Source organism: Rhizobium sp. KDH_Rht_773_N (assembly GCF_052946295.1).
In genome coordinates, this window is sequence record NZ_CM129525.1 from 3,392,301 (window position 1) to 3,502,709 (window position 110,409).

108 protein-coding genes, 1 other RNA gene and 1 riboswitch (2 of these 110 running past the window's edge) are annotated in these 110,409 nt (G+C 63.0%); of the genes, 57 read left to right on the top strand and 52 right to left on the bottom strand.

The window, feature by feature from the left end:
• The 4 genes in view from ftsW to murB are tightly spaced (at most 6 nt apart) and all read left to right on the top strand, a layout consistent with a single transcriptional unit that may run on beyond the window.
• Positions 1 to 649 carry the 3' portion of a putative lipid II flippase FtsW gene (gene ftsW / locus ACU8HS_RS16745; RefSeq protein WP_112564763.1) on the top strand. 506 nt of this gene lie to the left of the window's left edge, so 649 of the gene's 1,155 nt are visible here — the last part of the coding sequence; the start codon falls outside the window, past its left edge; the stop codon is at positions 647 to 649.
• Positions 650 to 655: 6 nt separating this feature from the next.
• Complete coding sequence (gene murG, locus ACU8HS_RS16750) at positions 656 to 1,780, top strand: undecaprenyldiphospho-muramoylpentapeptide beta-N-acetylglucosaminyltransferase (protein ID WP_112564765.1); 1,125 nt, start codon at positions 656 to 658, stop codon at positions 1,778 to 1,780.
• On the top strand, positions 1,777 to 3,192 hold the full coding sequence (murC, locus tag ACU8HS_RS16755; protein WP_112564767.1) for a UDP-N-acetylmuramate--L-alanine ligase: 1,416 nt from the start codon (positions 1,777 to 1,779) through the stop codon (positions 3,190 to 3,192). The genes murG and murC overlap by 4 nt, the downstream gene beginning before the upstream one ends.
• Positions 3,189 to 4,163: a UDP-N-acetylmuramate dehydrogenase gene (gene murB, locus ACU8HS_RS16760; RefSeq protein ID WP_112703179.1), complete on the top strand. Its 975-nt coding sequence runs from the start codon at positions 3,189 to 3,191 to the stop codon at positions 4,161 to 4,163. The genes murC and murB overlap by 4 nt, the downstream gene beginning before the upstream one ends.
• A 2-nt stretch (positions 4,164 to 4,165) precedes the next feature.
• On the opposite strand, the gene ACU8HS_RS16765 is transcribed toward murB, so the two are convergent.
• Both ACU8HS_RS16765 and ACU8HS_RS16770 read right to left on the bottom strand, forming a co-directional pair.
• Positions 4,166 to 5,095 (bottom strand): NAD-dependent epimerase/dehydratase family protein, encoded by a 930-nt coding sequence (locus ACU8HS_RS16765; protein WP_447014721.1) that lies wholly within the window; start codon positions 5,093 to 5,095, stop codon positions 4,166 to 4,168.
• A 113-nt stretch (positions 5,096 to 5,208) separates the two neighbouring features.
• Entirely contained in the window at positions 5,209 to 6,507 is a 1,299-nt protein-coding gene (locus ACU8HS_RS16770; protein WP_112564773.1) for an MFS transporter, read from the bottom strand.
• Between the two features lie 573 nt (positions 6,508 to 7,080).
• Between ACU8HS_RS16770 and ACU8HS_RS16775 the strand changes: the two genes are divergently transcribed.
• The 9 genes from ACU8HS_RS16775 to ligA all read left to right on the top strand — a co-directional run bounded on the left by ACU8HS_RS16775 (position 7,081) and on the right by ligA (position 19,163).
• Positions 7,081 to 8,007, top strand: coding sequence for a D-alanine--D-alanine ligase (locus ACU8HS_RS16775; protein WP_112564775.1), 927 nt, complete (start codon positions 7,081 to 7,083; stop codon positions 8,005 to 8,007).
• Entirely contained in the window at positions 7,995 to 8,927 is a 933-nt protein-coding gene (locus tag ACU8HS_RS16780) for a cell division protein FtsQ/DivIB (protein ID WP_112753318.1), read from the top strand. The genes ACU8HS_RS16775 and ACU8HS_RS16780 overlap by 13 nt, the downstream gene beginning before the upstream one ends.
• On the top strand, positions 8,924 to 10,255 hold the full coding sequence (ftsA, locus tag ACU8HS_RS16785) for a cell division protein FtsA (protein ID WP_112564780.1): 1,332 nt from the start codon (positions 8,924 to 8,926) through the stop codon (positions 10,253 to 10,255). The genes ACU8HS_RS16780 and ftsA overlap by 4 nt, the downstream gene beginning before the upstream one ends.
• Before the next feature lie 56 nt (positions 10,256 to 10,311).
• Complete coding sequence (gene ftsZ / locus ACU8HS_RS16790) at positions 10,312 to 12,024, top strand: cell division protein FtsZ (RefSeq protein WP_112564782.1); 1,713 nt, start codon at positions 10,312 to 10,314, stop codon at positions 12,022 to 12,024.
• 260 nt (positions 12,025 to 12,284) lie between these two features.
• Positions 12,285 to 13,241 (top strand): UDP-3-O-acyl-N-acetylglucosamine deacetylase, encoded by a 957-nt coding sequence (lpxC, locus tag ACU8HS_RS16795; protein ID WP_447014722.1) that lies wholly within the window; start codon positions 12,285 to 12,287, stop codon positions 13,239 to 13,241.
• A gap of 274 nt (positions 13,242 to 13,515) precedes the next feature.
• Positions 13,516 to 14,385: an outer membrane protein assembly factor BamD gene (locus tag ACU8HS_RS16800; RefSeq protein WP_377310627.1), complete on the top strand. Its 870-nt coding sequence runs from the start codon at positions 13,516 to 13,518 to the stop codon at positions 14,383 to 14,385.
• A gap of 5 nt (positions 14,386 to 14,390) precedes the next feature.
• Positions 14,391 to 16,064: a DNA repair protein RecN gene (gene recN, locus ACU8HS_RS16805; RefSeq protein WP_447014723.1), complete on the top strand. Its 1,674-nt coding sequence runs from the start codon at positions 14,391 to 14,393 to the stop codon at positions 16,062 to 16,064.
• A gap of 76 nt (positions 16,065 to 16,140) precedes the next feature.
• Positions 16,141 to 16,659 carry a DUF6886 family protein gene (locus ACU8HS_RS16810; protein ID WP_112753321.1) on the top strand — a complete coding sequence of 173 codons (519 nt, stop codon included), beginning with the start codon at positions 16,141 to 16,143 and terminating at the stop codon, positions 16,657 to 16,659.
• Positions 16,660 to 16,733: 74 nt separating this feature from the next.
• Entirely contained in the window at positions 16,734 to 19,163 is a 2,430-nt protein-coding gene (gene ligA / locus ACU8HS_RS16815) for an NAD-dependent DNA ligase LigA (protein WP_447014724.1), read from the top strand.
• Between the two features lie 20 nt (positions 19,164 to 19,183).
• Here the strand turns inward: ligA and ACU8HS_RS16820 are convergent, their stop codons facing one another.
• Positions 19,184 to 19,789, bottom strand: coding sequence for a BRCT domain-containing protein (locus ACU8HS_RS16820; RefSeq protein WP_113414159.1), 606 nt, complete (start codon positions 19,787 to 19,789; stop codon positions 19,184 to 19,186).
• Positions 19,790 to 19,959: 170 nt separating this feature from the next.
• Entirely contained in the window at positions 19,960 to 20,490 is a 531-nt protein-coding gene (locus ACU8HS_RS16825; RefSeq protein ID WP_447015917.1) for a GNAT family N-acetyltransferase, read from the bottom strand.
• A 272-nt stretch (positions 20,491 to 20,762) separates the two neighbouring features.
• On the opposite strand from ACU8HS_RS16825, the gene ACU8HS_RS16830 reads away from it, so the two are divergent.
• Both ACU8HS_RS16830 and ACU8HS_RS16835 read left to right on the top strand, forming a co-directional pair.
• On the top strand, positions 20,763 to 21,353 hold the full coding sequence (locus ACU8HS_RS16830) for a 3'-5' exonuclease (RefSeq protein ID WP_112573624.1): 591 nt from the start codon (positions 20,763 to 20,765) through the stop codon (positions 21,351 to 21,353).
• 66 nt (positions 21,354 to 21,419) lie between these two features.
• Positions 21,420 to 21,908, top strand: a complete 489-nt coding sequence (locus ACU8HS_RS16835) for a CreA family protein (RefSeq protein WP_112573622.1) — start codon at positions 21,420 to 21,422, stop codon at positions 21,906 to 21,908.
• A 258-nt stretch (positions 21,909 to 22,166) separates the two neighbouring features.
• Here the strand turns inward: ACU8HS_RS16835 and ACU8HS_RS16840 are convergent, their stop codons facing one another.
• Together ACU8HS_RS16840 and ACU8HS_RS16845 are read right to left on the bottom strand one after the other, a co-directional pair.
• Complete coding sequence (locus tag ACU8HS_RS16840) at positions 22,167 to 22,634, bottom strand: chemotaxis protein CheW (protein WP_112568976.1); 468 nt, start codon at positions 22,632 to 22,634, stop codon at positions 22,167 to 22,169.
• A gap of 2 nt (positions 22,635 to 22,636) precedes the next feature.
• The gene (locus ACU8HS_RS16845) at positions 22,637 to 24,604 is read right to left on the bottom strand and encodes a methyl-accepting chemotaxis protein (RefSeq protein ID WP_447014725.1); all 1,968 of its coding nucleotides are present in this window, start codon (positions 24,602 to 24,604) and stop codon (positions 22,637 to 22,639) included.
• 374 nt (positions 24,605 to 24,978) lie between these two features.
• Here ACU8HS_RS16845 and ACU8HS_RS16850 point away from each other — a divergent pair, with 374 nt between their 5' ends.
• Positions 24,979 to 25,581, top strand: a complete 603-nt coding sequence (locus ACU8HS_RS16850) for an SCO family protein (RefSeq protein WP_112568990.1) — start codon at positions 24,979 to 24,981, stop codon at positions 25,579 to 25,581.
• A gap of 58 nt (positions 25,582 to 25,639) precedes the next feature.
• The gene (locus tag ACU8HS_RS16855; RefSeq protein ID WP_113414161.1) at positions 25,640 to 26,518 is read left to right on the top strand and encodes a 50S ribosomal protein L11 methyltransferase; all 879 of its coding nucleotides are present in this window, start codon (positions 25,640 to 25,642) and stop codon (positions 26,516 to 26,518) included.
• A gap of 167 nt (positions 26,519 to 26,685) precedes the next feature.
• On the opposite strand, the gene ACU8HS_RS16860 is transcribed toward ACU8HS_RS16855, so the two are convergent.
• Positions 26,686 to 26,859 carry a hypothetical protein gene (locus tag ACU8HS_RS16860; RefSeq protein ID WP_018115709.1) on the bottom strand — a complete coding sequence of 58 codons (174 nt, stop codon included), beginning with the start codon at positions 26,857 to 26,859 and terminating at the stop codon, positions 26,686 to 26,688.
• Between the two features lie 278 nt (positions 26,860 to 27,137).
• Between ACU8HS_RS16860 and ACU8HS_RS16865 the strand changes: the two genes are divergently transcribed.
• Positions 27,138 to 28,973 carry an aminopeptidase P family protein gene (locus ACU8HS_RS16865; protein WP_447014726.1) on the top strand — a complete coding sequence of 612 codons (1,836 nt, stop codon included), beginning with the start codon at positions 27,138 to 27,140 and terminating at the stop codon, positions 28,971 to 28,973.
• A gap of 9 nt (positions 28,974 to 28,982) precedes the next feature.
• Here the strand turns inward: ACU8HS_RS16865 and ACU8HS_RS16870 are convergent, their stop codons facing one another.
• Together ACU8HS_RS16870 and ACU8HS_RS16875 are read right to left on the bottom strand one after the other, a co-directional pair.
• Positions 28,983 to 29,291 (bottom strand): AzlD family protein, encoded by a 309-nt coding sequence (locus ACU8HS_RS16870; RefSeq protein ID WP_112568996.1) that lies wholly within the window; start codon positions 29,289 to 29,291, stop codon positions 28,983 to 28,985.
• Position 29,292: 1 nt separating this feature from the next.
• Entirely contained in the window at positions 29,293 to 30,024 is a 732-nt protein-coding gene (locus ACU8HS_RS16875; protein WP_112568998.1) for an AzlC family ABC transporter permease, read from the bottom strand.
• Positions 30,025 to 30,157: 133 nt separating this feature from the next.
• On the opposite strand from ACU8HS_RS16875, the gene ACU8HS_RS16880 reads away from it, so the two are divergent.
• The gene (locus ACU8HS_RS16880) at positions 30,158 to 30,409 is read left to right on the top strand and encodes a DUF2164 domain-containing protein (RefSeq protein ID WP_112569000.1); all 252 of its coding nucleotides are present in this window, start codon (positions 30,158 to 30,160) and stop codon (positions 30,407 to 30,409) included.
• Here the strand turns inward: ACU8HS_RS16880 and pncA are convergent, their stop codons facing one another.
• From pncA to ACU8HS_RS16910, 6 genes are all read right to left on the bottom strand, one after another.
• Entirely contained in the window at positions 30,410 to 31,036 is a 627-nt protein-coding gene (gene pncA, locus ACU8HS_RS16885; RefSeq protein ID WP_447014727.1) for a bifunctional nicotinamidase/pyrazinamidase, read from the bottom strand. It lies immediately after the preceding gene.
• 431 nt (positions 31,037 to 31,467) lie between these two features.
• The gene (locus ACU8HS_RS16890) at positions 31,468 to 31,959 is read right to left on the bottom strand and encodes a hypothetical protein (RefSeq protein WP_447014728.1); all 492 of its coding nucleotides are present in this window, start codon (positions 31,957 to 31,959) and stop codon (positions 31,468 to 31,470) included.
• Between the two features lie 141 nt (positions 31,960 to 32,100).
• The gene (locus ACU8HS_RS16895; protein WP_447014729.1) at positions 32,101 to 32,730 is read right to left on the bottom strand and encodes a hypothetical protein; all 630 of its coding nucleotides are present in this window, start codon (positions 32,728 to 32,730) and stop codon (positions 32,101 to 32,103) included.
• A 69-nt stretch (positions 32,731 to 32,799) separates the two neighbouring features.
• Positions 32,800 to 35,292 carry an ATP-dependent helicase gene (locus tag ACU8HS_RS16900; RefSeq protein WP_112569006.1) on the bottom strand — a complete coding sequence of 831 codons (2,493 nt, stop codon included), beginning with the start codon at positions 35,290 to 35,292 and terminating at the stop codon, positions 32,800 to 32,802.
• Between the two features lie 159 nt (positions 35,293 to 35,451).
• Positions 35,452 to 36,129, bottom strand: a complete 678-nt coding sequence (locus ACU8HS_RS16905; protein ID WP_447014730.1) for a YoaK family protein — start codon at positions 36,127 to 36,129, stop codon at positions 35,452 to 35,454.
• 128 nt (positions 36,130 to 36,257) lie between these two features.
• Positions 36,258 to 37,079, bottom strand: coding sequence for an alpha/beta fold hydrolase (locus ACU8HS_RS16910; RefSeq protein WP_112703194.1), 822 nt, complete (start codon positions 37,077 to 37,079; stop codon positions 36,258 to 36,260).
• Between the two features lie 448 nt (positions 37,080 to 37,527).
• On the opposite strand from ACU8HS_RS16910, the gene ACU8HS_RS16915 reads away from it, so the two are divergent.
• The 3 genes from ACU8HS_RS16915 (at position 37,528) to ACU8HS_RS16925 (ending at position 43,183) form a co-directional block, all read left to right on the top strand.
• Positions 37,528 to 38,763 carry an efflux RND transporter periplasmic adaptor subunit gene (locus ACU8HS_RS16915; RefSeq protein WP_112569012.1) on the top strand — a complete coding sequence of 412 codons (1,236 nt, stop codon included), beginning with the start codon at positions 37,528 to 37,530 and terminating at the stop codon, positions 38,761 to 38,763.
• A complete protein-coding gene (locus tag ACU8HS_RS16920; protein ID WP_113499523.1) occupies positions 38,760 to 41,915 on the top strand; it encodes an efflux RND transporter permease subunit in 3,156 nt (1,051 codons plus the stop codon). The genes ACU8HS_RS16915 and ACU8HS_RS16920 overlap by 4 nt, the downstream gene beginning before the upstream one ends.
• 269 nt (positions 41,916 to 42,184) lie before the next feature.
• On the top strand, positions 42,185 to 43,183 hold the full coding sequence (locus ACU8HS_RS16925; RefSeq protein ID WP_112569016.1) for a flagellin N-terminal helical domain-containing protein: 999 nt from the start codon (positions 42,185 to 42,187) through the stop codon (positions 43,181 to 43,183).
• 74 nt (positions 43,184 to 43,257) lie between these two features.
• On the opposite strand, the gene ACU8HS_RS16930 is transcribed toward ACU8HS_RS16925, so the two are convergent.
• On the bottom strand, positions 43,258 to 43,845 hold the full coding sequence (locus ACU8HS_RS16930) for an NAD(P)H-dependent oxidoreductase (protein WP_112569018.1): 588 nt from the start codon (positions 43,843 to 43,845) through the stop codon (positions 43,258 to 43,260).
• Positions 43,846 to 43,922: 77 nt separating this feature from the next.
• On the opposite strand from ACU8HS_RS16930, the gene ACU8HS_RS16935 reads away from it, so the two are divergent.
• From ACU8HS_RS16935 to ACU8HS_RS16945, 3 genes are all read left to right on the top strand, one after another.
• The gene (locus tag ACU8HS_RS16935) at positions 43,923 to 44,333 is read left to right on the top strand and encodes a winged helix-turn-helix transcriptional regulator (protein ID WP_447014731.1); all 411 of its coding nucleotides are present in this window, start codon (positions 43,923 to 43,925) and stop codon (positions 44,331 to 44,333) included.
• 161 nt (positions 44,334 to 44,494) lie between these two features.
• Positions 44,495 to 45,160, top strand: coding sequence for an OmpA family protein (locus ACU8HS_RS16940; protein ID WP_112569022.1), 666 nt, complete (start codon positions 44,495 to 44,497; stop codon positions 45,158 to 45,160).
• Between the two features lie 299 nt (positions 45,161 to 45,459).
• The gene (locus tag ACU8HS_RS16945; protein WP_447014732.1) at positions 45,460 to 46,524 is read left to right on the top strand and encodes an aspartate-semialdehyde dehydrogenase; all 1,065 of its coding nucleotides are present in this window, start codon (positions 45,460 to 45,462) and stop codon (positions 46,522 to 46,524) included.
• Positions 46,525 to 46,667: 143 nt separating this feature from the next.
• On the opposite strand, the gene ACU8HS_RS16950 is transcribed toward ACU8HS_RS16945, so the two are convergent.
• The gene (locus ACU8HS_RS16950) at positions 46,668 to 47,075 is read right to left on the bottom strand and encodes a DUF2000 family protein (RefSeq protein ID WP_112703198.1); all 408 of its coding nucleotides are present in this window, start codon (positions 47,073 to 47,075) and stop codon (positions 46,668 to 46,670) included.
• Positions 47,076 to 47,108: 33 nt separating this feature from the next.
• On the opposite strand from ACU8HS_RS16950, the gene ACU8HS_RS16955 reads away from it, so the two are divergent.
• Together ACU8HS_RS16955 and ACU8HS_RS16960 are read left to right on the top strand one after the other, a co-directional pair.
• Positions 47,109 to 48,035: an AraC family transcriptional regulator gene (locus ACU8HS_RS16955; protein ID WP_447014733.1), complete on the top strand. Its 927-nt coding sequence runs from the start codon at positions 47,109 to 47,111 to the stop codon at positions 48,033 to 48,035.
• Between the two features lie 377 nt (positions 48,036 to 48,412).
• Positions 48,413 to 50,203 carry an ABC transporter ATP-binding protein gene (locus ACU8HS_RS16960; RefSeq protein WP_447014734.1) on the top strand — a complete coding sequence of 597 codons (1,791 nt, stop codon included), beginning with the start codon at positions 48,413 to 48,415 and terminating at the stop codon, positions 50,201 to 50,203.
• A gap of 57 nt (positions 50,204 to 50,260) precedes the next feature.
• Here the strand turns inward: ACU8HS_RS16960 and ACU8HS_RS16965 are convergent, their stop codons facing one another.
• Both ACU8HS_RS16965 and ACU8HS_RS16970 read right to left on the bottom strand, forming a co-directional pair.
• On the bottom strand, positions 50,261 to 51,346 hold the full coding sequence (locus tag ACU8HS_RS16965; protein ID WP_112569032.1) for an AbrB family transcriptional regulator: 1,086 nt from the start codon (positions 51,344 to 51,346) through the stop codon (positions 50,261 to 50,263).
• Between the two features lie 161 nt (positions 51,347 to 51,507).
• Entirely contained in the window at positions 51,508 to 52,410 is a 903-nt protein-coding gene (locus ACU8HS_RS16970; RefSeq protein ID WP_447014735.1) for a LysR family transcriptional regulator, read from the bottom strand.
• 91 nt (positions 52,411 to 52,501) lie between these two features.
• Here ACU8HS_RS16970 and ACU8HS_RS16975 point away from each other — a divergent pair, with 91 nt between their 5' ends.
• The 3 genes from ACU8HS_RS16975 to ACU8HS_RS16985 all read left to right on the top strand — a co-directional run bounded on the left by ACU8HS_RS16975 (position 52,502) and on the right by ACU8HS_RS16985 (position 58,846).
• Positions 52,502 to 53,551, top strand: coding sequence for an aldo/keto reductase (locus ACU8HS_RS16975; RefSeq protein ID WP_447014736.1), 1,050 nt, complete (start codon positions 52,502 to 52,504; stop codon positions 53,549 to 53,551).
• 103 nt (positions 53,552 to 53,654) lie between these two features.
• Entirely contained in the window at positions 53,655 to 55,067 is a 1,413-nt protein-coding gene (locus tag ACU8HS_RS16980) for an FAD-linked oxidase C-terminal domain-containing protein (RefSeq protein WP_113499512.1), read from the top strand.
• An 89-nt stretch (positions 55,068 to 55,156) separates the two neighbouring features.
• Positions 55,157 to 58,846, top strand: a complete 3,690-nt coding sequence (locus ACU8HS_RS16985; protein WP_447014737.1) for an AsmA family protein — start codon at positions 55,157 to 55,159, stop codon at positions 58,844 to 58,846.
• Positions 58,847 to 58,870: 24 nt separating this feature from the next.
• Here ACU8HS_RS16985 and ACU8HS_RS16990 read toward each other — a convergent pair whose 3' ends face one another.
• The 4 genes from ACU8HS_RS16990 to ssrA form a co-directional block, all read right to left on the bottom strand.
• Positions 58,871 to 59,092 carry a ribbon-helix-helix domain-containing protein gene (locus ACU8HS_RS16990; protein ID WP_377311462.1) on the bottom strand — a complete coding sequence of 74 codons (222 nt, stop codon included), beginning with the start codon at positions 59,090 to 59,092 and terminating at the stop codon, positions 58,871 to 58,873.
• Positions 59,093 to 59,175: 83 nt separating this feature from the next.
• On the bottom strand, positions 59,176 to 59,364 hold the full coding sequence (locus tag ACU8HS_RS16995) for a DUF4169 family protein (protein WP_112569044.1): 189 nt from the start codon (positions 59,362 to 59,364) through the stop codon (positions 59,176 to 59,178).
• A 51-nt stretch (positions 59,365 to 59,415) separates the two neighbouring features.
• On the bottom strand, positions 59,416 to 59,928 hold the full coding sequence (locus ACU8HS_RS17000) for an SspB family protein (protein ID WP_112569046.1): 513 nt from the start codon (positions 59,926 to 59,928) through the stop codon (positions 59,416 to 59,418).
• A gap of 132 nt (positions 59,929 to 60,060) precedes the next feature.
• Positions 60,061 to 60,437, bottom strand: a transfer-messenger RNA (tmRNA) gene (ssrA, locus tag ACU8HS_RS17005).
• A gap of 114 nt (positions 60,438 to 60,551) precedes the next feature.
• On the opposite strand from ssrA, the gene ACU8HS_RS17010 reads away from it, so the two are divergent.
• From ACU8HS_RS17010 to ACU8HS_RS17035, 6 genes are all read left to right on the top strand, one after another.
• Complete coding sequence (locus ACU8HS_RS17010) at positions 60,552 to 61,346, top strand: thymidylate synthase (protein WP_447014738.1); 795 nt, start codon at positions 60,552 to 60,554, stop codon at positions 61,344 to 61,346.
• A 13-nt stretch (positions 61,347 to 61,359) separates the two neighbouring features.
• Entirely contained in the window at positions 61,360 to 61,881 is a 522-nt protein-coding gene (locus ACU8HS_RS17015) for a dihydrofolate reductase (protein WP_447014739.1), read from the top strand.
• Between the two features lie 146 nt (positions 61,882 to 62,027).
• The gene (hflK, locus tag ACU8HS_RS17020; RefSeq protein WP_447014740.1) at positions 62,028 to 63,113 is read left to right on the top strand and encodes an FtsH protease activity modulator HflK; all 1,086 of its coding nucleotides are present in this window, start codon (positions 62,028 to 62,030) and stop codon (positions 63,111 to 63,113) included.
• Between the two features lie 12 nt (positions 63,114 to 63,125).
• Positions 63,126 to 64,085, top strand: coding sequence for a protease modulator HflC (gene hflC / locus ACU8HS_RS17025; RefSeq protein WP_447014741.1), 960 nt, complete (start codon positions 63,126 to 63,128; stop codon positions 64,083 to 64,085).
• Positions 64,086 to 64,097: 12 nt separating this feature from the next.
• On the top strand, positions 64,098 to 64,283 hold the full coding sequence (locus ACU8HS_RS17030) for a DUF2065 domain-containing protein (protein ID WP_447014742.1): 186 nt from the start codon (positions 64,098 to 64,100) through the stop codon (positions 64,281 to 64,283).
• A 150-nt stretch (positions 64,284 to 64,433) separates the two neighbouring features.
• The gene (locus ACU8HS_RS17035; RefSeq protein ID WP_447014743.1) at positions 64,434 to 66,182 is read left to right on the top strand and encodes a Do family serine endopeptidase; all 1,749 of its coding nucleotides are present in this window, start codon (positions 64,434 to 64,436) and stop codon (positions 66,180 to 66,182) included.
• 33 nt (positions 66,183 to 66,215) lie between these two features.
• Here ACU8HS_RS17035 and ACU8HS_RS17040 read toward each other — a convergent pair whose 3' ends face one another.
• From ACU8HS_RS17040 to serB, 3 genes are read right to left on the bottom strand one after another with little or no spacing between them, the layout of a single operon-like run.
• Positions 66,216 to 66,518: a BrnA antitoxin family protein gene (locus ACU8HS_RS17040; protein WP_377311460.1), complete on the bottom strand. Its 303-nt coding sequence runs from the start codon at positions 66,516 to 66,518 to the stop codon at positions 66,216 to 66,218.
• The gene (locus tag ACU8HS_RS17045) at positions 66,481 to 66,774 is read right to left on the bottom strand and encodes a BrnT family toxin (protein ID WP_447014744.1); all 294 of its coding nucleotides are present in this window, start codon (positions 66,772 to 66,774) and stop codon (positions 66,481 to 66,483) included. Before ACU8HS_RS17045 ends, ACU8HS_RS17040 begins: the two co-directional genes overlap by 38 nt.
• Positions 66,775 to 66,821: 47 nt before the next feature.
• The gene (gene serB / locus ACU8HS_RS17050; protein ID WP_447014745.1) at positions 66,822 to 67,712 is read right to left on the bottom strand and encodes a phosphoserine phosphatase SerB; all 891 of its coding nucleotides are present in this window, start codon (positions 67,710 to 67,712) and stop codon (positions 66,822 to 66,824) included.
• Here serB and miaA point away from each other — a divergent pair.
• Positions 67,711 to 68,607, top strand: a complete 897-nt coding sequence (gene miaA / locus ACU8HS_RS17055; protein ID WP_447014746.1) for a tRNA (adenosine(37)-N6)-dimethylallyltransferase MiaA — start codon at positions 67,711 to 67,713, stop codon at positions 68,605 to 68,607. The genes serB and miaA overlap by 2 nt on opposite strands.
• Before the next feature lie 319 nt (positions 68,608 to 68,926).
• Here miaA and ACU8HS_RS17060 read toward each other — a convergent pair whose 3' ends face one another.
• Positions 68,927 to 70,954: an ATP-binding protein gene (locus ACU8HS_RS17060; RefSeq protein WP_447014747.1), complete on the bottom strand. Its 2,028-nt coding sequence runs from the start codon at positions 70,952 to 70,954 to the stop codon at positions 68,927 to 68,929.
• Between the two features lie 365 nt (positions 70,955 to 71,319).
• On the opposite strand from ACU8HS_RS17060, the gene ACU8HS_RS17065 reads away from it, so the two are divergent.
• On the top strand, positions 71,320 to 73,077 hold the full coding sequence (locus tag ACU8HS_RS17065) for an acetolactate synthase 3 large subunit (RefSeq protein WP_447014748.1): 1,758 nt from the start codon (positions 71,320 to 71,322) through the stop codon (positions 73,075 to 73,077).
• A gap of 26 nt (positions 73,078 to 73,103) precedes the next feature.
• Positions 73,104 to 73,676 carry an acetolactate synthase small subunit gene (gene ilvN, locus ACU8HS_RS17070; protein WP_112569519.1) on the top strand — a complete coding sequence of 191 codons (573 nt, stop codon included), beginning with the start codon at positions 73,104 to 73,106 and terminating at the stop codon, positions 73,674 to 73,676.
• A gap of 41 nt (positions 73,677 to 73,717) precedes the next feature.
• Here ilvN and ACU8HS_RS17075 read toward each other — a convergent pair whose 3' ends face one another.
• Positions 73,718 to 74,563: an aldo/keto reductase gene (locus ACU8HS_RS17075; protein ID WP_447014749.1), complete on the bottom strand. Its 846-nt coding sequence runs from the start codon at positions 74,561 to 74,563 to the stop codon at positions 73,718 to 73,720.
• A 150-nt stretch (positions 74,564 to 74,713) separates the two neighbouring features.
• Here ACU8HS_RS17075 and ACU8HS_RS17080 point away from each other — a divergent pair, with 150 nt between their 5' ends.
• A complete protein-coding gene (locus ACU8HS_RS17080) occupies positions 74,714 to 75,307 on the top strand; it encodes a LysE family translocator (RefSeq protein WP_112569523.1) in 594 nt (197 codons plus the stop codon).
• Here the strand turns inward: ACU8HS_RS17080 and ACU8HS_RS17085 are convergent.
• The 3 genes from ACU8HS_RS17085 to ACU8HS_RS17095 all read right to left on the bottom strand — a co-directional run bounded on the left by ACU8HS_RS17085 (position 75,299) and on the right by ACU8HS_RS17095 (position 77,844).
• Positions 75,299 to 75,769 carry a DUF2269 family protein gene (locus ACU8HS_RS17085; RefSeq protein ID WP_447014750.1) on the bottom strand — a complete coding sequence of 157 codons (471 nt, stop codon included), beginning with the start codon at positions 75,767 to 75,769 and terminating at the stop codon, positions 75,299 to 75,301. The genes ACU8HS_RS17080 and ACU8HS_RS17085 overlap by 9 nt on opposite strands.
• Positions 75,769 to 77,052, bottom strand: a complete 1,284-nt coding sequence (locus tag ACU8HS_RS17090) for an SDR family oxidoreductase (protein ID WP_447014751.1) — start codon at positions 77,050 to 77,052, stop codon at positions 75,769 to 75,771. The genes ACU8HS_RS17085 and ACU8HS_RS17090 overlap by 1 nt, the downstream gene beginning before the upstream one ends.
• A 99-nt stretch (positions 77,053 to 77,151) precedes the next feature.
• A complete protein-coding gene (locus tag ACU8HS_RS17095) occupies positions 77,152 to 77,844 on the bottom strand; it encodes a hypothetical protein (protein WP_447014752.1) in 693 nt (230 codons plus the stop codon).
• 254 nt (positions 77,845 to 78,098) lie between these two features.
• Here ACU8HS_RS17095 and nthA point away from each other — a divergent pair, with 254 nt between their 5' ends.
• From nthA to ACU8HS_RS17110, 3 genes are read left to right on the top strand one after another with little or no spacing between them, the layout of a single operon-like run.
• A complete protein-coding gene (nthA, locus tag ACU8HS_RS17100) occupies positions 78,099 to 78,749 on the top strand; it encodes a nitrile hydratase subunit alpha (protein ID WP_112757310.1) in 651 nt (216 codons plus the stop codon).
• A complete protein-coding gene (gene nthB, locus ACU8HS_RS17105; protein ID WP_112569533.1) occupies positions 78,746 to 79,405 on the top strand; it encodes a nitrile hydratase subunit beta in 660 nt (219 codons plus the stop codon). Before nthA ends, nthB begins: the two co-directional genes overlap by 4 nt.
• Positions 79,392 to 79,763 (top strand): nitrile hydratase accessory protein, encoded by a 372-nt coding sequence (locus tag ACU8HS_RS17110; RefSeq protein WP_112757306.1) that lies wholly within the window; start codon positions 79,392 to 79,394, stop codon positions 79,761 to 79,763. The genes nthB and ACU8HS_RS17110 overlap by 14 nt, the downstream gene beginning before the upstream one ends.
• A 10-nt stretch (positions 79,764 to 79,773) precedes the next feature.
• Here the strand turns inward: ACU8HS_RS17110 and ACU8HS_RS17115 are convergent, their stop codons facing one another.
• Genes ACU8HS_RS17115 through ACU8HS_RS17125 form a run of 3 tightly spaced genes read right to left on the bottom strand, consistent with a single transcriptional unit; the run spans position 79,774 to position 81,462 of the window.
• A complete protein-coding gene (locus tag ACU8HS_RS17115; protein WP_447014753.1) occupies positions 79,774 to 80,559 on the bottom strand; it encodes an anti-sigma factor family protein in 786 nt (261 codons plus the stop codon).
• Positions 80,556 to 81,071, bottom strand: a complete 516-nt coding sequence (locus tag ACU8HS_RS17120; RefSeq protein ID WP_112703221.1) for an RNA polymerase sigma factor — start codon at positions 81,069 to 81,071, stop codon at positions 80,556 to 80,558. The genes ACU8HS_RS17115 and ACU8HS_RS17120 overlap by 4 nt, the downstream gene beginning before the upstream one ends.
• Before the next feature lie 10 nt (positions 81,072 to 81,081).
• Positions 81,082 to 81,462 (bottom strand): COG4315 family predicted lipoprotein, encoded by a 381-nt coding sequence (locus ACU8HS_RS17125; protein WP_112569541.1) that lies wholly within the window; start codon positions 81,460 to 81,462, stop codon positions 81,082 to 81,084.
• 170 nt (positions 81,463 to 81,632) lie between these two features.
• Positions 81,633 to 81,713: riboswitch (ZMP/ZTP riboswitch) on the top strand.
• Positions 81,714 to 81,739: 26 nt separating this feature from the next.
• Here ACU8HS_RS17125 and ACU8HS_RS17130 point away from each other — a divergent pair.
• The 3 genes from ACU8HS_RS17130 to ACU8HS_RS17140 all read left to right on the top strand — a co-directional run bounded on the left by ACU8HS_RS17130 (position 81,740) and on the right by ACU8HS_RS17140 (position 84,042).
• Positions 81,740 to 83,029 (top strand): bifunctional folylpolyglutamate synthase/dihydrofolate synthase, encoded by a 1,290-nt coding sequence (locus ACU8HS_RS17130; protein ID WP_447014754.1) that lies wholly within the window; start codon positions 81,740 to 81,742, stop codon positions 83,027 to 83,029.
• A 345-nt stretch (positions 83,030 to 83,374) separates the two neighbouring features.
• On the top strand, positions 83,375 to 83,668 hold the full coding sequence (locus ACU8HS_RS17135) for a type II toxin-antitoxin system ParD family antitoxin (RefSeq protein ID WP_447015918.1): 294 nt from the start codon (positions 83,375 to 83,377) through the stop codon (positions 83,666 to 83,668).
• Between the two features lie 5 nt (positions 83,669 to 83,673).
• Positions 83,674 to 84,042 (top strand): type II toxin-antitoxin system RelE/ParE family toxin, encoded by a 369-nt coding sequence (locus ACU8HS_RS17140; RefSeq protein WP_447014755.1) that lies wholly within the window; start codon positions 83,674 to 83,676, stop codon positions 84,040 to 84,042.
• Positions 84,043 to 84,273: 231 nt separating this feature from the next.
• Here ACU8HS_RS17140 and ACU8HS_RS17145 read toward each other — a convergent pair whose 3' ends face one another.
• Complete coding sequence (locus tag ACU8HS_RS17145) at positions 84,274 to 85,869, bottom strand: MFS transporter (RefSeq protein WP_447014756.1); 1,596 nt, start codon at positions 85,867 to 85,869, stop codon at positions 84,274 to 84,276.
• 241 nt (positions 85,870 to 86,110) lie between these two features.
• Here ACU8HS_RS17145 and ACU8HS_RS17150 point away from each other — a divergent pair, with 241 nt between their 5' ends.
• A complete protein-coding gene (locus ACU8HS_RS17150; protein ID WP_112569550.1) occupies positions 86,111 to 87,238 on the top strand; it encodes an ATP-dependent DNA helicase in 1,128 nt (375 codons plus the stop codon).
• A 56-nt stretch (positions 87,239 to 87,294) separates the two neighbouring features.
• On the opposite strand, the gene ACU8HS_RS17155 is transcribed toward ACU8HS_RS17150, so the two are convergent.
• A complete protein-coding gene (locus tag ACU8HS_RS17155; RefSeq protein ID WP_112569553.1) occupies positions 87,295 to 87,987 on the bottom strand; it encodes a MerR family transcriptional regulator in 693 nt (230 codons plus the stop codon).
• 447 nt (positions 87,988 to 88,434) lie between these two features.
• On the opposite strand from ACU8HS_RS17155, the gene ACU8HS_RS17160 reads away from it, so the two are divergent.
• Positions 88,435 to 89,187 (top strand): pyridoxine 5'-phosphate synthase, encoded by a 753-nt coding sequence (locus tag ACU8HS_RS17160; RefSeq protein WP_112703226.1) that lies wholly within the window; start codon positions 88,435 to 88,437, stop codon positions 89,185 to 89,187.
• A 47-nt stretch (positions 89,188 to 89,234) separates the two neighbouring features.
• On the opposite strand, the gene ACU8HS_RS17165 is transcribed toward ACU8HS_RS17160, so the two are convergent.
• Positions 89,235 to 90,122, bottom strand: a complete 888-nt coding sequence (locus ACU8HS_RS17165; RefSeq protein WP_447014757.1) for an SDR family oxidoreductase — start codon at positions 90,120 to 90,122, stop codon at positions 89,235 to 89,237.
• Between the two features lie 118 nt (positions 90,123 to 90,240).
• Here ACU8HS_RS17165 and ACU8HS_RS17170 point away from each other — a divergent pair, with 118 nt between their 5' ends.
• Entirely contained in the window at positions 90,241 to 90,654 is a 414-nt protein-coding gene (locus ACU8HS_RS17170) for a winged helix-turn-helix transcriptional regulator (protein WP_112703228.1), read from the top strand.
• A 54-nt stretch (positions 90,655 to 90,708) separates the two neighbouring features.
• On the opposite strand, the gene ACU8HS_RS17175 is transcribed toward ACU8HS_RS17170, so the two are convergent.
• The 4 genes from ACU8HS_RS17175 to ACU8HS_RS17190 all read right to left on the bottom strand — a co-directional run bounded on the left by ACU8HS_RS17175 (position 90,709) and on the right by ACU8HS_RS17190 (position 94,494).
• Positions 90,709 to 91,917, bottom strand: coding sequence for an MFS transporter (locus tag ACU8HS_RS17175; protein WP_112703229.1), 1,209 nt, complete (start codon positions 91,915 to 91,917; stop codon positions 90,709 to 90,711).
• A gap of 92 nt (positions 91,918 to 92,009) precedes the next feature.
• Positions 92,010 to 92,633, bottom strand: a complete 624-nt coding sequence (locus ACU8HS_RS17180; RefSeq protein ID WP_447014758.1) for a TetR/AcrR family transcriptional regulator — start codon at positions 92,631 to 92,633, stop codon at positions 92,010 to 92,012.
• 60 nt (positions 92,634 to 92,693) lie between these two features.
• A complete protein-coding gene (locus tag ACU8HS_RS17185) occupies positions 92,694 to 93,611 on the bottom strand; it encodes a bifunctional helix-turn-helix transcriptional regulator/GNAT family N-acetyltransferase (protein WP_112753356.1) in 918 nt (305 codons plus the stop codon).
• Positions 93,612 to 93,771: 160 nt separating this feature from the next.
• The gene (locus tag ACU8HS_RS17190; protein WP_447014759.1) at positions 93,772 to 94,494 is read right to left on the bottom strand and encodes an aspartate/glutamate racemase family protein; all 723 of its coding nucleotides are present in this window, start codon (positions 94,492 to 94,494) and stop codon (positions 93,772 to 93,774) included.
• A gap of 151 nt (positions 94,495 to 94,645) precedes the next feature.
• On the opposite strand from ACU8HS_RS17190, the gene ACU8HS_RS17195 reads away from it, so the two are divergent.
• Together ACU8HS_RS17195 and ACU8HS_RS17200 are read left to right on the top strand one after the other, a co-directional pair.
• Positions 94,646 to 95,107 carry an Lrp/AsnC family transcriptional regulator gene (locus tag ACU8HS_RS17195; protein WP_112569569.1) on the top strand — a complete coding sequence of 154 codons (462 nt, stop codon included), beginning with the start codon at positions 94,646 to 94,648 and terminating at the stop codon, positions 95,105 to 95,107.
• A gap of 90 nt (positions 95,108 to 95,197) precedes the next feature.
• Entirely contained in the window at positions 95,198 to 96,463 is a 1,266-nt protein-coding gene (locus tag ACU8HS_RS17200) for an NAD(P)/FAD-dependent oxidoreductase (protein WP_447014760.1), read from the top strand.
• A 57-nt stretch (positions 96,464 to 96,520) separates the two neighbouring features.
• Here ACU8HS_RS17200 and ACU8HS_RS17205 read toward each other — a convergent pair whose 3' ends face one another.
• Together ACU8HS_RS17205 and ACU8HS_RS17210 are read right to left on the bottom strand one after the other, a co-directional pair.
• Positions 96,521 to 97,240 carry a hypothetical protein gene (locus tag ACU8HS_RS17205; protein ID WP_447014761.1) on the bottom strand — a complete coding sequence of 240 codons (720 nt, stop codon included), beginning with the start codon at positions 97,238 to 97,240 and terminating at the stop codon, positions 96,521 to 96,523.
• Between the two features lie 102 nt (positions 97,241 to 97,342).
• Positions 97,343 to 97,822 carry a DUF992 domain-containing protein gene (locus tag ACU8HS_RS17210; protein ID WP_112569575.1) on the bottom strand — a complete coding sequence of 160 codons (480 nt, stop codon included), beginning with the start codon at positions 97,820 to 97,822 and terminating at the stop codon, positions 97,343 to 97,345.
• Between ACU8HS_RS17210 and ACU8HS_RS17215 the strand changes: the two genes are divergently transcribed.
• Positions 97,821 to 98,186, top strand: a complete 366-nt coding sequence (locus tag ACU8HS_RS17215; protein ID WP_447014762.1) for a hypothetical protein — start codon at positions 97,821 to 97,823, stop codon at positions 98,184 to 98,186. The genes ACU8HS_RS17210 and ACU8HS_RS17215 overlap by 2 nt on opposite strands.
• A gap of 144 nt (positions 98,187 to 98,330) precedes the next feature.
• Here the strand turns inward: ACU8HS_RS17215 and ACU8HS_RS17220 are convergent, their stop codons facing one another.
• Positions 98,331 to 99,377 carry an NAD(P)-dependent alcohol dehydrogenase gene (locus ACU8HS_RS17220; RefSeq protein ID WP_112569787.1) on the bottom strand — a complete coding sequence of 349 codons (1,047 nt, stop codon included), beginning with the start codon at positions 99,375 to 99,377 and terminating at the stop codon, positions 98,331 to 98,333.
• 203 nt (positions 99,378 to 99,580) lie between these two features.
• Here ACU8HS_RS17220 and ACU8HS_RS17225 point away from each other — a divergent pair, with 203 nt between their 5' ends.
• Positions 99,581 to 100,489, top strand: coding sequence for an AraC family transcriptional regulator (locus tag ACU8HS_RS17225; protein WP_112569577.1), 909 nt, complete (start codon positions 99,581 to 99,583; stop codon positions 100,487 to 100,489).
• On the opposite strand, the gene ACU8HS_RS17230 is transcribed toward ACU8HS_RS17225, so the two are convergent.
• The gene (locus tag ACU8HS_RS17230; RefSeq protein ID WP_447014763.1) at positions 100,490 to 100,861 is read right to left on the bottom strand and encodes a DUF4087 domain-containing protein; all 372 of its coding nucleotides are present in this window, start codon (positions 100,859 to 100,861) and stop codon (positions 100,490 to 100,492) included.
• Positions 100,862 to 101,034: 173 nt separating this feature from the next.
• Here ACU8HS_RS17230 and ACU8HS_RS17235 point away from each other — a divergent pair, with 173 nt between their 5' ends.
• From ACU8HS_RS17235 to ACU8HS_RS17245, 3 genes are all read left to right on the top strand, one after another.
• A complete protein-coding gene (locus ACU8HS_RS17235) occupies positions 101,035 to 101,700 on the top strand; it encodes a TetR/AcrR family transcriptional regulator C-terminal domain-containing protein (protein ID WP_112569581.1) in 666 nt (221 codons plus the stop codon).
• Between the two features lie 46 nt (positions 101,701 to 101,746).
• Positions 101,747 to 102,766 (top strand): ketol-acid reductoisomerase, encoded by a 1,020-nt coding sequence (ilvC, locus tag ACU8HS_RS17240; RefSeq protein ID WP_112569583.1) that lies wholly within the window; start codon positions 101,747 to 101,749, stop codon positions 102,764 to 102,766.
• Positions 102,767 to 102,936: 170 nt separating this feature from the next.
• Positions 102,937 to 103,722, top strand: a complete 786-nt coding sequence (locus ACU8HS_RS17245) for a hypothetical protein (protein WP_447014764.1) — start codon at positions 102,937 to 102,939, stop codon at positions 103,720 to 103,722.
• A gap of 55 nt (positions 103,723 to 103,777) precedes the next feature.
• On the opposite strand, the gene ACU8HS_RS17250 is transcribed toward ACU8HS_RS17245, so the two are convergent.
• From ACU8HS_RS17250 to ACU8HS_RS17265, 4 genes are all read right to left on the bottom strand, one after another.
• Complete coding sequence (locus tag ACU8HS_RS17250) at positions 103,778 to 104,353, bottom strand: class I SAM-dependent methyltransferase (RefSeq protein ID WP_112757282.1); 576 nt, start codon at positions 104,351 to 104,353, stop codon at positions 103,778 to 103,780.
• The gene (locus ACU8HS_RS17255) at positions 104,350 to 104,727 is read right to left on the bottom strand and encodes a type II toxin-antitoxin system VapC family toxin (protein ID WP_112757280.1); all 378 of its coding nucleotides are present in this window, start codon (positions 104,725 to 104,727) and stop codon (positions 104,350 to 104,352) included. Before ACU8HS_RS17255 ends, ACU8HS_RS17250 begins: the two co-directional genes overlap by 4 nt.
• The gene (locus ACU8HS_RS17260) at positions 104,727 to 104,936 is read right to left on the bottom strand and encodes an AbrB/MazE/SpoVT family DNA-binding domain-containing protein (RefSeq protein WP_112703239.1); all 210 of its coding nucleotides are present in this window, start codon (positions 104,934 to 104,936) and stop codon (positions 104,727 to 104,729) included. The genes ACU8HS_RS17255 and ACU8HS_RS17260 overlap by 1 nt, the downstream gene beginning before the upstream one ends.
• 149 nt (positions 104,937 to 105,085) lie before the next feature.
• On the bottom strand, positions 105,086 to 106,183 hold the full coding sequence (locus ACU8HS_RS17265; RefSeq protein ID WP_112757278.1) for a branched-chain amino acid aminotransferase: 1,098 nt from the start codon (positions 106,181 to 106,183) through the stop codon (positions 105,086 to 105,088).
• A 298-nt stretch (positions 106,184 to 106,481) separates the two neighbouring features.
• On the opposite strand from ACU8HS_RS17265, the gene ACU8HS_RS17270 reads away from it, so the two are divergent.
• Positions 106,482 to 107,699 (top strand): aminotransferase-like domain-containing protein, encoded by a 1,218-nt coding sequence (locus ACU8HS_RS17270; RefSeq protein ID WP_112757276.1) that lies wholly within the window; start codon positions 106,482 to 106,484, stop codon positions 107,697 to 107,699.
• Positions 107,700 to 107,824: 125 nt separating this feature from the next.
• On the opposite strand, the gene ACU8HS_RS17275 is transcribed toward ACU8HS_RS17270, so the two are convergent.
• From ACU8HS_RS17275 to ACU8HS_RS17285, 3 genes are all read right to left on the bottom strand, one after another.
• Positions 107,825 to 108,868: a DUF2278 family protein gene (locus tag ACU8HS_RS17275; RefSeq protein ID WP_447014765.1), complete on the bottom strand. Its 1,044-nt coding sequence runs from the start codon at positions 108,866 to 108,868 to the stop codon at positions 107,825 to 107,827.
• A 95-nt stretch (positions 108,869 to 108,963) separates the two neighbouring features.
• Complete coding sequence (locus ACU8HS_RS17280; RefSeq protein ID WP_447014766.1) at positions 108,964 to 110,022, bottom strand: aldo/keto reductase; 1,059 nt, start codon at positions 110,020 to 110,022, stop codon at positions 108,964 to 108,966.
• Positions 110,023 to 110,285: 263 nt separating this feature from the next.
• Positions 110,286 to 110,409: the final stretch of a hypothetical protein gene (locus ACU8HS_RS17285; protein WP_112753369.1), read on the bottom strand. The gene runs 218 nt beyond the window's last position; only the last 124 of its 342 coding nucleotides appear in the window; the start codon falls outside the window, past its right edge; it ends in the stop codon at positions 110,286 to 110,288.

Sequence of the window (110,409 nt, forward strand, 5' to 3'; positions counted from 1 at the left end):
TGGCCAGACGATCCTGACGACGGCCGTCTGGGGCGGCATGTTCTTCATGGCCGGCATGCCGTGGCTCTGGATCATCGTGCTCGGCGTCGGCGGTGCCGGCGGCCTTGTCACTGCCTATTACGTCTTCCCGCACGTGGCGGGCCGAATAGACAAGTTCCTTACCGGCGAGGGCGACACGTTCCAGATCGATACCGCCCGCGAGGCGATCATCCGCGGCGACTGGTTCGGGCAGGGGCCGGGCGAGGGCATCGTCAAGCGCATCATTCCGGACGCCCATACCGACTTCATCTTCTCGGTCGCGGCCGAGGAATTCGGCATCGTCTTCTGCATCGCGCTCGTCGCCATCTTCACGGTGCTGGTGCTGCGCGGCCTGTCGCATGCCTATCGCGAACGCAACGATTTCAACCGCTTTGCCGTCGCCGGCCTGGTGCTGCAGATGGGCATCCAGTCGATCATCAATATCGGCGTCAATCTCGAACTGCTGCCGGCCAAGGGCATGACGCTGCCGCTGATTTCCTACGGCGGATCGTCGATGGTGGCGATCTGCGTCACGGCCGGCTTCATTCTGGCGCTGACGCGCCATCGCCCGGAAAAACGTGCGCAGGACCGGAGCCTTTTCCGCGTGCCGCACGGCATGCCGGCGGAGTAGGGTCTCATGAGCAAGGGCATCGTCCTTCTTGCCGCCGGGGGAACCGGCGGCCACGTCTTTCCGGCCGAAGCGCTCGCCTTCAAGCTGAGGGAGCGCGGTTATTCCGTGCATCTCGTCACCGACAGCCGCGCGGAGCGTTACGCCGGCAAGTTTCCGGCCGACGAGATCCATGTCGTGCCGTCGGCGACGATTGGTTCGAAGAACCCGGTGGCCGTCGCGCGTTCGCTGTGGAAGCTCTGGACGGGCATGCGGGCGGCAAAGCGGCTGATCGGCCGGCTGAAGCCGGTCATCGTCGTCGGCTTCGGCGGCTATCCGACCGTGCCGCCGCTGCTGGCCGCCACACGGCTTGGCGTGCCTTCGATGCTGCATGAGCAGAATGCCGTCATGGGCCGCGCCAACAAGGCGCTGGCGCCGCGCGTCAAGGCGATTGCCGGCGGCTTCCTGCCGGAAAACGGCGGCGCTTTTTCCGGCAAGACGATCGCGACCGGCAATCCCGTGCGCCCGGCGATCCTTGCCGCGGCAGAGCAGCCCTATGTGCCGTCGCATCCCGGCGAGCCGTTCAACCTCGTCGTCTTCGGCGGCAGCCAGGGCGCGCAATATTTCTCCAAGGCGATGCCGACGGCGATCAGCCTGCTTGACGACGCATTGCGGGCGCGGCTCAGAGTGACGCAGCAGGTGCGCCCGGAGGATATGGAAATGGTGCGCGGCTGCGTGGCGCAATTGCAGATGGGCGCGGATATCGCCCCGTTTTTCAATGATATGGCGGAACGTCTTGCCGGGGCGCATCTGGTCATCTGCCGCTCCGGGGCTTCGACGGTTTCGGAAATCTCGGTCATCGGACGCCCGGCCGTGTTCGTGCCTTATCCGCATGCGCTCGATCACGACCAGGCCGCGAATGCCGCAGCCCTTGCCGCGACCGGCGGAGCCAGGGTGATCGCGCAGGCCGAGCTTTCGCCGGAGCGCCTTGCCTCGATCCTGACGCATGCGATGAACGAACCGGAAAAGCTTGCCGGCATGGCGGCGGCGGCCAAGCTGGCGGGAAAACCTGACGCGGCGAACTTGCTTGCCGACATGGTTGAGGCTATTGCCGCCGGCAAGACAGTTGCAGAACTCAAGGGGGCACGCGCATGAAGCTGCCAAAGGCAATCGGCCTTGTCCATTTCATCGGCATCGGCGGTATCGGCATGAGCGGTATCGCAGAGGTGCTGCATAATCTCGGCCATCGGGTGCAGGGATCGGACCAATCCGACAGCGCCAATGTCCAGCGCCTTCGCGACAAGGGCATCGAGGTTTTCGTCGGCCACAAGGCGGAAAATCTCGGCGACGCCGAAGTCGTGGTCGTCTCGACCGCGATCAAGAAGAGCAATCCGGAACTCGTCGCCGCGCGCGAGAAGCTGCTGCCGGTGGTGCGTCGTGCCGAAATGCTGGCCGAGCTGATGCGCTTCCGCAATGCGATCGCCATCGGCGGCACGCATGGCAAGACGACGACGACCTCGCTCGTCGCCACGCTGCTCGAAGCCGGCGGCCTGGACCCGACGGTCATCAACGGCGGCATCATCAATGCCTATGGCACGAATGCGCGCATGGGCGAGGGCGAGTGGATGGTGGTGGAGGCCGACGAATCCGACGGCACCTTCCTGAAGCTGCCTGCCGACGTCGCCGTCGTTACCAATATCGACCCTGAACATCTCGACCATTACGGCAATTTCGACGCCGTGCGCGCCGCCTTCCGGCAGTTCGTCGAGAACGTGCCTTTCTACGGTTTCGGCGTCATGTGCCTCGATCATCCCGAGGTGCAGGCGCTGGTCGGCCGCATCGAGGACCGCAAGGTCATCACCTATGGCGAAAACCCGCAGGCCGACGTGCGCTTCATGAATGTGCGCATCGAAGGCACGCGCTCGGTCTTCGATGTCGAGATCCGCCGCCGCCGCACGGGCGAAGTCATCCGGCTCGACAATCTCGTCATGCCGATGCCCGGCCGTCACAATATCGCCAATGCCACGGCGGCCATTGCCGTTGCCAACCGTCTCGGCATTTCACGCGAGGATATCGCCAAGGGGCTTGCCTCCTTCGGCGGCGTCAAGCGTCGCTTCACGCTGACGGGCGAATGGAACGGCGTGCAGATCTTCGACGACTACGGCCATCACCCGGTCGAGATCAAGGCGGTGCTGCGCGCCGCCCGCGAGGCCTGCAAGGGCAGGATCATCGCCGTGCACCAGCCGCATCGTTATACCCGCCTGTCGAGCCTGTTCGAGGAATTCGCCGCCTGCTTCAACGATGCCGACAGCATTTTCATCGCGCCTGTCTATGCCGCGGGTGAAGACGCGATCGAGGGGGCGGATTCGGAATCGCTCGTTTCCCGCATCAAATCGGGTGGCCATCGCGATGCCCGCTTCCTTCCTTCGGCGGAAGCTCTACCGCAGATGGTAGCAGAAATTGCAAAGCCCGGGGACTTTGTGGTTCTCCTGGGTGCTGGTAGCATTACATACTGGGCAGCCGCGCTGCCGAAGCAGTTGCAAGACCTTTCAGGAAAGTCCGCATGAAACAGGTTAATGGGGAAAAGCTACTTGCCTCTCTCGGAGAGGGCGTAAAAGACATTCGCGGCCGACTGACGCCGGATGCACCCATGGACCGCGTCACCTGGTTCCGCGCCGGCGGTCTGGCCGAGCTGATGTTCCAGCCGCATGACGAGGAAGACCTTATCGCCTTCCTCAAGATATTGCCGGATGAGGTGCCGCTGACGGTGGTCGGTGTCGGCTCGAACATCCTGGTGCGCGACGGCGGTATTCCCGGTGTCGTGCTGCGCCTCTCGGCCAAGGGTTTCGGCTTTGTCGAACTCGCCGGCGAAAACCGCATTCTCGCCGGCGCCATCTGCCCGGACAAGCACGTGGCCGCCATGGCGATGGACAACGGCATCGGCGGTTTCGCCTTCTACTACGGCATTCCCGGCGGCATCGGCGGCGCTGCCCGCATGAATGCCGGCGCCAACGGCTCGGAGACGAAGGATCGCGTCGTTGAAGTGCGGGCGATCGACCGCAAGGGCAACAGGCATGTGCTGACGAATGCCGAGATGGGCTATTCCTATCGCCATTCGGATGCGGCCGACGATCTGATCTTCACTTCGGTTCTGTTCGAGGGGTATCCGGACGACCGGGCCAAGATCCGCGCCGAAATGGATGCCGTGCGCAACCACCGCGAGACGGTGCAGCCGATCCGCGAAAAGACCGGCGGTTCCACCTTCAAGAATCCGGAGGGCCATTCGGCCTGGAAGCTGATCGACGAGGCGGACTGCCGCGGGCTCGTCATCGGCAGCGCGCAGATGTCGTCGCTTCACTGCAACTTCATGATCAACATGGGGCAGGCGACCGGCTACGATCTCGAATATCTCGGCGAGGAAGTGCGCCGCAAGGTTTTCGAAAGCTCCGGCATCAAGCTGGAATGGGAAATCAAGCGCCTCGGGCTCTTCATGCCCGGCCGCGAGGTCCGTCCCTTCCAGGGCGTCACGACCGAATAGGGCTATTTTACCGCCAGCCTCAGACCCTCGCGCGGCGTGACGGCCGGCGACCAGCCGAGCACGTCGCGGGCGTGGGATATGTCCACCTGCAGCGAACCGCAGAGGCGGTCGAACAGCGCCTGCCTGCCGGCGAGCGTGAGGGCGCCTCGCAGGATCGGGACCGGGAAAGGATAGAGGGCGGGCTTGATGCCGAGACCGTCGGCTATGGCGCGGATCAGGTCGGGCGTGGAGAGGCTCTCGCCGTCCCCTGCCAGGAATACCTCGCCGGCTGCGGCAGGGTGCTGCATGCACAGGATGATCAGATCGACGAGATTGGAAAGCGCCACCAAGGTCCGCCGGTTCTTCACGGAGCCGAGCGGCAGCGGGAGCTGCCCGCGCACGAGATTGACCAGCCGTGCGAAATTGCCCGGCGCATTCGGCCCGTAGACCAGCGGCGGGCGGATGACAACGAGTTCCATCCCCGTCCTCTCCGCAACAGCCTTGAGGGCGATTTCGCTTTCGTGTTTCGAGATTGCGTAGGGTTCCGTTGGGGCGGGCGGATCATCATGCCGGAAGGGGCGGTCGTTCCGCATCCCGTTGACGCCGATCGAGCTGATGAACACCAGTCGTCGGACGCCGGCCCTTGCTGCCTGTTCCGCCAGGTTCAGCGCCGAAGCGCTATTCTCGCGGCGGAACACTTCAAGGGGATCGGCGGAGGCGTCCTTGAGGACATGCGCACGGGCAGCGAGATGCACGACGACCTCGATGGATTTCAGCGCCTCGGTCCAATCGGTTTCCGGGGTGATCGACACGGGAAAATGGGTGCTTCCTTCCGGAAAAATCGCATCCCTGGAGCGGCTGGTCAGCGTCAGCCCGATATCGCTTCTGCCGTACAATTTCTCCACGAGGGCATTGCCGATAAAGCCGGAGGCTCCAGTAATCAGGCACCGCATGACGCATTCCCCGTTCTAGCTGTCGGAAAGTCTGGCTAGCCGGAAGTCTTGCGTGCATCAACAAAAAAGCCGCGACGGCGGGCGTCGCGGCTTCCTGTTTCTGTTGAAACGTCTCAGACTTCCTCGCGACCCGACAAAAGGATGCAGAGGAGCGAGATCGCCGCCGAGGCTGCGAGGTAGTAGCCGACATAGGTGAGGCTGTAGTTGGTCGCGAGCCAGGTGGCGATATAGGGAGCAAGCGAGGCGCCGAAAATGCCGCCGAGATTGAAGGTCATCGAGGCGCCGGTGTAGCGCACCATGGTCGGGAAGGGGGCGGCCAGGGCCGCGCCGATCGGACCATAGGTGAAGCCCATCAGGCCGAGGCCGATGATCGAGCACAGGACGGCGCCGGTCAGGCCCGCCGTCAGCAGGCTGGCATAGAAGAAGCCGAAGATGGCGATGGCGATCGTCGTCAGGATCAGGATCAGGCGACGCGAGTAGCGGTCGGACAGCCATCCGGACAGCGGGATCGTCAGGCCGAAGAAGACGACGCCGACGAGCTGGACGACCAGGAACTGCTCACGCGAATAGCCGAGTTTCGTCGTGCCCCAGGAGAGCGTGAAGACCGTCATCAGGTAGAAGAGCACGAAGGTGGCGACCGCGATGAACGTGCCGAGGATCAGACTGCGCAGGTGGCCGCGGAAGACGGTCGCGACCGGAACGGCGACGCGCTCGTGTTTCTCGACGGCCTTCTGGAATTCCGGCGTTTCGGCGATCTTCAAGCGGACATAGAGGCCGACGGCGACGAGCGCGAGGCTGGCGATGAAGGGAATGCGCCAGCCGTAAGCGAGGAAATCCTCGTTGCTCATGGTCTCCGCCAGAATCAGGAAGAAGCCGGAGGAGAGGATGAAGCCGATCGGCGCGCCGAGCTGCGGGAACATGGCGTACCAGCTGCGCTTGCCGGGAGGGGCGTTTTCCGTCGCGAGCAGCACGGCGCCGCCCCATTCGCCGCCGAGGCCGAGGCCCTGGCCGAAACGGCACAGCGCGAGCAGCAGCGGGGCGGCGATGCCGATCGCGTCGTAACCCGGCAGGATGCCGATGACCACGGTCGAAAGGCCCATGGTCATGAGAGCCGCCACAAGCGTCGCCTTGCGGCCGATCTTGTCGCCGAAATGGCCGAAGACCACGGCGCCGAAGGGGCGGGCGAAGAAGGCGATCGAGAAGGTCACGAGCGACTGCAGGAGCGCGGAAGTCGGATCGCTCGACGGGAAGAAGAGGTGGGGGAAGACGATGACGGCTGCCGTCGCATAGACGTAGAAGTCAAAAAATTCGATCGTGGTGCCGATAAGGCTCGCGATCAGAACACGAGCCGGGGAATTGACTTGCGTGCTGTTCGAAGCGGGAGTCGGCGATACGGATATCGCGTCAGACATTGTTATTCCATTCAGTTTACGGATTTGCCTTGGGAAGGCTGATGGGGTCTTAACGCAATTTTCATCATGCGCAAATGCCAGAAGGCGCAAGAATATGACGTAAATTGTATTATTTTTTCCCGCCTTTGCCCGCACCTGCCGGCTTTGCCGATCCCGGGCAGCGGATGTGTTTCGATCCGGGTCATCTTGCTTCTTTTGCGCCGAGCGCCGGGCAGGGCCGGGCGACTCGCATTGATTAACGAAAGTGCCGCGTCTCGTCGGCGATCCTTCATGCCCGGGAGTGCCGTTTCGCCGGCCGCTTCTCTTCATGGATGAACGCGATTCCATATCCCTTTGAAGACATGGATTTTTCCAGCGTCTCGTAAGCTTGCGCATTGCATGATGCCGGAAAGCGGCAAATCGGCAAAAGGCAAAAAATTGCAAATGTTAGGAGCCGGGAGTTAACGAAAGTAAACGGTTCGTTAACCATAATGATGCTCTAATGCACCCAAGCCAGACAAAGGCCACCGATCGGAGCAACAGCTCCGCGCAAGCTTCGGTCCGGCAGAGTGAAAGTTATTTTTGGGGGTGTTGATGAGTCGCGAGCACGTAGCTGTCCTGATGGGCGGATTTTCCTCGGAGAGGCCCGTCAGCCTTTCTTCGGGAAAGGCGTGTGCCGATGCTCTCGAGGCCGAAGGTTTCAAGGTAACGCGTATCGATGTCGACCGCGACGTTTCCGAAAAGCTCTCCGCCCTGAAGCCCGATGTTGCCTTCAATGCCTTGCATGGGCCTTTCGGCGAGGACGGCACGATACAGGGCATCCTCGAATATCTGCAGATCCCCTACACGCATTCGGGCGTGCTTGCCTCCGCGCTTGCCATGGACAAGGGCAAGGCGAAGCGCGTGGCCGCTGCCGCCGGCGTCCCGGTGGCCGAATCGCAGGTGCTGAACCGCTTCTCGTTTCCGTCGGAACATCCGATGAAGGCGCCTTATGTGGTCAAGCCCGTGCGGGAAGGCTCCAGCTTCGGTGTCGTCATCGTCGGCGAGGATCAGGCGCATCCGCCGCAGATCATCGGCTCGGCCGAATGGCGCTATGGCGAAGAGGTCATCGTCGAGCGTTATATCCATGGTCGCGAGCTGACCTGCGGCGTCATGGGCGATCAACCCATGGATGTCATCGAGGTGGTGCCGCAGGGCCACAATTTCTATGATTACGACTCCAAGTATGCGGCGGGCGGTTCAAAACATGTCTTGCCGGCTAAAATTTCACCGAAAATTTACCAAAAAATACAAACATTGGCGTTAAGGGCGCATCAAGCAATCGGTTGCCGCGGCGTCAGTCGGTCCGACTTTCGTTACGACGATCGTTTCTCCGAAGACGGCGAGCTCATCTGGCTGGAGGTCAATACCCAGCCAGGCATGACGCCAACCTCCCTTGTGCCCGAAATGGCCGGCCATGCCGGATATTCCTTTGGTGCATTTCTCCGGTGGATGGTGGAGGACGCGTCTTGTTTGCGTTGACGGTCAAAAGGATAGGGCGCCCCAGCCGTCATGCCGAGCTTCCCTATGCGGAGGCCGAGGACCGGCGCGTGCTGCCGCGGCCGCTGCGCCGTGTCGTGCGCTTCCTCGTCAGTCTCGGGACCGGCCGTATTCATATCCCGGCCCATACGGGCACCGTTTCGGCGCTCGGCTTCCTGGCCGCGACCGGCCTTTACGGCATGTCGCTTGGCGGTCACACCGAGGTCGTGGCGCAGGCGACGACAAGCGCCGTCGGATTTGCCATCGAGGATGTGAAGGTCTCGGGCAACAGTCAGACTTCGGAAATCGAGATCCTGCAGCTTCTCGGCCTCGACGGCACGACATCGCTCGTCGCGCTCGATGTCGATGCCGCCCGCCAGAAGATCGCGCGCCTTCCCTGGGTCGAGAATGTCGAAGTCCGCAAGGTCTATCCGAAGACGATCGAGGTGAAGCTTTCGGAGCGCAGCGCTTACGCCATCTGGCAGCACGGCCAGGAGCTTTCGCTGATCGAGAAGAACGGCAGCGTGATCGCGCCGCTTCGCGACAACAAGTTTTCGACCCTGCCGCTCGTCGTCGGCCGCGATGCCGAAACTGCCGCGGCCTCGCTCGAGGATATCTTTGCGAAGTGGCCGGACGTCAAGTCGCGCGTGAAGGCCTATGTCTGGGTGTCCGGCCGCCGCTGGGACCTGCACATGGACAATGGCGTCGTCGTCAAGCTGCCGGAAGACGATGTCGATCAGGCGCTTGCGGCGCTTTCGAAATTCGACAGGGAACAGCAGCTTCTGGAGCGCGATATCGCTGCGGTCGATCTGAGGCTGCCGGATCGCACGACGATCCAGCTGACGCCGGAGGCGGCAGCCCGCCGGCAGGCGGCGGTCGCGGCGCGCACCAAGGATTTGAAGAAGGCGGGGCAGAATATATGAGCATGTTCGGTTCATCCCATTTCGGATTGCCGCGCCTGAAGCCGCTTTCGTCGAAGCGGTCGCATATCGTTTCGGTGCTCGATATCGGCTCGACCAAGGTCGTCTGCATGATCGGCCGGCTGACGCCGCGCGAGGAAAGCCAGATCCTGCCGGGCCGCACGCACAATATCGAGATCATCGGCATCGGCCATCAGCGTTCGCGCGGCATCAAGACCGGCGTGATCGCCGATCTCGACGCGCTGGAAGGCGTCATCCGTCTCGCCGTCGATGCGGCCGAGCGTATGGCGGGCCTCACCGTCGAGAGCCTGATCGTCAACCTGACGGCCGGCCGTCTCGGCAGCGATATCTATACCGCCACCATCGATCTCGGCGGCCAGGAAGTCGAGCTGAACGACCTGAAGAAGGTGCTGTCGGCCGCCTGCCAGCAGTCGCTGCGACAGGACCGCGCCGTGCTGCATTCGCTGGCAACGGGCTTTTCGCTCGACGGCGAGCGCGGCATTCGCGATCCGCTGGCAATGTACGGCGATGCGCTCGGCGTCGACATGCATGTCGTCACCGCCGAACGCTCGGCGCTTAAAAATCTCGAGCTCAGCGTCAACCGGGCGCATCTTTCGGTGGAAGGAATCGTTGCGACACCTTATGCATCCGGTCTTGCCGCACTGGTCGACGATGAAGTCGAACTTGGCTGTGCGGCCATCGACATGGGCGGCGGCACGACGACGATTTCGGTCTTTGCCGAGGGCAAGCTGGTCCATACCGATGCTGTCGGCCTCGGCGGTCATCATGTGACGACCGACCTCGCACGCGGCCTTTCCACACGGATCGAGGATGCTGAACGTTTGAAGGTGGTCCACGCTTCGGCGCTGACCAACTCTTCCGACGAGCGCGAGCTGATCTCCATTCCGCCGATCGGCGAGGATGATCGCGATCAGCCGACGCAGGTGCCGCGGGCTCTGGTTTCGCGCATCGTTTCGGCGCGCATCGAGGAGACGATGGAACTCATCCGCGACCGCATCCAGCGCTCGGGCTTCAGCCCGATCGTCGGCAAGCGTGTCGTGCTGACGGGCGGCGCAAGCCAGCTGACCGGCCTTGCCGAAGTGGCGCGCCGCATCCTGGCCCGCAACGTTCGCATCGGCCGTCCGATGGGTGTCTCGGGCCTGCCGACGGCAGCCAAGGGACCGGCCTTTTCGACGGCCGTGGGGCTGATGATCTATCCGCAGGTCGCGGACATGGAAACACATGCGTCACAGAGCAGCCTGCTCCTGTCGCTTGGGGGAAATAACAGCCGCATCGCCCGCATGGGCCAGTGGCTGAAGGAAAGCTTTTGAAATTGAGTGAATTGGCCGGCGTGGCGATGCGGCCATAAAGAGAAGGAACAGGTACCATGACTATCAAGCTGCAGAAGCCTGACATCACCGAATTGAAGCCGCGCATCACCGTATTCGGCGTCGGCGGCGGCGGCGGCAATGCTGTCAATAACATGATCTCCGCGGGCCTCCAGGGCGTCGACTTCGTCGTTGCCAATACGGATGCCCAGGCGCTGACCATGACGAAGGCCGAACGGGTCATCCAGCTCGGCGCCAACGTCACCGAAGGCCTCGGCGCAGGTTCGCAGCCGGAAGTCGGCCGTGCGGCCGCAGAAGAGTGCATCGACGAGATCATCGATCACCTGAACGGCACGCATATGTGCTTCGTCACCGCCGGCATGGGCGGCGGCACCGGTACGGGTGCTGCTCCCGTCGTCGCACAGGCCGCCCGCAACAAGGGCATCCTGACGGTCGGCGTCGTCACCAAGCCGTTCCACTTCGAAGGCGGGCGCCGCATGCGCCTGGCCGAAGCCGGCATCCAGGAACTGCAGAAGTCTGTCGATACGCTCATCGTCATTCCGAACCAGAACCTCTTCCGTATCGCCAACGACAAGACGACCTTCGCCGACGCCTTCGCCATGGCCGACCAGGTTCTCTATTCGGGCGTTGCCTGCATCACCGACCTGATGGTGAAGGAAGGTCTCATCAACCTCGACTTCGCCGACGTCCGCTCGGTCATGCGCGAAATGGGTCGTGCAATGATGGGTACCGGCGAAGCCTCCGGTTCGGGCCGCGCCATGCAGGCCGCCGAAGCGGCAATCGCCAACCCGCTGCTAGACGAAACCTCGATGAAGGGCGCGCAGGGCCTGCTGATCTCCATCACCGGCGGTCGCGACCTCACGCTCTTCGAAGTCGACGAAGCTGCGACCCGCATCCGCGAAGAAGTCGATCCGGACGCCAACATCATCCTCGGCGCGACCTTCGACGAATCGCTCGAAGGCATCATCCGCGTGTCGGTCGTCGCGACCGGCATCGATCGTGCCATGGGCGAGGGCACCGACCGCGTGTTCCAGCCGGCCGCAAAGCCCGCTATCCGTCCCTCCGCGGCCGTTGCTCCGGCACCGGCCGCAGTTCAGCCTGCTCCGGTGATGCAGGCACCGAAGGCCGACCAGATTGCGCAGACCATCCGCGAGGCTGAAGTCGCGATGGAACGCGAACTGGAAATCCCGGCCCCGCGTGCCGCTGCTCCGATCCAGCAGCAGCCGGTCATGCAGGAAACCTTCCGCCCGCAGAGCAGGATCTTCGCTTCCGCCCCGGAAGCGGCCCCTGTCATCCGCCCGGCTCCGGTCCAGCAGGCTCCCGTGATGCAGCAGCCGGCTCCGCAGCCGGTCATGCAGCAGCAGCCGGTCCGCCATGAGCCGGTCATCCGCCAGGCGCCCGAGCCGGTCCGCATGCCGAAGGTCGAAGACTTCCCGCCGGTCGTCCAGGCCGAACTCGACCACCGCTCGCAGCCGGCCGCTTCCCACGTTCAGGAAGAGCGCGGCCCGATGGGACTGCTGAAGCGAATCACCAATTCGCTCGGCCGTCGCGAAGAGGAAGTCGCTCCGGAAATGACCTCCGCGCCGGCGGCTTCTTCGCAGCAGCGCCGCCCGCTGTCGCCGGAAGCAAGCCTCTACGCACCGCGTCGCGGCAACCTTGACGACCAGGGCCGCGCGGTGCCGCAGGCCCGCATGATGCAGGAAGACGACCAGCTGGAAATCCCGGCCTTCCTGCGCCGGCAGTCGAACTGAGAAGCGCACTTCTCCACAGAAAACGCCCGGGATCGAAATCCCGGGCGTTTGCATTTCTACATGCTTGAATTCTAAATGCTTTTGCCGCTGCGGATTTCGTAACAAATCGAAACGAACAGTGATTTGGATTGCAGCGCCGGTCCACGTAAGTATGAGGCAAGCGAACTGCCCTTAGAGTCCGCTTGGCGTGGTTCGGGCAGTGTAGAAGAAAGATCCGGCCTGACGGCAACAGCGGGTGCGGAAGAATAAAGGCAGAACTTATGGGACTTGGCTTGTTGGTCTTTCAGACGACGGTATCGCGTCCGGTGACTCTTTCGGGCATCGGCGTTCATTCGGGTGCCGACGTTTCGATCACCTTCAATCCGGCCGAAGCCGGCACCGGCGTCGTCTTCCAGCGCGTGCATGAAAACGGTGACGTCACCGAACTGAAGGCCGTTTCCTCGCAGGTCGGCAATACCGATCTCTGCACCGTTCTCGGCTTCTCGCCGGCCCATTCCGTCGCGACGATCGAACATGTCATGGCGGCCGTCTATGCGCTCGGCCTCGACAATGTCGTCATCGAAGTCACCGGCGCCGAAATGCCGATCATGGATGGCAGCTCGGTTCCCTTCGTCGAAGCCATCGAACAGGTCGGCCTCGTTTCCCTCGGCGTCAAGCGCCGCTACATCCGCATCACCAAGCCGGTTCGCATCGAGCATGGCGGTTCCTGGAGCGAGTTCCGCCCCTATGACGGCACGCGCTTCGAAGTCGAGATCGATTTCGAGTGCCCGCTGATCGGCCGCCAGAAGTGGGAAGGCGATCTCACCGCCGCCGTCTTCAAGACCGAGCTGTCGCGTGCGCGCACCTTCGGCTTCATGCGCGATGTCGAGCGTCTCTGGGCCTCGGGCCACGCTCTCGGCTCCTCGCTCGAAAACTCGGTCGTCATTTCCGACGACAATACCGTCATCAATGTCGAAGGCCTGCGCTACGCCAAGGACGAGTTCGTGCGTCACAAGACGCTGGATGCCGTCGGCGACCTGGCGCTTGCCGGTGCACAGTTCATCGGCTGCTACCGTTCCTATCGCGGCGGCCACAAGATGAACGCCAACGCTCTCAAGGCGCTGCTGAGCGACCCGACCGCCTATGAAGTGGTCGAGACCTCGACGCCGCGCCAGCGCGTTGCCGTTCGCGAATTCATCGCAGTCAGCGCTCCGGAATTCGCCCCCTGGTCGGCATGACCTCCAGTATACCAATTAAGGCCAGGGCCGCCTCCCAACGGGGGCGGTTTTTTTATGGGGAAGGGGCGGACGGGCGCGCCGATAGATGTTTTACGGCATATATTTAGCCGTCGCCGCTTCGAATGCTGGTGAAAAGCCCGACATTCTCGGCGGTGCTGCCACAAAAATGCGTTAATGCGTGATCATTGCGTTGCTCTCGATGGGTATTTGTGGCTAGAAACGCCAGCTAGGCGTGGCTGCCGTGGAGTGGACGGCGGCGGTGGGATTCTTTCGAATGGCTTATGCAAGGTCTGACATGATGATGAAGACAGCGCGCGCTTTGCTCGCATCCTTGATGGTGCTGAGCGCAGGCGCCTTGATTTCCGGCTGCCAGTCGGACCCTGATATCGACATCACCAAGCTCGGCCTTGAGACCGATCCGCCTGATGTGCTCTACACGCAGGGCCTTGCCAACATGAAGGCCGGCAACATGGCCGAGGCGGCGCGCAAGTTCGACGCGATCGACGCGCAGAACCCGTTCTCGGAATGGGCGCGCAAGGCGCTCGTCATGAGCACCTTCGTCAAATACCGCCAGGGCCGCTTCGACGACGCGCTCGCGTCGGGCAACAAATACATGGCGCAGTATCCGAAATCCAAGGATGCCGCCTATGTGCAGTATCTCGTGGGGCTGACCTATTCCAAGCAGATCGTCGACGTGACGCAGGACCAGCGCGCCTCGCAGAAGACGATCGAGGCGATGCAGGCCGTCGTCGACAACTATCCCGACTCCGAATATGTCGACGACGCGCAGGCCAAGATCCGCTTCGCGCGCGACCAGCTCGCCGGCAAGGAGATGCAGGTCGGCCGCTACTATATGGAGCGCAAGGAATATCTCGCCGCGATCTCGCGCTTCCGCATCGTCGTCGAGAAATATCCGAACACGAACCAGGTCGAGGAGGCGCTTGCCCGTCTCGTCGAAGCCTATTACGCGATGGGTGTGGTCGAAGAGGCGCAGACCGCCGCCGCCGTCCTCGGTCACAATTATCCCGACAGCCAGTGGTATGCTGATTCGTACAAGCTGCTGCAGTCGGGTGGCGCGGAGCCGCGTGAAAACAAGGGTTCGTGGATCGCCGCAGCGGGCAAGAAACTCCTTCTCGGTTCCTGAGGCCAATGCTGATCCAGCTTTCGATCCGCGATATCGTTCTGATCGAGCGGCTGGATCTTGCCTTCGAGACCGGCCTCTCCGTGCTGACGGGTGAGACGGGTGCTGGCAAATCCATCCTGCTCGACAGTCTTTCGCTGGCTCTTGGCGGGCGCGGCGACGGCGGCCTCGTGCGCCATGGCGAGGACAAGGGGCAGGTGACGGCCGTCTTCGATGTCGGCATGGATCACGGCGCCCGCAAGCTCTTGCGCGAAAACGGCATCGACGACGAAGGCGACCTGATCTTCCGCCGCCAGCAATCCTCCGACGGCCGCACCAAGGCCTATGTGAACGACCAGCCGGTCAGCGTGCAGCTGATGCGCCAGGCCGGCCAGATGCTGGTCGAGATCCACGGCCAGCACGACGACCGCGCGCTTGTCGATACAAATGCCCACAGGACGCTGCTGGATGCCTTTGCCGGCATCAGCGAGGATGTGCAGGGCGTGGCGGCGCTTTACCGCCAGTGGCGCGACAGCGAACGCACGCTCAAGAAGCACCGCGAGAAGGTCGAGGCTGCGGCCCGCGAGGCGGACTATCTGCGGGCGTCGGTCGAGGAGCTGGAAAAACTCTCGCCGCGCGACGGCGAGGAGGACGAACTTGCCGACCGCCGCCAGAAGATGATGAAGGCGGAGCGCATTGCCGGCGATATTGCCGAGGCTTCCGAATTCCTGAACGGCAATGCCTCTCCGGTGCCGCATATCGCCTCGCTGGTGCGCCGTCTCGAGCGCAAGAGCCATGAGGCGCCCGGCCTGCTGGAAGACACGGTGGCGCTGCTGGACGCCGCGCTGGACCAGCTTTCCAACGCGCAGATGGAAGTGGAAGCGGCGCTGCGCAAGACCGAATACGACCCGAAGGAGCTGGAGCGCGTCGAGGAGCGGCTGTTTGCGCTGCGTGCGGCCTCGCGCAAATATTCCGTTCCGGTCACCGAGCTTCCGGCACTTGCCGTGCGCATGATCAACGATCTTGCCGATCTCGATGCCGGCGAGGAGCGTCTGTCCAAGCTTGAAAAGGAAGTGGGTGTCGCCAAGGCCAATTATGAGGCCGCCGCGCGCACGCTTTCGGGAAAGCGCCATCATGCCGGCGACGCGCTGGCGCAGGCCGTCATGGCCGAGCTGCCGGCCCTCAAGCTTGAACGCGCCCGCTTCATGGTGGAGATCACCACCGATGCGGAGGAAGCGACGGCCGAGGGCATCGATGTCGTCGAATTCCATGTCCAGACCAATCCGGGCACGCGGCCGGGCTCGATCATGAAGGTTGCCTCGGGCGGCGAACTCTCTCGTTTCCTGCTGGCGCTCAAGGTGGCGCTCGCCGACCGCGGCTCGGCGCCGACACTCGTCTTTGACGAAATTGATACGGGTGTGGGGGGTGCCGTGGCCGATGCGATCGGCCAGCGGCTGAAGCGGCTTTCCGAGCGTGTGCAGGTTCTCTCCGTTACCCATGCACCGCAAGTCGCGGCACGCGCCGCCACGCATTTGTTGATCTCCAAAGGACCGTCCGGAGAAGGTTCCGACAAGATCGCCACGCGCGTTGCCACCATGGCGCAGAAGGACCGCACCGAAGAGATTGCCCGCATGCTTGCCGGGGCTTCCGTGACGGAAGAGGCAAGGGCGGCCGCGGCGCGTCTGCTGTCGGGCAATGGTTAGATTCCCTTGCGGGTGACAACGGTGACAAGCTGAGGGCGTTAGGATATGTGACCTTGCCCAGCGGTGAGGTCCATTCATGCGGCTTTTCCATTTCAGTGACGATCCCGCCATTGCCGTCTTCGAGCCGCGTCCGGTTCGCATTCCATCCGAGCGTCCGCCGGGCCAGGAATGGCTGAACGGGCCGCTCGTCTGGGCGATCGATGATATCAATGACTTCCTATATCTCTTTCCACGCGATTGCCCGCGCATCCTGGTCTGGGCAAAGTCCGATACGACCGCGGAGGATCAGAGCCTGCTCGGTGGCTGGCGGGGTACCGCCTATATCGAGCGCGGCTGGCTGGAGCGACTGGAGACCGAAACCATCCATCGCTACGAGATGCCGCTGGATCATTTCGAAGATATTCAGGATGCCGGAATGTGGGTGTCGCGCAGTACCGTCGTGCCGCTCGCGCTTACGGCCCTGTCGGGGCTTCACCGGGAATTTGCACCGCGCGGCATCGAGCTCAAGGTCGTCGATAGTCTCACGCCGGTGAAGGCTCTGCGAGACACGACATTGCATGTCAGCGCCATCAGGATGCGCAACGCGCAGCCATAATTCCAAACGTCGGTACTATTTCAATCGCGGGATTTTGCTCTAAAACCATTGCAGATTCTCTGGAGTGAAGCTGCATGTCGACCGAATCCGTCGCTGTTGAGGACCTGACCCTTGAAGATGCCGCCACCGAGCTGGAGCGGCTGGCAAAGGCGATCGCCTATAACGACGCGCTCTATCACGGCAAGGACCAGCCGGAGATTTCGGACGCGGATTATGATGCGCTCAAGCGCCGCAACGACGCGATCGAGGCGCGTTTCCCGGAGCTGATCCGCGAGGACAGCCCGTCGCGCCGCGTGGGCGCTCAGCCGTCCAATACTTTCGCGCCCGTGGTCCATTCCAGGCCGATGCTGTCGCTCGACAACACGTTTTCGCAGGAAGACGTGCGCGATTTCGTCGCCAGCGTCTACCGCTTCCTTGGCCGCCTGCCGGACAATTCGATCGCCTTTACCGCCGAACCGAAGATCGACGGTCTCTCCATGTCGATCCGCTACGAGAACGGCAAGCTAGTGACGGGTGCCACGCGCGGCGACGGCACGACCGGTGAAAACGTCACGGCCAATATCCGCACCATCAAGGAAATCCCGAACGAGCTGCCCAGGGGCGTTCCGTCCGTCGTGGAAGTGCGCGGCGAGGTCTACATGGCCAAGAGCGACTTCATGGCGCTCAATGCCCAGATGGAAGCCGAGGGCAAGCAGACCTATGTCAATCCGCGCAACACGGCCGCCGGCTCGCTGCGCCAGCTCGACGCCAAGGTGACGGCAAGCCGCAAGCTGCGATTCTTCGCCTATGCCTGGGGCGAGATGTCGGAGATGCCCGCCGATACGCAGATGGGCATGGTCGAGACTTTCAGGAGCTGGGGTTTTCCGGTCAATCCGCTGATGAAACGGCTAAGCTCGGTGGACGATATCCTTGCCCACTATGCCGAGATCGGCCTCGAACGGCCTGATCTCGATTACGATATCGACGGTGTCGTCTACAAGGTCGACAGTCTCGAACTGCAGCAGCGCCTCGGCTTCCGCTCGCGCAGCCCGCGCTGGGCGACGGCGCACAAGTTCCCGGCCGAGCAGGCCTTCACCATCGTCGAGAATATCGACATCCAGGTCGGCCGCACGGGCGCCTTGACGCCGGTCGCGCGTCTGACGCCGATTACCGTCGGCGGCGTGGTCGTCACCAATGCGACGCTGCACAACGAGGATTATATCAGGGGCATCGGCAATAGCGGCGAGCGCATCCGCGAGGAGGAGCACGATATCCGCATCGGCGATACCGTGATCGTGCAGCGGGCCGGTGATGTGATCCCGCAGGTGCTCGACGTGGTGATGGAAAAGCGGCCGGTGGATGCCGCGCCCTACCAGTTTCCCAAGGTGTGCCCGGTCTGCGGTTCGCATGCGGTGCGTGAAGCCGGTGAATCTGTGCGTCGTTGTACCGGGGGGCTGATATGTTCTGCCCAGCAAATTGAGCGGCTGAAGCACTTTGTTTCACGCCCTGCCTTCGATATCGAAGGCTTCGGTGAGCAGTACGTCGAGTTGTTTTTCAATGCGGGTCTGCTGAAAACGCCTGGGGATATTTTCAGGCTTCATGTCCACGCCGAGGAAGTCAAGCAAGTCGTCCTTCAATATCGCGAAGAACAACAGCAAGCCCGTGAAGAGCGCACGGGAAAAGTACGGAAAAAAGTCTCCGCGGACAAAGACCGGAAGTTCGAGGGTGTTGAAAAGCTATTCGATTCTATCGATAGGGCGAAGGAAGTCCTACTCGAGAGGCTGATATTTGCTCTGGGTATCAGAAACATCGGAGAGGTTTCCGCCAAAGCTCTTGCCAATGAATTTGGTAGTTTCGAGAGCCTGATGCAGGCGGTAAGCGATGCAGCGTCTGGCCGTCCGGGCAAGGCCTGGAGCGATCTTAAGAACATTGATCAAGTTGGCGAAATTGCGTTGGGCAAATTGCTGGATTCCGTAGGGCCAAATATGTCTGTCGCCGGTCATCTGTCTGCAGATGCTTGGCTGACTGGTGTGGGGCTCAGTCAACGCCAGCGAATGAACCTTCTCGCTCGATACGGCGGAGCAGCTGCTGTACAAAAAGCAGTCGCAGAAGCTCGGGAATCTGCTCCTAGGCAGCCGTACATCAGCCTAGTGAAGATGAAGGACGTCGGGGAGGTTGCGACGGATTCTTTGATCGAGTTTTTCAGCGAAAAGCATAACTATGATGCAGTAAATGACCTATTAGGTCAGATTACCGAAAAGCACAAAGTTTTGGAAAAAGTAGATAGTGCGATATCGGGTAAGACTGTGGTTTTTACCGGCAATCTTGAACACATGTCTCGTAACGAGGCAAAGGCAACTGCCGAGCGACTAGGCGCCCGAGTTTCTGGCTCAGTGTCAGCGAAAACCGATATGGTTATTGCAGGACCGGGTGCGGGATCTAAGCTGCAAGACGCACGGAAATTTAATGTCAGAATTCTGACTGAGATTGAATGGATGGAAATGGTTTCCTTATTGGACAAGTAGGACCGAAATTAAGTGAAACATCACAGATGTTTCACCCAATGCTCTTCAGACACAATGGCAATGGGATGGCCATTCTCTCGAAGCTCGCATGCTTTCAAGATCTTGTTGCCAAAAGACGAATGCTTCCATGAATCCGTTGCGTAAACACCGATAACCAAAACGTTCGTCTTTCTTGTTAGACCTCCTGCGAAGCCGCCTCTTGTTGTTACCGCTTCTTCGCAATGTTTCCGCTGACCGAAATTAAACGTGCCCGTGAAGCAATAGTTTTGTCCGTCAAATGTTAGTTCCGGCAGAGGCGAATCCAAGGGAAGGGATGTTGCCTTCAGCGCTTCACCCAATTCGAAACCTCCGTCTGCGAAACGGTTTAACGTATCGAAGAGTTCTTCCTTTTCCATTTCGTCAACGACACCGTCGGCCAGTATTTCAGCAACCCGCATATAGAGTGTGCGAATGATCGGCTGATCGCTAACCGAGCCATTCGCAGCCAGCCATTTCTGCAGAAACTCGACTTCCCGTCTGTTGATTGTACCGTCGGCAACGAGCCCCCGTGCAAGCCCAACCAACTCGTCAATTTGGCGGCTAGAGATTCGGTCGTTGCCCAATGTTACAAGAAGCGATTCGTCCATAAATGTGTTCCTTCGAGTGACTGCGAGTATAAGATCAAAAGCACACCAAAAAGTCGATATACTCTCGTTTCAGTTTCAAAATTTGTCGTGACGATCTCAAGATGCTAACGGTCGCACAGATTGTCCTCCGTCATGCTCGGGACAGGCCCGAGCATGACGGAGGAGAGGTTTCACGCCCTCAGCCGCGCCATCGTATAGGCATCGACATATTGCCCGTCGCGATAGCCGAAGGAGCGGAGCAGGCCCTCCTTCTCGAAGCCGAATTTTTCATAGAGGCGGATGGCGGCCGTGTTGTCGGTGTAGACGGTCAACTCCATCCGTTTGATGTCGTGCCAGTTGTCGGCGGCGTCGAGGATGGCGGCCATCAGGAAGGTGCCGATGCCGCGGCCGGTGAAATCGTCATGCACCCCCATGCCGAGATTTGCCGCGTGCTGGCGCCGTCCCTCGAAGCGGTTCATGCCGGCATTGGCGACGAGCTTGCCGTCGAGTTCGACGACGAGATTGAGCGCGCCGGGCGAGGGGTTTTCCATGCGCTTGCGCACCGCGTCGATGCTTTGAAAGGGCGGGCGCAGCGTGCCGGCGCGGTAGCCGGGCAGGTTCATCAGTTCGGTGACGGCCTCGGCGTCGCTCATGCGCAGGGCGCGCACGACAAGGCCCGGCAAGGAAGGTTTTTCGGGTGGGGTATCCTGACTGGCTGACATCATGCTCTCCTTGGGTTTCAAAAGAGGAGAGCGGAGTTTCCGAAACCCTGCTTTCCTCGGCAGGGTTTTCGGGGATGATCGGACTGCTAGTGACGCAGCATCGTTCCCGCGTACCCTGCAAGGGTCGTGGTGATAAGATGCATATTGTGGGTCACAGAGTTGATCATGGGCGGGAGTTTCGCCATTCGCGTGCAGATGTCAACAGGGCATGATTTGCCTTCGGATGCAGCTATCCTTATTCCAGTAGCACAGACGATTCGGATATTTGCCCCGTGAAGACCATCGCCATCGATTTCGAGACAGCCAACGAACAGCGCGGCAGCGCCTGCTCGGTCGGGCTTGCCTGGATCGAGGACGGGCAGGTGACGCGGGTGGAGGAGCGGCTGATCCGGCCGCGCGACATGCGCTTTTCCGGCATGAATATCGCCATTCACGGCATCCGGCCCGAACATGTCGAGGATGCGCCGGAATTTCCCGAAGTCATGGACGAGTTCGTCGACGATTTCCGCGGCGCCACGATGATCGCCCATAATGCCGCCTTCGATTTCAGCGTCTGGCGGGCAAGCCTCGATCTCTACCGGCAATCCTATCCGGAACTGACCTATCTCTGCAGCCTGAAGATGGCGCAGCGCATCTGGCCGCATTTCCTGTCGCACCGGCTGAACCTGATTGCCGACCATCTCGGCCTGCGTTTCGTCCACCACAATGCGGCGGAAGATGCCGCCGTCTGTGCGGCGGCGGCAATCGAGATGGCAAAGGCGGTCAAGGCCGCGACGGTTGCTGCCATTCCCGCCGTGATCGGCATGAAGCCCGGCCGGTTGACGGCCTCCGGCTACGAGCCCTGCACCTGCCGCAAGGCATGACTTGCCGTTTCTTGTAAAGATTAAGGTCATTCTTATCTTAGCTTCCGGATCAACACGGGAGTTGCCATGTCCACGTTCCGCAATGTTTTCCTCGCCGCAGCATTCCTTGCCGGCTCCGCAGGCGCGACCTCGGCAGAGGTCGTCGGCAAGGTCGGGGTCGACTGGATCGGCAATGACATCATTGTCGAGGCGGTGTCCGATCCCGAGGTGAAAGGCGTGACATGCCATGTCACCTATTTCGACCGCAGCCTGATCGACCGGTTCAAGAACGGCAACTGGTTCGAGGACCCTTCCAACAATTCCATCGCCTGCCGCCAGACGGGGCCGATCGAGATCGGCAATATCGACATGTCCAAGGATGGCAGCGAGGTGTTCCGACAGGGCATGTCGCTGATCTGGAAGACGCTTGCGGTCAACCGGATCTACGACAAGACCAACAATACGCTGATCTATCTCGCCCATTCGCGGCAGGTGACGGATGGATCGGCGAAGATGTCGATTTCGACCATCCCGCTCTACGGGCAGGATGTGGTGTGGAAGAACGGGAAGCCTTGAGGGCGAGAAGATTCACATCTTCGGTCGCGCCTGGAGCCCCCTCATCCGACCCTTCGGGCCACCTTCTCCCCGCTGGGGAGAAGGGGATATGCCGTACCGTCTCCGCTTCTTCACAGGCCGCGTTTGCCACGTCCCCTCGCCCCAGCGGGGAGAGGGTTAGGGTGAGGGGGCCGAACGTGCAAAGTTTGATTCCTTGCCCCGCATAAAAACAAAAAGGCCCGGACGAGCCGGACCTTCGCATTCAAGATATGAAACCGATCAAGCCGCTTCGCGGGCCAGCTCGTCGGCGATGACCGTGTCGAGGTTGAGGAAGCAGACCATGGTCTTTTCCAGAGCCACGATGCCGCGGCAGAAGGCGCGCTGGGCTTCCGGGATGATTTCCGGCGGCGGCTGCAGGTCTTCGCTCTTGATGGTCATCATGTCGGAAACCTGTTCGACCAGCAGGCCGACCAGCTTGCCGGCGATGTCGGTGACGATGATGGCGGAACGCTCGGAGGGTTCCGTCATCTTCATGCCGAGGCGGCAGGCCATGTCGATGACCGGGATCACGGCACCGCGCAGGTTGATGAGGCCGAGGACGTAGGGCGGGGTGTGCGGCATCGGGGTTACCGGCGCCCAGCCGCGGATTTCGCGGATCGCCATGATATCGATGCAGAACTCCTGGTCGCCCAGGTGGAACGAGACGATTTCGAGGTAGGCGCCCGACTGTTTGATGGCGTTGCTCATGATCAGAATTCTTCCCAGTTGTCTCCGGCCGGAGAGGAGGCGAGTGTCTTGGCGGCGGCGCCGCCCGTGAAGGCTCCCGCGACCTTGCCGATGAGGCTCCGTGCGGGTGAGTGTTTCGGATGCGAGGCTGCGGAGGCTTCTCGCGGCGTTGGACGGGCGCTCATGCCCTCGCCGATATTGAACTGCCGAACCAGCTGCGTCAGGTTTTCCGCGTCACTTGCGAGAGTGTGGCTGGCGGCGTTCGTTTCTTCCACCATGGCCGCATTCTTCTGCGTCACCTGATCCATCTGGCTGATGGCTGTATTGATTTCGTTCAGTCCGACCGATTGTTCGCGCGCAGAGGTTACGATTGATTTAACATGGCCGTCGATCCTGAGAACATCTTCGCCGATCTGGCGCAGAGCCTCGCCGGCAGCCGTCACCAGTTCGCCGCCGGTTTTGACCTCGGCGCCGGATTTTCCGATCAAGGCCTTGATATCCTTGGCGGCGCCGGCCGCGCGGCCGGCCAGTTCCCGCACTTCCTGGGCGACGACCGCAAAGCCCTTGCCGGCTTCGCCGGCACGCGCTGCTTCGACGCCGGCGTTCAGCGCCAGCAGATTCGTCTGGAAGGCGATCTCGTCGATGACGTTGATGATGGTGCCGATCTCGCGGGAGGCATTTTCGATTCGCTCCATGGCGGCCATCGCGTCGGTGACGATGACGTCCGACTTTTCCGTGTTCTGGCGGGTATGGGCGACCATATGGCCGACTTCCTCGGCGCGGCTGGTGGCGTTGCGCACGGTTGACGTAATCTCGTCGAGGGCTGCCGAGGTCTGTTCCAGCGAGGCCGCCTGCTGCTCGGTGCGCTTGGCGAGATCGTCGGCGGCGGCGCGCATCTGGCGGCTGCTGGCCTGGATCGAGCTGCTGTTCTCGGCAATGTTGCCCATCGCCTGGCGCAGGCGCATGGCGGTCTGGTTGAAATCCTGGCGCAGCCGTTCCAATTCGTCGCGGAAGGGCCGGTCGATGCTGGCGGTCAGGTCGCCATTGGCAAGGCGCGTCAGGCCCTGTCCGAGAGCGGTGACGGCGGCGCTCAACGCCTCGGCATCGGCGAGCCTGGCGGCTTCGCGTTCGTGCCGCTCGGCATCGCTGCGGTTCCGGTCGGTCGCGGCGCGCGTTTCCAGATCGATCTTTTCGATGGCGGCAAGGCGGAAGCTTTCGGCGGCGCGGGCCATTTCGCCGATCTCGTCGCCGCGCTCCTTGCCGGCGACGTCGCTCGTCAGGTCGCCGTTCAGGATGCGCAGCATGCTTTCGCGAACGGAAGCAACGCCGCGGCGGATGGAGCCGCCATGGATATATTGCAGCACGGCCATGGTGAGGATGGCGATGATGCCGAGCGCGATCTGGATGACGAGCGAACTGCGGGAGGTCTCGTTGGCGCTGTCGATGCGGTTGCGGGCAAGGACCGTGCCGTCATTGGCGAACTTGTCGAGGGTGGCGGTGAGCTTGTCGCCGGCCCCGTCGATGAAATCGTCGATCTTGTCGAACTCGGCGTCGGACGCGCCCTGTTCGACAAGCGCCTTGAGGTCGATCTGGATTGCCTGGCGAAGGGCGGCGACATCGGCATCGTAGCTCTTCAGGAGGTCGCCGGCTTTCAGTTCCCCGGCGAGCGCGCTCAGTTCCTTCGAGCCGTTGGAGAGGGTTGCGAGCGAGTCGGCGACGATTTTCATGCGTTCGGGCTGGACGGTCTTCTCGTCCTTGTCGACGATCGTGTCCATGGCGGCGAGAACCAGCGTCAGGCCGGCGACGCGCATGTCGTTGATGCTGTCGATACTCTGCTGGATCTCGCTGGCGCGGCTGAGGCCGATATCGACCTGCATGTTCTCGTACCAGCCGATGCCGAGCATCGAGCCGAAGCCGATGAAGGCTGCGCCGCCGAGCGTCCAGAGCCGCTGGCCGACCGAAAGGTTTCTGCGAACCGTCGAATTTGTCATGAAGCCACCCTCCGCCCAAGGCGGTTTTTCGTTCCCTCGATTTATGCTGATCCGGTCCATGCTCCGGCCGACGTCATGTCGGAACAGCGCCGAAGCACTGTAGGCATTGCTAAATATAGATATCCGAAATTAAGCCTTTCCTAACGATGTATTTTTCCGGAGCTGCTTCGCGGCGCTCCCGGCAAGCCGTTAGAAAGGCGCAGCAATTGCTCTTGGTGCGGCTTTTTCCGCAGCTTTTGCCCGGCATTTGTCATTCATCAAGCTGGGACAATTAATCACGGGTGATAATACGCATTCTTGAATTGCGCGCTCATGATCGCGACTATAATCACGCAGGCAGATGGATGGATGTCCGTGCTGGTAGGGGTCATGCAATGAAGAATTTCCGTATCGCCGTCTGGATCGCAGTGCTGGCGCTTGCCGGCGTGCTCGGCTGGTTCACGCTGGACCAGAGCCGGACGAGGGAGATCGTGGCGGAGGGGCCGTTCGGCGTGCCGTTCACGCTCGTGTCGCAGACAGGCCAGCCGATCACGGAACAGGCGCTGCGCGGCAAGCCCACGGCGCTGTTCTTCGGTTTCACGCATTGCCCCGAGGTCTGCCCGACGACGCTCTTCGAACTCGACGGCTGGATGGCGAAGGTCGATCCCGAGGGCAAGAAGCTGCAGGCCTATTTCGTGACCGTCGATCCCGAGCGCGACACGCCCGAGATCATGAACCAGTATGTTTCCAACGTTTCCAAGCGCATTACCGGCATTTCCGGCTCGCCCGACAAGATCGCCGAGGTCATCAAGGGCTTCCGCGTCTATGCCAAGAAGGTGCCGGTCGACGAGAAGAACCCGAACGGCGACTATACGATGGACCATACGGCCTCGGTTTTCCTGCTCGATTCGGCAGGCCGCTTTGCGGGAACGATCTCCTATGGCGAAAACCCCGATACGGCGATAAAGAAGCTTGAGAATCTCGTCGCCAAGGGATGACCGGCCGCTTGCAGCACTGCGCCGGTAGCGGGCGACGCAACCGGAAAGACCGCCTATCGTGAGTGAAATCCGCCTTTACGTGACGACGACCGAAAAGCAGGCCGAGCAGATCCTCGACCTGATGTCGGAGGTTTTCGGCGAAGAAGACTTCGCCATCGCCACGACCGAAATCGACGAGAAGAAGGATATCTGGGAAGCTTCGGTCTATATGATGACCGCGGATGAAGCCGATGTGCGCGCCCGTGTCGAGGCGGCGCTGCGGCTTTCCTTTCCCGGAGCGACGCTCGAGCGTGAAGTCATTCCCGATATCGACTGGGTCTCGAAGTCGCTCGAGGGCCTGAAGCCTGTCAGGGCAGGGCGCTTCCTCGTTCACGGCTCGCACGACCGCGACAAGGTCCGCACCGGCGATATCGCCATCGAGATCGATGCCGGCCAGGCTTTCGGCACCGGCCATCACGGCACGACGGCCGGCTGCCTGGAGGTGATCGACCGGGTGCTGAGGGCGCGCACGGTGCGCAATGCGCTCGATCTCGGCACGGGCAGCGGGGTGCTGGCGATTGCCGTGCGCAAGCTTCGCAACATTCCGGTTCTGGCAACCGATATCGACCCGATCGCCGTGCGCGTGGCGGCCGAGAACGTGCGCCGCAACGGCATTACCAGCGGCATCAGCACGGTGACTGCGCCGGGTTTCCATTCGACCGCCTTTTCCGAACACGGGCCGTTCGATCTCATCATCGCCAATATCCTGGCGCGGCCGCTGATCAAGATGGCGCCGCAGCTCGTCGCCCACCTGGCGCCGGGCGGATCGGTGATCCTGTCGGGCATCCTTGCCGAGCAGCGCTGGAAGGTGCTGGCGGCCTATAACGGCGCCAAGCTGCGCCATGTGCGCACGATCTGGCGCAACGGCTGGGTGACGATCCATCTCGATCGCCCGTAATCGCGGGGAATCCGGAGCAAGAAAAAAGGCGGTGCCAATGGCACCGCCCTGGACCGGCATTCAATCCGGTCATGCCCGCGAGCCGAAGGAGGAGATGCTCAAGCGGGCTCTACTTCATTCCGATAGGCCGGTCCGGTGGAGGGAGGAGGAACGGACTGGCTTCAAGCTCAGAATGCGTAGCTCGGTGCGCCCTTGTGGCGCGTGGAACGCTGGCCGGCCGCGAGCACCTTGAGGCTGTCCTCATGCTGCGGGCGGCGGGCGCCGATGATATGACGCACAGTCTGGCGTTCGCCAGCCTGTACCGGGCTGCTGTAAGCGAAGCGCGAGAGAGAGGCGGTCATTTCAAGAAATCCTTGTGTTATGGTTCGTCCCGAACCGTTCGATGCGCTCTATATAGCTATTCCGGCATGCGGCGGCAGAGGGTTTGTTTCATTGCAGCCATGCGCGCAATGCATGAAGCGTGCCAGTTTCCCACATCGAGACACATTTCTGCCAAATTATTGGGCGGCCGGCGCCATCAAGGCGCCTTGCGTCGCTTTTTCTCCCCATTGACTGAAAAATCGCTAACATGGCGGCTATCCCATTAACCGGATTCGTTTCATTCATTCGGGTTTCCAGCATGTTCCAGTCTTTCGAAGTCACCTCCACGCCGCAGTTCGGCAGGGACCGGGTTTTTGCACTGCGCGCCAGTTTCGACGCGCTCGGCATCGATGCCTTCCTCGTGCCGCGCGCCGACGAGTTCAACGGCGAATATGTGCCGGCTTGCGCGGAGCGGCTGTCGTGGCTGACGGGCTTTACCGGCTCGGCGGGCATTGGGCTGGTCACGCGGACGGAAGCGATCGTCTTTGTCGACGGCCGTTACGTGACGCAGCTGGCGGAGCAGGTGGACGGTTCGGTCTTTACCGGCGGCGATCTCGTCAACGAGCCGCCGCATGTCTGGCTGCCGGCACATGGCAGGAAGGGGCTGAAGCTCGGGATCGATCCCTGGCTGCATTCGGGCGCGGACGTGCGTAAGCTCGAAAAGGCGCTGTCGGAAATCGGCGGCGAACTGGTCTTCCTGCCGCATAATCCGCTCGACAGGCTCTGGGCCGACCGGCCGGCGGAGCCGCTGGGCGCCGTCACCATCCAGAACGTGGCGCAGGCGGGTGTTCTCGCCAAGGACAAGATCGCCACCATTGCCGCCGATCTCGGCAAGAAGAACCTGAAGGCCGTGCTGATCGCCGATCCGTCCTCGATCGCCTGGATCTTCAATATCCGCGGCGCCGACGTGCCGCATACGCCGCACCCCCTGGCGCGCGCCATCATCCATGCCGACGGCAGGGCCGAGCTCTTCCTCGACAAGCGCAAGACCGGCATCGAGCCGGAAGCCTATCTGGCGCAGATCGCCACCCAGCTCGCGCCCTCTCTGCTGGAAGAGAAACTCGCAGCCGTCGCCAGGGATGGCGGCCGCATCCTCATCGATCCCGATATCGCCTCCTATGCGCTGGCCGAAATCATCCGCAAGGCGGGCGGCGAAGTGGTGGAGGGCATCGATCCGGCAAAGCTGCCGCGGGCGGTGAAGAATACGACCGAGATCAACGGGTCGGCGGCCGCGCACCTGCAGGACGGGGCGGCGATGGTGGAATTCCTCTACTGGCTGTCGCAGAGCAAGCCCGGCACGATCACCGAGATCGGCGCGGCCGAGCGGCTGGAGGCGGCGCGCGCCCGGATGGGCCAGAGCATGCAGAACCCGCTGAAGGATATTTCCTTCGACACGATTTCGGGGGCGGGCGAACATGCCGCCATCATGCATTACCGGGTGACGACGGCGACCGACCGGCATATCCAGGCCGGCGAACTTTTCCTCATCGATTCCGGCGCGCAATATATCAACGGCACGACCGATATTACCCGCACGGTCGGCATCGGCGCCGTCAGCGAAGAGCACAGACGCTTCTTCACGCTGGTGCTGAAGGGCATGATCCAGATCGCGACGGCGCGCTTCCCGAAGGGCACGCGCGGCTGCGACCTCGATCCGCTGGCGCGCATCGCGCTGTGGCGGGCAGGGGCCGATTTCGCACATGGCACCGGCCACGGCGTCGGCTCCTACCTCTCGGTCCACGAGGGGCCGCAGCGCATTTCGCGGCTGTCGACGCAGGAGCTGCTGCCGGGCATGATCCTGTCGAACGAGCCGGGCTACTATCGGCCGGGCCATTTCGGCATCCGCATCGAGAACCTGATTTACGTGCGGGAGGCGGAAGCCATCGACGGCGGCGACATGCCGATGCTCAGCTTCGAGACGCTGACCTTCTGCCCGATCGACCGCAGCCTCGTCATTCCCGAACTGCTGACGCATGACGAGCTGCACTGGTTCAACGACTATCACCGCCGCACGCGCGAGGCGCTGATGCCGCTGATCCACGACCATGACGTCAAGGCATGGCTGGAGAACGCGACGCTGCCGCTGGAATACTGAGCCGCGCTGTTAAAGACCGATCGTGTGCCGCCAGGTCATGACGATGATCCAGGCGGCCACGAGCATCCAGGTGTGCGAGAAGCGCAGGCCGATGACGAGGGCAACGGCGAGCGCCAGCTTCGAATCCCAGCCGCCGATGAAGAAGGCGGGGGCGACGAGCGTGGTCAGCACGGCGGCCGGCACGGCATTCAGCGCCGCTTCCATGCGCGGCGGAATGCGCTTCATCCTGGTGATCATGATATAGCCGCCGATGCGCGTGGCATAGGTCGCGGCTGCGGCTGCGAGGATGACGAGGGCCATGTGGAGATCGAATTCCATCTCAGACCTCGTGGGTTTCGATGTTGAGGGCATCGGCTTCGAGATCCGGCTCCTCCGCGGGCAGGGGCAGGAGGGCGGCAAGCAGGATGCCGGCCGCGGCCCCCAGGCTCACATGCCAGGGCGATCCGACGAAATGATAGGCGATGACGGAGGCGACCGCGCTCGTTAGCGCCACGGGCAGGAAATTGTCGCGCTTGCGGAAGCCGAGAACGATGCCGAGGAAATAGGTCGGCAGCAGGATGTCGAGACCGATCGTCCTGGGATCGCCGATAAGGGTGCCGAGCATGCCGCCGACGAGGCTGACCAGGACCCAGGGGATATAGATGACGATGCCGAAGCCGAGATACCAGATGAAGGTGACGGGCTTGCCTGCCTCGCCGCGCTTGACGGTTTCGGCAAATTGCGGATCGACGAGCAGGAAGAAGGTGAAGAACTTCTGGAGCGCGGTGAAATGCCTGATGTAGCGGGCGATCGCCGCCGAATAGAGCACGTGGCGGAAGTTGACCGCAAGGATCGACAGCACGATCACCCAAGCCTGAACGTTATGGCCGAAAAGCTCGATGCCGACCAGCTGGCTGGCGCCGGCATAGACGGTGGCGCTCATGAAGGTGAGTTCGGAGAGCGACATGCCCTGTTCGGCGGCAAGCGCGCCGAACAGCGCTCCGAAGGGGGCAGAGGCGAGCGCCACGGGAAAGCCGCCCCGCAAACCTTCGACAAAGTCGGCGCGATTCATGGGAATTCATCCTGTTGGAATTGAGATTTCCCTCTATGGTGTCTCACCTGCCGCGGCAATTGAATTTCCTTGATTCACCAATCGATTTTGATGAAGCGTGGCCGGTTTACGTCACCGGCAGGCGAGGGGGACGATGAAGAAGATCGAGTTTTCGAAAGAGGAAAAGGCGCAGATCGTGGCGCATATCCGCCAGTATTTCGACCGCGAACTGGACCCGATCGGCGCGCTGCCGGCGGAATTCCTGCTGGAGTTCTTCGCCGAGAAGATCGGTCCCTATTTCTACAATCGCGGGCTCAGGGATGCCCATGCCGCCTTCCTGAAGAAGATGGAGGATTTCGGCGAGGAGATCTATCTGCTGGAGCGTGAGGGCGAGAAAAGGGACTGATTATTCGGCCAGAATATCCGCGCTCTTGACGATGGCGATGCCGCGCCCGCGCATTTCCTCGATCGCGGCAGCGACACCGTCAGGACTGATGCCGCGGCTGGCGTCTTCCACGAAGCGGACCTTGACGCCGGGGATCAGGTCCAGCGCGTCGAGGGCGGAGAATTTCACGCAATAATCGGTCGCGAGCCCGCAGACGTCGAGTTCCGTGATGTCCTGCTCGATGAGGAAATCGGCAAGCCCTGTCACGGCATCCTGATCGTTGTCGCGGAAGGCGGAATAGCTGTCGACGTTGCGGTTTTCGCCCTTCTGCTGGATGAGGTCGATCTGGGCCGAATGAAGCGCGGGATGCAGCTCGGCGTCACGCGTATATTGCACGCAGTGATCCGGCCAGAGCATCTGCGGCTTGCCGGAGAGCTCACCCATCTCGAAAGGGTTCTTGCCGGGGTGGGAGGAGGCAAAACTGCCGTGATCGGCCGGGTGCCAATCCTGCGAGGCGACGATGAGATCGTATTTGCCGCTGTCGATCAGGCTGTTGGCGACGGGGACGACTTCATGGCCATCGAGAACCGGCAGATTACCTCCGGGACAGAAGCCATTCTGAATATCGACCAGCAGCAACGCCTTCATCAAGCCATTCCTTACGCATATCGCACCGCAAAATGCCAACCGCTGTCGGCGCAATCAACTAGTGGATTTCCGGGGGGCGGGGCGCAAGTGCTAATTCTAGTATGAAGGGTGGCAAATGGCAGCATCAACGTATTTTTTCTGGGCGAAATCGTCCTATACGCGAAAACGGCAAGTATCTCGCCCTCTGTATCAGGATTTATGCATGCGCTAAGGGGCCGGATGCCTGAAGACAAGATCGTCTTCCCGTTCGCCAACGTCGTCAGGCCATGCAGCGTAAACGCCCGGTGACGCGCAGGGCAGGGCCGTCTCAAAGGTGGCGCTGGATATCGAAAGAGGCTGCGGCGCGGAAGGCGCAGAGGGCAGCAGGCAGTGCGGCGCGGAACGTGAATTGCGGCCTGTCATCGAGGCTCCCCCGGCGGAGCCTCATGAGATCAGGCCGTCTGGCCGCTGTCGCCGGTGGCGGCGGGCGAGTTGCCATAGGTCGTCTGGTATGCGCGAAGCGCGGTCTGCATGTCGGTCAGGACTTTGGCCATCAGGCCGCCGTCTTCATCGTCGCCGCCGGCTGCGGCAATCTTCTCAGGGTCGGCGGAAAGAAGCTCGGATGTGGTCAACTTGCCGTCGCCATTCGCATCAAGGGCAGAGAGCGCACCCTTGGAATCGTCGCTGCTATCGTCCGTGCCGGAGCCGTCGCTCTCGGTCTTCTGGAGCGAGAGCATGACGGCCAGAATATCGGCCGTGATTTTCTGGACGATATCGGTGCCGGAAGAATCGTCATCGCCGGTGGACGCGGTACTGGCGGGCGAGGACTGGGAAGCGGCGGCGAGCTCATCGGCAGAGACGACGCCGTCACCGTTCGTATCGAGGGGATTGAGAGGGGCTTTATACTGGGTCAGCGTGCTGCCCAGGGCTGATACACTGGTCACTTGAACCTCCTTTGAAGGTCTTGTGAAGCCCGCCTTTCATGGGCGGGCAGTGACCGGGCTAAGCTGATTTGCGGGTTCGGTCAAAGCGGCGTTTTGTCATCTGGAGAAACGGGCGCGGCCTTGCCTGCGATTCTTGTACTTTTACAAGTATCTAATATCCAATGTAACTTTCAGTGTTCTGGGATCCGTCGGCATTCTCTTAACTCGTCCTCGACCTGAGATATTTTTAATGTGGAATCCTTTATTAGTGCCCCAATCAGTATTATTTTCGAATTCCGTCAACCATTGAAATAAGCGTGGAAAGTGGCGGTTTGCGCCGATATTTATCCTGCCGACAAGTGAGTTTTTTTCAAATATGTCCCGGATAACTCCACGAAGAAATATCACGAGTTCGACATCGTTCGGTTGTTGTCTGTCTGCCATATCAAAGGCTACATTAGAAATCGATGTTAGGATTTGATTTGCTGTCAAATCATCAACGTTTCTTAAAATTCCTTCCTTCCCGGTTAGAATGGTAACAATTTCATCGGGTGATTCCAAATGATCGACATCGAGTGCATACTCGATTTTCCTTTTACTCTCGGGATCTTTGAAGCGCTCTTTGAGTTTCTCCAAAAGGTAATTAAATCGACCTGTTGGCGAATCTCCCTTTATTTCCAGTTTCTCAGTGAAGCACTCATCCCATGCATTTTGGATCATGCTTATAACTTTGCTGTAAGTCCTTGCGGAGGCAATTATTGAGTCCGTGGAATAGGACGTAAAGTCTTTCATGAGTCTGTCCTGTGCGTTGAGGTGCAATAAACCTAACGCACAGGTAGCAGAAAGTGAGTTAATCGTTCGTCAAACCCGCTCCACGAAGCCATCCAGCACGCGCTTCTGGCCGGCGCGGTCGAAATCGATCGTCAGCTTGTTGCCTTCGATGCCCGATATCGAGCCGTTGCCGAATTTCTGGTGGAAGACACGGTCGCCGAGGGAGAAGCGCGAGGGTTCGGTGGCGGTGGATTTGGCCACCAGTTCGCCCTCGATCGTGCGGCCGCGCGGGCCGCTTTCGCCGTAGCCGATGCGCTCCACCGCATGGCCGGAGCGGGTGCCCCAGTTGTCGCGGGTGGCGTCGGTCTTGTTTTGCTGGGCGCGTTTCCAGCCGGGGGTGGAATAGGAATTGGAGAAGGGGTCGGCCTTGTCGAAACGCGACTGGCCGTAACCGCCGCCGCGGCCATAGCCGCCGTAGCTCTGCTCCATCTCGGCCACTTCGACATGGGTTTCCGGCAGCTCGTCGAGGAAGCGCGAGGGGATGGTCGACTGCCAGAGGCCGTGGATGCGGCGGTTGGAGACGAACCAGATGTGGCAATGGCGCTTGGCGCGGGTGATGCCGACATAGGCGAGGCGGCGTTCTTCCTCGAGGCCGGCGCGGCCGGATTCGTCGAGCGAGCGCTGGTGCGGGAAGAGGCCTTCCTCCCAGCCGGGCAGGAAGACGGTATCGAATTCCAGGCCCTTGGCCGAATGCAGGGTCATGATGGAAACGGCGTCGAGATCCTCGTTCTGCTCGGCATCCATGACGAGCGAGACGTGCTCCAGGAAGCCGCGCATGGATTCGAAGCTTTCCATCGAGCGGATCAGTTCCTTGAGGTTTTCAAGGCGACCCGGGGCTTCGGCGCTCTTGTCGTTCTTCCACATGTCGGTATAGCCGGACTCTTCGAGGATCTGCTCGGCAAGCTCGGTATGTGGTGTGTTTTCAAGCAGTTCCTGCCATCGGCGGAAAGATTGAATCACGTCGAAGAGGGCCTTGCGCGCCTTCGGCTTCAGCTCGTCCGTCTCGATCATGTCGGCGGCGGCGGCCAGCATCGGGATATCGCGGGCGCGGGCGTAATCGTGCAGCGCGCGCACCGTCGTGTCGCCGAGGCCGCGCTTCGGCGTGTTGATGATGCGCTCGAAGGCGAGGTCGTCGGCCGGCTGGGCAACGAGGCGGAAATAGGCCATGGCATCGCGGATTTCGAGGCGCTCGTAGAAGCGCGGGCCGCCGATGACGCGGTAGTTGAGGCCAAGCGTGACGAAGCGGTCTTCGAATTCGCGCATCTGGAAGGAGGCGCGCACCAGGATCGCCATGTCGTTCAGCAGATGCTTCCTGCCGTCGGCATCGCCGCGTTGCAGGCGCTCGATCTCTTCGCCGATGGCGCGCGCTTCCTCCTCGGAATCCCAGGAGGCGTGGACCTGCACCTTGACGTCGTCAGGGTCGGAGCGATCGGTGAACAGCGTCTTGCCGAGGCGGCCTTCATTATGGGTGATGAGATGGGCGGCAGCACCCAGGATATGGGCCGTCGAGCGGTAGTTGCGCTCGAGTTTGATCACCTTGGCGCCCGGGAAATCCTTCTCGAAGCGCAGGATATTGTCCACTTCCGCGCCGCGCCAGCCGTAGATCGACTGGTCGTCGTCGCCGACGCAGCAGACATTCTGCGGCTCGCCCTTGCTCCGCTGGGCGAGAAGCCGCAGCCACATATATTGGGCAGTGTTGGTGTCCTGATACTCGTCGACGAGGATATAGCGGAATTTCTGGTGATATTCCTTGAGCAGATCCGGCTGCTTGCGGAAGATCGCGATCGGATGCATCAGGAGATCGCCGAAATCGCAGGCGTTCAGCGTCGAGAGGCGGTTCTGATAGGCGAAATAGAGATCGCGGCCGCGGCCATTGGCGAAGGCGCGGGCGTCACCTTCCGGAATATCGGCGGGGCCGAGGCCCTTGTTCTTCCAGGTGTCGATCATGCCGGCGAACTGCTTGGCCGGCCAGCGCTTGTCGTCAAGGCCTTCGGCCTGGATGAGCTGCTTGATGAGGCGGATGACATCGTCCGTATCGAGGATGGTGAAATCGGAGCGCAGGCCGACAAGTTCGGCATGGCGGCGCAACAGCTTGACGCCGATCGAGTGGAAGGTGCCGAGCCAGGGCATGCCTTCGACGGCGCCGCCGACGAGAAGGGCGATGCGCTCCTTCATCTCGCGGGCGGCCTTGTTGGTGAAGGTCACGGCGAGGATCTGCGAGGGGAAGGCGCGGCCGGTCGACAGGATATGGGCGATGCGGGTGGTCAGCACACGCGTCTTGCCGGTGCCGGCGCCGGCGAGCACGAGAACCGGGCCTTCCAGCGTCTCGACCGCTTCGCGCTGTTCCGGGTTGAGGCCCGAGAGATAATCGGGGCGGCCGCCATCGCGGGCCGCCATGGCGCGGGCGGCAATGCCGCCGCCGGCAGCGGGCGCCCTTGCCGGTGCGGCGGGCTGCTGCGGCTTGCGCGGCGCTTCGCCCGGTTCCTCGTCGAAGAAGGGCATATCGTCGAAACTATTGTTCATGGCGCGTAATGTAGTGATTCGGGAAGGAAAGACCAGAAAAGATGTTCTGCTTTCATTCCCTGGGGCTCAGCTATCCTCAAGCGGTTTATTTGCCGGTCGATAGATCCGCCCGGCGGCTGCGGCCCATCGGGCAACGACCCGCGCGCCGAAGGACTGTAATCAAGCGGCCTTCGGCGTGGAGAAGGCAAGGCAGACCGAGACCAGCGCAAAGAGCGGCGGCAGGGCGAAACACCAGGTGCCCACCGTGGCAAAGAGCAGGGCGGCAAGGCCGCAGCCAAGCGCGAAGGCGCAGACGGCGACCACCATGCGCGACAGGCGGGCTCTTGCCGGCCTTGCCTGGTCGCCCGACCTGGCATGGGCAAGGTCGCCGAGATCGATCATGATCTGCGTCATTGTGCCTGTCATCAGCGTGCTCGGGGGTGACGAACCGAGATGGATGCGGTGGGCGGCGTTCTGGATCGCCATGGCGATGACGAGCAGCATGCCGGTCGCCACCAGCGGGAAGCCGTCCGCATTGGTGAAAGGCGCAAGCAGGATGGCTGAGGCGCCGCCGGCAATCAGGAACAGCAGCTTTATCACCAGCAGGAGGCGCAGGCCCTTTTCGTCGCCGGGCGGAACTTTGTGGGTCAGGTAACGCAGCACAAGGATTGTCAGGCAGAAGACCGGCAGGGCCAGAAGCTTGGTGATGACGCCTGACGTGCCATGGGTGAGGGCGGCGCCAAGCGTCACGAAATTGCCGGTGACGTGAGCGGGGAAAAGGCCGTCGAGAGCCAGGAAGCCCGATGTATCGACATAACCGCCGGTGAGGGTCAAAAGCACGGGCAGGGCTGGGCGCATCGTCTTCCCCTTCGCTGGGCGGCTCGGTCTACTCTGCCGCGACCGCGCGGGTTTCTGCAAGGCGGCGGCCGGGAAATTCCGTCTCGGCGGCGGGAAAGCTCCCGCCGCCGTGCCAGTGCGTGCGATCGCTACGCCTTGATGAAGGCGAGAACGTCGGCGTTGAACTTGTCGGCCTCGGTCTGGGCGAGACCGTGCGGGGCGCCCGGATAGACCGTCAGCGTGCCGTTCTTCAGAAGTTTGATGCCCTTTTCGGCGGCGGCCTTGATCGGCACGATCTGGTCGGCGTCGCCGTGGATGAGCAGGGCCGGAACGTCGATCTTCTTCAGGTCGTCGCTGTAGTCGACCTCGGAGAACTCGCGGATGCAATCGTAATGGCCCTTGATGCCGCCGGCCATGCCCATCAGCCAGAAGGTTTCGCGCAGGCCCTCGTTGACCTTGGCGCCATCGCGGTTGAAGCCGTAGAAGGGCATGGTGAGGTCGCGGTAGAATTGCGAGCGGTCGCTGGCCGTGCCCTTGCGGATGCCGTCGAAGACTTCGATCGGCAGGCCTTCGGGATTTTCAGCCGTCTTCAGCATCAGCGGCGGAACGGCGCCGACGAGCACGACCTTGGCGACGCGGCCGGTGCCGTGGCGGCCGATATAATGGGCGACTTCGCCGCCGCCGGTGGAATGGCCGACCATGACGAGGTTCTTGAGGTCGAGCTTTTCGATGAGCTCGGCGAGATCGTCGGCATATTGGTCCATATTGTTGCCGTTCCACGGCTGCGAGGAGCGGCCGTGGCCGCGGCGGTCATGGGCGATGACGCGGTAGCCGAGCCCGGCGAAATACAGCATCTGCACTTCCCAGGCGTCGCCCGAAAGCGGCCAGCCGTGGGAGAAGAGGATCGGCTGGCCGTTGCCCCAATCCTGGTAGTAGATCGTCGTTCCGTCCTTGGTGGTGATTGTCGGCATTGTCTCTGTCCTGTTCCGGGGTTGGGAGGTTCTGGGCCGATGGCCCAATCGTCTGCGCCGTGGTGCGTGGCGCGATCAGGAAACATGTTTGGAACGGGCCGCGGAAGTGATGCCTTGGTACAGGTTGCCCTATGCCTTTTTCCGCAGAGCGAGTTGCGCGACGAGCAGGGGGCCGGCATGGCCGCAGACCTGTCCGGCGCCTTGCGCAGATCGGGCGCAAGGCTGCTGCGGGCTTATTGCGGAACCGGCCTGCAGCGTCGCTCAAGTAAAAGTGAGCGGACGGGTTATTTTCAAAGTTTGCTGATATTACAAATCTGTAATGACGGGTGGTTACGCTTGCTGCCGGCCGGGGAAAGGTGCGATATTGTCGCACCAGGCGGGACTCGTCATCCCGCACGCCTCTTTCGACCGACCCTGGACCTAACCTCGAGTCCCTCCGGAGACGTGAATGCCCTTTTGGAAGCAGTTTGTACTTTGCATCGTCGTCATTATCGCCGGCTTTGCCGCGTGGGTTTACTTTGTGCCCGGCGCCGGCGAGACGATGCGCAATGCCGGCATTCCCGACACTATCGTCTCCATGATCGCGCCCAAAGCCCAGGAAACGGCCGATGCCGGCGCGCAGCAGGCGCAGGGCGAACAAGCGCAGGGCGGGCAAGGGCAGGGGAACCGCCGGAACGGCGCAGGCAACGGCGGCAATGGCGGTGGCGGCGGGCGCAACGGCGCCGTTCTCGTCGTTACCCAGGCCGTGGTGCAGGGCGTCGTCAACGACCGGCTGAACGCGATCGGCACGGGCGACGCGATCCGCTCCGTTGCGGTGACGCCGCAGGCGACGGGCACGATCCGCGAAATTCTCATCAAGTCGGGCGACAGGGTCAAGCAGGGCCAGGTTCTCGCCAAGCTCGACAGCGAAGAGCAGGTGATTGCCCAGGGGCAGGCGCAGGTGGCGCTGAACAGCGCGCTCGAGAAGTCCAACCTCTACCACAACATCAAGTCCAGCGTGTCGCGCATGGACGTCTTCGATTCCGAAATCGCCGAGCAGAACGCCCGCCTGCAGCTGCAGGCCGCCGACCTCAACCTGGCCCGCCGCAACATCGTGGCGCCGATCGACGGCATTGTCGGCATCGTGCCGGTCAATATCGGCGACAACGTCACCACCACGACGCCGATCGTGACCCTCGACGACCGCTCCGAGATCCTCGTCGATTTCTGGGTGCCGGAGCGTTTCGCCAACACGGTTTCGGTCGGCCAGGCGGTCGAGGCGACATCGGTGGCGCGACCGGGCAAGATCTTCTCCGGCGAGCTTGAGGCGGTCGACAACCGTATCGATTCGGCAAGCCGGACGCTGCGCCTGCGCGGGCGCATCGACAACAGCTCGGACGAGCTGCGCGCCGGCATGTCCTTTGCCGTCAGCATGAAGTTTGCCGGTGACAAATACCCGGCGGTCAACCCGCTGTCGGTGCAATGGGATTCTCAGGGCTCCTTCGTCTGGCGGGTGAGCGAGGACAAGTCGCGCAAGGTCAGGGTCAGCGTCGTGCAGCGCAATCCCGATTATGTGCTGGTGAAGGCCGACGACCTGAAGGACGGCGACCAGATCGTCACCCAGGGCCTGCAGCGCGTGCGCGAAAACGGCGCCGTGCGCGTGGCAACCGATGTCGCCGCCAACGACAAGGTTGCCGCCCAATGAGCGTGACCGAGATCCACCCCGGCAAGCCGGAATCCGGCAAGGCGACCTTCACGGCGCTCTTCGTGCGCCGGCCGATCCTGGCTCTGGTCTTCAATACGCTGATGGTGGTGGCCGGTCTTGCCGCCTATGTGGGCGTGGAAGTGCGCGAACTGCCCGATGTCGACCGGCCGGTCGTGACGGTGCGCACGACTTTCGACGGCGCTTCGCCGCAGACGATCGACCAGGAACTGACCAAGGTCATCGAAGGCGCTGTGGCGCGCGTCAGCGGCCTCAAGTCCATCTCCTCCAGTTCGCAGTTCGGCCAGAGCCGGGTAACGCTGGAGTTTTCCGATTCCATCGATCTGGCCGTCGCCGCCAACGACGTGCGCGACGCGATCGGCCGCATCACCCAGAACCTGCCCGACGAGGCGGATGCGCCGCAGATCGTCAAGGCGGATTCGGATTCCTCGGCGATCATGCGCCTTGCGGTGACGTCGGATACGCTCAACATGGACGACCTGACGCTGCTCGTCGAAAACGAGGTGGTCGATCGTCTGGCCTCCGTGGACGGCGTTGCCGATGTCGAGGAATACGGCGATCAGGAGAAGGTCTTCCGCGTCGATGTCGATCAGGGCGCGCTTGCCAGCCGCGGCCTGACCGTCGGCGATCTCACCAAGGCGCTCGACAATGCGGCGCTCGACGTACCGGCCGGTTCGCTGAAGAGCATGATGCAGGATATCGTGGTGCGCGCCACCGCCAGCCTGCAGACGCCCGAAGATTTCCAGAACGTCATCCTGCAGGACAATGTGCGCCTCGGCGACGTGGCGACCGTGACGCTCGGGCCGCGTGACGGGGAAACCGCGCTGCGTTCGAACGGCAAGCCGGGCATCGGCCTCGGCATCATCAGGCAGGCGCAGTCGAACACGCTGAATATTTCCGCCGGCATTCACGCCGCCGTCGACCAGCTTTCCAAGACGCTGCCCAAGGGCACGACGATCGCCATTACCAGCGACGATGCCGTGTTCATTCAGGGCGCGATCCACGAAGTGGTGCTGGCGCTGCTGCTCTCGGCCGTCATCGTCACCGTCGTCATCTATCTCTTCCTGCGCGACTGGCGCGCCACGCTCATCCCGTCGGTCTCGATGCCGGTGGCGCTGATCGGCACGCTGGCGGCGATCTACATGGTCGGCTTCTCGATCAATATCCTGACGCTGCTTGCGATCGTGCTGGCGACCGGCCTCGTCGTGGACGACGCGATCGTCGTGCTGGAAAACATCGTGCGGCGACGCGCCGAGGGCATGGGGCCGCGCGCGGCCGCCGTGCTCGGCACGCGCGAGGTGTTCTTCGCCGTCATCGCGACGACGGCGACGCTTGCCGCCGTCTTCATCCCGCTCTCCTTCCTGCCGGGGCAGGTGGGCGGCCTGTTCCGCGAGTTCGGCTTCGTGCTGGCCTTTTCGGTCGGCCTGTCGTCGATCGTGGCGCTGACGCTGTGCCCGATGCTTGCCTCGCGCATGCTGACCAAGCCGATGATCGAGGATCACGGATTGCTCGGCCGTTTCGGCGAGGCATTTGCGGGCCTCTATAAATGGGCGCTGCACGCCTGCCTGAACGCGCCTGCCGTCGTCATCGTCTTCTCGCTCATCTTCGGCGGCGCTGCCGTGATCGCCTTCGGCACGGTCAAGAGCGAGCTGACGCCGGAAGAGGACCGCGCCATGGTGATGATGCGGCTGACGACGCCGCAGGGCTCCAGCCTCGATTACACGCGCGACAAGATGCAGCTCGTCGAGGAATATCTGCAGCCGCTCGTCGACAGCGGCGATATCCGCAACGTCTTTTCGATCTCCGGCCAGGGCGGCTCTTCCAACAGCGGCTTCATGGTGCTGACGCTGGCGCCCTGGGGCGAGCGCCACCGCACGCAGGCCGAGATCGTGCGCGACATCAACCAGGCGGCCTTCAAGGTGCCGGCGCTGCGCGGCAACGCGATCTCCTCGAACAGCCTGCGCATCCGCGGCGCCGGCAACGGCCTGCAGATGGCGCTGATCGGCAACGACCACGAGGCGCTGACGGCGGCGGCCGCCAAGCTGGTGCAGCAGCTCGATGCCAGCGGCCAGTACGATACGCCGCGCCTGACCAACGAACCGTCGCAGGCGCAGGTTTCCGTCGCCATCGACCGCGAGCGCGCCTCCGACCTCGGCATCGACATTACCGGGCTTTCGACCGCCATCCAGTCGCTGCTCGAGGGACGCTCGGTCGTCGACGTCTTCGTCAACGGCGAATCCTATCCGGTGCTTTTGACCTCGACGATGCGGCCGATCGACGATCCGACCGATCTCGAAAACGTCTTCCTGAAGACCGGCGACGGCAAGATCGTGCCGATGTCGGTCATCGCCTCGCTGAAGGAAGGTTCGGTCGCCCCGCAGCTCAACCGCGAACAGCAGCTTGCCTCCGTTGCGATCACCGCCGGGCTGAAGGACGGCATGTCGCTCGGCGATGCGGTCAAGAACGTCACGCAGATGGCAGAGCCGTTGCTGCCGCCCGGCGCGCGCCTGCTGCCGCTTGCCGAAGCCGCGACGCTGGAAGAAAATTCCAGCGGCATGGCGCTGACCTTCGGCTTTGCGATCGTCATCATCTTCCTGGTGCTGGCGGCCCAGTTCGAAAGCGTGCTCTCGTCGCTCATCATCATGTCGACCGTGCCGCTCGGCCTTGCCTGTGCCGTCTTCGCGCTCATCATCACGGGCTCGAGCCTCAACATCTACAGCCAGATCGGCCTTGTGCTGCTTGTTGGCGTCATGGCCAAGAACGGTATCCTGATCGTGGAATTCGCCAACCAGCTGCGCGACCGCGGCGAGGATGTGCGCTCGTCGATCGAAAAGGCCTGCGCGCTTCGCCTGCGCCCGGTCATGATGACGATGATCGCCACCATTCTCGGCGGCGTGCCGCTGGTCTTTGCCCACGGCGCGGGCGCGGAAGCGCGCGTGGCGCTCGGCTGGGTCATTGTCGGCGGTCTCGGCTTTGCAACGCTGGTGACGCTGTTCATCACACCGGTCGCCTATCTGCTGATTGCCCGCTTCGCCAAGCCGCATGCCCATGAGGAAGCGCGCCTGCACGAGGAAATGACGCACGCGACGCGGCCGAAGCCGCTATCGGAAGAGCAACTCGAGGCCGCGGAGTAAGTCTTTTTCAATACTTTCAAATGCGCCCGCCGGATCGTCCCGGCGGGCTTTTTTATGGTGTATGAAGTCTTGTGAAATAAGCTAAATTACTTCTGAAGTTTAGCCGTTTGTTAAGCATAACCGGCAATGATTGCGATCAGTAACCGGTCGGCCTTCTTTGTTTTCCGAAGGCCATTGCGCTGATTTCGCGGCGACGGCGGACATGAGTGTCCGCAGGAATTCGGTACATCCTGTTCTGTTGCGTTTTGTAGTGTTTTGGAGTTTGTACCGTGAGTATTTATCAGCGCACCTCCGTGGATGCGGCGCTTCATGTGCTGCGTGACATCAATCGGAAGATGACGGTGACGCAGAACCATATCACGACCGGTCTGCGCGTCGAAAAATCCAGTGACAATGCCGTTTACTGGTCGGTTGCGACGACAGCGCGCTCCGACAACAAGGCCCTGTCTGCCGTTCAGGATGCCCTCGGCATGGCCGCTGCCACCATGGGCACGGCCTCCGCCGGTGTCGAGAGCGTCGTCGACGTCGTCACCGAAATCAAGGCGAAGCTGGTCGCGGCGACGGAGCAGGGCGTCGACAAGACCAAGATCGGCGAAGAGCTCGAACAGCTGAAGGCGCAGCTGCGCAGCGTGTCGGAAGGCGCGGGCTTCAACAACGACAACTGGATCATCCTCGACAATACCAGCACGCCGACGCAGCCGCGCCAGATCCCGGCCTCCTTCATCCGCAACGCCGACGGCACGGTGTCGGTCGGCATGCTGAGCTACCATATCGACATCCCGCCGACCGGGGCGACCTCGTCCAAGGATGCGCGCTACGTGATCGACGATCGTGCCGGCGGCACCGGCGAATACGGCGTGCTGACCTCGGCCTTCTTCGCCACCGAACTCGGCACCGCCACGACCTGGGTGTTGGCGAAGAGCAAGAACGGCAATACGGCCGGCCAGACGGAAATCGGCCTGACGGCTGCGACCAGCAAACAGGACCTGAACGAGATGATCAGCGTCGTCGATGCGGCGCTCATGCAGCTGACGGCGGTCGGCTCGGCCTTCGGCGCGCTCGAAAAGCGCATCAGCATGCAGGACGATTTTGCCAAGAGCCTGTCCGACAACATCACCGAGGGCATCGGCCGCCTTGTCGATGCGGATATGGAAGAGGAGTCGAGCAGGCTGAAGGCGCTGCAGACCCAGCAGCAGCTCGGCCTGCAGGCTCTCAACATCGCCAACGCCTCTTACGACAAGGTTCGCCAGCTCTTCCAGAATTTCTAAGCCCCGGTTCGCACCGATTGCCGCGCGGTGGCCGGGGCTGCCGCGCGGTCTGCCGTTTCGGGAACTATCCGGATTCAGGCTGCCTTGGCGGCCATCGTCGCCCTGGCCCACCAGACGAGTTCGTCAAGCGCGGTCCTGGCCGTCGGCAGGAGGTTTGCCTCGATCTCGCTGATCGGCTTGTTGCCGAAAGCCGGATGGATGGCCCTGAAGTCGCCGCCGGCGATATGCACGGCCGCATGGGTCGAGACCATCTGCAGTTCCACGCCGATGCCCCGCAGATGTTCGACGGCGCGCGTGGCGCCCGTGCTGCCGTAGCCGATGGCGGTGAAGGGCTTGCGGTTCCATTCCTTATAGGCCTGATCGAGCGCGTTCTTCAGGGCGGCGGTGATCGAGTGGTTGTATTCGGCGACGACGAAAATATAGCCGTCGAAACGGCCGACCGTTTCCTGCCAGCGCACCGCTTCGGGATTCTGGCTCGGCATCCACAGGTTCGACGCCATTTCGTCGAAGAAGGGGAGAGGGTGGTCGCGCAGGTCGATCAGCTCCGGATCCATGTCGCCACGGGCTTGTGCCTGTTTCAAAATCCATTGTGCCGGGGCATCGGCGAATCGGGTGGGGCGGGTGGAACCGATAATCACGGCGATGCGGGGCTTAGAATTCAAAGTAACCTCCTGTATGCTGGTTTCCAACGGTAACCAGATTACGGACGGTTTGCGAAGGCGCACAAGGAGGCACTTTATTGAAACCAGATAACCACGGGGAAACCGTCCCTTGCGAGGCCGCCGACGAGTGCGGACAGGTTCACGCCTGCGATCACATCAGCCGCGTGCTGGCGCGCATCAGCGACAAGTGGAGCCTGCTGGTGGTGCGCGTGCTTGGCCAGGGACCGCTGCGCTTCAACGCGCTTCGCCGCGAGGTCGGCGAAATCAGCCAGAAGGTGCTGGCATCGACGCTGCGGGAGCTTGAGGAGAACGGCTTCGTTTCCCGCACCGTCACGCCCACCACGCCGCCGCAGGTCGAATATGCGCTGACGGATCTCGGCCAGGAATTCCTGGACCCGGTTCGCGGCCTTGCCGAATGGGTCGTCGCCAACTCCGCGCGCATGGACGCGGCGCGGGCGGCCTATGCGAAGCGCCGCGGGATCGACTGAGGCAGGTGGGCGATGCCAACAAAACTGGTGATATCGGGACGGGGCTGCAACAGGGCGATGTTTCCCGCGGGGAATTTGGCTTATCAGATTGATATCTTCATCTTGTTGCCGCATTTCTTCATATCTGCTCGCACCAGCTTCGAACGGAGAACCTCCTGTCCATGATCAAGAAATTCATCCTTCTGGCCGTTGCGGCGAGCTACCTTTCAGCCTGCACGACGACCGATCCCTATACTGGTGAGCAGAAGGTATCGAACACCGCCGGTGGTGCTGCCCTTGGCGCGCTCGGCGGCGCTCTCGTCGGTGTCGCCGTCGGCGGCGGCGGCCACGGCAAGCGCAACGCGGCGCTGATCGGCGCCGGCATCGGCGCGCTCGCCGGCGGCGCGATCGGCAATTACATGGACCAGCAGGAAGCCGAGCTTCGCGCCCAGCTCGAAGGCACCGGCATTTCCGTCACCCGCCAGGGCGACAACATCATCCTCAACATGCCGTCGAACATCACCTTCGATATCGACCAGGATGCGGTCAAGCCGGGCTTCTATCCGACGCTGAATTCCGTGGCGATCGTGCTGCGCAAGTTCAACCGCACGCTCATCGACATCAACGGCCACACGGATTCCACCGGCAGCCTGCAGCATAACCAGGAACTGTCGGAGCGCCGCGCCTATTCGGTCGCGAGCTACCTGCAGGGCCAGGGCATCGACCAGCGCCGCGTTTCGGCCGTCGGCTTCGGCCCGTCGCAGCCGGTCGCCTCCAACGCGACCGAAGCCGGCCGTGCGCAGAACCGCCGCGTCGAAATCCAGATCGCACCGATCACGCAGAGCTGATCGGGCAAGGGCCGGCACGTCCTGTCCGGCAGGTCTTGTCGTCCTCCGCAGCGATGCGGGGGACGTTTTCGTTTGAGGCGGCAAGGCGTCTGGCGGCCGGTTTGGCTTCGTGCTACAGCTTGCCCATGCGCATGATGACGACCAAAAAATGCACGACGAAAACGACCGTCCTTTCGGGGCGTTCCTCGGTGCATGCGCGGTCACTGGCATAGCGCAGATCACCCGAAGGCCCCACCGGAGACGGACGGGGCCGCAAAGCGAGACAGGTCCCGTTCTCTCATTCCAGACGTGAGAGACATATGCTGACCAAACTCGACGATACCGCTTCAACCCTTTCCCGCCGGTTGCGCACGCCAACGCCTGCCGTCGCCATTGTCGGCGCCACGGGCGCGGTCGGCGTGGAACTGCTGCAATGCCTGGAGCGGCGGAATTTCCCGCTCAGCCGGCTGCGGCTGCTTGCTTCCGCCCGCTCCGCCGGCAGGACGCTGCCCTTTGCCGGACGGGAGATTGCCGTGGAGGAATTGGGCGAAGCGAGTTTCGAGGGGATCGATCTTGCGCTGTTTTCGGCCGGCAGCGGCATTTCCAGGCAATATGCCGATGCGGCGGTGCGGGCCGGCGCCATCGTCGTCGACAATTCTTCCGCCTTCCGCATGCATGCCGACGTGCCGCTGGTCGTGCCCGAGGTGAACGGCGCGGCGCTGGCCTCCCACAGCGGCATCATCGCCAATCCGAATTGCGTGGCGGCGATCGCGACCGTGGCGCTGGCGCCGCTGCACAGGGCGCATCCGATCCGCCGGCTGAACATCGCCACCTATCAGTCCGCGTCCGGGGCGGGGGCCGCGGCGATGGAGGAACTGAGAGAATCGACCGCGGCCTATCTCAGAGGCGAGAGCTACCGGCCCCGCATCCTGCCGCATCCCTATGCCTTCAACTTCTTCAGCCACAATGCCGAGATGGATCAGGAGAGCGGCTACAATGGCGAGGAACTGAAGGTGATTGCCGAAACGAGGCGCATTCTCGGCGCGGATGAGCTTCCGGTCGGCGTCACCTGTATCCGCGTGCCGGTGCTGCGGGCGCACGGCATGGCGATCACGGCCACATTCGATGAAGCCGTAACGCCGGAAGAGGCGCGCGGCCTGCTGGCCGATGCGCCGGGGCTCAAGCTGGTGGACGACCGGGGCGCCAATCGTTTCCCGATGCCGTCGGAAGCGTCGGGGCAGGACGATGTGCTGGTCGGCCGCATCCGAAAGGATCTCGGCGATCCCTCCGCACGCAGCATCGCGCTCTTTGTCGTCGGCGACCAGTTGCTGAAGGGGGCGGCGCTGAACGCGGTGCAGATCGCCGAGGCGTTGCTGGTCCGCTGAAACGGCTAGCAAAGGGTTCGTTGTTCCAGACAGGCCTTGCACTCTATCGACGTCATGCTCGGGACAAGCCCGAGCATGACGAGAGAGACCAGGGGCGCTCCGGGGCCGGACGATCGCACAGGCTCTCGCCGCCGCACGGTGGCTCACGCCTGCATCCTGGCGCCCTTGGTGATCTTGTCGACAACCTTCTTGTCGGCCCGGACGGCGATGCCGACCACCTTGGCGTCATCGGGGGCGTATTCGGCGAAGACGGCGCGGTTGGCCGCATCATGGCCGGTCGCAAACATTTCCTCGATGAAGACGGAGGAGGTCACCTCGCGCTCCAGCGCGCGGCGGTGGATCGTCGACATCGTCGCCTCGTCGGCGGCCAGCACGATGATCGGCTGGATGGACAATGCGTTGAAGAGGTTGCCGGCGCGGTCCTTGTAGGGCTCGCCGATGATTTCGGGATATTGGGCGGCGATGCCTGTCGAAAGGAAGGCCGTGACATTCAGTTTCTGCCAGCCGGCAAGATTGTTTCGCAGGACGATCGCAATTTTGGTATCAAACATTCCAGTCTCTTTCATCAGGGTATCGACAAGGCATTGAGCCAGGATCTAACGCCACGGGCCTTCGAGGGTCTTGAACGTTTGTGCGAACCGCAGGGGGGCAGCGGCATACTGTCCGCGCCCGAGGGCAGCGGCATCCTCACGGCGCCTGCCTTTCCCGGCATCGAGCGCATCGAGGCGCAGTTCTCGGGCAATATGTTCGAGCCGCACCGGCACGATACCTACGCGCTCGGCGTGACGCTGCACGGCGTGCAGACTTTCACCTATCGCGGCGAACGGCGCTTCAGCCTGCCGGGGCAGGTGATCGTGCTGCATCCCGACGAGGAGCATGACGGCGGGGCGGCGACGGAGGCGAGCCTGCATTACCGCATGCTCTACATGGAGCCGGCGCTTCTGATGGAATGCCTGGCGGCGGAGAAGATCGGCCTTCCCTTTGTCGACCAGCCCGTGATCGCCGACGGAGCGCTGGCGCAGGTGCTGCTCGCCGCGCTCGGCGAACTCGACCGGGAGCTCGACGAGCTTTTCGTCGACGATTTCGTCAGCCGTGTCGCCGGCGGCCTGTCGCGGCATTCGCAGGTGCGCCGCCGGGCTCTGGGGCCGGTTGCCTGGAAACAGGTGCGGGCGGCGCGCGACTATCTGGAGGCGCATGCGCTGAGGGCCGTGCGCTCGGGCGAGCTGGAAAACATTACCGGCCTCGACCGGTTCACCCTGTCACGGCATTTCCGCACGGCCTTCGCCACCAGCCCGCACCGCTACATGCTGATGCGGCGGCTGCAGCAGGCCAAGGCGCTGATGGGCGAGGGGGAGAGTTTTGCCGATGTGGCGGCCGCCACCGGTTTTGCCGACCAGGCGCATTTCATCCGGCATTTCAAGAAGGCCTATGGCGTGACGCCGGGGCGCTGGATGGGGCTTCAGCGGTTTCACGCGGCGGAGGCCGGCGGCGGCGGACTGTCGCGCTCCTGATTTCAAGGGGGCGAACGAGGCGGATGATGGAGGCGGCTCTTTCAACGCCCCGATGTTGTGTCATCCGCGCATCATTCTCCGCAAAGTAGAAAACATCGGTTGGCAAAGTCGAATTTGTCCGGTACATAACCTGTCACCGCTGCAGATCAACCAAAGGAGGCGTTGTATGACATCAGCATTCATCGAAGTCCTCCCGTCCGGAATGATGCGACACTAGGTCATTCCAATTCGCGGCCCGCCAGGGGGCGCGAGATGCGGTTTTATTTTCTTTCACAGCTCGACTGATCTGCCGGGACCGGTTCGTCCCCTGTTGCGGCTGTGTTCTTCAACTCTCGATTTTGGGGCCGGCTGCCGAAATGCGGGGTCGGACTGGTAAAATGGCTCGCAAGAAGTTCGACTTCCGTGCCGATGCGTATCGCAACGTGCTCGGCTTTGTTTTTCGTCAGTGGACGCATCGCCCCGCTCTGGTGGGCACCATCATCCTTCTGGTCATTGCCAGCACGCTGGCCGAAGTCCTGGTGCCGGTATTTTCCGGCCGGATCGTCGACGCGATCGCCGGCGGCAATGCGGCAGACGGCGCCATCCGCTCCTTCGCTGTCGTCGTGAGCCTTGGCCTGACCAGTGTCGCCCTGCGCTGGTTCATCTTCGCCGGGATCATCCGGCTGACGCTGCGCATCATGGTCGATGTGGTCAATAGCGGCTTCCACAAGGTGCAGCGCTTCTCGACCGACTGGCATGCCAACAGTTTTGCCGGCTCGACGGTGCGCAAGATCACCCGCGGCATGTGGGCGCTCGACGCGCTCAACGACCTGCTGCTGATCGCTCTGCTGCCGTCGCTCGTCATGCTGGTGGGCGCCAGTATCGTGCTCGGCAGCTACTGGCCGGTCATGGGCCTGATCGTGGCTGCGGGATCGCTTGTTTATATCGGCGTGACCGTGGCGCTTTCGATGGGTTTCGTGTCGCCGGCGGCAAAGCTTGCCAATGCCTGGGACACGAAGCTCGGCGGCGCGCTGGCGGATGCCATCAGCTGCAACTCGGTGGTGAAAGCCTTCGGTGCCGAAAGGCGCGAGGAGGAGCGCCTGCGCCATGTGCTTGCCAGGTGGGACAACCGCACGCGGCGCACATGGAAGCGCGGAACGCTGAACGGCACGATCCAGGGCTTCATGATGGTTTCCATGCAGGCCGGCATTCTCGGCACCGGCCTTGTCATGTGGCAGCAGGGGCTGGCAACGCCCGGCGACATCACCTTCGTGCTGGCGATGTTCTTCGTCCTGCAGGGCTATCTGCGCTCGGTCGGGCAGGACATCAGAAACCTGCAGCGCGCCGTCAACGACATGGAAGAGCTTGTCCTGCTCGACAGGACGCCGCTCGGCATCGAGGACAGGCCGAATGCGAAGGCGATCGCAATCGGCAGGGGCGAGATCGTCTTCGACCGCGTCACCTTCCAGTATGGCGCCCATCCGACCGCGCTCTACGAGGATTTCTCGGTCACGATCAAACCGGGGGAGCGGGTCGGTCTGGTCGGGCATTCCGGGTCGGGCAAGACGACTTTCGTCAAGCTCATCCAGCGCCTCTATGACGTGAATGCCGGGGCGATCCGCATTGACGGTCAGGATATTGCCGAAGTGACGCAATCGAGCCTGCGCAGCCAGATCGCCATCGTGCAGCAGGAGCCCATCCTGTTTCACCGCACTCTGGCCGAGAACATCGCCTACGGACGGCCGAATGCCTCCAGACGCGAGATCGAGAATGCGGCACGGCAGGCGAGCGCCCATGGTTTCATCATGGACCTGCCGAAGGGCTACGAGACGATGGTGGGCGAACGCGGCGTCAAGCTTTCGGGCGGCGAGCGTCAGCGCGTCGCCATCGCGCGGGCGTTTCTGGCCGATGCGCCGGTGCTGATCCTGGACGAGGCCACCTCCAGCCTCGACAGCGAGAGCGAAGTGCAGATCCAGCAGGCCATGGAGCGCCTGATGGACGGCCGCACGACGCTGGTCATCGCCCACCGCCTTTCGACGGTGCGGGCGCTGGACCGGCTGCTCGTGTTCGACAAGGGAATGATCGTCGAAGAGGGCGACCATCAGGCGCTCATCCGGCTCAACGACGGCATCTATCGCCGGCTGTTCGAGCGGCAGGCTCTCGAACTGACCAAGGGGCTTGTGGCCTAGGCAGGGCTATCCGAGCCGAAGCACCGGTGCGTTGAAGCGCCGGTGCTTGATCTCCGCTCAGGCGGAATTTTCAGCCAGTCCGGAGCGCCTGGCGATGAAGCGGGCGAGCGCCGGGCCGATCAGCAATATGATCAGGAAACGGCCGGTCTGCATGGCCATGACGAAGGGCACGTCGACATCGCTCGAGGCGGCGATGATGGCGACGGAATCCGCGCCGCCGGGGCTGGTGGCGAGATAGGCGGTCAGCGGGTCGATGCCGGCGAATGTGTGAAGCGCCACCGCCATGCAGCCGCAGAGCGCCATCAGGATGATGATCGAGGCCGAGACGCGCGGCAGGGCGCGGGCGGCATGTTTGATGATGGAGCGGGTGAAACGCAGGCCGATGCTCCAGCCGATCATCGCGTAGCTCAAGGCCAGGATCCAGGTCGGCAGCTCGATCTTGAGGAGGCCGAAACCCTGCAGCACGGCGCCGGCAAACAGCGGAACCACGATATTGCCGCCCTGGATGCGGAAGCGGAAGACCGCGTAGCAGCAGAGGGCGGCGAAGGCGACGGTGAGGGCGAAGGCCGGCCAGTCGACCGGCGGGAAGAAGATGACAGGCGGCGGCGCCTCGCCATCGGCGGCTACCCAGAGGCGGGAGATGACGGAGGCGCCGACGGCGACGAAGACGACACGCAGATATTGCATGAAGGCGACGAGGCGGGCATCGGCGCCATAGGCTTCCGACATGATGACCATGGCCGAGGCGCCGCCGGGCGTCGAGCCCCAGACGGCGGTGGTGCCGGGCAGCACCTGCCAGCGCGTCAGGAGCCAGCCGAGGCCGGCAGCGATGGCGATGACGGAAACGATGAAGACGAAGAAGAGCGGCGCGTCCTTCGCCATGGTGCCGAGGATGTCGGGCGTGATGTTGCGCGCCATCAGGAGGCCGACCAGCACCTGGCCGAACTGCAGCGGCCAGTAGGGCACGCGCAGCTGCCCCTTGCCGATGGTGAGCGCCAGGACGATGGCCGCGACCATCGGGCCGATCAGCAGCGAGGCGGGCAGGGCAAAGAGTTCGAGGAAGAGGACGAGAATGGCCGACAAGGCGAGCAGCAATGCCCATTTGGGCAGGCTCGCTTTCTGATGGAAGCTGCTTGCGTCCAAAATTGTAGTCCCCGAACTTTTCGACCGGAGCAGGCCCGAAGGCGAAGGTGGGAGGAGGCCCCGGCAGCATGAAGAGGCCGGCTGCGAGGGCCGGCAGGCGCAGCCCCGGTATAGGCGCGCGGCGGCCAAGGGGTCAATTGCGGAATCTGGCCTTTTTGCGCCTAAAGCCTGACGTGTTCGGCAAGGAAATCGAGCAGGGCGCGAACGCGCGCCGGCAAGGGGCCGCCCTGGCCGATATAGACGGCATAAAAATCCTCGACATCGCCGGGATTGAGCGCTTCCAGCACCGGAACGAGCCGGCCGGCGGCGATGTCGGCGCGAACGGTGAAGTCGGCGAGGCGGGCAAGGCCGGCGCCCGCGAGGGCCAGATAGCGCATGGCCTCGCCATCGCCGACCTGCAGGCCCGGCGTAAGCGGGATGGTGACTGTCTCGCCATTGTCCATGAGCGACCAGCCTTCCAGCGCCCGGGCATAGGAAAAGCCGATGCGGCGATGGGCGTGCAGCTCTGCGACCGAGCGCGGCTCGCCATGCCGCTTGAGATAGTCGGGCGAGGCGACGATGGTCTTTCTCGCCGAGCCGAGCTTGCGGGCGATCAGGCTCGACGTCTTCAGCGGCCCGGTGCGGATCGCCACATCGGCGCGCTCTTCCAGGAGATCGACGATCCTGTCGGTATGGGTAATATCGAGCGTCACGCCCGGATGCCCGGCCATGAAGGCCGGGATCAGCGGCGCGAGAACATGGTTGCCGAAGGAGCCGCTGGTATTGACGGCGATGCGGCCGGCCGCCTGTTCGCCGGCCGAGGCGAAACGCTCGGCCTCCGATATGTTGGCGAGGATCGCCACGCTGCGCTCGTAGAAGGCGCAGCCTTCCGGCGTCAGCTGCAGCTTGCGCGTCGAGCGGTTGACGAGGCGGGCGCCGAGCCTTGCTTCCAGCCGGGCGACCAGCTTGCTGACGGCCGACGGCGTCATGCGCCGCGCCTCTGCGGCGGCGGAAAAGCCGCCGCGTTCGACGACGCTGACGAAGACTTCCATTTCGCCGGATCGATTGATGTCCTGACGGCTCATGATGAATTGAAATCACAGATGATATGCTTCGAGGCAATCTATATCATCGAGCCGGCCGGGTCTATCTCTTCACGAAACAGGAGATCGGATCATGGAATACAGAAATCTCGGCGCATCGGGCCTGAAGGTGCCGGTGCTGAGCTTCGGGGCCGGCACTTTCGGCGGCAGCGGGCCGCTTTTCGGCGCCTGGGGCACGACGGACGCGCAGGAGGCGCGGCGGATGGTGGATATCTGCCTGGAGGCGGGTGTCGCCCTGTTCGATACGGCCGACGTCTATTCGGCCGGTGCTTCCGAGGAGGTGCTGGGGCAGGCGATTTCGGGAAGGCGCGATGCGGTGCTGATCTCGACCAAGACGGCGCTGCCGATGGGCGAGGGGCCGAACGACTGGGGTACGTCGCGGGCGCGGCTGATGCGCGCGACCGAGGATGCGCTGCGCCGGCTCGGCACCGACTATATCGACCTTCTGCAGCTTCACGCCTTCGATGCCTCGACGCCGGTCGAGGAGGTGCTTTCGGCGCTCGACCGGCTGGTTGCGTCGGGCAAGGTGCGTTATGTCGGCGCGTCCAATTTTTCCGGCTGGCAGCTGATGAATTCGCTCGGGCTTTCCGAAAAATACGGCTACCCGCGTCATGTCGCCCACCAGGTCTATTATTCGCTGGCGGGCCGCGACTATGAGTGGGAGCTGATGCCGCTGGCCGCCGACCAGCAGGTGGGGGCGCTCGTCTGGAGCCCGCTCGCCTGGGGGCGGCTGACCGGCAGGATCCGGCGCGGTGCGGCGCTTCCCGAGGCAAGCCGGCTGCACCGGACGGCGGATTATGGCCCGCCTGTCGACGACGAGAGGCTTTTCGATATTGTCGATGTGCTGGACGCGATCGCTGCCGAGACCGGCAGGACGGTGCCGCAGATCGCCATCAACTGGCTGATCGGCCGGCCGACGGTTGCAAGCGTCATCATCGGCGCGCGCAACGAGGAGCAGCTCAGGCAAAATCTCGGGGCCGTCGGCTGGCGGCTGACGCCGGAGCAGATCGGGCGGCTGGATGCGGTCAGCGCCGTGACGCCGCCCTATCCCTATTTTCCCTATTATCGGCAGGAGGGCTTCGCGCGGCTCAACCCGCCTGCGGTTCCTACAACAAAGCCCTGATGACATCTTCCCGAATCTTGGCTGGACAGCCGCTTTGACTTGCCTCATACCCGGCCTGCTACAGATGCTGTAGCAGGCTGTGGAATGCAGGGAGATCAAGGGCATGGCACTGCGCGACGCAAAGGCCGGGGTGCGAAACGAGGCGGGCATCGAGGCCGTCACCGGCATTCTCAAACAGCGCTTCGGAGAGCGCTTCCAGACCGGCCAGGCTTTTCGCGCCCAGCATGCGCACACGACCACCTATATTCCCGCCCAATTGCCCGACGGCGTGCTGTTTGCCGAGACCGCCGACGATGTGAAGACCGTCGTCAGGGCCTGCGCCGACCATAAGGTGCCGGTGATCGGCTTCGGCACCGGCTCCTCGCTCGAGGGGCAGGTCAATGCGCCGAACGGGGGCATTTCCATCGATTTCAGCCGGATGAACCGGGTGCTCGAAGTCAATCCCGAGGATCTCGACTGCACGGTCGAACCGGGCGTCACGCGCGAGGCCCTGAACCTCCATCTGCGCGATACCGGCCTGTTTTTTCCGATCGATCCCGGCGCCAACGCCTCGATCGGCGGCATGACCTCGACGCGGGCCTCCGGCACCAATGCCGTACGTTACGGAACGATGAAGGACAATGTGCTTGCCGTTACGGCAGTCACCGCATCCGGCGAGGAAATCCGCACGGCGCGGCGCGCCCGCAAGTCGTCCGCCGGCTACGACCTGACGCGGCTTTTCGTGGGGGCGGAGGGTACGCTCGGCATCCTGACCTCGGTGACGCTGCGCCTGCACGGTATTCCGCAGAAGATCGCCGGCGGCGTCTGCGCCTTCCCGAGCGTCAAGGCGGCCTGCGACGCCGTCATCATGACGATCCAGATGGGTATTCCGGTCGCGCGCATCGAGCTTGTCGATGCGCTGCAGATGCGCGCCAGCATCGCCTATGCCAAGCTTCCCTATGAGGAAAGCCCGGCGCTCTTCCTCGAATTCCACGGCACGGAGGAGACGGTGGCGCTGCAATCGGCCGCCTTTGCCGAGATCGCCGCCGAATGCGGCGGCGGCGAATTCAAATGGGCGGCGAGCCCGGAGGAGCGGACCAGGCTCTGGAAGGCGCGTCACGACGCCTATTGGTCGGTGCGGGCGCTGGCGCCGGGGCTTGCCGTACTTTCGACCGATGTTTGTGTTCCGATATCGCGGCTTGCGGATTGCGTTGCCGAAACGCAGGCCGATATTGAGGCAAACGGTTTGCTGGCGCCGATCGTCGGCCATGCGGGCGACGGGAACTTCCATGTGCAGCTTCTGTTCGACGACAAGAGTGCGGCGGGTATTGCCACGGCCGAGGAATTCGTTGCCCGGCTGAACGCGCGGGCGCTGGCGATGGACGGAACATGCACGGGCGAACACGGGATCGGGCAGGGGAAAATGGCGTTTCTGGAGCAGGAGCTCGGGGGGAGCGTGGATCTGATGCGCCAGATCAAGCGGTCGCTCGATCCCGACAATATCCTCAATCCCGGCAAGATTTTTTATCTGGGCTGAAAATGGAACAATCTCATGATCTTGGCCCTTGCTCCCGGCATGAATAGCGCTAGTGTCGGCAACAGAATCCCGAATGGAGAATCCCTGACTTGGTAGGCCGGTTCCTCGTCTTTCTAGGAGGAGTGATCGTCGTAGTGCTCTTCGTGGCGCTGCTGGCACCGCTGTTCATCGACTGGACGGACTTCCGCAAGAATTTCGAGGATCAGGCAAGCCGCATCATCGGCAAGAAGGTGACGGTTCACGGCACGGTCGATGCGCGGCTTCTGCCCTTTCCGTCCGTGACGCTGCATGACGTGCGCGTCGGCCAGGAGGAAGACGGCACGCCGGTCGTGCAGGTCGAGCAGTTCTCCATGGATGCCGAGCTTGCGCCGTTCCTGTCCGGCGAAGCGCTGATCTTCGACATGCGCGTCGTCAACCCCAAGGTGCGGCTGCGGCTTCTGAAGGACGGCTCGCTGGACTGGATGCGCGGCAGCCAGCCGGAAATCCCGGCCAAGACGGTCGTTCTGGAAAACGTGCATGTCAACGGCGGCGAGATCGAGTTCGTCGACGACCAGTCCGGCCGTTCGCGCAGCGTGACGGGACTGAACGCCGAGATGTCGGCGAAATCGCTCGCCGGTCCATGGCGTATCGAGGGCGACGGCTCGCTCGACGGCGAACATGGCAGTTTCTCCGTTTCCAGCAATCAGCCGGACGACAGGGGCGTGCTGCGCGTGCGCACCCGGCTTGCGCCGGACAAGCATCCCGTCACGGTCGATCTCGACGGCGAGCTGAAGCTGGTCGACAGCCGGCCGAACTATCAGGGCACGCTCTCTGCCGCGATCGAAAGCCGCGAGGGCAAGACCGAGAAGGGGGAGGCGCCGCCGCGCCTCAAGGGGCGTTTCGAGCTTACCAACGATCGCATCCGCATTCCCGAATACCGCATGGAAGTCGGCTCGACCAGCGACCCCTACGTGATCACCGGCGAGGCGACGCTCGATACCGGCAGTGCGCCGGAATTCCTGCTGACCGCCGACGGCCAGCAGATCGACGTCAACCGCATCGGCAATCAGGGCGCGGCCGGCAAGACCAATCGCGACCCGGCCGTTTCGGCGCGCCAGCGGCTGAGCTCGCTGCTCGATATTGTCGGCCAGGTGCCGATCCCGCAGGTGCCGGGCAAGGCGACGGTGCGCCTGCCGGCCATCGTGGCCGGCGATACGACGATCCGCGACGTGGCGCTGGAACTAGAGCCCGCCGGCAACGGCTGGATGATCGACAGTGCCGTCGGCACGCTGCCCGGCCGCACGCAGGTGGAAGGCAAGGGCAAGCTGACGCTGACGGGCGATCCCTCCTTCAACGGCCAGATGGTGGTTGCCTCCAGCCAGCCGACGGGGCTCGCCTCCTGGCTGGCGGGCTCGGTCGACCCGGCCATCCGGCAGCTGCGGCAGGCGGGCTTTTCCGCCAATGTCAGCCTGACGCACGATCTGCAGCGCTTCGAGAATCTGGAAATCGCGATCGGCGCCGCGACGCTGAAAGGCCGGCTGGAGCGGCAGGCGACCGAGGGCCAGACGCCGTCGCTTTCGGTGGCGCTGAACGGCGATGCGCTCGACCTCGATGCGCTGCGGGCGCTGACCGGGCTCTTTACCGGCCAGGATGCCGGCGACAACGTGCTCGACCACCGGATTGCCGCGCAGCTCAAGGCCGACAAATTCACCGCCTTCGGCGTGCAGGCCGAGAATGTCGAGACCACGTTTACGCTCGCTGACGGCGCGCTTTCCGTCGACCGGCTTTCGATCAAGAACCTTGCGGGCGCGGAACTGACGGCGACGGGCAAGGCCGAGGGATCGCTGCTCGACTACAAGGGCACCGGCGAGATCACCTTCAAGGCCGCCGATCCCGGCCCCTTCTTCGCCATGCTGCGCGAGCACCTGCCGCATCACCCGGTCATGGACCGGCTGGTGCGCAACGCGGGCTGGTACGGCAACACGGCGCTGCGCGGCGCGCTGACGCTCGGCGGCGATGACGGCAACGCGCTGGCGGTGACGCTGGCGGGTGTCACCAATGGCAGCCGCGTCAATCTCGACTACCGTATGTCCGACCTCCTGGCGCTGACCGGCAACGGCACGACGACGCTTGAAGCGACGCTCGACAATGCCGTGCCGTCGATCCTCTTCGGGCAGGCGGGCCTCGATCCGCTGCCGGTCGATGCCGGCGCCAACGGGCGCCTGACGCTGAAGGTGACGGCAAGCGACAACGATCCGGCCGATGCGGCGCTGACCTTTGCGACCGACCGGACCTCGTTTACGGCAAACGGCAAGGTCGATGTGCGGCCCGATACGTTCATGAACGGCAATGTCGCCGTTTCGCTCGAAAGCGCGGATCTCGACCCCTACCTGGTCATGAACGGCATCGCCCTGCCGGAACTCGGCACCGGGCTGCCCTTCAAATTGCAGACCAATGCGACGATCGACGCCGACAAGATTGTGCTTGCCGATCTCAACGGCCATGCGGCCGACAATGATTTTTCGGGCGCGCTGACCTTCGACCGCAAGGCGGCAAAGACGAGTGCCAGCGGCGCGCTTACGCTTGCCAAGGCCGATCTCGGCTGGCTCGGCGAGGCCGTGTTCGGGCAGATCCGCGACCCCGCCAACGGCCAGCTGACGACGGCGGCGCTCGGCCTGCCGCTCTTCCGGGATATCGACGTCAACCTGAAGCTCGCCGCCAAGCAGTTCTGGCCGGGGCTTTTCAACACGGCGGTCAACGATTTCACCTCGAACGTTACCTACAAGGGCGACGAGCTGCAGCTCAACGACATGGCCGGCGGCTGGGAGGGCGGGAGGCTCTCCGGCAACCTGCTCTTCACCAATGCCAACGGCACGGGCTTCCTGCAGTCGCGGCTGGCGCTGGCCGATTCCGATCTTGCCGGCGTCATCTGGCCGCGCGACGGGGCGCCCGTCGCCAACGGCAAGTTCGGCATGTCGCTGGCGCTCGAAGCCTCCGGCAAGTCCGTTTCCGAGATTGCAAGCTCGCTGAACGGCTCGGGGGAAATCCGGCTCGGCGAGACGAGCGTCCGCGGGCTCAACCTTGCGATCCTGGCGCCGCTTCTGGCGGCGACCGATCCGATGCAGGACCAGATCAATGCCGGCAAGGTGCATCCGATCGTCGAGACGCTGCTCAACAACGGCGAGGCGAAGCTGCCGCCGCTCGGCATTCCCTTTAACGTGACCGACGGAACGCTGCGGATCCAGAATGTCAGCGTCGCCAACGATCTGGCGCACCTGACCGGCGATGCGCAGATCGAACTGCCGCAGGAGCGCATCAGCGCCACGCTCGCCATCGGCTTCAATCCCGGAGCGGAGGCGCTTTCCGGCGCGGAGCCCGGCATCCGGCTGAATTTTTCCGGCCTGCTGGCCTCGCCGGGCAAGACGATGGATGTGACCGACATCACCAGCTATCTCTCGCTGCGCGCCTTCGAGCGCGAGCGGCGGCGGGTCGAACGGCTGCAGGCCAACGTGCTGGAAAAACAGCGGCTGCGGCGCGAGGTGGCGCTCTATCGCTTCAACGACGCCCAGCGGGTTGCTGCTGCCGAAATCGAGCGGCAGCGGCAGGCGGAAGAGCAGCGGCTGCGCGTCCTGGCCCAGGAGGCGGCCCAGCGCAAGGCCGAAGCGGAGGCGCGTGCCAGGGCCGAGGCGGAAGCGAAGGCAAAGGCTGCGTCTGAGGCCGAGGCCGCGCGTCGGGCCGAACAGCCCCTGCCGCCCGGCCAGCTCAATTTCGACCAGCTGCCGGGCGTTCAGGCCCAGTAGCAGGCGCCTGCGTGGGCCGGCCGGTCAGGCGCTCGCGGCGCCGTTTTTCAGCCAGTACAGGACGTGCAGGCGCAGCGCCGAGGAGAGGTTGCTGTCAGGCGCGCGGCTGTCGTCTATTTCCGATATCAGTGCCGCGAGCGGCACGGAGCGACTTGCGGCAATCGCCTTCAACTCGGTCCAGAATTCGTCTTCCAGCGAGAAACTGGTGCGGTGCCCGTGCAATGTCGCCGAATGTTTGCGGATCATCGGCCTGCTTCGTCTTCGTTGAGAAAGCGATTCAGTCAGGAATCGCATCTGGTTGATCGCTCAGGCTTTTCACCTGCCGGCGATCAGCTCTTGTCGTCTTCGATCCGGCCCTGATCGAGCGCCTTTTCGGCCTTCTCGTTAAGGGCGCGGGTCAATTGCTTTTCGGCCTTGGTGCGGCCGTGGGAGATACGGTTCTGCTCTGCCTGCTTCTCCTTTTCGGAGCGAGCCTGCTGCTTGCGGAACTGGCGCAAATTGACGATTTCGGCGCTCATGCGGTTGCCTCCGTCATGAAAGAAAAAGGGAGGCTTTCGCCTCCCTCGGCATTACTGCTTCTTGCGGAACGAATCGAGCGATACGACGGAGCCCGGTTTCTTTTCCTCGCCTTCTGCGGCGGGCTTTGCGGCCGTATCATCGGCCTTGGCTGCGTCAACCGGATAGGCGGTGATCTCGGCAGCGGGCAGTTCCTCGCCATCGCTCAGCGGCACGTCGAACTCCAGCTCGAAATTGACCGAGGGGTCGTAGAAACCTCTGATGGCGTTGAAGGGGATAACGAGCTTTTCCGGCACGTCGGAGAAGGACAGGCCGATCTCGAAATGGGATTCGGTGATCTTCAGGTCCCAGAACTGGTGCTGGATGACGATGGTCATCTGCTCGGGATATTTCGACTTCAGGTGCTGCGAGATGCGCACGCCGGGAGCGCCCGTGAGAAACGTGATGAAGAAGTGATGGTCGCCGGGCAGTCGGCCCGTCGTTGCGACTTCGGCCAAGACCTTGCGGATGACGCCGCGCAGCGCGTCCTGTGCCAGAATGTCGTAGCGGATATGATCCTGCCCCATGCTTTTCCTGTCTTTCGTCGGTTTGGAAGTCTTTTCACGAACTTATATGGCACGTCCCGGCGCTTTGGGAAAGCGCCAAGCCGATTCATGCGTCCGCCGAGCATACATGATTTCGCTGAAAAAGGGGAGAAAGGTGAAGGCTTCTGTTGCCAGGTGCCTTCGGACCCCGCCTTACGGGGCTAGCCGTAAGGACTTAGAGCGGAATTCCCGCACCGCCATTAGGCAGCGAGAGCGTATTCCTTAGCGTTGTTGTCGTTTGCAACTACACTTGTGACCCGATAACGGCGGTATCATGCCGAGCGAAAAGTCGATCTTTACACCCTTGTCGATCCTGTTTCGCCCCCATCAAAAACAGGCCCTTCTCCCAAAGGATAGCCGCCTGCTTTTGGTGGAGGCGCCGGGTACCGCCCCCGGGTCCAATAGGTTTATTCCACCGCCCGTTTATCGCCATAGCCGGCCCGAAAGCCGGCATGGGTGATATAGTGTTTTTGTCGCGGCAAGGGAAGGGGATACGTCACAAAAGCGTCGTGTCCGGCAGCGATTTTGCTTGGATATTCAGCCGGCAGCATTGGTTTTGAGCCGCTTTGCCCTTAAATTGACGGCAAAAGGAATCGGCTGACACCATGAAGCAATATCTCGACCTCCTGAGCCATGTGATGGAAAACGGCACCGACCGCGGCGACCGCACGGGTACGGGCACGCGCTCGGTCTTCGGCCATCAGATGCGCTTCGATCTCGAAGCCGGTTTTCCGGTGCTGACGACGAAGAAGCTGCACCTGCGCTCGATCATCCACGAGCTTCTGTGGTTCCTCAAGGGCGAGACCAATATCCGCTACCTGCACGAACACGGCGTCAGCATCTGGGACGAATGGGCCGACGAGAACGGCGACCTCGGCCCCGTCTACGGCGCGCAGTGGCGCTCCTGGCCGGCACCCGACGGCGGCCATATCGACCAGATCGACAATCTGGTGAAGGGCATCGTCAGGAACCCGAATTCGCGCCGCCACATCGTCTCGGCCTGGAACCCGGCGGAAGTGGACAATATGGCGCTGCCGCCCTGCCACTGCCTGTTCCAGTTCTACGTAGCCGACGGCAGGCTTTCCTGCCAGCTCTACCAGCGCTCGGCCGATATTTTCCTCGGCGTGCCCTTCAACATCGCTTCCTACGCGCTGCTGACGATGATGGTGGCGCAGGTGACGGGCCTGAAATATGGCGAGTTCGTCCACACGCTCGGCGACGCGCATCTCTACCACAACCATTTCGACCAGGCGAAGCTGCAGCTGACGCGCCAGCCGCGTGCTCTGCCGCGCATGGCGATCAAGCGCGACGTCAAGGACATCTTCGATTTCGTCTACGAGGATTTCGAACTCGTCGGTTATGAAGCCGATGCCAATATCAAGGCGCCGATCGCTGTTTAAGGCCAGAACGCCGATGTCCGATATCCGCAAGACCATCTTCGTCGCCGTTGCGCGCAACGGCATCATCGGACGCGACGGCGACATGCCCTGGCGACTTTCGACCGATCTCAAGCGGTTCAAGGCGATGACGGTTGGAAAGCCTGTCGTCGTCGGCCGCAAGACTTTCGAAAGCTTTGGCGGCAAGCCGCTGCCGGGGCGTCAGCACGTGGTGATCTCGCGCAATGCCGATATCGATCATCCCGACGTGCATATGGCCCGTTCGCTGGGCGAGGCGATCGGCATGGCGCAGGACCTGGCGCGCAAGCAGGGCGAGAGCGAGATTTCCATTCTCGGCGGCGGCCAGATCTACGCGCAGGCGATGGAGATTGCCGACCGCATGTGCATCACGCATGTGGAGGCCGACGTGGATGGCGATACCGCTTTTCCGCCCATCGACCCCGTCGTCTGGGTGGCGGTCGAAAGCCTTGATGTTCCGGCCGGGGAAAAGGACACCTATCCGACCCGTTTCGTCGTTTATGAACGTCGAGATGCCTGAAAAGGAACTATTTTCCAATTAAATTGACCAAGTTTCTGACGCCGCGTTGAAAGCTTATGCGGCGATACCTATAACGGTCCCATCGCATCCGCCGGCAGCCCCCACGGCGGTCGGATGTGTGGGAGTTAACGAACAACGAGGTTTTGATGCCCTGGAGCAATCAGAATGGCGGCGGCGGCCCTTGGGGCGGCGGCGGTAACAATCAGGGACCATGGGGGCAGGGGCCGAACCGTCCGCGCGGTGGCGGCGGCAAGGGCGGTCCGCCTGATCTGGAAGACATTATCCGTCGCGGACAGGACCAGCTGCGGGGCATCGTGCCCGGCGGTTTCAACGGCGGTGTCGTTGCGATCATCGTCGCAGTCATCGCGATCTTCTGGCTTTTCCAGTGCATCTACGTCGTCCAGCCGGACGAGCGCGGCGTGGAACTGCGCTTCGGCAAGCCCAAGGAAGAGATTTCCATGCCGGGCCTGCATTTCCATTTCTGGCCGTTCGAGACCGTCGAGACGGTCAAGGTGACGGTGCAGCAGCAGAATATCGGCGCGACGACGGCCGGCTCCTCCAGCGGGCTGATGCTGTCGGGTGACAGAAGCGTCATCAACGCGCAGTTTGCCGTCTTCTATACGATCAGCGATCCGAAGGCCTATCTCTTCGGCGTCGAGAACCCGGCCGAAACGCTGCAGCAGGTTTCCGACAGCGCCATGCGCGAGATCGTCGGCCGCCGTCCGGCACAGGACGCTTTCCGCAGCAACCGCCAGCCGATCGAGACGCAGGTGCTCAATATCGTCCAGGATACGATGAACCGTTACGGCGCCGGCATTACCGTCACCGGCGTGACGATCCAGAACGTGGCGCCGCCGCGCGAGGTCGCCGATGCCTTCGAAGAAGTGCAGCGTGCCGGCCGCGACCGCGACAGCACGATCGAGGACGCAAACCGCTATACGAACCAGAAGCTCGGTCAGGCACGAGGCGACGCCGCCCGTATCCGCGAAGACGCAGCCGCCTACAAGGATCGCGTCGTCAAGGAAGCGGAAGGCGAGGCCCAGCGCTTTACCGCCATCAACGACGAATATTCGAAAGCTCCCGACGTGACGCGCAAGCGCCTGTTCCTGGAAACGATGGAGCAGGTCCTGAAGAACTCCAAGAAGGTCGTGATCGACGACAAGCAGGGCGTCGTGCCCTACCTGCCGCTCAACGAGATCACCAGACCGACGACCACGGCACCGGCACGATAGGGAGGTTGAACCATGGTATCGAACAGACTTCCCGCCATCCTGATCGCGGTCGCGGTCGTGCTTGTCATTCTCTATTCGTCGATCTTCGTGGTCAACGCGCGTGAGCAGGCGATCGTCGTGCGCTTCGGCCAGATCCAGTCGGTCAAGAGCGAGCCGGGCATCTATTTCAAGCTGCCCTTCGGCTTCATGGATGCCGACCGCGTGCAATATGTCGAAAAGCGGGCGCTGAGGCTCGACCTCGACAATATCCGCGTTCAGGTCCAGGACGGCCAGACCTTCGATGTCGACGCCTTCGTGATCTACAATATCGCCGACGTGCGCCGTTTCCGCGAAACCGTGTCGGGCGACCGCGACGCCGCCGAGGCACGGCTGCGCGCGCAGCTCGATTCCTCGCTTCGCCGCGTCTACGGTCTCAGGGACTATAATGCGGCGCTCTCCGAAGAGCGTGTGGCGATGATGCTCGAGATCCGCGACGACCTGCGCATCGACGCCGAAAACCTCGGCCTGCATATCGACGACGTGCGCATCCGCCGCACGGACCTTTCGCCGGAAGTGGCGCCGAACACCTACAACGCCATGCGCTCCGAGCGTCTGGCAGAGGCCGAGCGCATCCGCGCCGAGGGTAACGAAGAGGGCCAGCGCCGCCGCGCCGTCGCCGACCGCCAGGTCGTCGAGATCACCGCCGATGCGCAGCGCGATTCCGAAATCCTGCGTGGTCAGGGCGACGCGGAACGCAACCGCATCTTCGCCGAATCCTTCGGCAAGGATCCGGCCTTCTTCGAGTTCTACCGCTCGATGTCGGCCTATTCCTCGGCTCTGTCCTCGCAGGACACGATGCTGGTCCTGTCGCCGACGTCGGAGTTCTTCCGCTATTTCGACAGTGCGAACGGCAATCAGGCGCAGGCCCCCGGACAGACCGGCGGCCTCGTGCCGCCGGCAGCGCCCGAAGCTCCGGCCCAGCCGGCGAACTGAACGACGGATTGAATGCAGGACTTCCTGACGGGACTTGCATTCTTCCTCATCATCGAGGGGCTGGCCTATGCGCTGGCCCCTCGTTTTCTGGTCGAGATGGCACGGCTGCTTCCCACGATTGCGGAGCGGCATCTCAGGGCTTTCGGGCTGGCCGCGATGGCGCTTGGCGTGGGTCTCGTCTGGCTTTTGCGAGGCTAGAGCCTTTCCTGGTTAGATTGCTGCAATCTAACCAGGAAAGGCTCTCGATCACATTCGCACGGGGATTTCTCGAAAAGGTGATTTCGCCCTCCATCATTCCGCCTTATGCTGATGGTGTATGTGCGCCTTTACCCCAGACGAGGAAGCTTGATGGCCCCCACGACACGCTCGCCCTTCAGACGAACGCTCGCGCTCCTGGCCGGCACTGCCCTTCTGGCACATGTCGGTGCAAGCGGTATTGCGCATGCGCAGACCGCTCCGGCTCCTGCGGCGCCTGAACAGGCAGCACCGGCCCCGGCCGCTCCTCAAGCGGCGCCGGTTTCGCCCACCGCGGTCGCGCCGGCAGCGCCGCCGATGCAGATGACGGCCCCGGCCAACGGGCCGGCTTCCGTGGCCGACCTGGCCGAGGGGCTGCTCGATGCCGTGGTCAATATTTCGACCTCGCAGAACGTGAAGGACGACGAGGGCGTCGGTCCTGCGCCGCGCGCGCCCGACGGCTCGCCCTTCCAGGAATTCTTCAACGATTTCTTCAACAAGCAGCAGGGCAATCGCGGTTCGAACCACAATGTCAGCTCGCTCGGCTCCGGCTTCGTCATCGACCCCTCGGGCTACATCGTCACCAACAACCACGTGATCGAGGGCGCCGACGATATCGAGGTCAATTTCGCCAACGGCACCAAGCTCAAGGCCAAGCTGATCGGCACGGACACCAAGACCGATCTTTCGGTGCTCAAGGTCGAGCCGAAGCAGCCGCTGAAATCCGTCAAGTTCGGCGATTCCAGCGTCATGCGCATCGGCGACTGGGTGATGGCGATCGGCAACCCGTTCGGCTTCGGCGGATCGGTGACGGTCGGCATCATTTCCGGGCGCGGGCGCAACATCAACGCCGGCCCCTACGACAATTTCATCCAGACGGATGCGGCGATCAACAAGGGCAATTCGGGCGGTCCGCTCTTCAACATGAAGGGCGAGGTGATCGGCATCAACACGGCGATCATCTCTCCGTCGGGCGGCTCGATCGGCATCGGCTTCTCGGTGCCGTCGGAACTTGCTTCCGGCGTGGTCGACCAGCTTCGCGAATATGGCGAGACGCGGCGCGGCTGGCTCGGCGTGCGCATCCAGCCCGTCACCGACGAAGTGGCCGACAGCCTCGGCCTCGACAGCGCCAAGGGCGCGCTGGTTGCCGGCGTCATCAAGGGCGGACCGGTCGACGACGGCTCGATCAAGGCCGGCGACGTCATCCTGAAATTCGACGGCAAGGCCGTCACGGAGATGCGCGACCTGCCGCGCGTCGTGGCCGAAAGCCCCGTCGGCAAGCAGGTCGACGTCGTCGTGCTGCGCGACGGCAAGGAGCAGACCGTGAAGGTGACGCTCGGCCGTCTCGAGGACAGCGATCAGGCCGCCGCCGGCGACAGTTCCAGCGACGACGGGGTCATCAATCCCGATCCCGGCGAGAATAACGATATGGACGAGCCGGATCAGGGCGGCGATAACCAGACCGCACCTGACGGACAGGATCCGCAGCAGGGACAAGGCCCGGACCAGCAGGGCCAGAGCCAGCCCCCCGGCCAGGATCAGGCGACGCCCGGCCAGACCGCGCCCAAGCATGTGCTCGGCCTGTCGCTCTCGCTGCTCAGCCCCGAAACCCGCAAGGCCTTCGGCATTGCCGAAAGCGTCGACGGCGTTGTCGTGACCGAGGTCGCGCCGGGCTCTGCCGCTGCCGAAAAGGGGCTGAAGGCCGGTGACGTGATCGTCGAGGTGGCGCAGGAATTCATGAAATCGCCGGATGCCGTGGCGAACAAGGTGCAGTCGCTGAAGCAGGAAGGCCGGCGCAATGCGCAGATGATGGTCGCGTCCGCCAATGGCGACCTGCGGTTTATCGCGGTGCCGATGGAATAGGGTCGAGCACAGACCTAAAAGCAAAAGGAGCGCTCAGCCGCTCCTTTTTTCTTGTTCCATGACATAACGACGTAGAGCCGTGTTGATCTCTGTCTGGTAGCCGCGACCATTCGAATGTTCCTTGAACCATTCGATGATATCTGCGTCGAGGCGGATGGTGACGGGCTGCTTGACCGGCTTGTAGAGATTGCCCTTCCGCGCGAGAAGCCAACGGTCGTCAGTAATTTCGGGGATATCGCTGGTATCGATGTCCTTGTCTTCAAGCGCTTCCAAAGCGCGAAGCTCCGCCAGTTGTTCTTCAGTCAAAGGCCGCTTGCTCATATCGTCTTCTCTCATGCGATGTCGCTTTTCGAGCGCTGATGATACGGACCAATTCAATTCCGCTGCTGTCGCGAATGGTATGCACCGCGACAAGTACTGTCGTCAGTCCGACGGTTCCAACAGCAAGCCATCTTTCTTCACCGTCATAAGTGGCATCCGGAAAGACCAGGTAATCCGGATCGTCCCATATGAGGGATGCAGTCTCGAACGAGATGCCGTGCTTGGCCTTGTTCGCCCGGTTTTTATCCACATCCCATTGAAATTTCGGCATCGAAAGCTCTACAAAATTGTATGTACAAATCTGTAAAATTCAAGACCTCAAACCGTAACAAAATCCGTCTTGCGATAGCCCTGGATATAAAGCAGCGCCGTCAGATCACCGTGGTTGATGCGCATATCGGCTTCGGCGGCGACGGCCGGTTTGGCGTGCAGCGCGACGCCGGAGCCGGCAAGGTGCAGCATGCCGAGGTCGTTGGCGCCGTCGCCGACCGCGATAGCGTCTTCCGGCGTGATGCCGAGGCGGGCGGCGATGTCTTCCAGGGCATCGACCTTGGCCTGCTTGCCGAGGATGGGTTCGGCGACCTGGCCGGAGAGGAAGCCGCCTTCTTCGAGCAGGATATTGGCGCGGTTTTCGTCGAAGCCGAGAGTTGCTGCGATGCGGCTCGTGAACACCGTGAAGCCGCCGGAGACGAGGGCGGTGTAATAGCCCTTCGATTTCATGGTGGCGATGAGTTCCGGGCCGCCCGGGGTCAGGGTGATGCGCCTGGCGATCACCTCGTCGACGACGGAGATCGGCAGGCCTTTCAGGAGGGCGACGCGTTCACGCAAGGCGGGCTCGAAGGCGATTTCGCCGTTCATGGCGCGGGCGGTGATCGCCGCGACCTTTTCCTTGAGGCCGACTTCGGCGGCGAGTTCGTCGATGCATTCCTGGCCGATCATGGTCGAATCCATGTCGGCGATCAGCAGCTTCTTGCGGCGGGTTTCCTGTTCCTGGACGACGAGGTCGATCGCCGCGCTGCCGATGACGGCGAGCAGATCGGCCTCGGCTGCCTGTCTGCCGGTGCCGTCTGCGAGCACGATATCGCAGGCAATGCCATCCGCCAGCCAGTAGAGCCCGGATGCCTTGACGGCATCTGCCGCACGTTCGGCGATCGCGGGCGAAAGAACGGGGTTTGACGGATTGGCAACAAGCGTGGCAACGAGGGCCATGATGGAAAACCTTCTGAGCGCTATGAACGCGATCCTGATAACCGGGCCGACCGCCAGCGGCAAGTCCGCGCTCGCGGTGGAATTGGCCAAACAGCATGGCGGCGTGGTGATCAATGCCGACAGCATGCAGGTCTACGACACATTGCAGGTGCTGACGGCACGGCCCTCGGACGAGGACATGGAAGGCGTGCCGCATCATCTCTACGGCCATGTGCCGGCGGGAGCGGCCTATTCGACGGGCGCCTGGCTGCGGGACGTGACGGCGCTTCTGCCGCGCATCCGCGCAGAGGGCAAGCTGCCGGTCTTCGTCGGCGGCACGGGGCTCTATTTCAAGGCGCTGACGGGCGGGCTCTCGCAAATGCCCGCCATTCCCGAGGAGATAAGGCAGCGGCTGCGCGCGCGGCTTCTGGAAGAGGGGCCGGAGGGATTGCACGCTGAACTGGCCGGGGCCGATCCTGCCGTTGCGGCAAGCCTGAACGCGCAGGACGGGCAGAGGATCGTGCGGGCGCTTGAAGTCTTCGAGGCGACGGGCCAGTCGATCGCCGATTTCCAAGGGCAGGCGGGACCCGTGATCGTCGATCCCGACACGGCGCGCAAGATCGTCGTGCTGCCGGATCGCGCCGTGCTGCACCAGCGCATCAACGGGCGTTTCGCAAAGATGCTGGAGCAGGGGGCGGAAGAGGAGGTGAGAGCGCTTCTGGCGCTCGGTCTTTCATCGGAAATGCCGGTCATGAAGGCGATCGGCGTGTCGCAGATTGCGGCCATGCTGCGCGGCGAGATGGGCCGCGATCAGGTTATCGAGCGCGGGGCGGCTGCGACACGGCAATATGCCAAGCGGCAGATGACCTGGTTCCGCAACCAGATGGACGAAAGCTGGGAACGGTTGGCGGTTTAGGTTGGAGAGATTTTCCAGGCTGCATATGCAGGGGTGCTCAGAGTTGATCGCGAGCCTCGCTGTTGGCCCCCCCTTCGCCCCATCGGGGAGAAGGTGGCCCGAAGGGTCGGATGAGGGGGCTACACGACACATCCTTAATTTCTACCTTTGCTTCGCAATCGGCAAGTCCAGAGCCTGGAGCCCCCTCATCTGCCTGCCGGCATCTTCTCCCCCAGGGGAGAAGACACTCGCGGCGGCGTCTGCTTTTCGATTTTACGATAGCGATCGCTGAAAGGGAGGTTTTCTCGCAGTGCGCGCCAGCAGCGTTCGTAATCCGCCCTCAGTCCTTGTTGTAGAGGCTGCTCAGCGGCTTCTTCAGGATGCTTTCGCGCAGCGACATGCCGCCTTCGCGGCGGGGTGCCGCCTGTTCGCCGAAGGCGGGCTTGGGCTGCTCGTCGCGGCGCATTTCGCGACGCAGCGCTTCCAGGCGTGCGTCGATGGAGGTCTGCGGCGAGAGGGGCGGGGATTCCGGCTGCGGAGCGCGGGCCTGCGGCAGCAGGGCGGGACGATAGGGTTCGAGCGGGGCCTCCGGAGCCGGCGGGGCGGCATAGGGCTGGTCGAAACCGTCGTCGGCGAAATCGTCTTCCGGCTCGTAATCCGCCATTGCGGCGCTGTAGCTCTGCTGGAAGCTGGAAATATCCGGACCTGACGTGATTGCCCGCATGCGGGTCACGATGCGGCGCAGGTCGACGGTGTCGGGATCTTCCTCGGCATGTTTGCTGGTGGCGCTGTGCGCCTTCGGCAGCAGGCTTTCGTCGACGCGCAGGAAGCGCATGCGCATCGGCACGCGGATCGCCTCGCCGAAGGCGATTGCCTCGCCGTTGCCGATCGAGGAGATGAAGCTCGTCGTCGAGATCGAGGAATTGGGAATGGCCGAGCGGATGATTTCCTGGTCGCGGTCGTTGGCAAGGCGCATGGCAAACAGCGTCGAGCACTGCGACAGGATCGTCTGGTCGAGTTCGCCGGGGCGCTGGGTGATGATGCCGAGCGACACGCCGTATTTGCGGCCTTCCTTGGCGATGCGGGCAATCGCCTGGCGCGTCGGGACGAAGCCGAGATTCGGATCGGACGGGATGTAGCGGTGCGCTTCCTCGCAGACGACCAGCATGTGGATGGCGCCGTCGCTCCAGAGCGCGATTTCGAAGGCCATGCGGCAGAGCACCGAGGCGACGGAATTGACGACTTCCGAGGGGATGCCGGCAAGCTGGAACGTGCAGATCGGCCTGTTGTCGCCGGGGATGCGGAAGATCTGCGCGATGGTCTCCGTGATCGTGTCGCTGATCGTGTTGCTGGAGAACATGAAGTGGTAGCGTGGATCGTTGATCGCGGCGATGATGCGCATCTTCAGCGCGCGCAGGAAGGGTTTTTCGGCGCGGCCTTCCAGCCTGCCGATCCGTTCGTCGATCAAGGCGAGCAGGTCGGCGATGCGGTAGGGGACCGGCGTGTCGGCGGTGATCGAGCTCTTTTCCGTCGTGCGGCGCACCAGCGAGCTGTCGCTGCCACGGAAGGCGCGTTTGGCCTCCGGCAGGATATCGCGCAGCATGTCGAGTTCTTCCGGCACCGGCGGGCGGCCGCGGAAGACGACCTCGGCGAATTCCTCGAGCCGCATCAGCCAGAAGGGCAGGTCGAGCGTATCGGTATCGATGGTGACGGCGTGTTTGGGGAAGGCGGCGGCAAATTCGTTGTGCGGATCGAGGATCAGCACGCGCAGCTTCGGATCGGCCTCGATCGCCTTGTGCAGGAGCAGCGAGACGGCGGTCGACTTGCCGACGCCGGTGGAGCCGACCACGGCGAAATGCTTCGACAGCATCGAGGGAACGTGGATCGCCGCGTCGATGCTTTCATCCTGCGTCAGGTTGCCGATGACGGCGGTGGCGCCCTTGCCGGCATCGTAGATGCGCATCAGGTCGGCGGCGCGGATGCGGTGGGCGATGGCGCCGAGATAGGGATAACGCGAAATGCCGGTCGAGAATTCCTCGCGGCCGTCCTCGTCGACGCGCACTTCGCCGAGCAGTTCCGTCTCGATGCGGAAGACGTTGTCCTGGCCTTCGCCCCAGCCCTGGTTGCCGGTGTTCATGGAAAAGACGAGGGCGACGACGCGGTTTCTGCCGACGCTGATCGAAATCAGCCGGCCGACGGACCACAATTCGGTAAGGTCGGTGCCGCCGTCTTCCGCCACGGCGGCGATGGTGGCGCGTGAACCGCTGCACGCAACGACGCGCCCGAGGAACCTGTTCCCCGGCGTAAGGCTGTCGCGGCGGTCCTGCTCGCCGGCTTTGCCTGTCGTCATCATGTCGTTGTTGAGCAAAGGGTTACTCCCTGCATTAAAGCGCAGGATATAGCCGATCCTTTAACAAATCCTTCAGCCGCGGAACCGGGCGGCCGGGGCGGATGACGCGTGTCCGATTTTTTATTGCGGAATGCGTTGACGCTGCGAAATTTTCTGTCTATCAATTCCGCCCATGACAATTTCGAACGTTCTTATCGTGGTGGGAAAGCGCATGGGCAGGATGGTGTAACCATCCGGCGACAGCCACCCATGCGCTAGACGAAGGCTCCTCGGGGGCCTTTTTTTATGCCCGAAATCAGGGCTTCCGGCCACAAACTCAAATCCCCAGCATCAAACGGAACAGACACATGGCGAGCACGGACAATCAAGCGGACAGCAATCGGATGACGGGAGCGGAAATCGTTCTCCGCGCGCTGAAGGACAACGGCGTGGAGCACATTTTCGGCTATCCCGGCGGTGCCGTCCTGCCGATCTACGACGAGATCTTCCAGCAGGACGAGATCAAGCACATCCTCGTGCGCCACGAGCAGGGGGCCGGCCATGCGGCCGAGGGTTATGCCCGCTCCACCGGCAAGGTCGGCGTCATGCTGGTCACGTCGGGTCCGGGTGCCACCAATGCGGTGACGCCGCTGCAGGATGCGCTGATGGATTCCATTCCGCTCGTCTGCCTTTCCGGCCAGGTTCCGACCACGCTCATCGGTTCGGACGCCTTTCAGGAATGCGACACCGTCGGCATCACGCGCCCCTGCACCAAGCACAACTGGCTGGTCAAGGATGTCAACGAGCTCGCCGCCGTCATCCATGAAGCCTTCCGCATTGCGCAGTCCGGCCGCCCCGGTCCCGTCGTCGTCGATATTCCGAAGGACGTGCAGTTCGCCACCGGCACCTACACGCCGCCGGCCGATCATGCGATCCAGAAGAGCTACCAGCCGAAGGTGCAGGGCGATCTGAACCAGATCCATGCGGCCATCGAAATGATGGCGAATGCGCGTCGGCCGATCTTCTATACCGGCGGCGGCGTCATCAATTCCGGCCCGGAAGCCTCGCGCATGCTGCGCGAGCTGGTCGAACTCACCGATTTCCCGATCACCTCGACGCTGATGGGCCTCGGCGCCTATCCGGCTTCCGGCAAGAACTGGCTGAAGATGCTCGGCATGCACGGCTCCTACGAAGCCAACATGGCGATGCACGATTGCGACGTCATGGTCTGCATCGGCGCCCGCTTCGACGACCGCATCACCGGCCGCTTGAATGCCTTCTCGCCGAATTCCAAGAAGATCCATATCGATATCGACCCGTCCTCGATCAACAAGAACGTTCACGTCGATCTCGGCATCCGCGGCGATGTCGGCCACATTCTCGAAGACATGATCCGCCTGTGGCGGGCGCTGCCGAAGAAGCCGGAGAAGGGGCGTCTGGACGCATGGTGGGGTGATATCGCCCGCTGGCGCGCGCGCAATTCCTTCGCCTATACCAAGAGCAACGACGTCATCATGCCGCAATATGCGCTGGAGCGTCTCTACGAGCTGACCAAGGATCGCGACACCTACATCACGACCGAAGTCGGCCAGCACCAGATGTGGGCAGCCCAGTTCTACGGCTTCGAGCAGCCGAACCGCTGGATGACCTCGGGTGGCCTCGGCACGATGGGCTACGGCCTGCCGGCAGCCCTCGGCGTGCAGATCGCCCACCCGGAAAGCCTCGTCATCGATATTGCCGGCGATGCCTCGATCCAGATGTGCATCCAGGAAATGTCGGCGGCGATCCAGCACAATGCGCCGATCAAGATCTTCATCATGAACAACCAGTATATGGGCATGGTGCGCCAGTGGCAGCAGCTGTTGCACGGCAACCGCCTGTCGAATTCCTATACGGAGGCGATGCCTGATTTCGTGAAGCTCGCCGAAGCCTATGGCGCCGTGGGCCTGCGCTGCGAAAAGCCCGAGGATCTCGATGCGACCATCCAGGAGATGATCGACGTCAAGAAGCCGGTCATCTTCGATTGCCGCGTCGCCAATCTCGCCAACTGCTTCCCGATGATCCCCTCGGGCAAGGCCCATAACGAAATGCTGCTGCCGGACGAAGCCACGGACGAGGCGGTCGCCAACGCGATCGACGCCAAGGGCCGTCAGCTCGTATAAGAACAGATAGGTAGGAACCCAGGATCATGAACGCACATCTTCAACCCACCGGCTCTGCCTATTTCATCTCTCCGGAAACGGCAGCCGTCGAGAGCCACACGCTCTCGGTGCTGGTCGATAACGAACCGGGCGTTCTCGCCCGCGTCATCGGCCTGTTTTCCGGCCGCGGCTACAATATCGAAAGCCTCACGGTTTCGGAGACGGAGCATGCGGCGCATCTGTCGCGCATCACGATCGTCACGCGCGGCACGCCGCAGGTGCTGGAGCAGATCAAGGCGCAGCTGGAGCGCATCGTGCCGGTTCATCGCGTGGTGGACCTGACGGTGCGTGCGCGCGAACTCGGCCAGGACCGGCCGATCGAGCGGGAGGTGGCGCTCTTGAAGGTGATCGGCAACGGCGAGACCCGTGCGGAAACGCTGCGGCTGGCCGACGCCTTCCATGCCAAGGTGGTGGATGCGACGGTCGATCACTTCATTCTGGAAATCACCGGCAAATCCTCGAAGATCGACCAGTTCATCGCGATCATGAAGCCGCTCGGCCTCATCGAAGTCTGCCGCACCGGCATTGCCGCGATGAACCGCGGCGCGCAGGGCATGTAATTCCGGCCCTTCGTTTCGAAAAGACAGTCCGCCGCTGGAGATCAGAGCATTTCCAGCGGCGTTTTCCTTGCCGGCGGCGGAAAGACCTCGTCGAGCGCTTCCCAGTCCTCGTCGGTAATATCGAGCGAGACGCAGTCGCGGTTTTCGTGGGCGCGCTCGATATTGGATGTCTTCGGAATGGCAAAGACGCCGTCGCGCTCCAGCAGGAAGGCGAGAGCCAGTTGCGCCGGGGTGGCCTGATAGGCCTTGGCGATATGGATCAGGTCGGGATGGTGCAGGATGCGGCCCTGTTCGATCGGCGAATAGGCCATGATCGGGATGTTGCGGTTCTGGCACCAGGGCAGGAGGTCATATTCGATGCCGCGGCGGGCGAGATTGTAGAGGACCTGATTGGCGGCTACGTTTCGCCCGCCGGGAACCGACAGCAGCTCTTCCATATCGTCGGTATCGAAGTTGGAGACGCCCCAGGCGCGGATCTTTCCGGCGGCTTTCAACGTCTCGAAGGCTTCGACGGTCTCGGCGAGCGGATAGTTGCCGCGCCAGTGCAGGAGGTAGAGATCGATACGGTCGGTGCCCAGGCGTTCCAGGCTGTTTTCGCAGGCGGTGATCGTTCCCTTGCGGCTGGCATTCCACGGATAGACCTTGCTGACGAGGAAGGTCTCGTCGCGGCGACCCTTGATCGCCTGCCCGACGATCTCTTCGGCGCCGCCGTCGCCGTACATTTCGGCGGTGTCGATCATCGTCATGCCGAGATCGAGGCCGGCCTGCAGGCTCGCGATTTCCTGCTTCGCATGGCCGGCATCCTCGCCCATGCCCCAGGTGCCCTGGCCGAGCGCGGGGACTTCGGTGCCGCCGGGAAAGGTGATGGTGGAAATCGGGTCGGCCATCTGAGTTCTCGTCCTTCGGTGATCAGCAGACTATCAGGCAATCCTGTCACCATGACAATCATGTTATGGTGACAAGGGTTTAGGGCAGTTATGCTGACCTAAATCAATGGGCTGCCGACGTATCGACATGCGCGGCCGGGGGAGGGTTTCATGCCGCTGGATACGTTTCTGGCACTGCTTCTCTTTGCTTTCACGACCTCGATCACGCCGGGGCCGAACAATATGATGCTGTTTGCCTCGGGCGTGAATTTCGGCTTCCGCCGCACCGTCCCGCATATGTTCGGCATCGGGGCGGGTTTCCTGTCGCTGCTGCTGGGGGTCGGGCTTGGGCTGGGCGCGCTGCTGCATACGGTGCCGGCGGTCTATCTCGCGCTGAAATTCGCCGGCGGGGCCTATCTCGTCTGGATCGCCTGGAAGATCGCGACCTCGCGATCGCTGGGCGAAGGCAAGAGCGGGGTGAAGCCGATGTCGTTTTTCGCTGCCGCGGCTTTCCAGTGGGTCAATCCGAAGGCCTGGGTGATGGCGGTGACGGCGATGGCGACCTATACGAATGAACAGCTCTATCTCATCAGCGTGTTGCTGGTCGGCCTTGCCTTTGCCGCGGTCAACGTGCCCTCCGTTTCCACCTGGGCGGGCTTCGGCTCGGCGCTTCGGGAGTGGCTGTCCGATCCGGTGCGGCTGAAATGGTTCAACATCACCATGGCGGTGCTGCTCGTGCTCAGCCTCTGGCCGATGCTAAAATAGCGCCGGCTTGGTCAGCATCAGCCAGAAAATGCCTGTTACGGCAAAGAAGGCCGGGAAGCCGAAGGCGAACCAGACGCGGTAGAGGCCGAAATAGGCCGGCGGCAGCGCGGTGCCCGAGGCGGCCGCGGCGCGGGCGAGATTGCGCAGCCTGATCTGGATCCAGACGACCGGCAGCCAGAAAATGCCGGTCACGACATAGAGCAGCAGCGACAGCAAAATCCAGCTTTCGGTCAGATCCCAGCCGATGATGCGGGCAAGGAGATAGCCTGTCACCGGCTGGAGAATGGCGGCGGTTGCCGTAAAGATCGTATCGGCGATGACGACGGTGCCGGCGACATGGGCGATGAGCCGGGGATCGCGGGTGCGATGGGCCATGACCATGAAGAAGGCGATGCCGGCGCCGGTGCCGAACAGCACGGTCGCACCCACCACATGGGCAAGAAGCAGCAGGTCGGCAAGCATCAGCGTTCGTCCAGGATGGCGAGGGCGGCAAGGGTCAGCAGCAGCGACGGCAATATCTTGACGAGCGGGCCGAGCGGATCGAGCCAGAGCGCCGGCTCCAGGGCCGTGGCGCCGGCGAGATAGGCGAGCGAAACGACGAGCATGCCGATGAGGGCGCGGCGGGCAAGGGGGCGCACGAGCACTGCGGCGCCGAGCGCCATGTCGATCAGGCAGGTGAGGATGGTCAGCGCCATCGCGGCCGCCGGCGGCATGAAGGGCAGGAAATGGGTGCCGGCCTGTGCCGGGGCCAGAAGCGGGATGAGGCCCGACAGCAGCCAGAAGAGCGACAGGCCCGCTATGACGGGCGCCTTCAGCAGATAGAGGCGGGCGAACCACAGGTCCTGAACGCCGGAAGGATTGGCGCCAAGCGTCTCCGCAGCCGAAAGCGCCGGCAGGCCCGAAGGTGTCGGCCGGTCCATGCGCACGCCTTCGGACATGACGGTCATGGCGGTGGAGCGCAATGGCGAGCGCCAGCCGAGATGGCCGGCGAGATCGGCAAGCCAAGAGACCGGGCGGGCGATCGACGGCGGGATGGCGATGACCGGCGCGTCCGGCAGGCCGAGCCAGGCGCGGTGCAGCCTGACAAGGCTTGCGAGCGTGTGCCGTTCTTGGGCGGCCAGTGCGATATCGCTGCCGGAGGCAAGCGCGCCCGATATCGCGGCCGAGACCGCGGCGGCGACATCTTCGGCCGCGACCGTTTCAACCGGGCTGTCGGCATGGAGGAGCGGCAGGGCAAGCGGGAAGGATGCGAGCGCGCGCAGAAGGGCTGTGCCGCCGTGGGCGTTGCGGCCGAGCACGAGGGAGGGGCGCAGGATCACGTAAGGCAGGCCGGACGCCGCAAGCGCGATATCGGCGGCGCGTTTGGTGGCGAGGAAGGGCAGGTCGGCGCCGGCGCCGTCCGTTCGGGCGGAGATCTGGACGAAGAGTGTGACACCGGCCAGTCGCGCCGCTTGCTGGAGCGCGATCATGGCGTGTTGCTGGGTGGCAGCGAGATTGTCTGAAAGACCGTCCTGGAGGGCGCCGGCGCTGTTGACGACCATGTGCTGGCCTTGCAGCACGCAGGCCCAGGTGGCCACATCGGTCATCTTCTCCAGATCGGCCCTGATCCAGCGGATGGCGGGCTGGCGGATGCGTGCCCGGTCGGGATTGCGGGCAAGCCCGGTTACGGTGCAGCCGTCGGCCAGCAAGCGCGCTGCGACCGCCGAGCCGATGAAACCTGTGGCACCGAGAATCAGGATGTTCATGGCGGCAGACTACCGAAAAACGGCATATCGGGCAGGGGGCGCGTCGCAAAACGTGCGTGTCTTGCGCGCAAGAACGGCCTTGCTTTCATTTCGGATAGCTCAAGCGACGAGGCGGGGATCGATTTTCGCCATGGGAACGGCGCATTCGGTGACGATCCGCGCCGCCAGGGATGGATCGAGCGGCGGCCTGACGTGGAAGAAGGCAAGTTCCAACGCCAGGCCGATGGCGAAGGGCCGCTTGCCGATGGGCACGAGATTTCGATCGAGAGCATCGGCCAGCTTCGGCCAAAGGCGGCGCACGTAGGCAAGGGGCGTATCGCCCGGACGGTGCTCGTCCGTCAGCCGCGGTATTCCGAACTGCGAATGGCCGATGGTCGAGATCACGTAACGAAGCGTTTCCATCGCCGTCTCTTGCGGGATCAGGGCTCCGGACCTTCTTGCCGCGCTATAGGTCAGGTTGAGCAGGGAATCATGGCTTTCCAGCAGGAAGGCGTTCGGCAGGTTGCCGGTGTAGTAACGCGAGCCATCCTCGGTTTCCATGGCAATGAGATCGGCGGCGTCGCTGAGCTGGCCGGCCGAGGCGATGTCAAACGCGGTGAGGACGCAGGAAAAACCACCGACCGATCCCAGGGCCGCGAAGAGATCGATCGAACGAACATCGCCGTCCGTCGCCATTTCCTCAGTCACGTGGTCGAGCAGGGCGCGCGCGACCAGCCCCGGGCTTTGCAAGGTATCTTCGGTCTCGCGCCGGCGCGGATCGGCAGAGGCCGGGCCGTCCGCAAGGCTTTCCATCTCCTCTCGCAAAGGGATGGATGGAGGTCCGGGCGGTTTGGTGCTGCGGCCGAATGTCGGAGCTTTCATGAGTGCGATGTTGAGACGAAGCCGTTAACGTTTGGTTAGGATGGCGGCGTGAGTGAGGATTTGCTTAATTAGTTTTTGCTTTTGTAATTACAGATGATGCCGACTGACGCATTTTCTGACGAGAAATATGCTTGGCGGCCCTCCGATCGGCGCATAAGATCGAGCGCTCTACCTTGGAGAGCGCCATGCGGCCGACAGACGACCACGCAGATCATGACCACGATCACCATGATCCTCACCACGACAACCACTATTCCGACATGCAGGCGCGCGTCAAAGCGCTGGAGACGCTGCTGACGGAGAAGGGGCTGATCGATCCGGCGGCGATCGATGCGATCGTCGAGACCTATGAGACGAAGGTCGGGCCGCGCAACGGGGCGCGGGTCGTGGCGAAGGCCTGGAGCGATCCGGATTTTGCCGAATGGCTGAAACGGGACGCGACGGCGGCGATCGCGAGCCTTGGGTTTACCGGCCGGCAGGGCGAGCATATGCGGGCCGTCTTCAATACACCGGATACGCATAACCTCATCGTCTGCACGCTCTGCTCCTGCTATCCGTGGTCGGTGCTCGGCCTGCCGCCGGTCTGGTACAAGGCGCCGGCCTATCGCTCGCGCGCGGTCATCGATCCGCGCGGCGTGCTTGCGGAATTCGGGCTGACGCTGCCGGAGGGCAAGAAGGTGCGCGTCTGGGATTCGACGGCGGAGCTGCGCTATCTCGTCATTCCCGAACGACCGGAGGGGAGCGAAGGCATGGACGAGCAGGCGCTGGCCGATCTCGTCAGCCGCGATGCGATGATCGGCACTGCCGTTGCCCATATGCCGGAGAAGGCGTCGTGAACGGGCCGCACGATCTCGGCGGGCAGATGGGTTTCGGCCCTGTGGCGCCTGAAGCAAACGAGCCCTGTTTCCATGCCGAATGGGAAAAGCGGGCGCTCGGCATCACGCTCTCCTGCGGCGCCTTCGGCGCCTGGACGATCGACGAGAGCCGGCATGCGCGCGAAAGCATTCCGCCGGCCGACTATCTCTCGGCGAGCTATTACGAGATCTGGATTCGCGGCATCGACATGCTTCTGGAGCGCCACGGATTTGCGACGCGGGAAGAGCTGCTCTCCGGCCACAGGCTGCAGGACGGCGCGGTGCCGAAGCGGGTGCTGAAGGCCGATATGGTGGCGGGCGTGCTCGCCAGGGGCGGTCCCTGCGACCGGCCGGTGGAGACGGCGCCGCTCTTCGTGGTCGGCGAGACGGTGAAGACCAGGAATTTCAATCCGGCCACGCATACGCGACTGCCGCGCTACGCCCGCGCCAGGACAGGCACGATCGAGGCGGTTCAGGGGTCCTTCGTCTTTCCCGACGACAATGCGCATGGCAAGGGCGAGAACCCGCAATGGCTCTATACGGTCGTCTTCGACGGCAGCGAGATCTGGGGCGAGGGCGCCGACCCGTCGCTGACGGTCTCGATCGATGCATGGGAGAGCTATCTTGAGCGTGTGTGAGCTGCCCTCCCAGCTGGCGCAATCGCCCGGCCTGCCGAAGTCACCGGAGGGTGATCCCGTCTTCCCGGAGCCCTGGGCGGCGGAAGCCTTCGCCATGACCGTGCATCTGCACGAGAAGGGGCTGTTTGCCTGGAGCGAATGGGCGCAGGTCCTGTCGAAGGAATTGCACAGGCCCGGCCGGGCCGAGGACGGCAGCGACTATTTCGATTGCTGGGTGGCGGCCCTTTGCGATCTGCTCGTCAGCCGCGGCGTGGCGGATGCCGACGTGATCCTCGAGCTGCAGAAGAGCTGGCAGCGGGCGGCAGAGGCGACGCCGCACGGTAGGCCGATCGAGCTTGCCAACGATCCGCTGCGGTGAGGTTGCCGTCTTACGACGGGAACTGCCGGTAACATTCCTCGGCCACCTTGCGCAGCATGTCGCGGGAGATTTCGCCCGTCACCGCATAACCGAGTTCGCCGTCGATCCAGTAGAAGGTCTCGACATCGCTGGCGGAAGCGAAGCGGAAACTCGTCGTCCTGTTTTCCTTGTTGCGGCCGACGATGACGGTCAGCCGTTCGCCGCCCTGGTCCTCGTACATGAACATGGCGCCGGGCCGGCCGTCGACCGGCAGCAGGCGGCCGCCGACCAGGTGGAAGCCGAGCGATTGCAGGTCCGGCACCTTGAGATCGGGGATCGCCAGGCGCTTGCCGAGCCAGGTCGCCAGATGCGCCTCCTCGTTGGCGAAGACCTCGACCGGGTGGCGCACCTCGCTCGCATAGACGAGGAAGGCGGTCTCGGCCTGTTTCGGCAGGGTCTCGGATTCGGCCAGCTGCAGCGGCGGGCGCTCGAAGAGCGGCGGGACGAAACGGTCGCTGAGGGCGCCGAGCGCAAAGAGCGTGACGGCGGCGGCGGCGAAGGCGGCGCGCATCGCCCAGCGGGAGGCCGGCTGCCTGGCCGGTGTCACCATGCGGGGATCCGTCTCGCGGCTCTTCTCGTAGCCTGCAAACAGCGATCTGATGCCGGCATTCTGTGCCTGCCAGCCAGCGACCATGGCGGCCTTTTCGGGGTTTTCGGCAAGGTAGGCTTCCACGCGGGCGCGGGCAGCCTCGGGCAATTGCCCGTCCGCATAGGCGTGCAGGTCCGCTTCGGTCACGGCAGGGTTGGTCTCGTTCATTTCGGTCTCCGAAGCGTAATCACGTTATCGGCTTTCATATGTTCGCTCATGCGCTGGCGCGCGCGCGACAGGCGCGACATGACAGTGCCGATCGGAATGTCCAGCATGGCGGCGACTTCGCTGTAGCTGTAGCCCTCGATGACGACGAGCATCAGCACGGCGCGGTAGTCTTCCGGCAGGCTGTTCAGCGCCTGTTCCAGCCGCAGGCGCTCCAGCGGGTCGCCCTCGGCATCCGGACCGGCCATGCCCTCGGCGGCGTCGAGTTCGACCAGCCGGTCGCGGGGGCTTGCGCGGCGGGTGTTGCGGTAGAGGTTGGTCATCGTCGTCAGGACCCAGCCGCGCAGGTTGATGCCGCGCCACTGGCCGCGCCGGGCCAGAACCTTTTCCACGCAATCCTGCAGCAGATCCTCGCCTTCGGCATCCGAGCGGGTGAGGCTGCGGGAATAGCGGCGGAGCGAGGGAAGGAGGGCCAGGATCTGGCCCTCGAACGTTTCGGGTGGGGGCGTCTTCACGCTTGCCTCATCAGGGCTTTGCCAGATCCCAGACACCGCCGACGCCATCGCCGGTAATGTCGCCGGACTTGGTGTCCTTCACCCAGTAATAGAGCGGCATGCCGTCCTTGGCCCACTGCTTGGTTCCATCCTTGCGTTCGACGAGCGAGTATGCACCATCGGCCTTGGCATCGGAAGCGGCCAGGAAGGGCGGCCAGTTGGCGGCGCACTTGTCGTAGCAGTTCGTAACGCCCTTTTCGTCCTTCTTGTAGGTGTAGAGCGTCATGCCCTTTTCACCGGCAAGAACCTTGCCCTTGGCCGTTTCGACTTCGGTGACGGCGGGGGCGGCGAAGGCTGCGCCGGCGGTGGCAGCGACAACTGCCAGCACGGACAGGAATTTCACGGACTTCATGGTCTCTCTCCTCGGGTTAGGCACGCATTCTTGCGATACCGGAGATGAGACACGGCAGGCCGCGGTTTTATTCCCCCTTTTTTGAAGGCCCGTTTGCTGCCGGCGTCGCGGCGGGCACGCTCGATGGCGCTTCGCAGGCTAGGCAGACGATCCGAAAGGTTCTAGTGTCGCGCAGCCTGCGTGACTGGCGAGACAGATGGAAAACCATCGGGGAGCGCAGGTTGCCGATGCCGCTCGCCTGGGCACAAAAGTAACCTTCGTAATGTGTGCCATGCCCATGCAAAACCAGAATCCCCGCCTTATCGAAGCCCTTTCGCAACTCGACCAGCTCACCAACTGGGAACAGCGCCCGCGCGGCGAAATGCGCGTCGGGCTGGAACCGATCCTCGATCTCTCCGCCCGGCTCGGCAATCCGCACCGCGCCTTTCGTTCCATCCATGTGGCGGGCACGAAGGGCAAGAGTTCGACCTGCGCGCTGATCGAGGCGGGGCTGCGCCATGCCGGCATTTCCGTCGGGCGTTATGCCTCGCCGCATGTGGAGCATATTTCCGAGCGCATCAGCGTGAACGGCAGGCCGGTCGAGGAAGGCGCGCTTGCCGAGGCGCTGTTTCTTGCGCTCGATGCCCTGCGGGCGGCGCGGGCGGAAGCGACGGCCGCGGAGGCCGCGACCTGGTTCGACCTGCTGACCGCCGCGGGCATCCTGATTTTCCGGGATGCCGGCATAGAATGGGCGGTGGTCGAGACGGGGCTCGGCGGGCGGCTGGATTCGACCAATATCGTCGACAGCGACGTTTCCGTCATCACCAATATCGGGCTCGAACATACGGAAATCCTCGGCAGGACGCGCGCCGCCATCGCCTTCGAAAAGGCCGGCATCATCAAGCCGCACTCGGCCGTCGTCACCCCGCTTGAGGCGGAGGACGAAGCCGGTGCGGTGATTGCGAAGCGGGCGGCCGAAGTTGACGCGCGGCTGATCCGGCCGGACTTTTCCGGGCTGAAGACGATTGCCGAACGCAATGTCGCGGTCGCCGCTGCGGCGCTCGACGTGCTCGGAGAAGGCGGTGTGACGGCCCGCGAGGGCAGGGCGGTCGGCGGCTGGCTGATCGACAGGGACGCCGAGCGGGAATCGCAGCTGCCGGGACGGCTGGAACGGTTCACCGTGCCTGTTGCCGGCCGGCGCGTTTGCGTCATGCTCGACGGGGCGCATGTGCCGTTCAATCTCGAGGCGGTGCTTGACGATCTCTCCGGCATGGACGGGTTTTCCGGCCGGGGCATCGCGGTCGTCGCGCTTGCGGCGGACAAGGATGCGGCGGGGCTTCTCGACGTTATCAGCCGATACGGCGTCTCGCCGATCTTCACCTCGGTTTCCAACCGTTTCCGTTCGCCGGCCGAACTGCAGGCGCTTGCCGGCGAGATCGGCCTTGCGAGCGAGGTGATCGAGGACCCCCAGGCCGCCTACCGGCGGGCGCTCGAACGGGCGGCCGCATCCGGCACATGGGTCATCCTGACGGGATCGCTCTATCTCGCCGGCCTGTTGCGCGAGCGGGTGATCGGCGAGGCGCGCTAGCACCTGGGAATTCGCTGTTGGCGAAGCACTGGAGCAGCGCCGCGCCGCCGAAATCGTTTACGGCGCGGACGCGCAGCGTATCCTTGACCGCTTTGCAGACAATTCGGCGAAGCTCGGGGCTTAAATCGACATCAGGGAGGGCGGCTATCTCAGGATATAGGTTAAGACCGGACAAGACCGAACGTTGCGATGCTTGTCAGCTTGCCGGATGACAGTGCCGGTGACGGCTCCGTCCGGGTCTATTGCCCGCAACTGCGTCCCCGGCTTGCAATCCGTTTCGCGATTGGCATATTATGCCATAGCTGCGGCAGTCTGAGATCGCGACAGCCAATTGGAAATTTCAACATGTCGACACGCAATGTCGTTCTCACCGAACATCACGAAGCGGTTATCGACCGGCTCGTGAAATCCGGACGCTACCAGAACGCAAGTGAAGTCATGCGCGAAGGCTTGCGCTTGATTGAACAGCGTGAGGCCCTCGACGCAGCAAGATTGGAAGCCTTGCGGGAGGCAGCGCGCATCGGCTTTACCGATCTGGATGAAGGGCGGTTCGTCGACGTGCCGGCCGACCGGCTTGGAAGCTTCATTGCCGGACTTGGGCGCAAAGCTGAAAAGCGGACACGCAAGGCCGGCATCTAGAGGCAATGGCCGATTTTCGTATTTCTGCGGCAGCACAAGCCGATATCATCGAGCTCCTCGCCCGCACTCATGAACGCTTCGGCGAACTGGCGCGATCGGGCTATGAACATTTGCTCGTCACCGCGTTAGGCGATCTGGCGGTTGATCCTGATCGGATCGGGACCGTCAAACGTCCTGAACTTGGCGAAGGCGTGCGCAGCTATCATCTACGCCATAGCCGGGACCGGGCGCGATACGAAAACGGGATCGTCCGCCGACCTCGTCATCTGCTGCTCTTCCGCCTTGCCCGTCCCGACCTGATCGGGATCGGCCGCGTGCTTTACGATGCGATGGAACTCGAACGGCATCTTCCGTCCGGCTACGGCGACGAATAGACCGGGCAGAACCGAAGGCCTGAAACAACTTTCCGCGAGATAGGTTCAAGTCGATGCGCTGTGCTCTTCGAGAGCCTGCCATCGGACACTCGCCAGCAGATCCCGAAGCCGACTGGCGATAGCTCGCACTGTAGCGCGACGTTCGCGTTTGGCTTGAGGAACGAAGGCGAGCCTTGGAGTGGCTGATCATATCCACGCCGGCGCCGCCGTTGACGACATTAGCTGGACCGTTCAGGCTTCAGCAGCAGGCTTCCGGCGGGCGATGAGCTTGCCGATGACGATCTTCGACAGGATCAGGCAGGGGGCTGCGCCGAGGAAAAACAGGAAGACCGAAAAGAAGGCGGTGTTGAAGGCGATCGTGCTTGCCTGGACCATGAGCTGCTTGCCGATCAGCGCGGCCGAAGCCCTGGTGGCGGCACCCATCTCCATTCCGTGGGCTGCGAGGCGGCGGCTTGTAAGCGCGATGCGTTCCATCACCTCCATATTGCCGGGGGTGATGTGGGCGGCGAGGACGGCGCGGTTCTGCGCCGTCTGATCCTCGATGAAGGTCTGCAGGAAGGCGATGCCGATGAGGCCGCCGATCTGGCGCCCGACGTTGAACAGGGCGACGCCATAGACCAGCTCGGCCCTGCCGAGGCTCAGCATGGTGATGAGGGTGATCGACAGGAAGAGGAAGCCGAGGGCGGCGCCGCGAACGAGGATGGCCGGAAGCATGTCGGGAATGCCGCTGCCGCTCGAAGAACCCGACAGCATCCACATGGCGCACATCAGGCCCAGCACGCCGAAGGGAACCGTTATCGCCGGCGGCAGGCCGACGCGGCGTATCAGCAGCGCGGTCAGAAACAGCGTCGCCACGAACATCAGGCTGCTCGGCAGAAGCAGGGTGCCTGCCGCGGTCGGCGTCATGCGCAGGATGGATATCGAAAAGGCCGGGATGAGATAGCTGCTGCCGAGAAGCGCAAAACCGGCGACGAAACTGGCGATGAAGCCGAATGCGAAGCCGCCATTGCCGAAGATGCCGAGATCGAGAAGCGTGGCGTCGCGTTTGCCGCGCAGGCTGTGAGCGATGAGCAGGATGGTGCTGGCGCCGGCGACGAGAGCCAGGAGGAGGACATTGTCGTTGCGCAGCCAGTCCAGCCGGTTGCCCTGGTTCAGCAGGTAGGTGATCGAGACCGCCGCCGCTGCAAAGAGCGCGGTTCCCGGCCAGTCGAAGCGCAGCCGCCGTGCTCCCGCTGCATCTGCGTTGCTGCTTCCGGCAAGCAGGCAGAGGGCGGCGAGCCCGAGCGGGATGACCGCGGCGAAAATCCATTGCCAGGATACCGTGTCGAGAAGCCAGCCGTGCATGAAGGGCGTCAGCGTTGCCGGCGCAACCACGGCGCCGATGGCAAAAACGGCCTGGATGATCGGCTGGTGCCTTGCGGCAAAGACCTGAAAGAGCAGCGTCTGGGCGCTGACCAGCAGAACGCCGCCGGCAAAACCCTGAAGGACCCGGAGAGCGAAGAGCGTATTCAGTTCGCTGCAATAGACGGACAGGGCGCAGGCAAGCGTCATTGCGGCCGTGGCAGCGCTCAGCGCACCCTGCAGGGTGAACCTGCCGGCAATCCAGGGCGCCAGGCCGAAGGCGAGGAGCTTGGCTGCGGTATAGCCGACATCGAGCCTGACAAACTCGTCCGAGGAGGCATAGGTATCCCCCATGATATCGAGCCTTGCCAGCGACAGCACGGTGCCGGCGATCGCCTCGGTCAATGCGGCCAGAACCGCCCCGGCGAGGAGGCTGGTGCGGGAGAGGGGCAAAACCCGGCTGCGCTCGATCGGTAGGTCAGACATGCTGCATGGTCCTTGCTGGCGGAAGCGCGTGCCCGTCGCGGGCGGGCGCCAGCGTGAAAGATGCGGCAGGTTGGGCGAATTGATAATCCGCGATCTGGTGGAAGGACTATAAAGCCTGGCTTGCAAGTCTTGCCGTATTGCGCAGCCGGCGCGGACGCTCTGGGCGGCGATCGCGGAGCTTGCGCCGCCGACGGGAATTTCCGCCTTGCCTATGGGAGGCGAATCCTGCCAAGTCGCTTCCATGCAATTCGCCCCGCAACAGGATGAAGCCCTGAAGGCCGTTTCGAACTGGCTGAAGGAGGGCAGGTCGCCGCTCTTTCGGCTGTTCGGCTATGCCGGCACGGGCAAGACGACGCTTGCGAAGCATTTTGCCGAGCATGTGGATGGCGACGTGCTGTTTGCGGCCTTTACCGGCAAGGCGGCGCAGGTGCTGCGCTCGCGCGGGGCATCGAACGCCAAGACCATCCATTCGCTGATCTACCGGCCGCGCGGCGAGGAAGAGGTGGAGGACGAGGAAACCGGCAAGACCTCGATCGCGCCGATGTTTTCCATCAACCGCCAGAGCCCGGTCGCCAAGGCGGCGCTCATCATCGTCGACGAATGTTCGATGGTGGACGAGGCGCTGGGCAAGGACCTGATGAGCTTCGGCACGCCGATCCTGGTGCTCGGCGATCCCGGCCAGCTGCCGCCGGTGACGGGCGGCGGCTTCTTCACCAACCAGGAGCCGGACTACCTGCTGACCGACATTCACCGGCAGGCGCGCGACAACCCGATCATCCAGCTCGCCATGCAGGTGCGCGAGGGCAGGGAGATCATGCATGGCGACTACGGCAAGGCGCAGGTGATCTCGAAGAACGAGGTGACGCAGCCGTTGGTGCTCGACGCCGACCAGGTGCTTGTCGGCACCAACAAGACGCGGCGGCGCTATAACCAGCGCCTGCGTGAACTGAAGGGCTTTACGACCGAACACCCGCAGACCGGCGACAAGCTGGTCTGCCTGCGCAACGACCCGGCCAAGGGCCTGCTCAACGGCTCGCTGTGGCAGGTGATGACCTCGTCGAAGGAAACGACGAAGCCCGGCATCAACCTGCTGGTCCGCCCCGAGGACGACGACATGGATCGCGGCGCGGCGAAGATCAAGCTGCTCAAGCAGGCCTTCGAGAATGTCGAAGGCGAGATCCCCTGGAACACGCGCAAGCGCTATGACGAATTCGACTACGGCTATGCGCTGACGGTGCACAAGGCGCAGGGCTCGCAGTGGAACAATGTCGTGCTGTTCGACGAAAGCTGGGCCTTTCGCGATACGCGCGAGCGCTGGCTCTACACCGCGATCACCCGCGCGGCCGAGACGCTGACCATCGTGCGCTGATATCCGGCTTTCGCTGCCGTGGGGCATGCGGTGGCGGCCGCAGCCGGGATGGGGAATCAGGCCTGCACGATGCCGTGCAGGACCGCCTTGGCGATTGCCTGGAAGCGGTTGTTGGCGTGGAATTTCAGAATGATATCGGCTTCGAGCGCGCGCGCTTCCTCATGCTTGAGGTCAAGGGCGCGGGCAATGCGCGGCGTCGAATAGCCCTCGGCCATCAGTTCCAGGCACTGGCGCTCCTGATCGGTCAGGCTTGCCCGGTCCCTGTTGTCGTTGATCGGCGGCAGGTCGAGGCTGGTGTCGTAATCGAGCAGGTCGCTGACCTGCTGAAGCTGGCGGTGCAGCGTCGACATTTCGGCCGTCAGCTCGCGCTTGCGCTGGGACAGGGCCTCGCGGAAGATCGATTCGGCCTCTTCCTGGGAGGCGGCGCTGCGCAGCACATCCATCAATTCCTGGATGACGGCGATCGGCATGCCGGTTTCGCGGCAGACGGTGATGACCGCCATGCGCATGACGTCATCCTGATCGTAGACGCGCATCAGGCCGATGCGGTTTGCGGAAATCAGGCCTTTTTCTTCATAGAAATGCAAAGTCCTGTGCGTGACGCCGAAAGCATTGGCCATGTCGGCAATGGGAACGGGACCTTGCGGGAGATCCGGCGGCAAAGCGGCCGAAGGCAGGAACCGGTATTTCGACCGGGCCTCCGAAGCGATACCGGCGGCAGCAAACAAACGTCTGGAACCGTCTGGCATGAACCCTCCTGGGGCATAGAGTTGCACCTCATGCGGTTTGCCAGTTGCTTCCGGAGCGCGGCGAGTGGGGTTTCCTCAAGCGTTCTTATCGTTGGGAGAAGCAGTACTCGGCGTACTTACTCGTTACGCAGCGCCCAGCTTATGCGCGGGCGGTCTTTTTTGTAAGTGCTAAAAATAACCGTTTTTAAATGGGATAGCAATGTTCGGGCGGCCCGATCCACCTCTTGCTGGCGATATGTGGTACAAAGCTACCATATGGTTTGCCGCTACCGGTGAATGAGCTTCCGGCGGAACGGGAATTACTATCTGCGGTACGCGCATGACGCCGGAAGATGATGCGGGCGGGCCATCACCGGCCGGCATGAACGCATCTGCGAATCTCATTGGCCTTGGCGGGCCGCTTGGCTTAAAAGCGGGGCGAGTCTCCACCTCTGACCGGATAGCGCCATGCCCGCCAAACTCTCCGTGAACCTCAATGCCATTGCCATGCTGCGCAACCGCCGCGACCTGCCCTGGCCAAGCGTGGAAGGGCTCGGGCGCATCGCGCTTGCCGCCGGCGCTTCGGGCCTGACGGTGCATCCGCGGCCGGACCAGCGCCATATCCGCTTTTCCGACCTGCCTGTCATCCGCAACCTGATCGACGACGAGTTTCCGGATGCCGAATTCAATATCGAGGGCTATCCGACCGAGGAATTCCTGGAGCTATGCGCCAAGGCCCAGCCGGAGCAGGTGACGCTGGTGCCCGACGATCCCTCGCAGGCGACCTCGGATCACGGCTGGGATTTCCGCAAGCATCAGGCGTTTCTGACCGATGTCGTGGGACGGCTGAAGAAGATGGGATTTCGCGTCTCGCTCTTTGCCGACGGCGACGGCGATGCGGAGGCTGTGAAGGCCGCAAAGGCGACCGGGGCCGACCGGATCGAACTCTATACCGGCCCCTATGGCGGCTGCTACGACGCGCCGGAAAGGGCGGCGCCGATCCTCGAAGGGCTCGGCAGGACGGCCGATGCCGCGCTCGCGCTCGGCCTTGCCGTCAATGGCGGCCATGACCTGACGGTGGCAAACCTGCCGGCGCTGGTGAAGCGCATTCCCGATCTCGCCGAAGTTTCGATCGGCCACGGGCTGACGGCCGATGCGCTGGAATATGGCATGGCGGAAACGGTGCGCCGCTTCTGCCGGGCCTGCGGCCAGAAGATCTGAAAGACGGCCCGCCCGCGGTGGATGCGAGGGCGGGCCTTCCGGCAGGCTCAGGCGGTGAGTGCTGCCTTGTTGGCGACGAAATAATCCTTGAGCGACTGCGGCTGCTTTCCGGTCAGCCTGGCGAAATCGTCGGTGACGATATCGAACTTGCCGGCGCGCGTATTGGCGTCGGCCGAAACCAGCATGTCGGCGACGAAGCCCGGCAGGCCGGCGCCGCGAATGCCCTGACCGAGCTGCTCGTCGGTCACGGTGATGACTTCGAGCGGCTTGCCGGTGGCTTCGGTGGCGATTGCGGCGATTTCCTTCGGCGTCAGCGACCGCTTGCCGGTCAGCGTGTAGGTGGCGCTGGCGGAGATGCCCGCTGCCAGCACCGAGGCGATGGCGAGCGCGCAATCGTCACGCGAGATGGTCGAGATCTTGCCGTCGCCGGCCGAGGTGAACCATTTTCCGGCCTGCAGATTGTGCGGCATGCTGTGCAGGTAGTTGTCGTGATACCAGGCGTCGCGCACGATCGTGTAGGGGATGCCGCTTTCCCTGATGGCGTTTTCGGTGCCGAGATGGTCGGGCGCGAAGGTGACGAGCGAATCGTCGGGCGAGGGCATGGACGTGTAGGTGATGTGTTTCACTCTGGCCTTGACGGCAGCGGCAACGGCAGCCTTGTGCTGGGCCAGGCGCTTGCCGGGCGTATCGAGCGCATCCGTGCTGATGACGAGCAGGCGATCGACGCCGGCAAAGGCGGCTTCGAGACCGGCGGCATCGTCAAAATCCGCCTTGCGGGTCACGACGCCAATGGCGGCGAGCGTGGCGAGCTTCTCCGGGCTGCGGGTTGCGGCAATGATGTTTGCCGGGGCGACCCTGTAGCTTTCGATCAGGTGATGAATGACACGCTGACCGAGCTGGCCTGCGGCGCCGGTGACGAGAATGGTTTCGCTCATGGTTTCCTCTAGCGTTGATAGGTGGTCTCAAAAAGAGACTAACGCTAAAATAGGAATTGACCTGGGGCTGTAAAGAAGGCAGTTTTTCGGGAGTTCGTTACCAAAAAGGAACCAGCTTATGGCCGGAACCATCGTCACTCTGAAAGCGAGAGCGCAGGGCGCGCGGCGCGAGATCGACCTTGCGAGCCTGGATTTTACCAATTGCCCGGTGCGGGACGTGCTGCAGCAGATCGGCGGCAAATGGTCGACGCTGCTTCTCGAAGCGCTTGCCAAGCAGCCCTACCGTTTCGGCGAATTGCGCCGGATGATCCCGGATATTTCCCAGCGCATGCTGACGCAATCGCTGCGCGACCTGCAGCGGGACGGCTATATCGAGCGCGAGGTTTTCCCGACGAAGCCGCCGAGCGTGGAATACCGGATGACCGATCTCGGCCGCTCGCTCTACACGGTTCTGTCGCAGCTTCTGAACTGGGCGGAAGCCAACCATGACGAGGTTCGTGCCGCGCGGCTGCGTTTCGACGTGGAGCAATAGGGCGGAGCGGGGAAGAGGATCAGGCGGGCGGGACGCCGCCTGATCCCGAGCGCGTTACTTCTCGCGGCCTTCCGTCAGGAAGAACAGGAAGGCGAGGGCCGGGAAGCAGAAGCCGATCCAGGCCGCCATCGTCCAGCCGCCGGTCGCATAGGCCCAGCCGCCGAGCGCGGAGCCGATGGCGCCGCCGGTGAAGAAGGTTGCCATGAAGAGGCCGTTCAGGCGGCCGCGATGTTCCGGGCTGAGCCCGTAGATGGCGCGCTGGCCGCAGACGAGGTTGGTGGTCACGCCGAAATCGAGCAGGATCGCGGCGGCCGTCAGGAGAACGAGCGCCGTCAGCGAGCCGTCGGTGGCGAAATGGCTGACGAGGAAGGAGCCCATGGCGAGCAGCATGGCAAGCGTGGAGGCGACCTTCGTCATGCCGCGGTCGGCGAGGCGGCCGGCGATCGGCGAGGCCACGGCGCCGGCAGCACCGGCAAGGGCAAACAGCGCGATGCCGTTCTGCGACATGCCGAAGGCGGGGCTAGCGAGCAGCAGCGGCGCCGTCGTCCAGAACAGGCTGAAAGCGCCGAACATGCCGGCCTGATAGAGGGCGCGGCGCTGCAGCACGCGCGAGTTCAGCGCCAGATGGCCCATCGAGGCCAGCAGTTCACCGTAACGCAGCTTCGTGTGGGGGACGCGGACCGGCAGGTTGGCGCGCAGCACGATGCCGAGCGCGATCATGACGGCGGCGGTGACGTAATAGACCATGTGCCAGGACGAGGCCTGGGCAACGAGGCTTGCGAAGGGGCGGGCGAGCATGATGCCGCAGAGCAGGCCGCTCATGACATTGCCGACGACCTGGCCGCGCGTCGCATCCGGCGCCATGCTGGCGGCGAAGGGGACGAGAACCTGGGCTGCGACCGAGGCGAGGCCGATGCAGAGCGAGGCTGTCAGGAACATGCCCGGCGTCGAGGAGAAGGCGGCGCCGATCAGCGCCAGCGCGGAGGCCGCGATCAGCGTCAGGATGAGGCGGCGGTTTTCGAAGAGGTCGGCCAGCGGCACGAGCAGCAGCAGGCCGAGGCCATAGCCGATCTGCGTCAGCGTGACGATGAGGCCGGTTGCGGCCGGCGTGAAGCCGAGATCGGTGCTGATCGGGCCTGCCAGCGGCTGGCCGTAATAGAGATTGGCGGCGACGAAGCCGCAGGAGGCTGCAAAAAGGAAGGTTAGCCAGGGGGACAGGGCGCGGGGCAAGGCCGTATCCGGCGTGGTGGCTGAAACGCTCATCGGAAACTCCAGAGGGCAATGATTGGGAGGATTGAATGCAAATATTCGTCTGCCGCCGCCCGATCCCTGACCGGATGACGGTATCTCGCGCGTCAGGTCACGAGCCGCATGGCCGCCTCGGCCGCAGCGATCATCTCCTTCTCGCCGCGTCCCGTCCTCCCGATGACGCGCAGGCCCTTGGTCAGGCAGAGAAAGGTAAGGGCGGCGGCATCGGCATCCACTGTCGACGGGATCGTGCCGTCGGCCTGGCCGATGCGGATGAGATCGGCCATCAGCTTTTCGTCGGCGGAAAAGGCGGCGGCCACATGTGCCGCGGCTTCTTCGTCCAACAGCGAGAGATCGTTTGCGCCGCCGACGACGAGACAGCCCTTGAGGCCGGCCTCGCCATGGGACAGTTCGGCGTAATACATCACCATCTGGAAGACCTTGTCGCGGCCGGTCGCGGCGGCGGCGACCCTTGCTTCCAGCCGGCCGCGGCCGAGCTGGCGATAGCGCTTGAAGGCGGCAAGGAAGATGCCGCTCTTGTCCTTGAAGGCCTTGTAGACGCTGCCGGAGGCAAGGCCCATGGCCTCGGTCAGCTCGCTGATCGAGGCGGCGTGGTAGCCGCGCTCGGAAAAGACGCGCAACGCCGCATCGAGGGCGGCGTCCATATCGAACTCGCGCGGGCGGCCGCGGCTGCGGGTCTTTGCATCGGGTGTCAGGGCGTCAACGGTCATGGCGCCTAATTAGGGAATGACCGTTTCCAAATCAAGTAAAATTTCTGCGTCGCCGCAAGATCAGAGATCGAGCACCCAGGTCTGGCCGTTGGCTTCCGGCCCGAACATGCGATGTCTCTCTTCGGAGACAAGCCGGAAGCCGGCCTTCTGATAGATGGCGCGGGCGGTGTGGAGGAAGTCGTTGGTCCAGAGCGAGATCTGCCTGTATCCCTTGCGGCGGGAAAAGGCGATGCATTCGTCGACCAGCTGTTTGCCGAGGCCGAGACCGCGGGCGGCCTTGTCGACATAGAGAAGGCGGAGCTTGGCGATGCCGTCGCCGCCATTGGTGATCAGCACCGAGCCGAGATTGATGCCGCCGCGCTCGGCGATCCAGCAATATTCCATCGCGGGGTCGAAATTGGCGAGGAATTTTCCGGCAACTTCGGCGACCAGCCCCTCGAAGCGCAGATCCCAGCCGTATTCCTCGGCATAGAAGCGGCCCTGGCTCTGGACGATCCAGCCGATATCGCCGGCCCGATGCGGGCGGATGATGGCGGCCGCCGGTTTTGCCTGCGGATCGAGGATCGCCCGGATCGTGCGCATGGCATCGACGGCGGCTTCCGGTTCGCCATCGGCAAGCGTGTCGAAGCGGGCGGCGATCTGGGCATTGGCGCGGTGGCCGAATTCCTCGAACTGACTGCGTCCCTTGCCGGTGACAGTGAGGATCTGGCTGCGCTGGTCGGCGGGGTCGGGTCTGGCTTCGATAAGCTCTTCTTCGCGGAAGCGCTTGAGGATGCGGCTCAGATAGGCCGGGTCGAGCTGCAGGTCGCGGGCGAGCGCGCCGGCATTGACGCCATCATGAGCGCCGATCTCGAAGAGCACGCGCGCGTCCGTCAGCGTAAACGGCGTATCGAGATAGGCCTTGTTCAACAGGCCGAGGAAGTTCGTGTAGAAGCGGTTGAATTCTCGGGCGGATTCGATGAGGGCAGGATCGGTCACGGCGGGGTCTCCTACAGCATCGGCCCGAGAATCGGTTTCGATTTTCGGTAAGCCTGATGCGCAGATTCAAAGAGTTAGAACGCCATGCGTCAGAATGGACGCATGGCGTTCTAACGAGACTCTGTCGTTTTTGATTGACTGAGTCAACTAAATTGATGACTCAGGCTGCATCTTCCTTGACCTTGGTCAATTCTCCCTCCAGCGCGAAATCGACGGCGGCGTGGGCATGGATCGCGGTCGTGTCGAAGCCGGGCAGGGGAAGGCGATCGGGATCGAGGATCAGGCAGATCTCGGTGCAGCCGAGAATGATGCTGTCCGCGCCCTTTTCACGGGCGCGCTCGATCACGGCCATGAGTTTCTGGCGCGAACTGTCGAGCACCTTGCCGGCGCAGAGTTCGCTGAAGATGATGTCGTGAACGGTCGTGCGGTCGGCCGCTTCCGGCACCATGATCTCGAGGTCGAGGCTCTTCATGCGGTCGGCATAGAAGCCGTGTTCCATCGTGTAGCGCGTGGCGAGCAGAAGCGGGCGCTTGCAGCCGGCCTCATGGATGGTCCTTGCCGTTTCGTCGATGATGTGGATCAGCGGCACGGAAATGCGGGCGGCAACCTCGGGCGCGATCAGGTGCATGGTGTTGGTGCAGATCAGCATGCAATGGGCGCCGGAAATCTGCAGGCGCAGCGCGACATCGCCAAGGCGCGAGGCAGCCATATCCCAGGCGCCGGCCTTCTGCAGGGCAACGATCTCCTCGAAATTCACCGAATGCATGGTGAGCTCGGCAGAGGCGAGGCCGCCCAGCCGCTCGCGCACCATTTCGTTGATGAGACGATAGTAGACCGCCGAGCTTTCAAAGCTCATGCCGCCGATCAGGCCGATGGTTTTCATGGATGGTCGCTCCCCCCTGACAGTTTCGAATGCGGGAATGATGCCGCAGATCGGGCGCAATGTGTTTGCGTTATTTGTGCTTTCCTGTCAAAATGTGCTATTGGATTGCATAGGTTTTCTATTTCTCGCAAAAATTCGGCGCAGGCTGGACATGATCGACGATCGCGACAGGCGGATTCTGGATATCCTGCAGGAGGATGCAGGCATCTCCGTGACCGACCTTGCAGAACAGGTGGCGCTCTCCGTCTCGGCCTGCTCGCGGCGCATCCAGCGGCTGGAGGAGACCGGATATATCGCCCGGCGCATCGTCGTGCTCGACCGCGAGCGCATGGGCGTGCCGACGACCGTCTTTGCGCTCGTCAAGACCGCGCATCATTCCGACGAGTGGACCGAGAGTTTTCGGCGGGCGATCAGCGATATTCCCGAAATCGTCGAGGCGCACCGGCTGACGGGCAATTACGACTATATCCTGAAGATCGTGCTGCCGCGCGTCGAGCATTACGACGTCATCTACAAGCGGATCGTGCGCAAGATCGAGCTTTTCGACGTCTCGGCCTCGATTTCCATGGAGCTTTTGAAACAGGGTCTGTCCATTCCCGTTTCCTATGCCTGACATTGTGGGGTGCTATGCCGAAACGGCGGTTGAATCCTGCCTGCGAAAGGCGACATTTGACGCAGCGAAATGGCGCGAAAGGGGTGGGTCATGAGCGAACATCATGTCGTCGTTGTCGGCGGCGGTTTCGGCGGGCTGCAGCTCGTCAAGGGGTTGAAAGGGGCGGGCGTGAAGATCACGCTCGTCGACCGGCGCAACCACCATCTCTTCCAGCCGCTTCTCTATCAGGTGGCAACGACCATCCTTTCCACCTCGGAGATCGCCTGGCCGATCCGCCATCTCTATGCCGACCGGCCCGAGGTGACGACGCTGCTTGGCGAGGTCAACGGCGTCGATGCGCAAGCCAAGACCGTTTCGCTGCGCAGCGGCATGGTGCTGAATTACGATACGCTGGTTCTGGCGACGGGGGCCACGCACGCCTATTTCGGCCATGACGAATGGGAGCCGGTGGCGCCCGGCCTGAAGACGCTGGAGGACGCGACGACGATCCGCCGGCGCGTGCTGCTTGCCTTCGAGCGGGCGGAAGTGGAAAGCGATCCGGCCGTGCGCGACGCGCTCTTGACCTTCTCCATCGTCGGCGCCGGCCCGACCGGTGTCGAGCTTGCCGGCATTATCGCCGAGCTTGCGCATTTCACGCTGCCCAAGGAATTCCGCAATATCGACACGCGCAAGACCCGCGTCGTGCTGATCGAGGCAGGTCCGCGCGTGCTGCCGGCCTTTGCCGAGGCGCTTTCGGCCTATGCGCAGAAGGCGCTGGAAAAGCTCGGCGTCGAGGTGCTGACGGGAACGCCGGTGACGCAATGCACGGCCGACGGCGTGACGGTCGGCGACAGGTTCATTGCGAGCCGGACCATCGTCTGGGCAGCGGGCGTGCAGGCATCGCATGCGGCGCGCTGGCTGGGCGTGGCTGCCGACCGGGCAGAGCGCGCCATCGTCGAAAAGGATCTGACGGCGCCCGGCCTGCCCGATGTCTTCGTGATCGGCGATACGGCTTCCGTCACCCAGGAGAGCGGCAAGCCGGTGCCGGGCATCGCGCCGGCCGCCAAGCAGCAGGGCGCTTACGCGGCGAAGGTGATCCGCGCCCGTATCTCCGGCAAGCCGGCGCCGGGGCCGTTCAGATACTGGCATCAGGGCAGCCTGGCGACGATCGGCAAGAGCGCGGCGATCATCGATTTCGGCCGTTTCAAGCTCAAGGGCTGGCTCGCCTGGTGGATCTGGGGCCTTGCCCATATCTACTTCCTGATCGGCACGCGCTCGCGCTTCGCCGTCGCCTGGAACTGGCTCTGGATCTATATGAGCGGCCAGCACAGCGCCCGGCTGATCACCCAGCGCGAGACGATGCGCGACGACGGCTAGATGCAGACGCCGCTGCAGGGCCTTTGCCCGGCAGCGTTCCGGCCCCCATCCGCGCCCTTACTGCCATTCGCCGTTCGGCAGGCGCCCGTGATAGGGCGTGTCGCGGCAATGTCCCCAGGGGCCAAGCCAATAGCCGGGAGGGCAGGGGTTTGCCGCGACCGGCGGATAATAGGGCGGCGGATAGGCCGGCACCGCATAGGCGGGGCGTCGCGTCGCGGCCAGGCCCAGGGCGGCGCCCGTCGCAAGCCCCATGCCGTACCAGCCGGCATTGTTCCAGCCGTGCCAATGATCGATGAAGACGGCGGCCGGTCCGGATGCGCCGGCAAGGCTGCCTTCCAGCACCGACACGTCGAACGTCAGCGTCGTGCCGTCGAGTTTCGGAGACTTCAGCGTGACGACGGCATCCGCGATGCTGGAACCGCCGCCGAGAACGGAGATGGTGGCGTTCGGCGGATCCTTGTCGAAACTGTCGGGACCTTCGGCCCACTGCCTGACGAGTTCGGCGGTGGCCAGATGGCCCGCTGCCCGCACAGGGCGATTGGCGAAGATGATGGCGTTGGCGGATACGCCGGTCAGGGTCAGCGTGTTGCCTTCAAGCCTTGCGCCATCCGCGTTCACGACCAGCAACGATGCCGCCGGCCCCTGCCGGCTCACCTCGCCGATGGTCTTTTCGAGGGGAATATGCGGCCTGACGGCTGCATCCTGCGCGAGAGCGTTGCCGCCGAGCAATGCGAGCGTGCCTGCCAGAAGCAGGCTGAATCTTTGCGTTGGTATCATCGATGACATCCTTGCTGGATTGACAGTGTGCCGTTTATCGAAGGCAAGGGCCGGGAGCCGCCGTTTCGCCCGCCATGGCGGATGAGATTGACGTCCCGGTTGCTATCTGGCGGCGGTCAGGGTGACTTGGAGCACGCCGGTTGCGATGTTGAGGCCGGTTTGGCCGTCAACGGAAAGCGGCTGCAGCGAAAACGACCGGTTGTTGCCGCCGACGAGCGCGTTGGCCCCGACACCGACCCCCACGGATGCGCCCGCGCCGATGCCGACATATTTGCCGGCAAGGGCGCCTTTCGGGACGCCGCGCATTGCCGATGCGACCGCCCAGATCAGATGGCCCTGATCGACCTTGCCGAGTTCGATGCCGTATTCATCGATGCTGCCGGCATAATTTTCGGGCTGTCCGCCATCGGGTTTGAACTGGCAATTGAGCGATTGCTTGCGGCTCAGGATCTCTCCGACGCCCTTCGAGACGTCGCAGGAGAGGATGCCGATCTTCGCGACATCCGCATGGCCGGAGCCTGCGGCGGCGGCCAGCATGGCCAAGGCAAGCATCAAGCCGCCGGTGCTTTTCGAGATGTTCATGATGAAGTCCCCTTTTTCATCAGGTGTCGCGCCTGTTGCGGCAATGTCCCCGCAGGCCACGCCGGAAAGTAAAAGAACGACGGACGCGCAGATCGTCGTTCCGGGCATCGGTTTTCCTCAAGTGCAGATATGCGAAATCGACGGCCTGCCGCGCGAACGGAGCCGGATGCTGCTACGGATACTTTGGTTCCATCCGTATATTATGAACTGCTTTATGAAGTTTTGTGAACATACATTGGCTTCGATGTGCCAAAATATGTCTCAGCGACATATTGAGTCGCAAACAGGATATTTATCCAGCTGGTTACTTGTCGGGCGTGCCGGATACACTTCGGCGATTTCGCTATCTGCGGGGAGCGGGTAGTGATCCGCCCCGCGCTGCAGCCCTCACGAGAATGCGTGGGCGCCCCTATTCGGCCGCGCCGGTCAACGGCGCTGACGACGCCGTCGCCGTCAGGGCCCTATCCATACATGAAAAAGGCGGCCCGAAAGCCGCCTTCCTGTTCCGTCAGGCCGCCAGCGAGGCGATGTCGATGACGAAGCGGTAGCGCACGTCGCTCTTCAGCACGCGCTCATAGGCTTCGTTGACCTGCTGGATGTTGATCGTCTCGATCTCGGCGACGATGTTGTGCTTGCCGCAGAAATCGAGCATTTCCTGGGTTTCCTTGATCGAGCCGATCATCGAGCCGGAAATGCTCTTGCGGCCGGGAACCAGCGAGAAGGCGTGGACCGGGATCGGGTTTTCGGGAACGCCGACCACCACGAAGGCGCCGTCCACCTTCACGAGGCCGAGATAGGCATTCCAGTCGATCTCGGCGCTGACGGTGCAGATGACGAGGTCGAAGGCGCCGCGCAGCTTCGTGAAGGTTTCCGGGTCGTTGGTGGCGTAATATTCCTTGGCGCCGAGCTTCAGGCCGTCTTCCTTCTTGGAGAGCGTCTGCGAGAGCACGGTGATCTCGGCACCCATGGCCGCACCGAGCTTGACGCCCATATGGCCGAGGCCGCCCATGCCGACGATCGCGACCTTCTTGCCGGGGCCGGCATTCCAGTGGCGCAGCGGCGAATAGAGCGTGATGCCGGCGCAGAGCAGGGGCGCGGAAGCGTCGAGCGGAAGGTTGTCCGGGATGGACATGACGTAACCTTCCTTGACGACGATCGAGTCGGAATAGCCGCCCTGGGTGCGGGTGACGCCATCGGCTTCGAACTCGTTGTAGGTGCCGACGAGACCCGGCATGTACTGTTCGCGGTCGAGATCGCGGGTGGCGCAGCCGACGCAGGAATCGACGAAGCAGCCGACGCCGACGCGGTCGCCGACCTTGAACTTGGTCACTTCGGAACCGACAGCCGTGACGATGCCGGCGATTTCATGGCCCGGAACGATGGGGTAGACGGCGTTCTTCCACTCGTTGCGGACGGTGTGGATGTCCGAATGGCAGATGCCGGCAAACTTGATTTCGATGACGACGTCATCCGGGTTCGGATTGCGGCGCTCGAAGGTGAAGGGCGTCAGCGGCTTGGAAGCGTCAGTCGCGGCGTAGCCTCTAGCGATAGGCATGGGAACCATCCTTTTCGATGTGTGGGAGTTGGGGAGGCGAGTGGATGGCCGGACTATTGCGCCGAACGCTGCCGCAGCGTTAGAGCGATACTCTCAGCTTTTTGCACGATCCTGCAAATGTGAGCCGGGCGCCTGTTTGCGAAACGGAAAAGCGCCTCTAAATAAAGGCGGTATCGCTGACGCCAGACAGAAAGAGTTGCCGCATGACATTGCCTTTCAATCCATACCGGGAAATCGTCGATATCGCGATGCGCTTTGCGCCCGGCGACGGCGAGTTCCGGACATCGATCGGCAATCTTCACATCAGCCGTCGCTCCAATCCCAGCGATCCGCTGCACAGCAGCTACAAGCCCTGCTTTGCCTTTGTCCTGCAAGGCGCCAAGAGCCTTCGCCTCGGGGAGGAGACAATCAGCTACGGCACCGGCGACTATCTTCTGACCTCGCTCGATCTGCCGGTCGCCTGGCGCATCGCCGAGGCAAGCCCCGAGGTGCCGCATCTCTGTCTCGGGCTGGCGATCGATTCCGAAAAGCTGCTGGAACTCCTGAGCCGCATCGACATTCCGCGCCCCGCCGCCCATACGGACGGGCAGCGCGGCATGACCGTCAACGTCGCGCCGCCGGAGCTTCTGGATGCTGCCGTGCGGCTCCTGCGCTTGCTCGATCGTCCGAAAGACATTCCGGCCATGGCGCCGCTGATCGAGCAGGAAATCCTCTACCGGATCCTGACCGGCCCCGACGGGGAGCGGCTGATCAATATCGCCACCGCCGACAGCCACAGCAACAGGATCGCGCGGGCGGTGGCCTGGCTGAAGGAGAATTTCGCCCGGCCGCTGCGCATCGAGGAACTGGCCGACCATGTCAACATGAGCGTGTCCTCCTTCCACCATCACTTCAAGTCGGTGACCGCGATGACGCCGATGCAGTATCAGAAGCAGCTTCGCCTGCACGAGGCGCGCCGGCTGATGCTGGTGGAGCGGCTGGATGCGGGCACGGCCGGCCACCGCGTCGGCTACCAGAGCCCGTCGCAGTTCAGCCGCGAATATAGCCGCCTCTACGGCGCCTCGCCGGCGCGCGACGTGGACGGCGCGCGGGACGCGATTGCGGCGGAATAATCAGCCGGGAAATTTCAGGGCCTTGTCGCTGCGGCATTTCGCAAGCGGCAGCTGGCGGAAGGAGAGGATGCGCGTGATGCGCTCCCTGCCGTCCGTCTCGACGCTCATGCAGGCGCAGGCATAGCCGTAATTGCCGTTGGTGCGCACATAATCGTGCTCGGAAATATCGGGTATCAGGTCCATGCCCTCGGGCTCGTCGCCGCTTCCCTGCGTCATGATCGTCCAGGTGTTCTGCGCGTCGTCCAGCCACCAGTTGGCAGGCGTCGGGTTCTGGATCCAGCCGCAGCGCGTCTCGGCGGCAAGGGCCGGAAAGGCAAGCGCCGGAAAGGCGAGGGCAAGCGACAGGGCGGCGGCGAGCGCGGATTTCTTCATGGGCGATTCTCCTTGCTGGCGATGCTGGCCTATCCGCCCGCCTTCGAACAGCCGAATTCCGCTGTTTCATATGAGATGAAAAAATCTCAGGATGCTTCTTGACGGGAGCCTGCGATCTGGCGCATAAACGCCACGAACCGTACCGTACGGTACGTAAATGGGGAGTTGAGACCGTGTCAGTCGATGTCGCAGAGCCGAGCGAGTTTTCGCCACGCCAGAACGCCGTTCTGGAGCAGGCGCTGCAGCTTCTCGTCGATGGCGGGGAGAAGGCGCTGACGACTTCGGGCGTCGCGCGCGCCGCGAATTGCTCCAAGGAGAGCCTCTACAAGTGGTTCGGCGACCGTGACGGCCTGCTGTCGGCGATGATCGCCTATCAGGCAAGCAAGGTGCGCACCTTCGAGCGCAGCGGCGAGCGGCTGACCTATACGAGCCTGCACGACCATCTCGTCATCTTCGCGCGCGACCTGCTGGAGGTTCTGGCCGGCGACGTGTCGCTGGCGCTGAACCGGCTGGCGATCGGCCATGCCAGCGCACATGAGGCGCATCGCGACGGCTCCAAGCTCGGCAAGCTGCTGCTGGAGCGCGGCCGCCGGCAGATCGACCGCCGTGCCATGGCGCTGATCGACGCGGGAAAAAGGGCAGGGCTGCTGCGTTTCCACGATGCGGACGAGGCCTATCACACGCTTTACGGCCTCATCGTTTCCGACCTGCATGTGCGCATGCTGCTCGGCGAGCCCGGCCTCAAGGATACCGCGCGTCAGGCGGAGAAGGCGGTGACCGCCTTCCTGCGCCTCTACGGCACGGACAAGGTTCTGGCGGAGATGCCGATCCTCGGCTGACCCGTTTTCTGAAGTGAACAAGACAAGCAAAAGGGAAGGAATTTCAATGCGCGTCTATTACGATCGTGATGCCGATCTCAACCTCATCAAGTCGAAGAAGGTCGCCGTCATCGGCTACGGTTCGCAGGGTCGCGCTCACGCGCTGAACCTCAAGGATTCCGGCGCCCAGAACGTCGTCATCGCGCTCAAGGCCGGTTCGCCGACCGTCAAGAAGGCCGAAGCCGACGGCTTCCAGGTCAAGACGGTTGCCGAAGCTGCCGCCTGGGCCGACCTGATGATGATGGCAACCCCGGACGAGTTGCAGGCCGATATCTACAAGGCCGACATCGCCCCGAACATCCGCGACGGCGCAGCGATCGCCTTCGCCCACGGCCTCAACGTGCATTTCGGCCTCATCGAGCCGAAGGCTTCGGTCGATGTCGTCATGATCGCCCCGAAGGGTCCGGGTCACACGGTTCGCGGCGAATACCAGAAGGGCGGCGGCGTTCCCTGCCTCGTTGCCGTTCACCAGAACGCGTCCGGCAACGCGCTTGAGCTCGCTCTCTCCTACGCCTGCGGCGTCGGCGGCGGCCGTTCGGGCATCATCGAAACCAACTTCCGCGAAGAGTGCGAAACCGACCTCTTCGGCGAACAGGTCGTTCTCTGCGGCGGTCTCGTCGAGCTCATCCGCGCCGGTTTCGAAACGCTGACCGAAGCCGGTTACGCTCCGGAAATGGCCTATTTCGAATGCCTGCACGAAGTGAAGCTGATCGTCGACCTGATCTATGAAGGCGGCATCGCCAACATGAACTACTCGATCTCGAACACGGCCGAGTGGGGCGAATACGTTTCCGGTCCGCGCATCATCACCGCCGAGACCAAGGCCGAGATGAAGCGCGTCCTCAAGGACATCCAGACCGGCAAGTTCACCTCCGAATGGATGCAGGAATACAAGTCGGGCGCGGCCCGCTTCAAGGGTATCCGCCGCGTCAACGACGCCCACCAGATCGAAGAGGTCGGCGCCAAGCTGCGCGGCATGATGCCGTGGATCGGCAAGAACAAGCTGGTCGACAAGTCGGTCAACTAAGCGGCTTGCCGACCCCCGTCATCTCTTTGCTGCACGCCTGCGGCGATGCGGGGAATCGGCAGGAACGAGCTGGTTGACAAGTCGGTCAACTAAGCGGTTTTGACGACGTGATTACGGGAGGCCGGGGCGAAAACTCCGGCCTTTTTTGCTATTGGAGTGTCCGTCTGAGGATGGACTTCGCTGGGGTTGATGTGTTTGAAGCAATTGTGAGGTCTGCGAGGCAGGATCTGGAAGAGGGGCTCTGGTCTCTCTATTCAGCGTTTCAGAACTATCCGTTTCCGCAGTCGCTGGATGCTTCGCCTCTGCGCGACCCAGAGAAAATTCTCTCCGACCTGAAATCGGCGCCCCTGCGGGAGCTGAGCGCCGAAGCGCTCGGACCATACGCGGCAAGTGCGATGACCACGGTAGGTTCGGCTGATGAATTCAAGCATTTCCTGCCCCGAATCCTTCATCTGTCCGTCATTTCTCCCGGCTCCTACGGCTTCGAACCGCCTGCTATCGCTTCAAAACTTGCCCTAAGCGATTGGAAGCAGTGGCCTGTTGCCGAACAGACGGCGGTCGCGAATGTTGTCTATGCGGCTTGGGCCTTCAAGAGACTGCAGGACCCAGATTTCGATCCGTCGGCCTGGGATTGGATATTGGCGATGGCAAGGCTCGATCTTCAATTTGAGTCCTGCCTCGGCCTGTGGGTACGGCAGCCGACTCCGAATGCATTTCTGCAGCTTGCCCGCGCCGATCTAAAGGGTCTCTACCGAGGCAACGGTTTCTGGGAGGATATCGCAGCCGAAAAACGCCGTTTTGTCCTTGATTGGGTGACCGGCACCACTGTCGAAAACGCAGTGATCGAATTGGTGGAGGCGATACCTGCAGGAGAGCAATGGCAGATCGACCGTCTGCTGGATGAAATCGAAGAATTGCGGCGGTTGCCTTGGAGCGTTGAAGAGCCCCTGGGATAGTGCGGCTGGCTTAATCATCGTGGTGGTGTAGGTTGCCGCGAAAGCTCCGGCTTTTTCATTTACGAGCGGCAAGATGCAGCCAGCGGGTCGGCTTTTTGTCATAACCGCCGCCATCGGCTTCGTTGATGGTGACGTTTCTCCAGCCGCCGGCAACGAGCAGTTCCTGCAGCCATTCGCTCGAAGGATAGTTGTAATAACGCCCGAAACCGTCATGGCCTTCGGCGGTGCCGGCCTTGAAGCTTGCGTGGAAGATGCCGCCTTTCTTCAAGGCGTTGCGGATGAGGGCGAGGATGGCGGGAAGATCGGTGCGGGGCACATGCAGCAGGCTTGCCTCGGCCCAGATCCCGTCAAATTCCTCGCGCGCGGCAAGCTCCTCGAAGCGCATGACCTTCACCGGCCTGCCGACCAGCTTCTCGGCCTGCCGGGCAAGCTCGGCCGAGCCGTCTGTCGGCGTGACGTCGAAACCCCTGGACAGCATGTAGGCGCAGTCCTGTCCGCCGCCGCAGCCGAGTTCGAGAATGCGCGCCTCTTCGGGAAGGGCGGCGAGGAAGGCGTCGAGCCTTGCCGTTGGTGGTTTCCGGTCGCGCGTGGCGTAGGCCTCGGCATTGTCGTCGTAGAAGGAGGTTGTCATGGGTTCTTCTCGAGATAGACCACGCGCTCCAGGCGTTTGAAATGGGCGTCGAGTGTCAGCACGTCGGCATCGTGTAGTTCGGCGGTCGCATAGATAATGGCGTCCGCGAGGGCGAGTTTGCGCTTCGCGGAGACTTCGGCGGCGCGGCGGGCAAGCGTCGTGTTGAGAGCGACGACGACGCAGGTGGTGGTATAGGCGAAGAAGGAATCGACGGCTTCTTCGCCGTGTTCGCGTTCCAGCCACTTGGCGAGTTCGAGCTGGACGATAGTGGGGACGATGCAGTTGGCTCGGTCGGGCATCTCGGCCTGCAGGCGTTCGGCAGCGGGACCCTGGGTCAGCCATTCGATCCAGGCGGAGCTGTCGACGACACGCATCAAAGCCGGTCTTTCCGGTCGCGGTAGTCGCTTGGGTCCGCGCCTTTGGCCATGCCCTTGAGATCTGTCAGTTCAGGGACAGGGATGAGGAGCACGCCTTTTCCCTTGGGTATGAAGACGAATTCCTGTCCGGCGGACCAGTGCTGCTGTTCGCGCACTTCCTTGGGAATGGAGATCTGGAATTTTGCGGAGAGGGTTGCCCTTGCCATTCTTACCTTCCTCCATCGATCGGCAGATAGTAAGAATTCGTGCCGGGCCGGTCAATGGCGAACCATTCTCGAGGCCAGGCGATTGGTTCGGGCATGAAAAAACCGGGCACTTTGCCCGGTTTCCATTCTGTCGCATCCGAAATGTCAAATCACAGAACGCGGCGCGTCCAGCCGCGCTCGTCGTTCGTCACACCCTTCTGCAGGCTGACGAGCTGCTGGCGCAGGTCCGTGGTCAGCTTGCCGGTCTGGCCGTCGCCGACCTTGAACTCGCCGCCGGCGTGGCGGACGAGGCCGATGCCGGCGAGCACTGCGGCGGTGCCGCAGGCGAAGGCTTCGACCAGCTTGCCGCTGGCCGCATCAGCCTGCCATTCCTCGAAGGAATAGGGGCGCTGTTCGACACGCAAGCCCTTTTCTTCGGCCAGCACGATGACCGAGGCGCGGGTGATGCCCGGCAGGATCGTGCCGCCGAGCGGCGGGGTGACGACCGTTCCGTCGTTCATGACGAAGAAGACGTTCATGCCGCCGAGTTCTTCGACCCAGCGATGTTCCGCGGCATCGAGGAAGACGACCTGGTCGCAATCCTTCTTGGCGGCTTCCGCCTGTGCCACGAGGCTTGCGGCATAATTGCCGCCGCATTTGGCAGCACCGGTGCCGCCGGCGGCTGCGCGGGTGTAGGTGGTCTCGACCCAGAGGGAAACGGCCTTGGCGCCGCCCTTGAAATAGGCGCCGACCGGAGAGGCGATGATGCAGAAGATATATTCCTGGGCCGGGCGAACGCCGAGGAAGGCCTCGTTGGCGAACATGAAGGGGCGCAGGTAGAGGCTGGCGTCGCCTGCGGGAATCCAGTTCTTGTCGACGCGCACCAGCGCTTCGACCGCCTTCAGGAAGAGGTCTTCCGGCACTTCGGGCATTGCCATGCGGGCTGCCGACTGCGCGAAGCGGCGGGCGTTTTCTTCCGGACGGAAGAGCAGGATGCGGCCGTCATCGGCCTTGTAGGCCTTCATGCCTTCGAAGATTTCCTGGGCGTAGTGCAGCACGGCGCTGGCCGGATCGAGCTCCAGCGGGCGGCGCGGCGTCACCTTCGCGTCGTGCCAGCCCTTGTCGGCGGTCCAGCGCGCCAGCACCATGTGATCGGTGAAGATCTTGCCGAAGCCGGGTGTTTCCAGTGCCTTGATGCGGTCGGCGTCGGAGACGGGAGACTTGTGGAATTCGATTGTGATTTCAGGAGAGGTCGACGTCGCGGTCATTGCTGGCACCTTGATAGTCCATTGAATAATGGCGCGCACACTACTGCCGCCGGGCCGGTTTTGGAAAGGTCTGAATGTGGCGATTTTTGTCGCGTGATCGGAGGAATAATCGCGCGATGCGGCGAAGTTTCAGGCGGCGGGGCAACCGCGCCACGACGCCCGGCGCGAGAGCTTCAAGCCCGTTCCTGCAAACATGCCGATCCAAACTTGTCACGGGGACAAGAAAATAGGTCAGCATTGTTGACATAAATCGTGCTGCATGTTCAGCTGCCGATATTAGAAAATAAGAGGAAACCCCATGCTGAACTGGGACAACATCTTTGCGACGCGCTCTTCGCGGATGCGCGCTTCCGAGATCCGCGAGCTGCTGAAACTTCTCGACCGGCCGGAGATCATCTCCTTTGCCGGCGGCATTCCGGACCCGGCGCTGTTTCCGGACCAGGCGTTCAAGAAGGCCTATGCCGATATTTTCGACAGCGCGGCGGTCAATTCGGCCCTGCAATATTCCGTTTCCGAAGGTTACAAGCCGCTGCGCGAATGGCTGGTGGGGCAGATGGCGGGTCTTGGCATCCCCTGCGGGCTCGACAATGTCTTCATCGTTTCCGGTTCGCAGCAGGGGCTCGATTATCTCGGCAAGCTGTTTCTTTCGCCCAACGATACGGCGCTCGTCACCTGGCCGACCTATCTCGGCGCGCTGCAGGCCTTCAACGCCTACGAGCCCGCCTACGACCAGCTGACGCCGGGCGGCAACCGCACGCCGGGCTCCTACCGCGAGGCCGCGGCGCAGAAAGGCGGCAAGGTGAAATTCGCCTATCTCTCGGCCGAATTCTCCAATCCGACCGGCGAGACCGTCGACCGCGAGGGCCGCGAGAAGCTGCTCGATCTTGCCGACGAACTCGACATTGCCGTCATCGAGGATGCCGCCTACCAGTCGCTGCGCTATGACGGCGATCCGATCCCGCCGATCCTGGCGCTGGAGATTGCGCGCAAGGGCCATATCAACGAGACGCGCACGATCTATTGCGGCAGCTTCTCCAAGACGCTGGCGCCCGGCCTTCGCGTCGGCTTCATCGTCGCCAACGCGCCCGTCATCCGCAAGCTGGTGCTGATGAAGCAGGCGGCCGACCTGCATTCCTCGACCATCAACCAGATGGCGATTTGCGAAGTCGCCGAGCGCGGTTTCGAGGCGCAGGTCGCCAAGATCAGGGCCGTCTACAGCCAGCGGCGCAACTGCATGCTGGCGGCGCTTGAAAAATACATGCCTGCAGGCACGAGCTGGACGAAGCCGGAAGGCGGCATGTTCATCTGGGTGACGTTGCCCGAGGGCATGGACGGCGCCGAACTGCTCGCCAGGTCGCTCGAAAGCGCCAAGGTCGCCTTCGTTCCGGGCAGGGCCTTCTTTGCCGACGGTTCGGGCGCCAATACGTTCCGCGTCAGCTTCTCCTGCGCCAACGAGACGATGATCGAGGAGGGCATCAGCCGCCTCGGCAGGCTGATCGCCAGCGAGATCGGCTGATATAATTCAGGAACGGACGGCGATTGGAGCATTTCCGTTTTTCTTCGAAACACGGAAATGCTCTATCCCCTTGTTTTCGCGCAATTCCGAACGCAAAACCGCTGCACATTTTTGCTGGAATTGCTCTAGAAGATCGTCGTCCAGCCTTCGTTGGCGGTTTCGCTCTTGCCGTAGCCGACGCGGTCGGCAACCGCGCCGTCGGCATTGATGAGGATGATATCGCCGCCCTTGTTGGCGAGCTGCGGGCCGCCGTTTTCCGGGTCGAGCGTGATCGTGCGGAATTCGCCGGCGGCGAGCGAGCCCGACAGCGTCTGGCGGCGGCCTTCGCCGTCTTCCAGCGACCAGCCCTCGATCGAGGCCGTCACGTCGGAGCGGTTGACGAGCGTCACCGTTTCGTCCTCGGTGCCGTCAGGGTGGTTGACCGGGTTGATCATGGCGGCGACGATGCGCAGCGAGGAGGCGACGATCGGCTGCGGGCGTCGGGTGCCTTCGCCGCGGCCCTGACCGCCCCTGTTGTCGCCGACGGGATGGCCGGTATTGGCATCCGTATTCCAGTTCTGCGACTGGAAGCCGAGGAAGATCGCCACCCAATGATCGTCGTCGGCGAAATGGATCAGCAGCGCGCCGTCCTGATTGGGCGCGTTGGTGGCGCGGAAGCTGCCGCTGTCGCCCTGGTTCATGTGAATGTCGTGAATGCCCCGGCCGGGCTCGAAGCCGAAATATTCGTCCGGCTTGTCGTTCTCCGGCCCCCAGGCTTCGCCGAAGGCGTAGAAATGGATGGACTTGTCGGCAATGCCTTCCTGCACGATCGGTTCGATGAAATCGCGCAGGTCGTTCTTCGGGCCGTTGAGCTGGAAGGGGGCGACGTCCATATCCTCGCGCTCGATCATGCCGCCGCGCACATAGTCGATCGCCAGATCCTGCCGGTCGCCCCTGATATCGGTCAGGCCCATCGGCAGGGCTTCGAGCTCGGCCGTCAGCTCCGGATGCTGGAAGTTCATGACATTGGCGTAGAGCAGGTCGTGCGGCGATTCCTTCGAGCGCACGTTCATCGCGATGCGATAGCTGGCGCCATCGGCCTCGATGCGGATTTCGATATGCGGATCGTTGTCGTCGTCAAGGGCGAGCGCCGAAGCCGTACCCTTCAGCACCTTGTAATTCCGGAGCATGGTGAACCTCGTGGTGGGGGACGAAGCATCACGATAGCATGGCGGAAACGCATCTTTTGTGACGCCTGTTTCCGCCATGCAAGGCTTTGAAGAACCTATTTCTTCAGGTGCGGGGCGAAGAGTTCCATGTCGGCTTCGCTCAGCCGCTCGTTGGCGGTGTTGAGCTGGTGCCAGTAGGGATAGATGACCGGCGGCACGCTGACATCGTCGAGGCGCTTGCGCTCCTCGGCAGACAGTTTCAGGTCGGCGGCGGCGAGGTTGTCCTTGAACTGGGCTTCGGTGCGGCCGCCGATGATGACCGAGGTGACGGCCCTGCGGCCGATCAGCCAGGCGAGCGCCACCTGGGCTGCGGAAACGCCGCGTTCCTGGCCGATCGCCACCAGCGTCTCGACGATGTTCCAGAGGCGGTTTTCGTCGCGGATCGGCGGTTCGGTCCAGCCGGCGAATTGGCGGGTGCCTTCGGGGGCGGCGGCGTTGCGGCGGTGCTTGCCCGAGAGCAGGCCGCCGGCGAGCGGGCTCCAGACGAGCACGCCGAGGCCCTGGTCGATCGAGATCGGCAGCAGCTCGTATTCGGCGTCGCGGGCTTCCAGCGTATAGTGGATCTGCTGGCTGACGAAGCGCTGGTACTTGTATTCGTTGGCGATGCCGAGCGCCTTCATGATGTGCCAGCCGGAATAGTTCGAGCAGCCGACATAACGCACCTTGCCCTGTTTGATGAGCGTATCGAGCGCTTCCATCGTCTCTTCGAGCGGCGTCTGGCCGTCCCATTCATGGACCTGGTAGAGGTCGATGACATCGGTCTTCATGCGCTTGAGGCTTGCCTCGCATTCGCGGATCAGGTGGTAGCGCGACAGGCCGCGATCGTTCGGGCCGTCGCCCATGCCGAAGCGGGCCTTGGTGGCGAGCAGCACGCCGTTCGGGCGCTTGCCGCTCAGCACTTCGCCGATGATGCGTTCGGATTCGCCCGCGGAATAGACATTGGCCGTATCGATCAGGTTGACGCCGGCATCGAGGCAGATATCGACCATGCGGCGGGCTTCCTGCACGCCGAGATCGCCGACGGTCTTGGCCCAGCCGACGCCGCCGAAAGTCATCGTGCCCATGGTCACGGTGGAAACTTTAAGGCCGGATCGGCCGAGCAAACGATATTCCATTGAAATTCCTCCTCATGAAAATGGCCTGACTGACGTGCCGCAATGCGGCCGGCGGTCAACCGGCTGATGCATGTCGCGCAAAGGGTGGGGCGGTCTTGCGGTCGCGACATGCAGACACAAATGCGTAGAGCGTGGCACGCGAATCCGAAAGATCGCAACGCGCTTCCGATCTTCACGCCTGCGTGAGCTTACGCCCTCCGTTCGTCCCGCGCGAGAACTTTCGGCCTGTGGCACAGCGCGCGGCGGGCCTGCCCGGACGGCAGTCATCTTCCGGATCGGACGGCGATCACCATTTCCGCGGCCACGGCTGGGCTTTGTCGCTCCATTTCCCTCGTCAGGACGCGCGTGTAGACCGGGCTTTCATCCCTGTCCACGGCATCGAGCAGG

Excerpts from the sequence above, each read along its gene's own strand:
- ACU8HS_RS17195 (WP_112569569.1), top strand. The coding sequence starts at position 94,646 with ATGATCGACGATCGCGACAGGCGGATTCTGGATATCCTGCAGGAGGAT.
- ACU8HS_RS17220 (WP_112569787.1), bottom strand. The coding sequence starts at position 99,377 with ATGCCTATCGCTAGAGGCTACGCCGCGACTGACGCTTCCAAGCCGCTG.
- ACU8HS_RS17145 (WP_447014756.1), bottom strand. The coding sequence starts at position 85,869 with ATGTCTGACCTACCGATCGAGCGCAGCCGGGTTTTGCCCCTCTCCCGC.
- ACU8HS_RS17015 (WP_447014739.1), top strand. The coding sequence starts at position 61,360 with ATGTCCGATATCCGCAAGACCATCTTCGTCGCCGTTGCGCGCAACGGC.
- ACU8HS_RS16970 (WP_447014735.1), bottom strand. The coding sequence starts at position 52,410 with ATGAGCCGTCAGGACATCAATCGATCCGGCGAAATGGAAGTCTTCGTC.
- ACU8HS_RS17245 (WP_447014764.1), top strand. The coding sequence starts at position 102,937 with ATGGACTTCGCTGGGGTTGATGTGTTTGAAGCAATTGTGAGGTCTGCG.
- ACU8HS_RS17030 (WP_447014742.1), top strand. The coding sequence starts at position 64,098 with ATGCAGGACTTCCTGACGGGACTTGCATTCTTCCTCATCATCGAGGGG.
- ACU8HS_RS17160 (WP_112703226.1), top strand. The coding sequence starts at position 88,435 with ATGCCCGCCAAACTCTCCGTGAACCTCAATGCCATTGCCATGCTGCGC.
- ACU8HS_RS17270 (WP_112757276.1), top strand. The coding sequence starts at position 106,482 with ATGCTGAACTGGGACAACATCTTTGCGACGCGCTCTTCGCGGATGCGC.
- ACU8HS_RS17080 (WP_112569523.1), top strand. The coding sequence starts at position 74,714 with ATGCCGCTGGATACGTTTCTGGCACTGCTTCTCTTTGCTTTCACGACC.
- recN (WP_447014723.1), top strand. The coding sequence starts at position 14,391 with ATGCTGATCCAGCTTTCGATCCGCGATATCGTTCTGATCGAGCGGCTG.
- lpxC (WP_447014722.1), top strand. The coding sequence starts at position 12,285 with ATGGGACTTGGCTTGTTGGTCTTTCAGACGACGGTATCGCGTCCGGTG.
- ACU8HS_RS16860 (WP_018115709.1), bottom strand. The coding sequence starts at position 26,859 with ATGACCGCCTCTCTCTCGCGCTTCGCTTACAGCAGCCCGGTACAGGCT.
- ACU8HS_RS17165 (WP_447014757.1), bottom strand. The coding sequence starts at position 90,122 with ATGAGCGAAACCATTCTCGTCACCGGCGCCGCAGGCCAGCTCGGTCAG.
- ACU8HS_RS16840 (WP_112568976.1), bottom strand. The coding sequence starts at position 22,634 with ATGAGCAACGCCATCAAACAGTCGGGCGCCTACCTCGAAATCGTCTCG.
- ACU8HS_RS16880 (WP_112569000.1), top strand. The coding sequence starts at position 30,158 with ATGAAGAAGATCGAGTTTTCGAAAGAGGAAAAGGCGCAGATCGTGGCG.
- ACU8HS_RS17260 (WP_112703239.1), bottom strand. The coding sequence starts at position 104,936 with ATGGCAAGGGCAACCCTCTCCGCAAAATTCCAGATCTCCATTCCCAAG.
- ACU8HS_RS17230 (WP_447014763.1), bottom strand. The coding sequence starts at position 100,861 with ATGAAGAAATCCGCGCTCGCCGCCGCCCTGTCGCTTGCCCTCGCCTTT.
- ACU8HS_RS16940 (WP_112569022.1), top strand. The coding sequence starts at position 44,495 with ATGATCAAGAAATTCATCCTTCTGGCCGTTGCGGCGAGCTACCTTTCA.
- ACU8HS_RS17125 (WP_112569541.1), bottom strand. The coding sequence starts at position 81,462 with ATGAAGTCCGTGAAATTCCTGTCCGTGCTGGCAGTTGTCGCTGCCACC.
- hflK (WP_447014740.1), top strand. The coding sequence starts at position 62,028 with ATGCCCTGGAGCAATCAGAATGGCGGCGGCGGCCCTTGGGGCGGCGGC.
- ACU8HS_RS16825 (WP_447015917.1), bottom strand. The coding sequence starts at position 20,490 with ATGTCAGCCAGTCAGGATACCCCACCCGAAAAACCTTCCTTGCCGGGC.
- ACU8HS_RS17205 (WP_447014761.1), bottom strand. The coding sequence starts at position 97,240 with ATGATACCAACGCAAAGATTCAGCCTGCTTCTGGCAGGCACGCTCGCA.
- ACU8HS_RS17265 (WP_112757278.1), bottom strand. The coding sequence starts at position 106,183 with ATGACCGCGACGTCGACCTCTCCTGAAATCACAATCGAATTCCACAAG.
- ACU8HS_RS16950 (WP_112703198.1), bottom strand. The coding sequence starts at position 47,075 with ATGTTTGATACCAAAATTGCGATCGTCCTGCGAAACAATCTTGCCGGC.
- ACU8HS_RS16905 (WP_447014730.1), bottom strand. The coding sequence starts at position 36,129 with ATGCGCCCAGCCCTGCCCGTGCTTTTGACCCTCACCGGCGGTTATGTC.
- ACU8HS_RS16915 (WP_112569012.1), top strand. The coding sequence starts at position 37,528 with ATGCCCTTTTGGAAGCAGTTTGTACTTTGCATCGTCGTCATTATCGCC.
- ACU8HS_RS16810 (WP_112753321.1), top strand. The coding sequence starts at position 16,141 with ATGCGGCTTTTCCATTTCAGTGACGATCCCGCCATTGCCGTCTTCGAG.
- ACU8HS_RS17155 (WP_112569553.1), bottom strand. The coding sequence starts at position 87,987 with ATGCCAGACGGTTCCAGACGTTTGTTTGCTGCCGCCGGTATCGCTTCG.
- ACU8HS_RS16990 (WP_377311462.1), bottom strand. The coding sequence starts at position 59,092 with ATGATCCGCAAACATTCGGCGACATTGCACGGGCACCGCACCAGTTTC.
- ACU8HS_RS17140 (WP_447014755.1), top strand. The coding sequence starts at position 83,674 with ATGGCCGATTTTCGTATTTCTGCGGCAGCACAAGCCGATATCATCGAG.
- ACU8HS_RS16910 (WP_112703194.1), bottom strand. The coding sequence starts at position 37,079 with ATGCCGACAATCACCACCAAGGACGGAACGACGATCTACTACCAGGAT.
- ACU8HS_RS17035 (WP_447014743.1), top strand. The coding sequence starts at position 64,434 with ATGGCCCCCACGACACGCTCGCCCTTCAGACGAACGCTCGCGCTCCTG.
- murG (WP_112564765.1), top strand. The coding sequence starts at position 656 with ATGAGCAAGGGCATCGTCCTTCTTGCCGCCGGGGGAACCGGCGGCCAC.
- ACU8HS_RS17065 (WP_447014748.1), top strand. The coding sequence starts at position 71,320 with ATGACGGGAGCGGAAATCGTTCTCCGCGCGCTGAAGGACAACGGCGTG.
- ACU8HS_RS17040 (WP_377311460.1), bottom strand. The coding sequence starts at position 66,518 with ATGAGAGAAGACGATATGAGCAAGCGGCCTTTGACTGAAGAACAACTG.
- ACU8HS_RS17175 (WP_112703229.1), bottom strand. The coding sequence starts at position 91,917 with ATGAGCGTTTCAGCCACCACGCCGGATACGGCCTTGCCCCGCGCCCTG.
- serB (WP_447014745.1), bottom strand. The coding sequence starts at position 67,712 with ATGGCCCTCGTTGCCACGCTTGTTGCCAATCCGTCAAACCCCGTTCTT.
- ACU8HS_RS17275 (WP_447014765.1), bottom strand. The coding sequence starts at position 108,868 with ATGCTCCGGAATTACAAGGTGCTGAAGGGTACGGCTTCGGCGCTCGCC.
- ACU8HS_RS17045 (WP_447014744.1), bottom strand. The coding sequence starts at position 66,774 with ATGCCGAAATTTCAATGGGATGTGGATAAAAACCGGGCGAACAAGGCC.
- ACU8HS_RS17085 (WP_447014750.1), bottom strand. The coding sequence starts at position 75,769 with ATGCTTGCCGACCTGCTGCTTCTTGCCCATGTGGTGGGTGCGACCGTG.
- ACU8HS_RS16960 (WP_447014734.1), top strand. The coding sequence starts at position 48,413 with ATGGCTCGCAAGAAGTTCGACTTCCGTGCCGATGCGTATCGCAACGTG.
- ftsA (WP_112564780.1), top strand. The coding sequence starts at position 8,924 with ATGAGCATGTTCGGTTCATCCCATTTCGGATTGCCGCGCCTGAAGCCG.
- ACU8HS_RS17225 (WP_112569577.1), top strand. The coding sequence starts at position 99,581 with ATGACATTGCCTTTCAATCCATACCGGGAAATCGTCGATATCGCGATG.
- ACU8HS_RS17280 (WP_447014766.1), bottom strand. The coding sequence starts at position 110,022 with ATGGAATATCGTTTGCTCGGCCGATCCGGCCTTAAAGTTTCCACCGTG.
- ftsZ (WP_112564782.1), top strand. The coding sequence starts at position 10,312 with ATGACTATCAAGCTGCAGAAGCCTGACATCACCGAATTGAAGCCGCGC.
- ACU8HS_RS16900 (WP_112569006.1), bottom strand. The coding sequence starts at position 35,292 with ATGAACAATAGTTTCGACGATATGCCCTTCTTCGACGAGGAACCGGGC.
- ACU8HS_RS16870 (WP_112568996.1), bottom strand. The coding sequence starts at position 29,291 with ATGGAATTCGATCTCCACATGGCCCTCGTCATCCTCGCAGCCGCAGCC.
- miaA (WP_447014746.1), top strand. The coding sequence starts at position 67,711 with ATGATGGAAAACCTTCTGAGCGCTATGAACGCGATCCTGATAACCGGG.
- ACU8HS_RS17095 (WP_447014752.1), bottom strand. The coding sequence starts at position 77,844 with ATGGAAAGCCTTGCGGACGGCCCGGCCTCTGCCGATCCGCGCCGGCGC.
- nthA (WP_112757310.1), top strand. The coding sequence starts at position 78,099 with ATGCGGCCGACAGACGACCACGCAGATCATGACCACGATCACCATGAT.
- ACU8HS_RS17170 (WP_112703228.1), top strand. The coding sequence starts at position 90,241 with ATGGCCGGAACCATCGTCACTCTGAAAGCGAGAGCGCAGGGCGCGCGG.
- ACU8HS_RS17130 (WP_447014754.1), top strand. The coding sequence starts at position 81,740 with ATGCAAAACCAGAATCCCCGCCTTATCGAAGCCCTTTCGCAACTCGAC.
- ACU8HS_RS17215 (WP_447014762.1), top strand. The coding sequence starts at position 97,821 with ATGATGAAGTCCCCTTTTTCATCAGGTGTCGCGCCTGTTGCGGCAATG.
- ACU8HS_RS17090 (WP_447014751.1), bottom strand. The coding sequence starts at position 77,052 with ATGAACATCCTGATTCTCGGTGCCACAGGTTTCATCGGCTCGGCGGTC.
- ACU8HS_RS17210 (WP_112569575.1), bottom strand. The coding sequence starts at position 97,822 with ATGAACATCTCGAAAAGCACCGGCGGCTTGATGCTTGCCTTGGCCATG.
- ACU8HS_RS16995 (WP_112569044.1), bottom strand. The coding sequence starts at position 59,364 with ATGAGCGCCGAAATCGTCAATTTGCGCCAGTTCCGCAAGCAGCAGGCT.
- ilvC (WP_112569583.1), top strand. The coding sequence starts at position 101,747 with ATGCGCGTCTATTACGATCGTGATGCCGATCTCAACCTCATCAAGTCG.
- ACU8HS_RS16800 (WP_377310627.1), top strand. The coding sequence starts at position 13,516 with ATGGCTTATGCAAGGTCTGACATGATGATGAAGACAGCGCGCGCTTTG.
- hflC (WP_447014741.1), top strand. The coding sequence starts at position 63,126 with ATGGTATCGAACAGACTTCCCGCCATCCTGATCGCGGTCGCGGTCGTG.
- ACU8HS_RS16920 (WP_113499523.1), top strand. The coding sequence starts at position 38,760 with ATGAGCGTGACCGAGATCCACCCCGGCAAGCCGGAATCCGGCAAGGCG.
- ACU8HS_RS16945 (WP_447014732.1), top strand. The coding sequence starts at position 45,460 with ATGCTGACCAAACTCGACGATACCGCTTCAACCCTTTCCCGCCGGTTG.
- ACU8HS_RS17190 (WP_447014759.1), bottom strand. The coding sequence starts at position 94,494 with ATGAAAACCATCGGCCTGATCGGCGGCATGAGCTTTGAAAGCTCGGCG.
- ACU8HS_RS17150 (WP_112569550.1), top strand. The coding sequence starts at position 86,111 with ATGCAATTCGCCCCGCAACAGGATGAAGCCCTGAAGGCCGTTTCGAAC.
- ACU8HS_RS17010 (WP_447014738.1), top strand. The coding sequence starts at position 60,552 with ATGAAGCAATATCTCGACCTCCTGAGCCATGTGATGGAAAACGGCACC.
- ACU8HS_RS17000 (WP_112569046.1), bottom strand. The coding sequence starts at position 59,928 with ATGGGGCAGGATCATATCCGCTACGACATTCTGGCACAGGACGCGCTG.
- ACU8HS_RS17115 (WP_447014753.1), bottom strand. The coding sequence starts at position 80,559 with ATGAACGAGACCAACCCTGCCGTGACCGAAGCGGACCTGCACGCCTAT.
- ACU8HS_RS16975 (WP_447014736.1), top strand. The coding sequence starts at position 52,502 with ATGGAATACAGAAATCTCGGCGCATCGGGCCTGAAGGTGCCGGTGCTG.
- ligA (WP_447014724.1), top strand. The coding sequence starts at position 16,734 with ATGTCGACCGAATCCGTCGCTGTTGAGGACCTGACCCTTGAAGATGCC.
- murB (WP_112703179.1), top strand. The coding sequence starts at position 3,189 with ATGAAACAGGTTAATGGGGAAAAGCTACTTGCCTCTCTCGGAGAGGGC.
- ACU8HS_RS17075 (WP_447014749.1), bottom strand. The coding sequence starts at position 74,563 with ATGGCCGACCCGATTTCCACCATCACCTTTCCCGGCGGCACCGAAGTC.
- ACU8HS_RS16865 (WP_447014726.1), top strand. The coding sequence starts at position 27,138 with ATGTTCCAGTCTTTCGAAGTCACCTCCACGCCGCAGTTCGGCAGGGAC.
- pncA (WP_447014727.1), bottom strand. The coding sequence starts at position 31,036 with ATGAAGGCGTTGCTGCTGGTCGATATTCAGAATGGCTTCTGTCCCGGA.
- ACU8HS_RS16820 (WP_113414159.1), bottom strand. The coding sequence starts at position 19,789 with ATGGACGAATCGCTTCTTGTAACATTGGGCAACGACCGAATCTCTAGC.
- ilvN (WP_112569519.1), top strand. The coding sequence starts at position 73,104 with ATGAACGCACATCTTCAACCCACCGGCTCTGCCTATTTCATCTCTCCG.
- ACU8HS_RS17180 (WP_447014758.1), bottom strand. The coding sequence starts at position 92,633 with ATGACCGTTGACGCCCTGACACCCGATGCAAAGACCCGCAGCCGCGGC.
- ACU8HS_RS16770 (WP_112564773.1), bottom strand. The coding sequence starts at position 6,507 with ATGTCTGACGCGATATCCGTATCGCCGACTCCCGCTTCGAACAGCACG.
- ACU8HS_RS17250 (WP_112757282.1), bottom strand. The coding sequence starts at position 104,353 with ATGACAACCTCCTTCTACGACGACAATGCCGAGGCCTACGCCACGCGC.
- ACU8HS_RS16980 (WP_113499512.1), top strand. The coding sequence starts at position 53,655 with ATGGCACTGCGCGACGCAAAGGCCGGGGTGCGAAACGAGGCGGGCATC.
- ACU8HS_RS16765 (WP_447014721.1), bottom strand. The coding sequence starts at position 5,095 with ATGCGGTGCCTGATTACTGGAGCCTCCGGCTTTATCGGCAATGCCCTC.
- ACU8HS_RS16775 (WP_112564775.1), top strand. The coding sequence starts at position 7,081 with ATGAGTCGCGAGCACGTAGCTGTCCTGATGGGCGGATTTTCCTCGGAG.
- ACU8HS_RS16850 (WP_112568990.1), top strand. The coding sequence starts at position 24,979 with ATGAAGAATTTCCGTATCGCCGTCTGGATCGCAGTGCTGGCGCTTGCC.
- ACU8HS_RS16835 (WP_112573622.1), top strand. The coding sequence starts at position 21,420 with ATGTCCACGTTCCGCAATGTTTTCCTCGCCGCAGCATTCCTTGCCGGC.
- ACU8HS_RS16895 (WP_447014729.1), bottom strand. The coding sequence starts at position 32,730 with ATGAAAGACTTTACGTCCTATTCCACGGACTCAATAATTGCCTCCGCA.
- ACU8HS_RS17255 (WP_112757280.1), bottom strand. The coding sequence starts at position 104,727 with ATGCGTGTCGTCGACAGCTCCGCCTGGATCGAATGGCTGACCCAGGGT.
- ACU8HS_RS17200 (WP_447014760.1), top strand. The coding sequence starts at position 95,198 with ATGAGCGAACATCATGTCGTCGTTGTCGGCGGCGGTTTCGGCGGGCTG.
- ACU8HS_RS16845 (WP_447014725.1), bottom strand. The coding sequence starts at position 24,604 with ATGACAAATTCGACGGTTCGCAGAAACCTTTCGGTCGGCCAGCGGCTC.
- ACU8HS_RS17135 (WP_447015918.1), top strand. The coding sequence starts at position 83,375 with ATGTCGACACGCAATGTCGTTCTCACCGAACATCACGAAGCGGTTATC.
- ACU8HS_RS16875 (WP_112568998.1), bottom strand. The coding sequence starts at position 30,024 with ATGAATCGCGCCGACTTTGTCGAAGGTTTGCGGGGCGGCTTTCCCGTG.
- murC (WP_112564767.1), top strand. The coding sequence starts at position 1,777 with ATGAAGCTGCCAAAGGCAATCGGCCTTGTCCATTTCATCGGCATCGGC.